Below are 115343 nucleotides of genomic sequence, written 5' to 3'. Positions count from 1 at the left end.
CATGCCTCGCACCCCGCACCTCGACGCGATCCTGATGGGTGTCGGCCACCACGAGGCCGCCTGGCGACACCCCCGGCACCGCCTCCAGGCTGCCCTGTTCCGCACCGAGCACACCTGCCGTACGCTGCGCGAGCACGACGGTCTATCCCGACCGGTCAGCGCGTACGCCGCGTCGACACTGGTGTCGGCATGACCACAGTGGAGCGTCCCGTGAAGGACACACTGCAGCCGGTGGACCGGGACCTGTTCCGTGCGCTGCTGCGTCGGCAGGCCACCAGCGTCACAGTGGTCACCGCAGTTGCCCGCGCCACCGACCCCGCCTGCCTGGGCGGGATCGGCGCACCGATCCGGGCGGGGTTCACCGCCACCTCGTTCACGTCGGTGTCGCTGGATCCTCCGCTCGTCTCGTTCTGCCTCGGAGTGACCTCGTCGAGCTGGCCGGTCCTCGCCCGCGCGGAGCACGTCGCTGTGCACCTGCTGACCGCCGGGCAGCAGGAAGCCGCAACGGTCTTCGCGACGAGCGGCATCGACCGGTTCGCCGCGTACCCGTACTGGACTTCCGGACCGTTCGGGGTGCCGTTGCTGACGGGTGTGCTGGCCCGGCTGCTCTGCCGGGTGGCGCACCGGGTGCCGGCCGGCGACCACACGCTGGTGATCGCCGAGCCGCTCGCCCTCGGCGACGGCGGCGACGGCGCGCCCCTGGTACACCACCGGGGCGGCTACACCACGGCGGTCGAGGTGTGAGCGCACCCACCACGCCGCACCTGCTCGCGCTCGACCGGGCCGCCCAGGACCTGCTGTTCCGGGAGGCCCGAACGGCCGACACGTTCACCGACGAGCAGGTCACCGACGCCCAGATCGCGGCGATCCACGAGCTGGTCCGGTACGGGCCGACGGCGTACAACGGCCAGCCGCTGCGAGTGCTGCTGCTGCGCTCGGCGGCAGCCCGGGCGAGGCTGTTGCCGTACCTGTCCAGCGGTAACCGGGCGAAGACGGCAGCCGCCCCGTTGACCGCGGTCCTCGCCGCCGACGTGGACTTCCACCAGCGGCTGCCGGAGCTGTACCCCCACCGGCCGCAGGCCCGGGACTGGCTGGCGGATCGGGCGGCGCGGGTCGAGCAGGCCCGGTTCAACGCGACACTGCAGATCGGTTACTTGATCGTCGGTGTCCGCGCGGCGGGTCTCGCCGCCGGCCCGATGGCGGGCTTCGATGCCGCAGGCGTGCAGCGCGAGTTCTTCCCCGACGGTCGGCACGAGGTGCTGCTCCTACTCAATCTCGGGCACCCGGTCCCGGACGCGCGAGTTGGACGCCTGCCCCGATTGGACACCGGGGAGGTGATCCGCACCCTCGGCTGAGCGGGGAACGGGACCGCCCCCGGTGCTGGCGTGGTGCCGGCACCGGGGGCGGGGTGGTTCGCGGATCAGGCCCCCTTGACCCAGTCGACTGTGAAGCGGGCGAAGAAGATCCCGCCGGTGTTGCCCACCTCGTACAGGTTGCCGACAGTGCCGTCGTTCAGCACGGCCATCGTGGAGTAGCCCGCGCCGCCCGGCTTGACCAGCGCACGGGCGGGCCAGCTGGCACCGTCGTCGGTGGAGAGCCGGACGGTGAGGTCGTTGCGCGCGGCCGGGGCCGCGTTGTTGCTGAACAGGGCGGTGCGGGTGCGCACCGGAGCGCCGTTCGCGCCCACCTCGGACGGGCGCAGGTAGGAGATCTCGTCGGCGTTGCAGAGCGGGTCGGTCAGCAGGGCGCTGGCCGTGGCCGGGCCGAACGTCACAGCGCCGTCCGTGGACGTGGAGTAGAACCGGCTACGGGTGCTGTTGTGCCGCATGTTCTGCACGATGGCCCCGGTGCCGCGCTCGACCGCCTTGCTCTCGTTGATGTTCCCGCCAGCGGGCCCACCGCGTCGCCACGTCACGCCGTTGTCGTCGCTGTAGACGTTGGCGGTCTGGGTGAGACCCGCACCGTCGCGGTAGACGAACGGCTGGATCAAGCGGCCCGTGCTGGTCTGGATGCCGTGCCCGGAGGAGAAGAACGTCTGCTGCCAGCTCGCGACCTTGATCGTCGGGTTCAGCTCGACCGGGGTGCTCCAGGTGGCGCCATTGTCCCGGCTGGTGATGTATTGCAGGTGCAGGCTGTTCGGGTCGTTGGCCGTGTTGAGGCCGGACGAGCCGGACCAGAAGCTGATGCCCGGCCGGGGGGAGTACGTGAAGAAGCAGTAGACGGTGCCGGTCCGGCGGTCCACCAGCAGGCTCGGGTCGCCAGCTCCCTCGCTTGTGGTGGCGGGTGCGTGGATGATGCGCGGCTGGTCGAAGGTACGACCGCCGTCGGTGCTGCGGGTCATGGCGATCTGGATGTTGTTGGTGCCGCCACCGAGGTCGTACGAGCCGTTGATCCGGGCGTCGGCGACGGCGATGACGGTGCCGTTGTTGGTGACGGCCATGCCCGGGATGCGGACCGAGGCGGAGGTGCCGTCGTAGCGGCCGTTGGGGCCGTTGAGGTTGCGGATGACCGACTGCGTGCTGATGACCGTTGTGGCGTTCATCTGCGGGGTGCCGGCGGCGAGGCCGCAGCCGGCGGTGCCCCGCACTGTGGTGTCGAAACCGGGCGCGGTGACCCGCAGGGTGTACGCGGTGCCGGCGCCGACGGTCCAGTAGTGCAGGTAGTTACCCCCGGCGGCGATGCTGCGGGTCCACGGTGACCCGGTGCGACCGGGCCACGTGACGGTGAAGTCCCGGGCGGTGGTGGTGCGGTTCTCCAGGGCGAGCTGGAGCCGGCCGGCGGTGCAGTCGTAACTGGCGAGCGCGGACATGCCGGTGCCGCAGTGGAAGATGCCGGCCGAGGTGTCGTCCAGGCCGGTCGGGGTGGTCGTGCGCAGGGTGTACGCGGTGCCCGGCGGGAGAGTCCAGAACAGCTCGTTGCTGCTGCTGCCGGCTGCGACGGTGCGGGTCCAGGGCGAGTTGGTGCGCCCCGGCCAGGTGACGGTGAAGGTCTGCGCGGTGGTGCTGCCGTTGGTGAGCCGCAGGTTGAGCCGGCCGGTCGTGCAGTCGGCGCTGGCGGTGGCGCTCACGCCCGCGGGGGCGGCGTGAGCGGGCGTGGCGGGCAGGATCGCGGCCACGCCGAGGACGGCGGCCACGACCGCTGTCACTCGGCGCGACAGTGCTCGGACAGGAGACACAGGATTCCTTCCGGGGGACGGGGGTGCGAACGGGGGAAGTAAGGCGTAAGACGTCGGATATCTGATGTCGGGACGCTAACCGGACGCCACACCGGTCGTCAATAGATCGATGCGGGAGGGTGCGCGGCGGCGCGGGCGTCCGGGGGGACGGTGCGACAGCGGGCTGCTCTGATCGAAGATGCCGGATAGGGCACACATATTTACATCATGTTGCGTCGTCTGGCAGGCTCGACTACATCGACCACCTTCGTCATCTCGGCGATCGGGCCCGCCCCCGGCCCGCGACCGCCGTCGGCGACGCCTGTCCGAAGGAGACTCCATGGAACGGCGCCAAGTCCTCACCCTCGGCGTGCTCAGTCCGTTCGCGGCGATGCTGACCTCGGGCGGCCCGGCCAACGCCGCGATGGCGGCGCAGACCTTCGGGTTCTCCGCCGACGGCAGCAACTTCCTGCTCGACGGCCAGCCGTTCCAGATCCGCAGCGGCGAGATGCACCCGGCCCGCATCCCGGTGCAGTACTGGCGGCACCGGATCCAGATGGCCAAGGCGATGGGCATGAACACGATCGCCATCTACGTGATGTGGAACCACATCGAGGAACGGCAGGGCGTCTTCGACTTCACCACCGATCGGCGGGACATCGCCGGCTTCATCCGCCTGTGCCAGGCCGAGGGCATGTACGTGCTGCTGCGTCCCGGCCCGTACGTCTGCGGCGAATGGGACCTCGGTGGCCTACCGCCGTACCTGCTGCGTAACCCGAGCATCAGGCTGCGGGTCCGCACCGCCGCCGACCCCAACTACATGGCCGCCGTCACGCGTTACATCAACGCGCTCGCCGCGGTGGTCAAGCCGCTGATGGTGGCCAACGGCGGACCGATCCTGATGGTGCAGATCGAGAACGAGTACGGCTCGTACGGCAACGACGTCGTCTACCTGGAGGAACTGCGACAGCTGTGGCTGCGGGCCGGGATCACCGGACCGTTCTACACCGAGGACGGTCTCGGCCAGGTGCAGGGCAACCGGACTGTCGTCACCGGTGGCGCGATCGCGCTCAGCGGTGGTGACGCCGCCGCCATCGCCGCCGCGCGCAAGTCTTTCCCGACCGTCCCGGCCATGTCCGGCGAGCTCTACCCGGGCTGGTTGACCCACTGGGGCGACGGCGGCTTCGCCGGATCCAACACCGACATCTCCGCCCAGCTGCGGGGCCTGATGGCCGGCCGGCTGTCGTTCAACATCTACATGATCCACGGTGGCACGAACTTCGGGTACTCGGCCGGCGCGAACGCGGCCGACAACGGGTCCGGCTACCAGGCGGACGTCACCACCTACGACTACGGCGCGCCGATCACCGAGCAGGGCGGCCCGTCGCGGCTGTATCCGACCTACCGCGAGATCATCGGCACGGCCCTCGGGGTGACGCTGCCGGCCGTGCCGGCGCCGATCCCCACCATCGTGCGTACCGGCGGGCAGGCGGTGCTGCCGGCGCCGTACGCCTCGCTCTGGGACAACCTGCCGGCCGCACTGTCGACCCAGACGAACCCGCAACCGATGGAGATGTACGGGCAGAACTCCGGCTTCATGCTGTACCGCCGCGTGCTGCCCGGCTACACCCGGGCGACGCTGGACATCAGGTCGGTGCGCGACTACGCGACGGTGTTCCTCGACGGCGTCTACCAGGGCGGCCTGTCCCGGAGCAACCTCCCGGCGGCCTACACCACGCCGCTCGGCGTGACGGTGCAGGACGCGCCGCTGCCGTTGAAGACCTCGGCCAGCGGCAGCCCCACGCTCGACATCCTGGTCGAGGGCATGGGCCGCAACAACTACGGCCAGGCGCTTGTCGACCGCAAGGGCATCACCGAACGGGTGGCACTCGTCGACGCGGGCACCCTGACCGGCACGTTGACCAACTGGCAGACCCACCTGCTGCCCGTCGACGAGGCGTTCGTGGCCGGCCTCCGTCCGGTGATCACCAACAGCTCGCGGCCCGGCATCTTCTTCAAGGCCACAGTGAGCCTCACCCAGACCGGCGACACGTATCTCGACATGTCCCGCTGGACCAAGGGCGTGGTCTGGGTCAACGGCCGCAACCTGGGCCGCTACTGGAAGGTGGGGCCGCAGCAGCGGCTCTACTGCCCGGCGCCGTGGCTGCGGGTCGGCACCAACGAGATCGTCGTCTTCGACCTGCACCAGACGCAGGCCCAGCCGATCTCGTTCGAGGCCACCCTGAGCGGCCAGTCGGGCGCGGTCCGGCACACTGTCGTCAACCGGGCCAGCGGCAAGGCCCTCGACGTGCCGGACCTGTCCCGGGTCACCGGCGTGCAGTTGATCCAGTGGACCCCCAACGGCGGTGCCAACCAGGCGTGGCTGATGGCCGGCGCGGTGGGTGCCGTCACCACGATGACCAGCGTCAGCTCGGGTCTGCTCGCGGACGTCGAGGCGAGCTCCACGGCGGACGGGGCGCGGGTCATCCAGTGGACCGCGACGGGCGGCGGTAACCAGCAGTGGCGGGTCGTCACGGCGTCCGGCGACTTCGTGAAGCTCGTCAACGTGCAGACCGGCAAGGTCCTGGCCGTGGCCGGCGGGGCGACGACCAACGGGGCCGTGATCGTGCAGCAGACCGACACCGGCAGCGCCGCCCAGCACTGGCGGCTCACCCCGGCCTGACGTCGCCGGGGCACCTGACGCCCGCCCGGGTAGTCGTCGGGCGGGACGGTGGGGCCGGCGGGTGACCTGTTGCGGTACGGCGGCCGCAGCGGGTCACCCGCCGGGCCTCGCCCGTCGCGGTGATCTGTCCATGGCGTCGTGGTGCGGTACGGGCGTTGCATCGGAGATGCAAAGATGGCCGCATGGGTGGGCGGAGCGACCGGAGTGAGACGTGAACCAGCGCGAGCGGTGGCACCGGCTCCTGGAGATGGTCGCCGTCGAGGGTCAACTCGAGATCGAGTCCACAGCCCGCGAGCTGGGCGTGAGCGCGGCGACAATCCGTCGTGACTTCGACGAGCTGGCCACCCAGCAGTTGGTGACGCGCACCCGGGGCGGCGTCGTCGTCACCAACGTCTCCTACGACCTGCCGCTGCGCTACAAGGCGGTGCGGCAGGCGTCGGAGAAGCAGCGGATCGCCGCGGCGGCCCTGGCGCTGATCCCACCGGGTAGCACTGTCGGGCTCAACGGCGGCACCACGACGACCGAGGTGGCCCGGGCGCTCGCGTTGCGCACCGACGGAAGCGGGCAGCTGTCCGAGGCCACCGTGGTGACCAACGCGCTGAACATCGCCCACGAGCTCATCGTGCGTCCGCACATCCGGGTGGTGCTCACCGGTGGCACGGCCCGCCCGCAGTCGTACGAGCTGGTCGGTCGTATCGCGGAGACGATGCTCGCGTCCGTGGCGCTGGACGTCGTCGTGCTCGGGGTGGACGCGATCGACCACCAGCACGGCGCCAGCGCCCACAACGACGGCGAGGCGGCGGTCAACCACGTCATGGTGACCAGCGCCGCGCGGACGATAGTCGTCGCGGACGCCTCCAAGCTGGGCCGCCGCAGCTTCAACCGGATCTGCCCGTTGGGCAACATCGACACCCTGATCACCGACCGGGCCGCGGACCCGCAGCAGGTGAGCCTCGTCGAGCAGGCCGGGGTGAAGGTGGTCCAGGTCTGAGGGTCGGCCTCTGGATCGGTCTGCCGGAGCACCCGTCTGAGTACGGCCCGCCGACAAGATGTAACTCGATGCGAAATTGCGGCTTACTTCTTGCATCTTGATTCAATCGGGTGCAGCATTCCATCTCATCGGTCTTTGTGAATGCCGTGATCCGTGTCGGTCGCGGCCGGTGGACCCCAGCCGTGCCTCCGGCCAGCGCCGACGCGTCAGCCCGGCGCACTCGGAGCCCGCATCGTCCCTCACCCCACCGGGAGAAAACGATGATCTGGTCATCGCCGCCCGCGCACGTCCGCCGCACCTCCGTCCGGGCCGCCGTCGTGGTCCTCGTCCTGCTCGCCGCGATGCTGTACGCCGTACCCGCCCGGGCGGCCACACCGGGGAGCGCGACCGGCCTCACCCGGGCCGGTAACACGTACACCGTCGCCACCAGCACCGCCGCCCGCATCCGGCTCACCCTGGCCCGCGCGGACATCTTCCGCGTCTGGGTCGCACCCAACGGCACCTTCACCGAACCGGCGGCGAACGAGATCACCGTGCGGACCGACTTCGGTACTGTCGCCAGCACGGCGACCGACGAGGGCACCGCCTTCCGCATCGCCACCTCGGCGGTGGTCATCCGGATCACCAAGAGCCCCCTGACGATGCAGGTCGAGCGCCCCGACGGCAGGCTGATCTGGCGGGAGTCGCAACCGCTCGACTGGAGCTCGGGCCGCACCACGCAACGGTTGGCCCGCGCCGCCGACGAGCAGTTCTACGGCACCGGTCTGCGCCTGGGGGAGTGGGCGTTGCGCGACAAGACGGTCCCGGTCGCCGTGGACAACCAGTGGCGGGAGAACACCAACGCCAGTCCGGCGCCCTTCTACATGTCCACAAACGGCTACGGCGTCCTGCGCAACACCTGGGCGCCCGGCTCGTACGGCTTCACCGCGCCGGTGACCACCACCCACAACGAGGAACGGTTCGACGCCTACTACTTCGTCGGCGACTCCCTCAAGGGGGTGCTCGGCGCGTACACCGACGTGACCGGCAAGCCGTTCCTGAGCCCGATGTGGGGCCTCGAACTCGGCAACGCCGACTGCTTCAACGCGTCCAACCCCGCCTACCAGGGCGACCACAACCGGGCCGGGCACCAGCGGACCCCCGACGTGCTGTCGTACGCGCGGGAGGCCCGCGCCAAGGACATGCCGTCCGGCTGGTTCCTGCCCAACGACGGGTACGGCTGCGGCTACACCGACCTGCCCGCGACCGTCGCCGGTGCCAAGGCGCTCGGTTTCCAGACCGGCCTGTGGACCTCCACCGGCCTGTCGTCGATCGACTACGAGGTCGGCACCGCCGGCACCCGTGGCGTGAAGACCGACGTCGCCTGGGTCGGCGGCGGCTACCAGAACGCGTTCCGTGGTGTTCAGCAGGCGGTGGACGGCATCGAACGCAACTCCGACGCGCGTCGCTACGTCTGGACCGTCGACGGTTGGGCCGGCACCCAGCGCAACGCAGTGGTCTGGACCGGTGACACGTACGGGCGGTGGGACGACATGCGGTGGACGGTGCCGGCGGTCGCCGGTGCCGGTTTGTCCGGCTTCAACTACGCCACCGGCGACGTCGACGGGATCTTCGGCGGCAGCCCGAACACCTACGTACGGGACCTGCAGTGGAAGTCGTTCACGCCCGCGTTCATGACGATGTCCGGGTGGGGGGTGACCAACCCGGCGGCCGGCTACCAGGACAAACAGCCCTGGCGGTACGCCGAGCCGTACCTGTCGATCAACCGCCGGTACCTCCAGCTCAAGATGCGGCTGATGCCGTACCACTACACGATGAGCCGGGTGGCAAGCGCTACCGGCGTACCGGCGACCCGGGCCCTGGTGCTGGAATATCCCAACGACCCGGTCGCCCGGGGGAACGCCACGTCGGGCGAGTTCATGGCGGGCGACGCGTTCCTGGTGGCGCCGGTGGTCTCCGACACCGAGCTGCGCGACGGCATCTACCTGCCGGCCGGCACCTGGACCGACTACTGGACCGGCCGGGTCTACCAGGGCCCGCTCACCCTGAACGGGTACGCCGCTCCGCTCGACCGCCTGCCCCTGTTCGTCAAGGGCGGTTCCATAGTGCCGATGTGGCCGCAGATGAACCACACCGGTGAGAAGCCGGTCTCCACGCTCACCTACGACCTGTATCCGCGCGGCTCGTCGAGCTTCACGCTCTACGAGGACGACGGCATCACCCGCGCCCACCAGAGCGGGGCCTACGCCACCCAGCAGGTCAGCATGACGGCGCCGACGTCCGGCACCGGGACGGTCACCGTGGACGTGGGCGCATCCGTCGGCACCTACGCCGGCAAGCCGTCGTCGCGCTCCTACGAGTTCACCGCGCACCTGGCGGCCGCTCCCCGCGCGGTCACCGTCGCCGGTCAGACAGTGCCGTCGCTGGTCACCCGGGCCGCGTACGACGCGGCGAGCAGCGGTTGGTTCTACGCCGACGGGGTTCTGCGGATCAAGGCCGGGTCGCGGAGCGCCGCGTTCCAGACCCGGATCGACGGCGCGGTGCTGCCGGTCGCCGACACCAGCACGACGCCGTCGCCGATCCCGCGCGACAACTGGCGACTCGTGTACGCCGACAGCGAGGAGACCAGCGCGGAGAACGGCGCGGCAACGAACGCCTTCGACGGCAGTACGGCCACCTTCTGGCACAGCGCCTGGTCGGCCACCGCCGCGCCCCTGCCGCACGAGATCCAGCTCGACCTGGGCGCCACGTACCAGGTCGACGGGCTGCGGTACCTGCCCCGGCAGGACGGGGGAGTCAACGGCCGGATCGGCAGCTACGAGGTGTACGTCTCGGACAGCCCGAGCAACTGGGGCACGGCGGTGGCGTCGGGGACCTTCGCCGACACGTCGACGCAGAAGGTGGTGCCGTTCACCGCCGCGCGAAGCGGCCGGTACGTGCGTCTGCGGGCACTGAGTGAGGCCGGTGGCCGGGGGCCGTGGACGACGGTGGCCGACCTGACGCTCACCGGCAGAGCTGTGGTGTCAGCGTCGGGGAGTTGACCCCGTACCCCTGTGGAAGCGGGACGCCGCGGGCTGCTGGAGCAGCCCGCGGCGTCCTGCGACGACGGTCCTAGGAGAGCGACCACTGTTGGCGGGTCGCGCCGGTGGCGGTGCGCTGGACGACGTCCGCCCCGTTGCCGAGGGGCACTATCGACCACTTCTGGTGCAGACCACCGTTGTCGGCCCACTGGACGGCGTCGCCGCCGTCAGCCGGCGCGGCGACCGCGACCTCCACGACCTTCCCGCTGGCCCGGTTCGTGAGCGTCCGGGCCGCCGGGCTCGGACGCGCCCCCGACCGGCCGTTCATCGGGTGATGGTCCATTGCTGTTCGGTACCTCCGCGGTAGGTCGACTGGACGACGGCGGCGCCGTCACTGGTAGCGGCATTGGCCACGGTGAGCGCCTTGCCGGAACTCCTATTGACGATCTTGTAATGTGTGCCGACCGGGATGACGCTCCACAGCTGGTTCGCACCGCCGTGGTACGTCCACTGGACGACGCCTGCCCCGTCGGCCGTGGACGAGCCGGAGACGTCCAGCACCCTGCCGCTGCTGCGGTTGACGATGCGGTGGTAGCCGCCGCCGGCGTCGACGAGCGTCCATCGTTGGTGCGCCCCGCCGTTGCCCGTCCACTGGATGACGTTCGCGCCGTCCCCGCTGCCCGCCGGCACTTCGAGCACCTTGGCGCTGTTGCGGTTGACGACGCGGTACTCCGTCGACGGGTCGAAGGCGGTGGCCGGGGTCGCCGCCGTGGACACCTCGACCTTGTCCGCCGTGACCGCCGTACCGGACGAGCTGCTGTTCCTGCTGTTCAGCACCCGCACCTTCAGGACGTGGGAGCCCTGTGCGAGCTGTCCGCTGGTGAAGACCATCGCCTGGTCGATCCGGGTGGGGGAGTACAGGTCGACAACCGTCTCCGGGCCGCCGTCGATCGAGACGCCCGCCCGCCCGTGGTTCGCCGCCCGGGCGGCGAAGAGCTTGATCTTGTTGCCGGTGAAGCGCACCTGGTACGCGCTGTCGAGCGTGCTGCTGTAGTGGTCGTCGCGCTGGAACTGCTTGCTGCCGTTGGCCCCGTAGGACCACGTGCCCGAGTAGCTGAACTGGTTGTCGCCGGTGCCTGTGGTGTTGTCGTTGACCTGGACCACGCTCGGCACACCCGGGGCGTCCCCGATCGCGTCCACCCGGGCGAAGAACGCCTCCACGGTGCCCGACCGTGGGCCGCCCCACAGTCGCTCCGCCACGACCTCGGTCGGCCGCTTCGCGTACTGGTCGAACCACTCGTCGGTCTGGTGTTCCACGGCGTCCGACCAGCGGGCCATCTGGTAGCCGTTGACCTTCGCGTTCTGGTCCGGCGTCCAGCTCTCGTAGACGTTCTTGGTGTTGACGTAGAGGTTGAGCCCGGGGGTCACGTACAGGGTGCTCTCCGGTACGCCGACGACCGTGTAGCCCAGGTTGTAGAAGTAGTTCAGCGACCCGGTGTACGGGGTGAGGACGATGCTGGTGGCCGGCTTGATGCTGGTCTGCTGGCCGTTCGTCTCCCACCAGTTCCACAGCTGCGCCGTCTTGCCGTACGAGCGCACCTTGTCGTTCATCAGGTTCATGAACTCGGTGAAGACGTCACCGGGGTACGCGAACCCCCGCGCCTGCGCGTAGCTGACCAGCTCGGGGCAGGCGTTCTTGGCGCTGTCGGTCTGGTACTCGTCGCCGCCGATGTGGAAGTAGGGGCCGTCGAACAGCGGCACGAACTCCGTCAGCAGGTTCATCACGAACGTCCGGGCGTTGTCCTTGGTGAGGTTCAGCGTCCAGCCGCCGTTGGACCCGCCCGGCCACGGCGCGTAGTCCATCGACGAGCAGGTGAACCGCATCGTCGGGTCGTAGGTCGTCATCGCCGTGGCGTGGCCCGGCAGGTCGATCTCGGGAACGATGGTGATGTGGTACCGCTTGGCGACGTCCTGCAACCGGCGCAGATCGGCCTTGCTGTAGGACTGCGCCGAGGCCAGACCCGGGTACCTGTCGCTGCGCAACCGGAAGCCGTTCCACTCGGTGAGGTGCAGGCGCAGCGTGTTCAGGCGTAGCCACGCCATGCGGCGGAGCAGGTTCTCGAGGTAGTCCATCTCGTAGAAGTGCCGCCCGACGTCGAGCATCACCCCTCTGTCCCGGTACTGCGGGTAGTCCCGGATGGTCCCCGCCGGGACCGTCGTCCTCGTCGTGCTCTGCTTGAGCATCTGCAGCAGGGTCTGGGTGCCGTAGTACGCGCCGGCCGCCGCGTTCGCGCGGATCACGAGCGTCGAGCCGGCGGTCAGCAGGTAGCCCTGATCGCCGATCCCGGCGTCGGTGCTCGCCAGGGTGAGCAGGATGTCGCCGGTACCGGGCGTCGCCGACGAGACGACAGGTACGTCGGCGCCGCTGATCGCGCCGAGGTCGACGCGCAGCGACGTCGCGGCCGATGACAACTGGGCGGCGTACGCGGGGTCCACCAGGATCCGGGACGACGGGGCCAGCGTCCAGACGCCGGTCCCGCCGGTCCACTCCCGGACGCTCGGCGCGACCTGGGGTGCCGGGTTGGCCGCCCGCGCCGCCGACGGGACACCGAGCCCGACGCCGACCAGTAGGGAGGCGAGTAGGAGAGGGAGAAGCCGCTTGTGGGAAGAGAACACTGTCACGTACCTCCGGTCGTTCAGAGCGGAAGGAGATCCTTGACGTTGCCCTGCAACAGGGGCGCGGTGCCGCTGTTGGACTGCGTGCCGACCAGGTGCACAGGCGTGGCGCCGGAGCAGGCGACGGCGAGGTTGGAGAGCGTGCACCCGGACAGCAGCCACCGGGTGCCGAGCAGGTTCGTGGCGCGGATGTCGCTGTACCAGAGGGTGTTGCCGGTGAAGGTCGGTGGCAGGACGCCGTCGACGACGACGCCGGTGCCCGGGTTGCGCTCGACCCCGCCGATGGGGAACGACAGGGCGGTGCTCCACCGCACGGGGACGCCGCCGTTGCAGTGGTTGACGGTGTTGCCGGTCAGGCTGCCGTGCCCCCAGTTGTCACTGGCGAGCGCCCCGTACGGGCTGGTCTGGGCGAACGAGTAGTAGGCGCCGTAGCAGCCGACTATGACGTTGCCGTTGACCGTCCAGTTCCCCGAGGAGTTCCAGATCGCGAGCCGGCACGAGGTGAAGCTGTTCGCGGTCAGCTGCGAGTACTCACTGCGGTCGGCAAGTGAAACACCGAAGTAGCAGCGGTGGAAGGCGTTGCCGCTGACCTTGAGCCGGTAGCCGAAGTAGTCGTCGGCGGCCGACCCGGTGATCGCCAGGCCGGCGCCGCGCCAGTTCGTGAAGTCGCAGTCCAGGATCCGGACGCCGGTGCTGCGGCTGATCCGGATGGCCACATGCCCGAACTGTGGCGCGGTGCCGACCGGGCTGGCCTGGCGGCCGAGGAAGTGGACGCCGCTGATGGTGACGCCGCTGCGGCCCACTATGGACAGCGCGCCGGTCTGGTCGTTGGGGACGGTGACTGTCGCGCCGTTGCCGACGATGAGGCAGCGGTCGGGCAGGGCGACCGGAGCGGTGAGGGTGTACGTGGCGCCGGGCGCGAGCTGCACCTGAGGCGTACGGGCGAGGACGGCGTTCCAGTCGTCGGAGACGCCGAGCACCGGCAGGGACGTCGAAGCGACAGCGGCATCGGCGCGGCTGGGCGGGGCGACGGCGGCGAGGGCACCGGCGGCACCCGCCAGCGCGACCGCGCGGCGGGGGAGTCGTGTCGTCATGGGGTCCTTCGGACAGTTGGGGGGGATTGTCCTACGTCAGATGTCAGACGAACCTACGAGCGATATCGAAGCCCGTCAAGAGCGGTTTTTCCGGCCGCGACGGCCCGCCCGCGAGGGTCGCTCGACCTCCGGCTTCGTGATCCCCGTGCAAGTTGATGCAACGTTCTGCGGGCTCCGAACTCTGAGCGCCGGGCGGGGATCGACCTTGACGCCGCCAAGGCCAGATCCTAAGGTCTGCAACATCCTGATTGATTCTGGCGCTGGGATGTCACGAAAGATCATGTGCGCTCGTGTGGCTGGCATCTCCCGGAAGAGGCGGATATGAGACGAGACCTGGACGGCGGTCCACCGCAGTCCCGGGTGCGCGGCGATCTGATCATCTCGGTGGCGCTCAATCCGGCCCTGGACATCACCTACACGGTGCCCGACCTGGTGCCGGACACCTCCCACCGAGTGACCGACGTGGTCTCCCGCGCCGGTGGCAAGGGCCTGAACGTCGCCCGGGTGCTGCGGCAGTTGGGGGCCGAGACGATGGTCCTCGGGCTCGCCGGCGGCCCCGCCGGAGAGCAGATCGAGGCCGAGCTGGCGGCGGCCGGGGTGCCGGCATGGTTCACCCGCCTCGACGCGGAGACCCGCCGGACCGTCACCGTCCTCGGGCGGGGCACGGCGACAGTCCTCAACGAACCCGGCCCGCGCGTCACAGTCGCCCAGTGGGAGTCGTTCCGGGACGAGTTCGCCGAGCGGGTCCGGGCGGCACGGGTGGTGGTGCTGTCCGGCAGCCGACCCCCGGGCGTCCCCGAGACCGCGTACCGCGATCTCGTCACCATCGCCCGGGCCAGCGGGGTCGGGACCATAGTGGACACCGACGGCGCCGCGCTCCGCCACGCGCTGGCCGCCGCGCCGACGCTTGTGAAACCCAACGTCCACGAGGCGGCGGAGCTGCTCGGCCGCCCGGTGCGCACCCGCGACGACGCCGTACAGGTGGCGCACCGGCTCGTCCGGCTCGGCGCCGTCGCCGGTGTCGTCTCCCGTGGCGCGGACGGATTCGTGGCGGTCAACGGCGGGGCCGCCTACAGCGCCCACGCGCCCGAACGGGTGGTCGGCAACCCGACCGGCGCCGGTGACGCCCTCGCGGCAGTGCTCGCGTACGGACTGCACACCCGGGCGCCGTGGCGGGAGGTCCTCGCCCGGGGCGCGGCCGTCTCGGCGGCAGCCGTCGCCTGCCCGTGGGCGGGCGAGTACGACGACGCCGTGGCGTCCCGGCTGCTGCCCGGCACCACTGTCGACGAACTGGAAGAACACCGCACCGACAGAGAGCAGGAACCGTGTCGCACGTCGCCTCCGAGATAACCTCCCAGCCCGAGACGTGGCGTCGCGCCGCCGATCTCGTCGCCCGACCCGGCGTGGCGCAGGCACTGCCCCAGCCGGGCGAACGGGTCGCCGTCGTGGGCTGCGGCACGTCGTACTTCATGGCGCAGAGCTTCGCGGCGCTGCGGGAGTCGGCGGGCCAGGGGGAGACCGACGCCTTCGCCGCCTCCGAGTTCCCCGCCGGGCGGCGGTACGACCGCGTCGTCGCCATCACCCGTTCCGGCACCACCACCGAGGTGCTCCGACTCCTCGAACAGTTGCCGGCTGGCAGCCGCTCGACGGTGCTCACCACCGACGCCGACCGGCCGGTGACCCGGCTGGTGACCGACTGCGTCGTCCTCGACTTCGCCGACGAGCAGTCGGTGGTGCAGACCCGCTTCGCCACGACCGCGCTCGCCCTCTGGCGTGCCGGTCTCGGCGCGGACCTGACCGAGGTGATCAACCAGGCGCGGGTCCAGCTCGGCACGCCACTCGACCCGGCCGTGGTCGGTCGGGACCAGTTCACCTTCCTGGGCACCGGCTGGACGGTGGGTGTGGCGCACGAGGCGGCGCTCAAGCTGCGCGAGGCGGCACAGATGTGGGCCGAGTCGTACCCGGCGATGGAGTTCCGGCACGGCCCGATCAGCGTGGTGGACCACCGGTCCGTGGTCTGGATCTTCGGGCCGGTGGTGCCCGGCCTCCTCGAAGACCTGGCCGCCACCGGCGCGCTGGTGGTGCACGAGGACGTCGACGCCATGGCGCACCTCACCACCGCGCAGCGGCTCGCTGTCGAACTCGCGGTGCGTCGCGACCTGCATCCGGATCAGCCCCGGCTGCTCACCCGGTCCGTCGTCCTCACCGCGCCGGTCGCCTGAGGCCGCTGATGACCCTCGTTCCCACCGCCGACCTGGTGGCGGCGGCCCAGGCCGCCGGTACCGGCGTGCTCGCGTTCAACGTGATCACGATCGAGTACGCCCAGGCGATCGCCACCGCGGCGGAGCGGGCCGGGCGGCCGGCGATCCTGCAGATCAGTCAGAACGCCGCGCGCTACCACTCGGGCGTGTCGGCGATCGCCTCGGCGACGGCCAAGGTCGCCTGGCTGTCCAGCGCCACCCTGTCGCTGCACCTGGATCACGTCGACGACCCGGCCCTGCTGGAACAGGCGCCCGACGTCGGCTTCAGCTCCGTGATGGTCGACGCGTCAGCGCTGCCGTACGCCGCCAACGTGGCGACCACCCGCAAGGCGACCGAGTGGGCGCACGACCACCGGCTGTGGGTGGAGGCGGAACTCGGCTACGTCGGCGGTAAACCGGACGCCCCGGCGAGCGCGCACACCGCCGGGGTCCGCACCGACCCGGCCGAGGCCGCCCGCTACGTCGCCGAGACCGGCGTCGACGCCCTCGCCGTGGCGGTGGGCAGTTCCCACGCGATGGCCGACCGGACCGCCTCGCTGGATCTCGACCTGGTGGCCGCCATCCGCGACGCCGTACCGGTGCCGCTGGTCCTGCACGGCTCCTCCGGGGTGCCGCTGGAGCAGATCCGTGCCGCCGTCGCCCAGGGCATGGTGAAGATCAATGTCGGTACGGCCCTCAACGTGGCGTTCACCGACGCCGTCCGTGCCGCAGTGCCGCACTCGCGCGACCCGCGCCGGTATCTCGCAGCCGGCCGGGACGCGGTGACCGAGGGCGTGCAGCGGCTGCTCACGCTGCTGCCCGAAGCGTCGTAGGGGGACTACCCGCCGAAGGCCGGCGAGGGCTCGGACAGGTTGAGTCGCAGGGCCGCCGCCACGGCGCCCAGGGCACCGCCCTCGTCACCGAACTGGGCCGGCACGACGTCCAGGCGTCGGCTGTGCCGGGGCATCGCCAGCTCGGCGATCGCCGCGCGGACCGGGTCGAGCACCACCTCGCCGGTGTGGGCCAGGGTGCCGCCGATCGCCACCTTGCCCGGATCCAACTGCACCACCATCCCGGACAGGACACGACCGAGCAGCGTCGCGGCGTGCCGCAGCACGTCCACCACCGTCGGCTCGCCCGCGCGCGCCAGTGCCACCAGGTCGGCCGGGTCCGCGACCGTCACCCCACGAGCGGCGCACCGCTCGATGAGCGCCGACGGGCGGATCAGCAGTTCCAGGCAGCCACGGCCACCGCACGGACACGGATCCCCGTCGGGATCGACGCTGACGTGGCCGATCTCGCCGGCCGCGCCGTTCGCACCGCGGGCGAGTCGGCCGTCGACGATCAGCCCGCCGCCGACGCCGTCGCTCCACCGGACGTAGATGGCGTCCCGCACGTCGCGGGCCGCTCCCCAGGTGCCCTCGGCCAGTGCGGCCAGCCGTGAGTTGTTGTCGGTGACGACGGCGACGCCGTACCGGTCCTGGATGCGCGTGCTGATCTGCTTCGCGGCCACCGACGGGCTGCCGCCGCCCGCCGGACGACCCCGACCCGCCACCAGGCCGGGCAGGCCGAGGCCGATCGCCTCCAGCGCGCGCAGGTCGATGTCGTGCTCCTGCACGAGGTCGTCGATCAGCTTGATGGCGGCGTTGGCGCGTCGCGCCGGGCCCGCCGCCAGCGTGATGGGGCGGCTGCCGCGGGCCAGGATGTCGTGCCCCAGGGTGGCGACGATGACGGTGATCGTCACCCGGCCGAGGTCGATGCCGACGATGCGGCCGGCGGACGGGTTGAGGCTGACGGTCGTGGACGGCCGTCCCCGACCCCGTTGGCCGGACAGCGCCGGTTCCCGCTCCACGACCACCCCGCGGGCGATGAGGTCGCCGATGATGTCGAACAGTGTGGTGCGCGACAGCCCGGTCAGCCGGATGAGGTCGGCCCGGCTGAGCGGGCCGGCGCTGCGGAGCTGGGCCAGCAGGGCCTCCGTGTGCGCCAGCCGCACGCGTTGCATGGCATCCGGACGTTCGATCACGGCACCATCATGACCGACGCCTGCTTCCGTGTGTCGTCGCGGCAACGTACGGCGCGGTGGCCGGCGCCGCCACCGGTGGCGGCGCCGGCCTGCGCTCAGCCGGCGCGGACGGTGACGGTAAGCGCCGCCTGGACCGGGGCCAGCCCGGCCGAACGCACCGACAACGTCCCGGTGTACGTCCCCGCCGAGCCGAACGTGCGCCGGGACACCACTGTGAACGCGCTGTTGATCTGCATCGCCGGGATGCTCGGCTCGCGCGTGGCGGTCGGCGTCAACGCCTCCACCCGCCCGTCACTCCAGGTGACAGTGGCAGCCAGGTCGGTGCTGCGCAGCCCGGGGGCGGTGACCGTCCAGGTGGCGCCGACCGGTGCGCCGACGACGACGGCGGCGGACCGGCCGATCGCCTGTTTACGCCACGGCACGTCGGCGGTGGGGAAGAAGTTGACGCCCTCGACCGTCAACCGCCCCCCGGCCACCGACAGACGGGTGGTGAAGTCGGCGTAGTCGCGTTGCGCCTGTGGCGTCCAGCCCACCTCGGCGGTGGCGATGAGGCGCGGGAAGCTGTAGTACTGCGCCTGGCCGACACGGCGGATGAACTCGCCCCACAGGGCCGACTCGACCCCGAGCACGCTGGTCTCGGCGATGTTCGGGATGAAGGTGCCCGGGTCCCAGTTGTAGTGCCGGTCCAGCCCGCACGGTCCGCCGCACGCCCAGGAGCCGCCGAGTGGTTGGCGGGAATCCTGCTTCTGCGGCACGTACGTGTGGGCGGCGGGGGAGAGGACGACACGTGCGCCGCGGCCGTTCACCGCGTTGCTCACCGCCGTGCGGTCACCGTTCCAGTACTGCACCACTGCGTTGTTCCGGGGCAGCGCGGTGCCGGCGTACTCGTTCCAGCCGACGACAGTCTTGCCGAGCGACGCGACGGTCGCGGTGAAGGCGTCGACCATCGTTGTGTAGTTCGCGTGGCTTGTCACGTGCGCCTCGTCGCCGCCGATGTGCAGGTAGGGCCCGGGCGTCATGGCGGCGATCTGGGTCAGGACCCGGGTGACGAACTCGTACGTCGTCGCGCTGGCCGAGTCGAGCGTCGAGTAGCCGACGTTGCCGGTGCCGTTCGCCGGTGCGGTCTGCTGGCCGGACGCCGGCTTGGGCTGTGCGCCGGCCGTGTTGAGCTGGGGGATGGCGTGCAGCGCCGCGTTGGTGTGCCCCGGCATGTCGATCTCCGGAATGACAGTCATGCCGTTCACGCCGGCGTAGCGGACGATCTCGGCGTAGTCGGCCACCGTGTAGAAGCCGGTGACGCCCAGCTCGGTGCCCATCAGTTGCCCGCTGTCGTTGTAGGTCATGGCGGTGCGCCCGCTGACCGAGGTGAGCCGGCCGTAGTCGATGCCCGCCGGGTTGCTCGCCGGGTTGCTGATGGCGATGCGCCAGCCCTGGTCGTCGGTCAGGTGCAGGTGCAGCCGATTGATCTTGTATTGCGCCGCGCTGTCGATGTACGCCTTCACCTCGTTCACCGGGTAGAAGCTGCGGGCGACGTCGAGCATCATCGCGCGGTGGGCGAAGCGCGGGTAGTCGGAGATGGTCACCGCCGGCACCGTCCACGCGGCGTTCACGACGGTGTCGGACTCCACCCACTGCGGCAGGAGTTGGCGCAGCGTCTGCACCCCGTTGAGCGCGCCGTTGGCGGTGTCGGCGCTGATCCGGACCGTGCCGGTGGTGACGGTGAGTCGGTATCCCTCGGCGGCGTGCCCGACCGGACCCTTGCCGGCCCCCACCTCGACGACGATGGGCGCGGGCGCGGTGCTCTGGGTGACCACCGGCAGGGCGTACCCGGTGGCGGGGCGCAGCAGCCCGGCGAGGTAGGTGGCGGGTGCCGTCGCCGGTGATCCGAGCGCGACGATCGGTGTGTTCGGGTTCAGTGTGTACGGCGTACCGCCGTTCTCCGTGAGCGACACCGGCTTGGGCAGCAGGCCTAGTGAGGGTGCCGGCGGGGGCGCGCTGCTGTCCCAGATCTCGAACTCGGAGATCGAGTAGCCGTAGGCCGCCCACCGCTGGTGCCCCTGCATCCGTACGTGGGACACCGGCTGGGCCGAGTTCACAGCTATGACGTCGGTGCGGGGGCAGGTGTCGCGCTGGAGGCGGGTGACAGTGGTCCAGACGGCGCCGTCGGTCGAGGTCTGCAGGGAGAAGTCACGGGCGCACGCGTTGGGCCAGGTCAGCACCACGTGGTCGACCCGGGCGGCGGACGCCAGCCGTACCTGGACCCAGTTGTCGTCCTGGTACTTCGACGACCAGCGGGTGTTGCGGTCGCCGTCGTTGACACGCGTGGCGACGAAGTCGGCGCGGTCGAGCTCGACACTCGACGCGGTGGCGGTGCCGGTGCGGGCCAGGTTCACCGGCGCGGCCATGGCCGGGGTGCCGGACACCAGCGGCGCGAGGAGCGACGCGGCGAGCACCACGGCGAGCGTCGCCGCGGTCAGGCGGCGTCTGGATCCGGTGGTGTGGGGGGAGCGCGGAATCGACATGGGACTCCTCCGTCCGTCGCCCGGCTCGCCGGGAGACTGGTGGCTCGGGTACGCCGCAGTCTGCTCAAGCGGTTCAATTTAGTCAATGCCCCGGACAATAAACCCGATGTCCGGGGGGCGGCCCGGTCGGGCGTTGTCACGTGGCCCGACCGCGCCTAGGCTGCCGGCCAGACATCCGACATCTTATGAATCACCGCACCGCTCCCAGCTCGGGTTTTTTAGTCCGAAGGGTTGACATGATTCGTCGAGTCACCAAAGATTCGCTTACCTTCAGCGCCGCCGACCCGGAAAGGGGCCCCATGTCCGAGCTGGGCTACGGAGCACCACAGTGGCGATAGACGTTCAACAGTCCCCACCCCGAGGGTCGGAGACCACCACTGCGGCGTCGCCGCCGCGCCGCGCCGTACCGCTGCTGGTGTGGAACGTGATCGCCGTGGCGTTGGGCATCGGCATCTGGATCGTGCTGGCCCGGATCGGGGTCTCGGGCCTGCCCGGGCCCCAGGAGGTCGCCGTCCGCGCCGGTGAGCTGACCATGGACGGCACCCTGCTCGACGACAGCCTCGCCAGCCTGCGCCGGGTGTTCATCGGCTTCGCGCTCGGCAGCGCCCTCGCCATCCCGGTCGGCTTCCTCATGGGCTGGTACCGGACGGCACGCGGTCTGGTCGAGCCCTACGTGCAGTTCTTCCGCACGATCCCGCCGCTGGCCGTCATCCCGCTGGCCATCCTGCTGATGGGCATCGGGGAGACCCCGAAGATCTTCGTCATCTTCCTCGCCGCGTTCCTGTCCTGCGTCGTGTCGACGTTCCAGGGAGTGGTGAGCGTCGACAGCACCATGATCAACGCGGCCCGGGTGCTCGGCGCCAACGACGCTGTGGTGTTCCGCCGGGTCGTCGTCCCCGCGTCCACCCCGTTCATCCTGGTCGGCATGCGCGTCGGCCTCGGCGCGGCGTGGGCGACGCTGGTCGCCGCCGAGTTGATCGCCGCCCAGGAGGGCCTCGGCTACCGGATGCAGCAGGCGCAGATCTACTACGACCTGCCGAGCATCTTCGTCGGCCTGATCACCATCGGCGTGCTCGGCCTGGTCATGGATCGGCTCCTGCTCGCCGCCGAGAAGCGCCTCACCGGATGGCAGGAACGCCGATGACCGAGAAGATCTCCTTCCGCTCCACCAGCCGGACGTTCGAGGTGGGCGGCAAGCCGTTCCACGCGTTGCGCGACGTCGACCTGGACATCGCCGACCAGGAGTTCGTCACAGTGGTCGGCCCGTCCGGCTGCGGCAAGTCGACACTGATGAACATCGCCGCCGGCCTTGTCGAACCCACCGGTGGGGAGGTGCTGGTCGACGCACGCCCGGTGCGGGGGCCCAGCCCGGAACGCGGCGTCATCTTCCAGCAGTACGCGTTGTTCCCCTGGCTGAGCGTCCGCGACAACGTCGAGTTCGGTCTCCGGATCGCCAAGGTCGGGCGGGCCGAACGGCGCCGACGGGCGCAGCACTTCATCGACCTCGTGGGCCTCACCGACTTCGCCGACGCGCTGCCCCGGATGCTGTCCGGAGGCATGCGGCAGCGGTGCGCCATCGCCCGCGCGTACGCCGTCGACCCCGGCGTCCTGCTCATGGACGAGCCCTTCGGTGCCCTCGACGCCCTCACCCGGGTGCAGATGCAGGACCAGTTGCTCGACACCTGGGGCACCGAGAAACGAACCGTCATGTTCATCACTCACGACGTCGACGAGGCCGTCTACCTCGCCAACCGGGTCGTCGTCATGGCCGCCCGACCGGGCCGGGTGCAGGAGGTCATCGACGTCGACCTGCCGTACCCGCGTACCGAAGCGGTCCGCCTCTCCCCGGAGTTCTCCCGGATCCGCAATCGGGTCTGGCGCGCCGTCTACCACCAGACCCCTCAGGAAGGTACATCCCGATGAGCCCTCTCTCCCGTCGCGCCGTGCTGGCCGGCATCGCCGGCTTCGGCGCCACCGCGGCCCTCGCCGCCTGCGGCGACGACGACAGGTCAGGATCCGGCGGCTCGGCCACCGAAGCGGTGAAGCTCGGCTACATCGCCGACTTCACCGGCGCGAGCCTCATGGCGATCGCCGAGGACAAGAAGCTGTGGGCCGAGCACGGGCTCAAGCCGGACCTGAAGGTCTTCACCAACGGCCCCCTGCAGGTGCAGGCGCTCGGCGCCGGAGACCTCGACTTCGGCTACCTGGGACCGGGCGCGATGTGGCTGCCGGCCTCCGGCAAGGCCCGGGTCATCGCCATCAACTCGCTCGGCTTCGCCGACCGGGTCATCGCCAAGCCGGGCATCACCTCCATCGCCGCACTCAAGGGCAAGAAGGTCGGTGTACCCGAGGGCACCTCCGGCGACATGATCGTGCGGCTGGCCCTACGACGTGCCGGGCTCTCCATCGACGACGTCCAGAAGGTCACGATGGACCCCAGCACTGTGGTCACCGCGTTCGGGTCCGGCCAGATCGACGCCGCCGGGATCTGGTACCCGCTGATCGGCACCATCAAGAAGCGCGTGCCGGACCTGACCGAGCTGGCCAAGAACGAGGACTTCTACCCGGACATCAGCTTCCCGTCCGCCTACGTCGGGCGCACCGACGTGGTGACCGGCAAGCCGGAGCTGGTCAAGAAGGTGCTCGCGGTGCTGCGCGCCGCCAACGACGCGCGGGCGGCCGACGTGGATTCGGCGGTCGAGGTCACCGCGAAGTTCCTCAAGTCGGCGCCGGTCGACCAGCTGCGCGCCGAGGCCACCAACGCCCGGTTCCTGCCCTCGTCGGAACTCGCCGCCAAGTCCGCCGACGGCACCGTCGCGGGCTGGCTCACCGGCCTCAACGGCCTGTTCAAGGACCTGGGCAAGCTGCCGGAGGCGGTCGACCCGAGCACCTACTACGACGCCGCCGCGTACGCGTCCTGAGCACAGTGAGAAAGGACCGACCCGTGCGGCCCAACATCGTCTTCATCATGGCCGACGACCACGCCGCGCACGCGGTGAGCGCGTACGGAAGCAAGATCAACGAGACGCCGCACATCGACCGCATCGCGGCCGGCGGCGCCCTGCTGGAGAACTGCTTCTGCACCAACTCACTCTGTGCGCCCAGCCGGGCCACCATCCTCACCGGCACCTACAACCACGTCAACGGCGTGCAGACGTTGTCGACCGAGTTCGACAACCGGCAGCTCGTCTTCCCGGAGCTGCTGCGCCGGGCCGGCTACCAGACCGCCCTGGTCGGCAAGTGGCACCTCGGGCACGGCCCGGAGCACGACCCCCGTGGTTTCGACTACTGGGAGGTAGTGCCCGGCCAGGGCCGCTACCGCGACCCCGTGTTCATCGGCATGGACGGCACCGAACAGGTCCGCCCCGGCTACTGCACGAACATCATCACCGACCTGGCCGTCGACTGGCTGGACCAGCGCGACCCACAGCGGCCCTTCTGCCTGCTGGTCCACCACAAGGCGCCGCACCGCAACTGGGAACCCGACGACAAGCACCGCGACATGTACGTCGACGACGTGGCCGTACCGGGCTCGTTCGACGACGACCACTCCGGGCACGCCGCCGCCGCCCGGGCGGCACGGATGCGAGTCGACCGGGACCTGACCGCCAACGACATCAAGGAGATGCTGCCACCGCACCTGGACCCGGACGAGGCAGCGCTCTGGACCTACCAGCGCTACATCAAGGACTACCTGCGCTGCGTCGCCAGCGTCGACGACAACGTCGGCCGCCTGCTCGACTACCTCGACGAGCACGGGCTTACCGACGACACCATCGTCGTGTACACGTCCGACCAGGGCTTCTTCCTCGGCGACCACGGCTGGTACGACAAGCGGTTCATGTACGAGGAGTCGCTGCGGATGCCGTTCCTCATCCGCTACCCGGCGGAGATCCCGGCCGGCTCCACCACCGGCGCGCTCGCCATGAACGTCGACTTCGCCCAGACGTTCCTCGACTACGCCGACGTGCCGGCCGACGGCCGCATGCAGGGGCGCTCACTGCGACAACTGCTGCGCGGCGAGGCAGTCGACGACTGGCGGCAGTCGGTGTACTACCGCTACTGGGAGCACGACGACGACGAGCACCACGTGTGGGCGCACTACGGCGTACGCACCCACGACCACAAGCTGGTCTACTACTACGCCGACGGGCTGGGTCTGCCCGGCACCTCCGCGACGGCGCAGGAGCCGGAGTGGGAGCTGTTCGACCTTCGGGCCGACCCGTGGGAGATGCGCAGCGTCTACGACGACCCGGCGTACGCGCGGATCCGGACGACGCTCACCGACGAGCTCGCCCGGGTCCAGCAGGAGTGTGGGGACACCCCGTGGCAGCCGCCGGCACCGGTCACCGGGTGACGGAGGAGCCGCCGCGACGCGCCGACCGTCGCTGGCCACGCCGCGTCTACGGGGTGGGCACGGAGCCGGACCCGAGGTTCACCCTCGCCAACGAGCGCACGTTCCTCGCGTGGCTGCGGACCGCGCTGGGTCTCATGGTGGCCGCCGCGGCGGTGAAGGCGTTCGGTGCGGACGGCTCGCAGTGGGCGGCTGTCGTGTTGGCGGTGCTCGCCGTCGGGGTGGCCGCCGAGGCGTTCCCCCGGTGGAGCCGCAACGAACGGGCGCTGCGGCTGCAGTTGCCGTTACCGTCCACCCCCGTCGTCGTCGTGTCGGCGGCGGGGGTGCTCGTGGCCGGCGTGACGATCGTCGTCGTGGTGCTGATCTGATGTCCGGTGCTGAGCCGGTGTCGTGGTGCTGAGGTGACGGAGCCGCCGCGTCTCGCCGACCGGGGGGCGCAGGCCGAACGCACCCTGCTCGCGTGGCTGCGCACCGCGCTGGCGACCGCCGCCGTGCTGCTGGTCGTCGGCCGGGAGTTGGTGCCCCGTCATCCGATCGCGGCGGGGATCGTGCTGGCCTGCACACCGCTCGCCGCCGCGGTGGCCGTGCTGGCTCGACGTCGGTATCGCACCGTACGGCTGCCCGCGCACCTGGGTCACCCGGAGGGTGCCGCCCTGCTGGCCGTCGGCAACGTGCTGGTGGTGGCGGGGGGCGTGGCGGTCCTCGCCCACGTCCTCGCCAGGTGAGGTGGGATGCGGCCGTCCCGGGGCGACGATAGGGGTGCCCCGGGACGGCCGGCACCGGTCAGGCAGTCGATCCGTACAGGTTGATCTCGGCGGCGGAGGCGTACCCGGCCCCGTTCGCGGCGCGGGTGGTGCGCAGGCGCACGTGCCGGGCCGTGGTGGGCGGGAAGACCGCCGTCTTCAGGGCGCTGCCGGCGCCGAAGGTGCCGGCGGTGACCTGGGTCCAGGTGGTGCCGTCGGTGCTGGTCAGGATCTGGTAGTCGGCGATGGTGCCGTTGGTGCCTCCGTCCTGACGGGGCAGGTAGTCGAGCTTGTCGACGCGGAAACTGCCGCCGAGGTCGATGGTGATCTGGTGCGGCATGGCGGCGACACCGCCGACGTAGCGGGTGTGCCAGATGGTGGCCGGGTTGCCGTCGATGGCGTTGGCGGCGACGCCGTTCTCGCCGACGGTCTCGACACTGTCCGCCGTCGCGGTCCAGCGGGCGCGCGACAGTTGCGGGCTGTCTCCACCGCCGATCGCCTCGTCCGTCGGCGCGGCCTGGAAGACGGCCACCTCGAACGGCGCGAGGGTGATGCTCACCGGTGCGGCCGGACCCGACACGAAGCCGGATCGGCGCCCGTCGCGCTCGGTGAACCGGTACCGCTGGTGGGTCCCGCCGGGCAGCTCGAAGACCGTCTGCGGGTTGACAGTGAGGCTCTGCGCGGACGCCGACGGGTTGCGCAGCATCAGCATCCCCTTCGACGCGCCGGCCGAGGAGTTCCAGGCGGCGGTGCCGTAGACCGCTCCGGCGGCCGGGTCACCGCCGACCCAGTGCACGTCGCTGAGCAACCCCTGGTTGGTCCGCGCCCACCGGGCGTTGGCCGCCACGGTGTCCCAGAACCAGGCCGCGCCCGGCCGGCTCGCGTCGACGAGTGTGTTGCGGACGTACAACTCCTGAAGGCTCAGCCCGAGCGCGAAGTAGGCGCGGATGTCCTGCGACACCTCGGCCTGGACACTGGGCTTGGTCAGGTCGTAGTCGGCGGTGAACTGCGGTGTGCGGTCGGAGAAGATGATCCCGTGGTTCATCAGGCTCGGGATCGGAAACAGCGGGTTCTGCCTGGCGTTGTTGCGGAACGTCTCCGAGTCGCGGTAGTTGACGTAGCGCTGCTGCGCGCTGCCCGCGCCGACCAGGTCCGCGTCGTGCCCGTCGCGCCAGATCGAGTCGGTGAACCACAACCAGTACGGCGATCCCCAGGTGCCGACCGTGGCGTTGACGAACACGTCCTTCTGGTGCGCGCGCAGGTCGCCGGTCAACCCGAGCAGGGCCTCGTAGTCGGCGATGTAGGCCGCGTTCGGGCCGGACTGGTAGAGCCCGCCGCCGATGCCGTCCAGCTTGAATCCGCGTACCCCCTGGTTGTCCATCATGTCGAAGGCGACCGACCGGAACCGGTCGTAGTAGCGGGCGCCGCCGAGTTTGAACTGGCCGCCGCTGTGCGTCTCCAACCGCTGGTCGGCCGGTTTGCTCGCGTTGATGGCCTGGCGGGTGGCGGCGCTGGTGCCGTACCCGCCGAACGGTGACATCCACACCGACATGGAGGCCCCGTACTGCGCGGCGGCAGCCTTCTGCGGCGCGAAGCCGGTGGGGAACTGGGTCGGGTCGAACGACCAGACGTTCAGGTTCGTCTCGTCGACCCGGGGCGTACGCAGATAGTCCCAGCCGTCGTCGACCCAGAAACTGTCGATGGTCGCTCCCCGGTTGCGCAGCTGGGTGCCGAACAGGTTGATGGCCCGGGTCAGCTCGGCGCTGTTGATGACCTCGCCCGGCGGTTTGAGGTCCAGCCAGCTCTGGTAGTGCAGGAACGTCCGGCGGTCGTGGGCCCGCTCGCGTTGCAGGTAGTACTGGAACGAGCGGCGCAGCTGCCCGGCCGGGGAGACACCGGTGGAGGCGGTGTAGACCCACGACGCGCCGGTGGTGAGGTCACCGGCGCGGGGCACCGTGATGTCGACGGCGGACCCGTTCACCGTCGCCTTCGCCATCGGGTTCTCGATGCCGACGAACACCGTCTCGCTGCCGGCCGCGCCGTGCACCACCGGGCTGCCGTCGTCGCTGCCGAGCACCCGGGCGTTGGTCAGGCCGAGTTCCACAAGGCGCAGGGAGGTCACGTCGAACGTGCCGGCCACCGAGCGCACGGTGAAGCTGTGCTGCACGGAGTTGGCTCCGCCGCGCAGCCGTACCTGCCACTGCACGTCGAGCGTCCGGGTGCCGCCGCCGTACCGGAAGGTGGTGGTGACCGCCTTGCCGGCGAAGCGTTCCGCGAGCCGTGCCGACCCGGCGTTCGCCGGCAGATCGCTGAGCGCTGGACCCGCGGAGACGACCGTGTTCGCCGTCGTGATGGTGCTGCCGTCGGCCAGGGTGAGGGTGAAGAGCCCGCGCAGGCTCATCGGCACTGTGGCGTTCGCCGCCCGGTTGTCGAACCGGGTGAGCGACACGGTGCCGCCCTGCACGCTCCACGTGGTCGACAGGGCCGCGTTGGCCAGTGTGAAGCTGCCGCCGGATAGCGACGCCGTCGCCGCCCCCGGTTGGACACCGGGGAAGACCAGACCGGCGGCGTCGGTGTAGGTCGGGTCCGCCGGGACCGCCGCGCCGGCCGGGGCCGGCTGGCCCCCGACCGTCGCGACGGCACCGGCGATCAGACCCAGAACGATGGTGGGCACGACGAGCCGCCGTCGCCGTGTCGTCGATGAGGGTGAGGGCGAAGCGTGCTGCATCGTGCCTCCATCGGTGGGGTTCAGACGGTGGTGGGGGTGCTCCAGCGCTGGTTGGCGCCGTTGGTGCACTGCCAGAGGATGAGGCGGGTGCCGTTGGCGGTCCCGCCGCCGTTGGCGTCGAGGCACTTGCCGCCGGTGCGGTAGCTGCTCGTGGCGGCGTCGTAGGTCCAGCGCTGGTACGTGGCGGTGGAACAGGTGCGGATCACGATCGCGGTGCCGTCGGTGAGGCTTCCGTTCGCCGGCTCCAGGCACTTGCCCAGGGCGGTGAGGGTGCCGTCGTTGCGGTGGGTCCATGTCTGGTTGGGCCCGCTGTTGCAGTCCCAGAGGTTGACCGCGGTGCCGTCGGTGGTGTTGCTGCCGGGGATGTCGATGCAGCGGCCACTGGCGGTGCCGGTGATGGCGCCCTTCTTCGGCCCGTAGACCTCGAACTCCCACAGTGAGTAGCCGAACGTGGTGGCCCGTTGGGTGCCCTGCATGCGTACGTACCGGGCGGTGGTGTTGAGCACGTGCTCGTCGGTGCCGCCGTCCCCCGCGGTGACTGTCACCGCCGTGGTCCAGGTGGTGCCGTTGGTGGAGGTCTGGATCTGGTACGCCCGCGCGTAGGCGGCCTCCCAGCGCAGTGCGACGCGGGACAGCTCCTGGCTGCTGCCGAGGTCGACCTGGATCCAGCTGGGGTCGGTGTAGGCCGAGGCCCAGCGGGTGCTGATGTCGCCGTCCACCGCTGCCGACGCCGGGAAGCTGGCCGTCTCGGTCGACGACGCGGTCGCCGGGCGGTTGGTCGCCAGGTTGGCGGTCGCCACCGCCGGGCCGCCGGGAGCCCGGCCGATGCGGTCGATGATCGGGGTGAAGGCGGTGTACGTGGCGACCGGCTTCGGCGAACCCCAGGTCTGCTGGGCGATGACGCGCAGGATGGTCCGGATGCCGGCGGCGATCTGGTCCTCGGTCTCGGCGTCCGGGTAGTCACACCAGATGTGCAGCACCGTGCCGAGGTTGCGCGCCGGAGCGTTGACGGTGTTGTTGCCCTGGAAGCGCTCCGGCGTCCAGGTCTCGTACGCCCACGTCACGTTCGGCTTGCTGATGGCGGGGACGTAGTAGGTGGGATCCCACGCCTGGTTGGAGATGGTGTGCCCCCGGTCCAGCAGGGCCTGCGGGGTGATGCCGTAGTTGTACCAGACCTCGACGTGGATGTTCGACGCCGGCCGGATGGTGCCGTCGGTGCCGATGCCGTCGTTCCACATGCGGGTGGTCTTGCCGCCGGCACGGACGATGTCGTTGGCCCAGTTGATGAAGCCGTAGTAGACGTCCTTGGCGATGGCGTTCGGCCCGTAGGTCGCGCGGGCGTACGTCAGCAGCTGCGGGTAGGCGGCGTAGTTGCCGACGTACTCGTCCGCGCCGATGTGCCAGTACCGGCCGGGGAACAGCGGCAGGAACTCGGTGATGAGGTCCCGGGTCAGGGTGTAGGCACCGGGCTTGGACAGGTCGAGGTAGTAGGGGTTGCGGTTGCCGTTGGTGTCGGCGAGTTGCAGGTCCGGGTGGTCCTCCAGGATGGCGTTCATGTGGCCCGGCATGTCGATCTCGGGCACGACCTCGATGTGGTACTGGGTGGCCAGAGCGATGAGCTCGCGCATCTGCTGCTTGGTGTAGTACTGCTCCGACATCACCTCCGGGTGGGTGGTGCTCTCCAGCCGGAACCCCTGCGAGTCTGACAGGTGCAGGTGCAACCGGTTCATCTTCAGGTAGGCGAGTTCCTTGATGTGCCGGCGGAGCCAGTCGACTGTGAAGTACTTGCGGCCCACGTCGACCATCAGGCCGCGTTCGGACTTGGTCGGGGAGTCGGTCGTCGTGCCCGCCGGGACGGTTGTGGACTGCTTGAGCAGTTGCAGCACCGTGCGGGTGCCGTAGAAGGCGCCGGCGTCGGTCGAGCCCTGGATGGCGATGCTCGACCCGACGGTCATCGTGTAGCCCTCGGCGGATTGGCTGCCGCCCAGGGTCAGCCGGATGTCCCCGGTCGCCGCGGCTCCGGTGGCGACCGCGACGGTGCGGCCGGTCAGGTCCCGCAGGTCTGCGGCGAAGGTCGCCGCGTCGTCGTTGAGCTGGGCCGTGTAGGCGCTGTCGACAACGATGCGGGACGTCGCGCCGAAGGTGTAGCTGCCGGTGCCCGCCGTCCACTGCTTCAGCGCCGGGATCACCTGCAGGTCACCCGGTACGGCCGAGGCCGGTGTCGCCGGCACGGTCAACAGTGCGGCGGCGAGGACCACCACCGCTCCGGTGACGCTGATACGTCGAAGACGCATGAACCGTTCCTCTCGGTAAAGGGTTGGGAATCAGCAGGACGCCGGGTTGGCGGTGCTGTCTGTCGCGTACGCGGTGAGCGTCGCGACCTGCGGTACGCCGCGTGCGGCGGTGACCCGCAGCCGCAGCCGGTCACTCGTCACGGCGGTGGACAGCGGAACGATCCGCTTGTAGCCGACAGTTCCGGCGGCGGCGACCTGTTGCCAGCCGCCGTTGATCCAGGCGTCCACGGCGAACGCCTCGACGCGCTGGCCGTTGCCGACCGACTCCTGCACCAGCACCCGGTCGAACGTGCGGGCCCGGCAGGCGGTCAGCTCGACAGCGCCGGTGACGGCACCACCCGAGGGCGACCAGTAGGTGCCCAGGGCCGCGTCGGTGAGGGTGGCGTGGGTGCCGGTCGCACCCGCCTTGGCGAACAACTCCCGGCCGTAGCGGGCGCGTTGCGCGGTGCCGAACCCGTCGAGGGCGCTGACGTCCGGCGCGTCGATCACACCGGCCCGGTTCGGCGGGACGTTGAGCAGCAGGTTGGCGTTGCGGCCCACCGCGTTCTCGTAGAGCTGCATCAGCGCGGCCGGCTGCTTGACCGAGCCGTTCTGGCCGGAGTGCCAGAACCAGCCGGGCCGGATCGACACGTCCGCCTCGGCCGGGTACCACGACAGGTAGGTGATCGAGCCCAGGTTGCGGCCGATCAACGCACTGGAACCCAGGTCGCTCGACGCGGCGCCGGCGAGCAGGTCGTCGTCACGGTTCAGCGCGCCGGGATCGGTGCCCCGGAACGGCAGTGCGCTCCACTCGTCGGCCCGGAACGCCCCGGACTCCGACCCGACCCAGCGCACGTCCGGCCCGTTGATCGCGATCGTGGCGTTCGGTTGCAGTGCCCGGATCAGCCGGTACCAGTCGGCGACCTGGTACGGCTGCGGGTACGCGGTGTACGGGTTGGCACCGTCGAACCACACCTCGGCCATCGGCCCGTACTCGGTGAGCAGCTCGTAGAGCTGGTTGAGGAAGTAGGCGTTGTAGTCGTCGGCCTGGTACGCGTACGTCTGGGTCGGGGTGCGGGTGTCGCCGGCGACGAGCGTCGGGATGCTCACCGCCCGCTTGGCGCTGCCGTTGCCGAACCGGTCGCCGCCGCGCCGGCCGGGGATCTCCGCGCCGTCGGCGGGGGAGAGGTAGAAGCCGACGGCGAGACCTGCCGCGCGGGCGGCGTCGACGGTCGCCCGCAGGATGTCGCTCTGGCCGGTACGACCCCACCAGGGGCTGCTGCGCACCGAGTGGGTGCTGTAGCGCGACGGGTACAGCAGGAACCCGTCGTGGTGCTTGACGGTGAGGATGACCTGCTTGAACCCGTTGCGCTTGAGCACGTCCATCCACTGCGCGGGGTTGACTGTCGTCGGGTTGAACAGGGCCGGGTCCTCGTTCCCGCTGCCCCACTCGACGTCGGTGAAGGTGTTCATGCCGTAGTGCAGAAAGGCCGTCAGCTCCCGCTGCTGCCAGGCCAACTGGGCGGCCGACGGGACGACCTGGGCCGCCTTCTGCCGGATCCGGTCGACTGTGTCGCACCTGTCGACGGTGATGACGGTGGCCGGGCTGACCGGGCCGCTGCTGCCGGGGTTGCCGGCGCAGCCGGGCGGCGGTGGTGTGCCTCCGCAGACCGGCGCGTCGAGCTGGAAGTCGACAGGACCGGCGGCGCCAGTCATCGTCGCGAGTGCGATGGCGTCCACGGTGCCGTGCCAGCCACGGTTACGGGTTCCGGCGTCGTTGCCGAACGTCAGCAGACCCTGCGACGCGTTGGCCGCGGCCACCGGAGCGGTGACGGTGCTGCCCACCTGGCAGCCGTTGACGTACGCGACGAGCCGGGCCGCCGAGTCGTTCACGTACTCGTAGGCCAACGCCACGTGGGTGTCCTGCGTGTCGGGCAGGTTCGGCCCGCTCTGGCGGGTGTCGTAGTACGGGGCGTCCGGCCCGTACATGCCGAACTCGGTGGCGGTCTGCGAGCCGCTGGCGTAGCGGTAGTAGCCGCCACCGGCGAGGCTGAGCACCGTGTCGAAGGTCAGCGTGGCACCGCTCTGACGGCGTACCACAGCCTCGGCCAGCAGGCTCCTGTTGACGTACTTCGTGCTGGTCACCGGGATCCGGGGGGAGAACCCGATGCCGGTGCCACCGCCGGTGAGGGTGACCGACGTGCCGCCGATCGTCTCGCTGCCCGCCAAGCGGGTGAGCTGCCCGTCGACCAGTTCGCCTGTCGACGGCGTGTAGCCGGTGGTGGAGGTGAACGTGCCGCTGAAGCCGACGTCGAGAAGCGGTTGGTAGTCGGCGGCGGCGACCCGCCACTGCTGGTTGGTGGCCGTGCCGCAGGGCCAGAGGATGACTGCTGTGTTGTTGGTGGTGCCGCCGCCGTTGGCGTCGAGGCAGGTGCCGGTGGCCTGGTTGCGCAGTGTCCTGGCTGTGGTGTCGTAGGTCCAGCGTTGGTTGGTGGCGGTGCCGCAGGTGGTGATGGTGGCGGCGGCGCCGTTTGTGGTGCTGGCGGCGGCGAGGCACTTGCCACGGTTGCGGATGGTGTTGTCGCCCTGCCGGGTCCAGATCTGGTTGGTGGCGCCGGTGCAGTCCCAGAGGATGAGGGTGGTGCCGTCGGCGGTGGCACCGCCGGGCACGTCGACGCAGCGCCCGCTGGCCACCCCGGTGATCGTGCCGTCCCCCGGTGCTGCGGCGGCCGGTGCCGCCGGTGGGGTGAGCTGGACCAGGCAGGTGGCGAGCACTGCCAGAGCGGCCAGGGCGGCACTGCTCGCGCGCGAACGGTGGCGACGCAGGGTACGGGTCATGGAGCGTCCTCTCCGGGAACGGGCAGGGAGGGCGGTGCGGTGGTGGCGTCCGGCAGACCGGTAGGTGCTACATCAGCCACTGTTGGTTGGTGGCTGTGGTGCAGGGCCAGAGGATGACTGCTGTGTTGTTGGTGGTGCCGCCGCCGTTGGCGTCGAGGCAGGTGCCGGTGGCCTGGTTGCGCAGGGTTCTCGCTGTGGTGTCGTAGGTCCAGCGTTGGTTGGTGGCGGTGCCGCAGGTGGTGATGGTGGCGGCGGCGCCGTTTGTGGTGCTCGCGGCGGCGAGGCACTTGCCACGGTTGCGGATGGTGTTGTCGGCCTGCCGGGTCCAGATCTGGTTGGTGGCGCCGGTGCAGTCCCAGAGGATGAGGGCGGTTCCGTCGGCGGTGGCCGCCCCCGGTACGTCGACGCAGCGGCCACTCGCCACGCCGGCGATCGTGCCGGTCGCGGCCGTGGAGACGGCCTGGTAGCGGTGCCCGGCCTCGGCCGTGAACGTGACCCGGTCACCGGTGCGGGTCACCGGCACTGTCTGGTTGGTGGTGAGGTCCACCAGCGACGCGGTGGCCAGCATCGGGTTCCGGACGGTGAGGGTGCCGCTGCTGCCGGCGGTGAGCGTGATCCGGCTGGCCAGGCGGTTGCGCCACTCGGCGTCCACTGTCACGTTGCCGCGCGCCTTGAGACCGGTCACCGAACCGGTGGGCCAGGCCGCCGGCACGGCCGGCAGGACGTCGACGACGCCGTTCTGGCTCTGCAACAGCATCTCCGCGATGCCGGCGGTAGCACCGAAGTTGCCGTCGATCTGGAACGGCGGGTGGGTGTCGAACAGGTTGGCCAGCGTACTGCTCTTGAGCTGCTCGCTGAGCATCTTGTGGGCGTGGTCGCCGTCGAGCAGCCGAGCCCAGAAATTGATCTTCCAAGCCTTGCTCCAGCCGGTGCCACCGTCGCCGCGTGCCGTGAGGGACACCTTGGCGGCGTCGGCCAGGGCCGGGGTGGTCAGCGGGGAGATCTGCCGTCCCGGGTGCAGGGCGTACAGGTGCGAGACGTGCCGGTGGTCGTTCGTGGGGCTGTCCCAGTCCGCCTTCCACTCCTGCAACTGGCCCCAGGAACCGACCCGCAGGCCGGGGTCGAGCTTGCTCAGCGTGGTCTGCCACTGCGCGCGCAGGGTGGCGTCGACGCCGAGCGTGGTGCTCGCCTCGATGGTGTTGGTGAGCAGGTCCCACACGATCTGCTCGCTCATCGACGCGCCGGCCGAGAAGTCGCCCTGCTCCGGCGAGTAGCTGGGCGTCACGACCAGCTTGCCGTCGCGCGGGTCGACGCGCAGGTTGGCCCGCCAGAACTCGGCGGCCTCCTTCATCGCCGGGTACGCCTGATCCCGCAGGAACGAGGTGTCCCGGGTGAAGCGGTAGTGCTCGTAGAGGTGCTGGCACAGCCAGGCCGCGGCCTCCGGGAACCAGAAGGCGGTGGCCCAGTCCTGCACACCGGTGAAGCCGTACGGGTTGGTGCTGAGGTGCGTGACCCAGCCGGTCGTACCGTAGATGTTCTGCGCGCTTGTCCGGCCGGGTGCCCGCAGGGCGTCGATGAAGTCGAACAGCGGTGTGGCGGTCTCGGTGAGGTTCGTGGTCTCCGCCGGCCAGTAGTTCATCTGGACGTTGATGTTGGTGTGGTAGTCGGCCTGCCAGGGCGGGTTGTTGGAGTTGTTCCAGACGCCCTGGAGGTTGGCCGGCAGGGAGCCGCCGCGCGACGACGCGATGAGCAGGTACCTGCCGAAGGAGAAGTACAGCGACTCCAACGCGCGGTCCTGGGCCCGTCCGGCGGCACCGGTGTACGCCGACCGCAGCTCGTCGGTCGGGACGTTCGGCATCTGCCCGCCCACGGTGAGCCGGACGCGGTCGAAGAGACTCTTGTAGTCGGCGAGGTGGGCAGCGCGCAGCGCCGCCCAGGTGGAGGCCGCAGCGCCGTCGACCGCCTGGGTGACCTGGGCGTGCGGGTCCGCGCCGCGATAGGTGGGATAGGTGTCGGCGTACGACGTCGCGGCCGACAGCACGATGAACGCCGAGTCGGCGCCCGTGACGGTGATCCGGTCGGTGCCGTCCGTGCGGGTGCCGCCCGTGGTTACCACCCGGTACTGGGTCTCGTGGATCAGCCCGTTGCCGGGCAGCGTGCCCCGGGTGGTGATCCGGCCGTTCGCCACCGTCACGGTGCTGCCGGACTGGGCCGAGGCGGGACGCAGGACGAAGGAGACCTTCCCGGTCTGACTGGCGGACAGCCGGGAGACGATCACGTTGCGCGGGTGGCTGGCGAAGTACTCACGCTGGTAGGTCACCCCACCGTGCGAGTACGCGACGCTGGCGGTGGCCTCGGCGAGGTCCAACTCGCGCCGGTAGCCGCTCACCGTCGTCGGTGTGCCGGTCATGTCGAGGTACATGTCGGCGAGGTTCTGGTACGAGCCGAACGCCGTCGCCGGCTGGCCGAGGGCGGTGGCGACCGAGCCGGCCGCCATCCGTCCGTCCCGGTCGATCTGGGCCTGTACGCCGGCCAGAGCTCCGGGCCGTGGTGACGTCCAGTTGCCGTGGTTGTATCCGGCGGTGCCGGGTCCACCGGTCCACAGGCTCTTCTCGTTGAGCTGAAGACGTTCGGTCTGGACGCCTCCGAAGACCATCGCGCCGAGCGCGCCGTTGCCCAGCGGCAGCGCGTTGCTCTCCCAGTTGGCGGCGGGCTCGTCGTACCAGAGCGCCAGCGCGGGATCGGCGGCGGCAGCGGCTGGAGTCGCGGCGACGGACAGGGAGGTCAGGCAGGCGGCCACGAGAAGGGGCACGGCTGCGGCGCACAGGATGGTCCGGAGACTGCTGTTCTCGAACATAGGGCCTCCTCTATGTAGAGGAGAGTTAACGTGGGATGTTTATTTTTGTCAATGGCCCGGACTCATTCGTCTGATGTGTGCGGCCAGAGGGGACGATCGTGACCCGCATGGAGACCCGTCAGCCCAGCTCGATCTGTCGCAGGCGCGAGGGGCGTCTGACAGACATCAGATGTCAGAGGTCATGGAATCGGAAACACCCGATGTTTCCTCTTCGGAATCCGTCGCCGCTGCCGGCGTCATCGACCCGGCCGACTTCAGGGTCGAGTTCGTCGGCGAGGGCGGTGAGCTGCGTTGTGAGCCGCTGACGCGCTGCGCTGCGGCGGTTCGCGGATGTCGTGCCGGCGCGGTCGTTTGCGATGTTCACGGGTCAGCGGAACTTCCCGGGCTGGCCCCAGCCACTGCCGGTCATACCCCGCCCCCAACCCGGCGAGACCCTGAGCTCCTACGTCCGCCGCCTCGCCCACGTCAACCACCTACGACCCCAGCTGCCTACGCCGCTACCTCTGCGCCCCACCCGGCCATCAAGGATCAGTACGCGCCGCACGCCTGGCCGTGCTCACCAACCGCAACCGTCGACGCCCTGACCCGCCACTTCACCGCCCTGCAAACCGAAGCCCCGCCCCACCGCCTGCACCCCGAAGCCGAGCTGCCCATACCACCTCAACTGGGAACGGACAGTGGTGCAGCTTCGACGAGTAAGGTGCTCCCGCGAGGAGCGCGCGGTCGGGCGTGGGTAGCCGGACCGCCCGCACGTGCTGACCGTCGACGCGCACCATCTACCGCTGGGAAGAACCGCCCGCGTACGCCTCGTTCGACATCGACCGCGAGAGGTGGGACTGCCGGTGTGCCTGCTCGCCGGCAGCTACGGACGGGTCCTGGCCGCGCTGCACGAGGTGTTGCCGCAGCTCACCGACGCGGCGTCCCGGGCGCTCTTCGGGGGCACCGCCGCGCGTGTCTACCGGCTCAGGGTGTAATCCTCGCGGTCACGGCAACGGCTCACACCTACCCGGAGGCAGCGATGGCGCTCACCGACGAGGCGATCGGCAAGATCAAAAAAATGATCACCTCGGGCGAACTCGGCCCCGGCGACCGACTGCCCAAGGAGACGGACCTGGCCCGGCGACTCGGCCTGTCCCGAAACTCCCTGCGGGAGGCGGTGAAGGCGCTGTCCATCATCCGCGTCCTGGACGTCCGTCGGGGCGACGGCACCTACGTCACCAGCCTCGCTCCACAGTTGCTGCTCGACACGCTCGGCTTCGTCGTGGATTTCCACCGCGACGACACAGTGCTGGAATTTCTGGAGGTCCGGCGCATTCTCGAACCAGCCGCCACCGCGATGGCCGCGCAACGGATGGGTGCCGAGGACATCGCCGACCTCCAGGCGATCCTCGACAACGTCGACGACACCAGCGACGTCGAGATGCTGGTCGCCAACGACCTGGAATTCCACCGCCAGATCGCCGTCGGCGCCGGAAACGCGGTGCTGTGCTCGCTGCTCGACGGGCTCTCCGGCCCCACCACCCGGGCCCGCATCTGGCGCGGCGTCACCCAGGTGGGCGCCGTCACCCGGACCCGTGAGCAGCACCAGGCGATCGTCGACGCGATCACGCTCGGCCAGGCCGATCTGGCGCGTTCCTGGGCGACCGTGCACGTCGCCGGTGTCGAGGAGTGGCTCCGCCGGGCACTGTGACCGACCCCCGCGCGACCTCGGCGCTACCGTGCCGAGGTCGTCGAACGCCGGTCGACCCGTCGCGTCGAATCGGGTGCGGTGACACTCCTATGTATAGGGAGCATCATCGGAACGCCGATGGCGCCTCGCGTCAGTCCGTTGTCGATTCCGACGACGGTGGCGGTGTCGACTCAGGACTGCACGATGCGGGCGATGCTCGCCCGGATGGGCGCGTAGTGGTCGGCGATGGCGGCCTGCAGGCCGGCCACGTTGCCGGCCGCTATCGCGTCCACGATCGCCCGGTGACGGTGGGCGGTGATCAGCCGGTCCTCCGGCTCGGTGCGCAGCGTGGGGGCGACGATGGCCTGCACCTGCCAGAACGCCTCGGTCAGCTGGAGGATCAGGTCGTTGCCGAGGGGTTCCAGCAGCTTCACGTGGAAGGCGCGGTCGACGTCGAGGAAGTCCATCCCCTGGGCGGCGAGGCTCTCCATCTCGTCGACGAGGGTGGAGAGTCTCGCCAGGTGCCCGCTGTCGAGAACGGCGATGACCTGGGCTGCCAGCCCCTGTTCCAGGGTCTGGCGGACGTCGACGACCTGCCCCAGGACGTGGTGGTCCTCCTCGCCACTCAGCAGGCCGCGGAAGGTCAGGCCCTCCACGAGCGCGGCGAGGGACATCCGGCCGACGAAGGTGCCGTGACCGTGCCGCACCTCGACGATGTCGAGCGCGGAGAGGATCTTGACGGCCTCGCGGACGCTCGAGCGGCTCGCCCCCACCGCGTCGCACAGCTCTGCCTCGGTGGGCAGGATGTCTCCGGGCTTGAGGCGATTGCGCAGGATGTAATCCTTGATCTTGGTCGCCACCTCCTGCCGGCGGGGACCCGGGCGCTCCGCACCGCGTAGCGGGGATGCGTCAATGGTCGTCATCTGCCACTTGCCCTTCGTTCACGGATCTGACACGCTCACCCTATCGGCATCAGATGTCTGACGTCAGACCCCATTAACCTTCGAATCCCTCAGCGCGAGCGGCGACGCAAGCGCAATGAAGAGCCTATGGAGGCAGCTACGTGAGCACCACCGTTGAGCCAAAGGAGAGTCGGCGCTTGCCCCCGCGCCGGTTCCGCTCGCTGGCCGTCGCATCCACTGCGGCAACCCTCGCACTCGGGCTTGTCGCGTGCAGTGGCGGCCCCGCCTCGACCAACGCCGTCGAGGGCGGTAACGGGGGTGCGACCTCGATCGAGACCACTCTGGCGTTCACCCTCTCCAGCGGGTTCGACCCGGGGAACGCCTCGTCGGCGGTGGCGACCGCGGTCAACCAGCACATCTTCGAGGGTCTGATCGATCTCGACCCGGTCACGCGGGAACCTTACCGTGCCCTGGCCAAGGAAGACCCGGTGGCCAGCCCCGACGGGCTCAAATACACCGTGGCGGTTCGGGACGGCGCGAAGTTCTCCGACGGCACGCCCGTCACCGCCGAGGACGTCGCGTGGTCGTTCCAGCGCGTGCTGAAGCCGGCGGACCCCAAGGCCCCGCCGCTCATGCAGGGGTTCGTGTCGTTCATCGACTCGGTCACCGCCAAGGACGCGACGACCGCCGAGTTCACGCTGAAGTACCCGTTCGCGCTGTTCGACGAGCGGATCTCCGTGATCAAGATCGTGCCGAAGGCGAAGACCGCGGATGTCGCCGCGTCGAAGGCCTTCGACACGGCGCCGATCGGCTCCGGCCCCTTCAAGCTGGACAGCGCGTCCAAGGAGTCGGGCGTCAAGCTCAGCAAGAACCCGAACTACAACGGCTCGAAGGTGGCCAAGGTCGAGACGATGACGTGGAACACCACGTCGGAGGCCTCCGCCCGGGTGTCGGACCTGCAGGGCGGCCGTGTCCAGGCCATCGAGTCCGTGCCGTACCTGAACGTCGACTCGCTCAAGGACAAGTACAAGGTCGATGTGAAGCAGGCCTTCAACCAGGTCTTCCTCATGTTCAACACGGCTGCGGCGCCGTTCAACGACAAGCGCGTACGTCAGGCGCTGCACTACGCGATCGACAAGGACGCGGTCATCAAGACCGCACTCAACGGCTACGGCACCCCGGCGACCAGCTACCTGGACGAGGGCAACAAGGACTACCAGAAGGCCGCCACCGTCTACGACCTCAACGTGGACAAGGCCAAGGCCCTGCTCGCCGAGGCCGGCGTCACCAACCTGTCGTTCCAGCTCGACACCACTGACAACTCCGCGGTGAAGGACGTCGCTCCGCTGGTCATCGAGCAGTGGAAGAAGATCGGCGTCAACGCCACCCTCAACACGGTGCCGTCCTCGGCCATCTACGGCGACATCGTTCCGAAGGACACCTTCCGGGTCCTGATGGCCACCGGAGACCCGAGCGTCTTCGGCGTCGACAGCGACCTGCTGCTGCGCTGGTTCTACTACGGCGAGACCTGGCCGGGCCTGCGTTACCGGTGGAGCGCCGCCGACCGTAAGGCCATGGCCGACCTGCTCGACAAGGCCGCGCAGACCTCCGACGAGGCGGCCCGCAAGGCCCTGTGGGGGCAGGCTCTGGACAAGGTCGCCGACGAGGTCCCGCTGTACCCGATCCTGCACACCAAGGTCGTCACCGCGTACGACCCGGCGAAGCTCTCGGACTTCTCGGGCGCGTCGACCACCGGCCTGTACTTCCTGGGCACCGGCCGAAAGGGCTGAGCCCGCTTCGGGGGCCCGACCCTGGCCCCTCCGCGTCCCGCCCAGCCCCTGTCCCGTGGGCTGGGCGGGACGCCCCGGCGGCCCTCGACGAGAGAAAGACACCATGCTGAGCGTTCTGAGTCTGGTCGCGCGACGACTCCTGACACTGATACCCCTGGTGCTGGGCATCACGATCTTCGTCTTCGTGATCATGCAGTTCTCCCCGATCGACCCCGCGCTGTCCGTTCTCGGTGACCAGGCGACCCCCGCGCAGGTGGCCGCGTTCAAGGCCGCCAACGGGCTCGACGACCCGCTGCCCCTGCGGTACCTGCACTTCCTGGGCGACCTGGTCCGGGGCGACCTGGGCATGACCTTCCCGCCGTCCGTCCCGGTCGCCGACAAGATCGCCACCGCGCTGCCCCTGACGATCCAGCTGACGGCCCTGGGCATCATCGGTGCGCTGGTCATCGCGCTGGCCCTCGGCATTCCCGCAGCGCTGTACCGGGACCGCTGGCCCGACCAGGTCATCCGGTTCGTCTCGATGGCCGGTATCGCCATGCCGTCGTTCTGGCTGGCCCTGCTGCTCATCCAGGAACTGTCGGTGCGCCGCCCCGTCTTCCCGACCGGCGGGTACGTCAACCCCGGTGACTCGTTCTCCCTCTGGCTGCAGTCGCTCGCCATGCCCGCGCTGGCTCTCGCCGTGCCGGTCGGCTGCTCGCTGGCCCGAATCGTGCGAACGTCGATGGTCGAGGAACTCGACAAGGACTACGTCCGTACGGCCATCGGCGCCGGGCTGCCACCGCGAGTGGTGATCGGACGCAACGTGCTGCGCAACGCGCTCGTCAATCCACTCACCGTGCTGGGCCTGCGGATCGGCTACCTGCTGGGCGGCACTGTCGTCATCGAGGCCATCTTCTCGCTGCCGGGCATGGGCACCCAGATCATGAGCGCGGTGCAGCAGAACGACACCGCCCTCGCGCAGGGGACCGTGCTGACGATCGCCATCTGCTTCGTCGTCGTGAACCTGGTGGTCGACATCCTCTACCTCTTCGCCAACCCACGACTGCGCGGAGCCCACTGATGCGTCGAACACTCACCGCCCGGCTGTCGGTTCCCGGCATCGCCTTCAAACGGCTCAGCCTCACGGCCCGGATCGCACTGAGCTTTGTCCTGCTCATCGTCGTGGTGGGCATCTTCGCGCCGCTGATCATGCGGCACGACCCCGCGCAGGCCGGGCTCGGACCGGCGCTGACCGGCCCCAACGGCGACTTCTGGTTCGGCCTGGACAAGCTCGGACGCGACGTGTTCTCGCGGCTGGTCGCCGGCACCCGACGCTCGCTGATCGTGGGCTTCGGCAGCGCCGGTATCGCCCTGGTGGTCGGCTCGATCCTGGGCGCGCTTGCCGGAACCAGCCGGCCGGCGGTCGACGAGGTAGTGATGCGGTGCCTCGACGTCGTCATGGCATTCCCCGCCATCGTCCTCTCCGCCCTGCTGATCATCTCCTTCGGCAAGAACAGCCTCGTGGTCCTCGTCATCGCGATCGCCTTCGTCTTCGTGCCGCAGATCGCCCGTATCGTGCGCGCCAACGTGCTCTCGCAGTACCGGGAGGACTACGTCGCCGCCGAACGGATCATCGGTGCACGACGACCGCACATCCTCTGGCGGCACATCCTGCGCAACTGCGCCGCCCCGATCCTCGTCTTCGCCACCGTCATGGTGGCCGACGCGATCGTGTTCGAGGCGTCCCTCTCCTTCATCGGTGGCGGGCTGGCACCCCAGGAGGCGGCGTCCTCGTGGGGTTCGGTCATCGCCTTCGGCAAGGAGATGGTCCAGATCGGTGGCTGGTGGGCCACGTTCTTCCCCGGCCTGCTGATCCTGCTGACCGTGCTCGCCCTGAACGTGCTCTCCGAGGGCATGTCCGACGCCTGGGCCGCCCCGGCGGCGAGGCGGGCCACCTCGACCAGGGCCGGCGACGCGCAGGAGGAGGCGCAGCCCGGCTCCGGTGAGGTGGTGCGGCTGCCCGGCCTGCCCGAGGCGGCGCAGCGGCTGCGCGAGCGGGCCCGCCCGCTCCCGCAGGGTGAGCCCGTCCTGGAGGTCCAGAACCTGTCCATCGGGTTCGAGGGGCGGCACCGGGGTGTCGACATCGTCGACGACCTGACCTTCGACGTCCGCCCCGGCGAGGTGCTGGGCCTGGTGGGGGAGTCCGGCTCGGGCAAGTCCCTGACGTCGCTCGCCGTGATGGGCCTGCTCCCGCAGGGGGCCCGGGTGCGCGGCGAGGTCCGCTTCGCGGGCACCGACCTGCTGAAGGTGAGCGCGAAGCGACGCCGGGCTCTGATGGGGCGCGAGATCGCGATGATCTACCAGGACGCCCTGTCGGCCCTGAACCCCTCACTGCGCATCGGTCCGCAGCTCGCCCAGATGATCAGCCGTGGCGGCACCCGCTCCGCCGAGGAGCTGATGGAACTGGTGGGCCTGGACTCGCAGCGCACCCTGTCCGCGTACCCGCATGAGCTCTCCGGCGGGCAGCGGCAGCGGGTGGTCATCGCGATGGCCCTGTCCCGGGACCCGCGCCTGATCATCGCCGACGAGCCGACCACCGCGCTCGACGTCACGGTCCAGGCGCAGGTCATGGAGTTGCTGCTGCGGCTGCGCGGCCAGCTCGGCTTCGCGCTGATCCTGGTCAGTCACGACCTGGCGCTGGTCAGCGACGTCGCGGACCGCGTCGTGGTGATGTACGGCGGTCAGATCGTCGAGAGCGGTGTCACCGCCGACGTGGTCGGCGCGCCCGCGCACCACTACGCCCGGGGTCTGCTCGGCTCGGTGCTCTCCCTTGAGGCCGGCGCGGAGCGGCTCACCCAGATCCGCGGTGTGGTGCCGTCGCCTGCCGACTTCCCGGCGGGCTGCCGCTTCGCCGACCGCTGCCCCATGGCGACCGAGATCTGCCGGGAGGAGACGCCCCTCCTGGAGGGCGTCACCGACCACCGGTACGCCTGTCACCACCCGGCCGTCAATGTCAGGGAAGAGGAGCTGGCCCGATGAGTGCGTCAGTTTCACACGACTCGATCGTCGAGCTGCGCGACGTGCACGTGGTTCACCGCACCCGTGGGGGCGGCATGTTCGGCCGCGAGCGGGTGTACGCCCTCACCGGCGCGGACCTGACCGTGCGAGCCGGCGAGACCATCGGTGTCGTCGGTGAGTCCGGCTGCGGCAAGTCCACGATGGCCAAGGTGCTTGTGGGTCTGCAGCGGCCGACGAGCGGCACTGTCGCCTTCGCCGGCAAGGACGTCTGGTCGATGAACGCGGCGGAACGCCGGCTGCACATCGGCGCCGGGGTCGGCATGATCTTCCAGGATCCGGCCACGTCGCTGAACCGGCGCATGCCGGTCCGCGACATCCTGCGTGACCCGCTCGACGTGCACCGGCGTGGCACCCGCAAGGAGCGTGAGGAGCGGGTAAGGGAGCTGATGGCCCTGGTGGGCCTGCCCCGCTCGGTGGCCGACGTGCTGCCGAGCCAGCTCTCCGGCGGCCAACGCCAGCGGGTGTCCATCGCGCGTGCCCTGGCCCTGGAGCCGGGCCTGGTGATCGCCGACGAGCCCACCAGCGCCCTCGACGTGTCGGTGCGGGCGCAGATCCTCAACCTGCTCCTGGACCTCAAGGAGCGCCTGAACCTGGCCATGGTCTTCGTCTCGCACGACATCCAGACCGTGAAACGGATCAGCGACCGCGTGGTCACCATGTACCTGGGCCGGATCGTGGAGCAGACGCCCGCCGCAGGGCTCCCCGAGGTCGCCCAGCACCCGTACACCCGGGCGCTCTTCTCCGCCACGCCGGGTCTGCTCTCACCGCTGGATCCGATCCCGCTCGTCGGTCCCGTCCCGCTCGCGACCCGGCCGCCCACCGGCTGCCCGTTCCGCACCCGCTGCTGGAAGGCCACTGACGGCTGCGCCATCGAGATGCCACCAGCCAGGACGGGCGGCGGCGGTGCCGGCCTCCACGAGTTCCGGTGCTACCACCCCGTACCCGCTGGATCCAGCAACACGGAGCTGGTCGAGCTCGCCAGAGCATCGACCGGCCGCACCACCCCCCTACATGTCGAGGAGACAGCGTGACCACCCCTGCCCCGCGGTTCGCCGGAGTCGTGCCGCCGGTCGTCACCCCCCTGACCGAGGAGGGTGCTGTCGACGTCGCCTCCCTCGAACGGCTCGTCGAGCGGATGCTCGCCGCCGGCGTCGACGGCATCTTCGCCCTCGGCAGCTCCGGCGAGACGGTGTTCCTCACCGACAGCCAGCGGGACCAGGCCCTCGAAACCGTCGTCAAGACCGTCGGGGGTGCCGTACCTGTCATCGCCGGCTGCATCGAGCCGACCACGCGCCGGGTCCTCGACCGGGCCGACGCGTCGACGCGCCTAGGTGTCGATGGACTGGTGGCCACCGCGCCCTTCTACGCCATCGTCGGCCCACACGAGATCGAGCGGCACTTCCGGTCCCTCGCCTCGTCGGTCGAGTTGCCCCTGCTGGCGTACGACATTCCGGTCTGTGTGCACACCAAGCTCTCTCCGGACCTGCTGAGCCGGCTCGCGGTGGAGGGCGTTCTCGCGGGCGTCAAGGACTCCAGCGGCGACGACGTCTCCTTCCGTCAGCTGGTGCTGGCGATCACGGAACGCGCGCCGAACGTCGGCTTCAGCCTGTTGACCGGCCACGAGGTGGTGGTCGACGCGATGATGCTCGCCGGTGCCTCCGGCTCTGTCCCCGGGTTGGGCAACGTGGACCCGGCCGGCTACGTGCGACTTCACCAGGCCTGCGTGGACGGCGACTGGGACGCCGCCCGCGCGGAGCAGGACCGGCTGACCCGGCTGTTCCGGATCGTCGACGCGGCCGACCCGGCGACGGCGGCGGGGGCCACCCGGGGCGTGGGCGCGTTCAAGACCGCCCTGGCCCTGCTCGGTGTCATCGACAGCAACGCGGTGTCGCTTCCGCTGCGACCGCTCGACGCCGACGAGACGGCACGGGTGCGTGCCCAGCTGGAGTTGGCGGGGCTGCTCTAGCCATGTCGGAGGCACACAAGCCCCCGGTGGTCGCCGCCCTCGACATCGGGGGCACCAAGACGGCCGCCGCCCTCGTGACGCGCCACGGCGAGGTCGTCCACCGGGCCACCGCCCCCACCCCCGGTCGGGCCGGAGCGACCGCCATCCTCGACACCGCAGCCGGTCTCGTCGACCGGTTGCGGGGGAGGGCGACGGGGACAACCGTGCGTGGCCTCGGAGTCGGCAGCGCCGGGGTGATCGACCACCGGACCGGCCGGGTGCTGTCGGCCACCGACGCCCTGGCCGGCTGGGCCGGCACGGATCTGCGCGGGCAACTGCGCGACCTGCTGGGCCTGCCCGTAGCCGTCATCAACGACGTGCACGCGCACGCCCTCGGCGAGACCCGCCACGGTTCGGCCGCCGGCTACGAGACGACACTCTTCGTCGCGGTCGGCACCGGCATCGGCGCCTCGTTCGTCGTCGGCGGCACCGTGTTGGCCGGCGCCCACTCCGTGGCCGGCCACGCCGGTCACCAGCCGTCGCCGTACGCCGGGCGGCTGCCCTGCACCTGCGGCGGACAGGGGCACCTGGAGGCGATCGCCTCCGGGCCCGGCCTCGTCCAGGAGTACGTGCGGCGTGCCGGTCGGCCGGTCGACGACCTGCGGTTGGTCGCCGCGCGCGCCGCGGACGGCGACCCGACCGCCCGCAAGGTGGTGCTGCTGGGCGGGACTGCCGTCGGCTCGGCTGTCGGCGGACTGGTCAACGTGCTCGACCCCGCTGCCGTCGTGATCGGCGGCGGGGTCGCCGGCCTCGGCGACCTCTGGTGGCAGGCGCTTCTGGACGCCGTGCGGCGGGAGACGTTGCCCAGTCTGGACGACGTGCCCGTCCTGGCCTCGACCCTCGGATCGGACGCCCCACTTGTCGGCGCCGCGTCACTTGCCTGGGAGGGCACCGCATGAACGCGCTGATCGCGCAGCTCCGTCACCGCCTCGTCGTCTCCTGCCAGGCGTACCCCGGTGAGCCGATGCGCTCCCCGGACACGATGCGCCGGGTCGCTCTCGCCGCCGCCGAGGGCGGAGCCGCCGGCATCCGCGCCCAGGGCCTGGCGGACATCTCGGCCATCCGGCAGGCGGTCGACCTCCCGCTGATCGGGCTGTGGAAGGACGGGGACGACGACGTCTTCATCACCCCCACGCTGGAGCACGCGCTGGCCGTGGCGCGGGCCGGCGCGCACGTCGTCGCGCTCGACGGCACCGCTCGGCCACGACCCGACGGCCGAACGCTCGCCGGCACCATCACCGCCGTCCACGACCTGACCGGGGCTCTGGTGATGGCCGACTGCTCCACCCTCGGCGAGGGGATCGCCGCCGCCAAGGCGGGCGCCGACCTGGTCGGCACCACCCTTTCCGGCTACACCGCGTACACCACCAAGCAGCCTGGCCCGGATCTGGACCTTGTCTCCCGGCTCGCCGCAGTGATCGACGTGCCGGTGGTCGCCGAAGGGCGGATCCACACCCCGGCCCAGGCGGCGCAGGCGCTGCGGGCCGGAGCGTGGGCGGTGGTGGTGGGCACGGCGATCACCCACCCCAGCACCATCACCGGCTGGTTCGCGTCGGCGATGGCCGGCGCCCAGTCGCCGCCGGGACCCCACACCAACTGACGATCCCGCTGTCCTGGAGGCCAAACTGTGGCATTGAGCGACCTCACCCTTGCCGAATGCTGGGCGTACCGACCCGAACTGGCTGTTCCGGCCGACCTGGCCGCCTTCTGGGAGCGGACGCTGCGCGTCGACGAACCGACGGCGGCGGCGTACGAGCCCGTCGACACAGGTCTCACTTCGATCCGCACCCACTCGGTCACCGTCGCCGGCTACGGCGGCGAGCCGGTGCACGGCTGGCTGCACCTGCCGACGAATGTCGCCGGGCCGTTGCCCTGCGTGGTCGAGTATCTCGGGTACGGCCGTGGACGTGGCCTGCCGCACGAGAAACTGTTCTGGGCCTCGGCGGGCTTCGCGCACCTCATCATGGACACCCGGGGTCAGGGCTGGAGCGCCGCGCCCGGGATCACCGCCGACCCGCACTCCTATCCGGCGGGCACCGTCCCCGGCTTCCTCACCCGCGGCGTCACCAACCCGGAGGACTTCTACTACCGCAGGCTGATCACCGACGCGGTCCGGTTCGCCCAGGCCGCCCAGGACCATCCCGCCGTCGACTCCGACCGGGTCGTCGTCACCGGCATCAGCCAGGGCGGCGGCCTGACATTGGCGGTCGCCGCGCTGTTCCCGGGGGTGGCGGCGGCCATGCCCGACGTGCCCTTCCTGTCCGACTTCCCGCGCGCTGTCCAGATCGCCGCCGAGGGCCCCTACGGCGAGGTCGCCGAGTATCTCGCGCTGCACCGGGACCAGCGCAGCCAGGTGTTCCGGACGTTGTCGTACGTCGACGCCGCCGTTCTCGCGCCCGGCGCGACCGCGCCGGCACTGTTCTCCGTCGCGATGATGGACCGGACCTGCCCGCCCTCGACCTGCTTCGCGGCCTACCACCGCTACGGCGGCGACAAGGAGGTACGCGTTTACGAGTTCAACGACCACGAAGGTGGCGAGGCGCACCAGCAGCTTGAACAGCTCGCCTGGCTGCGGAAGCTCTTCGGCCGCTGAGGACAGCGCTGTCGGCTAACGTCAGCGCGGCTCCCACGCGTCCGGCAGCGCGGTGAGTTTGCGCACGTGGGCCGGCAGTCTACCGCTCACGATCTCGGCGAGGCTCACCTCGTCGACCACCCGCCGCACCGCCGCCCGCACCGCCACCCACAGGCCGGGCAGGTTCTCCGCGGCACCCTCGTAACGGGTTTCCTCCGGGCGCAGGCCGCGCACCCCGGCCAGCGGGCCGTCGACCGCCCGCAGCACCGCGCCGACGGTCACCTCGCGTGGCGGACGGGCCAGTGTGTAACCGCCCTCTGCGCCACGTTGGGCGCGGACGATGCCAGCCCGACGCAGATCCGCAAGGACCGCCTCCAAAAACTTGCGGGGCATGTCCTGCTCCCCGGCGATGGCCTGGGTGGACAGCAGCGAGGGGTACGCGGTGGCGAGGCTCAGTGCCGCCCGTACCGCGTAGTCGCCGCGCGCGGAGATCTGCACCCCGTCATCATGCCCGGCCGCCACCGCGGGCCGGTCCGGTGGGCGACCCGGAGTGGCCACCGTTCGCCGGTTCACCGAGCGTGCCGGGACGGAACCTGCCACCGTTGGCGCCGCTCGGCTCGACCGGCGGGCGGGGGCGGACCACCCGGCCGCTGGGCGGTTGGTCGCGGGCGGCCCGGAACGCGCCGGGGCTGACCCCGACCTCGCGGGTGAAGAAACGACCGAAGTTCGTCGGCTCGGAGAAGCCGAGCCGCCGGCCGATCTGGGCGATCGGCTGGTCGGTCGCGGCGAGTAGCCGGCCGGCCTGCAACGCCACCCGCTCGTCGATGACCTGCTTGGCGCTGCGGCCGGTGACGGCCAGACAGGCGCGGGTCAGGGTACGCACCGAGCAACGCAGGTCGGCGGCGTAATCCTCCACCCGTCGGGTGCGCGGGTAGCCGCGCTCCACCTCTTGGCGGAACCTGTGGAACGTCTCCTCCTCGGGACGGGAGGTGACGCGTTCGCCCCCGGCCACTGTGAGGCGCAGCAGCAACACTGCCAGTTGGTGGCGGAGCAGCGCGCGGGCGGCACGGCCGTCGGCGTGCCGCTGGCAGTCCACCGCCAACTGGCTCACCTCGGTGATCACCGCGTCCTCGTCCTCGCCGGCCAGTTGCCGCCAGGTGACTGGCGCGTCCAGATCGACGTCGAAGCCGCGCAACGCCGCCGGATCCCAGGACACCACAGTGGCGTCGAACTGCGGGCCGGCGCAGCGCAGCACCTGGCCGGCGCGGACCCGCAGCAGTGTGCCGGGCCGGCACGGCAACAGGTGGAAGTCGACTTCCGCGTCGCCGTGCCCACGGCTGGTGAGGATCAGCAGCTCCTGCTCGACGAGCACCGGCCGACGCCAGCCCGGGTCGCCGGCGAGGTGGGCCAGCGCGAACGTGGCGATCTGGTCGGGTACGGGTGGAGCCGAACCGATCGGTGGCGCGGGGGAGGGACCGGTGGAGACCATCGCCTGCGACGGTAGCCCGAACCGCAGGTCATCGCATCCCAATCGACGCGGGTCGCGGAATCACCGCGGTCCGTGGGGCTTGTCGCGATCCCGACGGCCGGGCTACGTTACCGGGCGGTAGTGCCATCCGGTCCGTGGCCCGCCCGGCGCTTCCCGGGCCACCCGACCGGTCGGCGGCCCCGGCGACTCGCGATGGGATGGGCATGACGCAGCTGTTCTCGGTCGAAGGCAAGACGGTCCTGGTCACCGGCGGGTCGCGGGGGATCGGTCTGATGATCGCCCAGGGCTTCGTGCGGGCCGGCGCCCAGGTGATCATCTCGTCCCGGAAGGCCGACGTCTGCGCGGCCGTCGCCAAGGAACTCTCCGCCGAGGGCCGGTGCGAGGCCATCCCCGCCGACCTCAGCGACGACGCCGGGGCCGAGGCGCTGGCCACCGCCGTAGGGGAGCGCTTCGACCACCTCGACGTGCTTGTCAACAACGCCGGCGCGACCTGGGGCGCACCGCTGGAAACCTACCCGGGTGCCGCGTTCGACAAGCTCTGGGCGGTCAACGTCAAGGCCGTCTTCCGGCTCACCACCGCGCTGCTGCCGGCGCTACGCGCCGCCGCCAGCGCCGACGACCCGGCCCGCGTGATCAACATCGGGTCGATCGACGGCATCCGGGTGCCAGCGATGGAGGTGTACGCGTACTCGGCCACCAAGTCGGCGGTGCACATGCTCACCCGCAGCCTGGCCCACCAACTCGCCGCCGAGCAGATCACCGTCAACGCGATCGCGCCCGGCCCGTTCGAGAGCAAGATGATGGCCTTCGCCCTCGACGACCCCGCCAGCCGGGCCGCCATCGAGCAGCAGGTGCCGCTGGGCCGCATCGGCCGCCCGGAGGACATGGCCGGCACGGCCATCTACCTCTCCTCGCGGGCGGGCGCCTACCTCACCGGGGCGGTCATCCCCGTCGACGGTGGCATCACCACGCACGGCTGAACACCGACCACCCCGGGTCGGGCTGCCCGCGTACCCCCCGGGTGTGCCGGGGCCGCGCGGACTCGGCAGATCCGCGCGGCCCCGGTGTGGCCGGTACTTCCCGTTCGGGTGGTGCTCAGCGACCGGCGAGCAGCCGGGTCACTGCGGTGTCGACGTCCAGGTGCTCGGCCTCACGACCGCGCGGGACGACGACGTACGTCCGGCGAAGGAACCGCACCAGGACGCTGCGCGGCACCTCGAAGAGGGCGTTGCCGTCCGGTGACGAGAGGGCCAGCGCGACGAAATCGCCGCGCGGGGTGGCCCAGGGCCAGACCCGCACATCCCCGATGCCGGCCGGCTCGTCCAGGCCGGTGACAAGCAGTTCGCGAGCGAACGACCAGCTCACCGCCTCGCCCCCGGCCGATTCGGCATGGAACAGGACATGGACCGCATACGGGTCAGCAGGGTCGTAACGCAGACTGGCACGCACCGGCAAGGCGGTGGCGTCAGGTGCGACGAGCCTTAGCGACGTCTCGACCTCTACGGTCGTCGGTCGGATGACACTCATGGACGTTCTCCCCCCGGCACCGCTGCGGAACGCGCGTGTCCCGCTTTTCCCATACTCAGGTGCTACTCCTGGCTACGCTCCGCCATACGCTGACTTCACCCAGTGGTGGGAAGGGGGACGGAAAGGCCGCGTGAATGTGAACATTCATGTAGGATTTCCGGTTCTGCCCAGTGCGTGATCCCGCCCGGCATCGGGTGGTTCAGTCGTCGACTTACTCCGGTAACGTCCAGTCGGCCGTTGCAGTGACGGGCCTGAGCGACACTGGGGGGTGAAATGGTGGCGAAGAAATCCTCAGTGGATCGGCTCACGGCGTTCGGCCCGCCGAAGGTAGCGGTCCAAGCAGCCGAAAAGCGGGGGTACGGAGTGCCGATGAAGCAGCCCGAACGCGCCGATCGGCCGACGTCCGACGCCGATCGTCCCGGTGGTGTCCTCGTCGTCGGCGAACCCCCGCGCCGCCCCCGGTGGCGGGAGCGGATCTCGCTGACCCTCGACCTCATCCGGGCCAACCCCACCGGCCGGATCGCCCTCAAGATCTTCATTGCGATCGCCGGAGCGATAGTGGTGACCATCGGCATCGCCCTCATCCCACTGCCCGGCCCCGGCTGGCTGCTGGTGATCGCCGGGCTGGGCATCTGGGCAGTCGAATACCACTGGGCGCGCCGACTGCTCGGCTTCACCCGCCGACATGTCCACGGCTGGACACAATGGGTGACTCGACAGTCACTCATAGTGCGAACTGTGCTCGGCTTCGTTGGCCTGGTCTTCGTGGCCACCGTGGTCTGGCTGTCGCTCAAGTACAGCCTCGGCATCGACGTGGTGGCCGAGGCGATGCACTACCTCGCGACGCACTGACCCCGGATTTCCGGTCCGGTTCCACGATCGGGTAGAGTCAGTGGCGCTGAGGGCGATTAGCTCAGTGGGAGAGCGCTTCGTTCACACCGAAGAGGTCGCTGGTTCGATACCAGCATCGCCCACTCTCAGTTTGCGCAGGTCAGAAGCCCGTTGCCGGATAAGCCGGTAACGGGCTTCGCCGTATGTGCCGCTTACATTGGGAGCAGATTGGGAGCAGCGGTGAGCGGCGCTCGCCGCGATCACCCGGGGCAGGCGTGCTCTGACGCTGACCCCTTCCCGGACTGGACCGGGTCGGCGGCTTCTTGGGTTGCGGCGATGGAGGGCTAGGGGACGGCGCGGTCCGGCGGGCGGTTGGTCGCGGACCCTTGCTGGCTTTGAGTTCCTGAGTAGAGGCCCCGGCTGCGGCTACATTTCTCGTCGCAGAGGTTGCCGCCAACGGTGCTGCACGACGACCTGCAGCGGCCTATTGAATGTCCGGGGTTCACGATTCGGGCGGCCTCGTATCGGACTTTTCGTGTCATGGGCAGTGGAGTGTCACGGCCGCTGTCGACGACGAGTGGGGTTGCGGACATCAGGCTGAACTGCTGATCGTTTTGGCGGGGGGTTGTCCGAAGTTTCGACGGTCAGAGTCACCACCGTCCAGGTGGTTGATCTGCCCGCCGCGTAGCAGTCGACCGGTTCGGTGCAGAGCGGCGAGTTGGTCGAAAGTCATTGCGTTCAATGTCCGGGACGGTGATGCGCTGCACCAAATGGTGCCGCCGGCAGTGCCCCCGGTGGGCCAACTGCCGAGTTGGGCCGACGTGGGCGGCCAGCCGGGTCACGTCGGCCGGGTTGGGGCCGGCGCGCCGGCGGTACGGGCGGGCCGCGGGTCACCAGTGGACAGCGGCTGATCAGGCGCCGCTGTGTCCGCCGAGGGATATGCCGCCGTGGACGTCACGCGCCTGCACCACCGATCCGCTGACGTCGCCGGAGACGGTGTTGGTCACATCGCCCTGGTTGGCCGCGACGATCGCCTGGACCTTCCTGAAGCGTTCGAGGAACTCGGCACCGAACGCGGGATCACCGAGCGCCTCTTGTTCGAGGAGTGCTCCGAGGCGCTGAACGGTATCCGTAGTCGGGTGGCGTAGCGCGACCTCCACGGTCTGCTGGGCTGCCTGCTCGTGACGGAATCGGTGGCGGAGATACTCGGTCAGGCCGGATACAGCTGACCGGGATCCCTGTGCGAGTTCGGTGGTCGCCCAGGCGACCAGCGTCGTCGCCGCCGCGAGCATGAGCGGATCCTCCACACCCTTCACCCCCCAGGATCACCATCCGGGCCGGAGTCGGCAAGCATGACTGTAATCCAGCTTGTTCGATGTTACTATCCGTGCTCTCGGCATCACCTAATCAGGGGGTTGGCATGAGTCCACGTCGGTGGGAGGCGGACCCGTCCGCCGAGCTGAACCGCCGATGGGGCAAGTCGTCGCACGAACTGGGCAACACCTCCGGGGACGGCAGCTGTCCCGACATCTGGGAGCTGAGCAACGGTGACGTCGCCGTGATCGGGCAGGATCTCACCGAGACCTACCAGGACCGGCTGCCCGAGGGAGTCTCCGTCGACCCCGGTGAGCGGCTTATCATCATTCCCCGATCGACCATGATCGCGGCGAAGGTAGACATCCCTGATGCGTGAACTCCTGGGCGGAGACCCCGGCGAGCTGCTGGCCCTCGACGACTACTGGGCCGAATTCGAACAACGGTTCTGGAAGACCGGCCCGCCAGGATTCTGGAAACTGGAACGGCAACAAACGTTCAAGGAACCGCAGGATGAGGGCTGGCAGGCGTTCGCCGCTGGTCGATGGGAAGAGTCGCTGCGGATTCTCGACGCGCGGCGTTCCGAGTTCGGCGACTACTACCAGCGCATCGCCGACAGCGGGTTCGCTACCCGCCGGCTGCGGGTGGTGCAGGAGCCACTGACGCCCTACCTGCAGTGGGAGCTGCACGTGCTGCGGCTACGCCACGAGTACGGCGGCCTGACCCGAGTGGTGGCACCGAACCAGGTCGCCGCCGCGGAGGCGGATGGCCCGCTGCCGGAGATCTACACCCTCGGTACGGACGTCATGTACGAGGCGATCTACGACGCCGACGGCTTGCTCGAGGCGGCGCGCCGCTGGCGGAACCCGGACGTGGTGACGCGATGCCAAAAGTTCATCGAGTCGCTCTACGACGCCGGCGAGCCGCTAGACGAGTTCTTCGCCCGAGCGGTGGCACCATTGGAGCCTCCCCACACGGACTGACAGATGGCGGCTAACGGCGCGGCGGAGCAAGGACGACCGGAGCACGTCAACCGGTCGGAGCTGTCCGGCCCCGCCGACCTGGTGCAGGCGCGCGACGTGTACGGCGGTGTTCACTTCTATTCCGGCGACCCCTCCCTCGCCGACCCGCCTCCCCGTCAGCTCCCCGGTGATGTACGCGGCTTTGTCAACCGGGTCGAGGAGCTGCGCGCGTTGGACCGGCTTCTCGGCGATGAGGCCGCCGACGCCAACCTCGTCGTCGTCGTCACCGGCACCGCTGGCGTCGGCAAGACCGCTCTGGCGCTGCGCTGGGCGCACGCCGTGCGGCACCGGTTCCCGGATGGACAGCTCTACGCGAACCTCCGTGGCTACGACCCGGGCCAACCCAGTCAACCGGAGCAGGTACTTGGCCGCTTCCTGCGGGCGCTGGGCGTCCCCGCATCCGCGATTCCCGCTGATCTCGAGGACCGCGAGACGGTGTACCGCTCCCGGCTGGCTGACCGGCGCGTCCTGGTGGTCCTGGACAACGCCGCCACGGTCCGGCAGGTGCGTCCACTGCTGCCGGGCACCAGCAGCTGCCTGGTGATCGTCACCAGCCGAAGCATGCTGTCGGGACTGGTCAGCCGCGACGGCGGCCGGCGGCTGACCCTGCGCATGTTGGCCGAGGAGGACGCGGTGACGCTGCTGCACGACGTGACCGTCGACTACCGCACCGGCGATGACTCGGTCGAGCTCGCCGAACTGGCACGGTTGTGCGCCAGGCTGCCACTGGCCCTGCGAATCGCCGCCGAACGGGCGGCGAGCCGGCCGTTCATGCCGCTGTCCGAGTTAATCCAGGACCTGCGTGACGAGTCGGCCCTGTGGGACGCGCTGACCACGGAGGACGGTGAGGAGGCCGACGCCGTCCGGTCCGTCTTCGCCTGGTCCTATCGGGCCCTGAACACATCGGCGGCCCGTCTGTTCCGCCTGCTCGGCTTGCATCCCGGCCCGGACCTCGGCGCGCCGGCTGCCGCCGCGCTCGCCGGCTGGCCGGTGGCACAGGTTCGGCCGCCGCTCGACGCGCTCGTCGGTGCGCACCTGCTGGAACAGAGCGCACCCGGCCGCTACCAACTGCACGACCTGTTACGCGCGTACGCCGTGGACCAGGTCAAGCACCTTGAGAGCGGCGAGGATCGCCAGGCGGCGCTGCGTCGCATACTCACCTGGTACCTGCACACGGCGGACGCCGCGCTGACCCGCACACTCCCGTTCAGCCGGACGATGCCGTTGGCACCACCGACCGAGGTCACGCCGCTGAGCTTCGCCACCGCCGAAGAGGCTGACGCCTGGTTCACCGCCGAGCAGGACAACCTCGTCGCCGCCACCCGCGCCGCGTTCGAGGCAGCGCTGCCGCGGATTGCTTGGCGCCTGGCTGTCCTGCTGCGCAGCGTATTCATGCACCGCAACGCCTTCGACGCATGGTTCGCCACCGCGCGGATCGGTTTGTCCGCTGCGCGATCGCTGGGCGACCGAGGCGCTGAGGCGGAGGCGCTGGAAAGCCTCGGTAAGGCCCACTTCCAGGCCCGCGAGCTCACGGAGTCGGCGGAGCACCACCACGCTGCGCTGGCGATTCGGCGGGAGATCGGCGACGAGCACGGCACGGCAGTGTCCATCAACGCGCTGGGACTACTGGCGCTGCGCCACCGCCGCCTCACCGACGCCCTCACGCACTTCGGCGCGAGCCTCGACATCTTCACCCGCCGTCAGGACCAACGCTGGCAGGCCCTGCTGCTGAGCAACCTTGCGGAGACCCGCTACGAACTGGGTGACCTCGCCGACGCCGTGATGCTGCTGAATCAGGCGCTCGGAGTGCAGCGGGACATCGACGACCGGGGGCAGGCGGGCAACTCGCTCTTCTTCCTCAGCATGACGCTGCGCGAACTCGGACGCAACGAGGACGCCCTGGCCGCGATCGAGCGGGCACTGGCCATCGCCGAACACGGCAGCCCGGTGTGGTTGGCGCACTGGCTGGTCGAATATGCGCGCGTGCAGCGCGCCGCCGGTCGGTCCGCCAAGGCGCTGGAGGCGACGCACCGGGCGGCCACGATCCAGCGCCAGCTGGGTGACCGCAGCCGGGAGGCGATGGCACTGGACGGGGCCGGCGAGGCGTACCGGGAGCTGGGGCAGCCGGAGCAGGCGATCGCCTTCCACCTGCGGGCGGCGGCGGTTCACCGGCGGCTCGGGGACGACTGGCAGCTCGCCCTGACGCTGGACCACCTGGCAACGGCGCTGATCGACGTCGCGCGCGCCGAGGAGGCACACCGGTGGTGGCGCGAAGCGGTCACGCTGTTGAGCAACTTCCCGGACCCGCGCGCGGAACGACTGCGACGGCGCGTCGAGTCGGCGATGGCCGGGACCGTGTTGCCACCGGCGGAGGCGTCGCGCGGTGCCCCTCAACGCGGTCCGACGAACTCGGTCCGCACGCTCCAGGCGAACTGGATCAGTAGGGTGACCGGTGACTTCTTGGCAATGTCGCGCATCACCTTCAGGTCGTCGGGGTCAGGCTCCTCGCTGAGGGTGATCGTGCGCTGCAGGTAACGCGCTGCGCCCTCCTGCTTGCCGGCGTGCCTACGGCGCGACCAACCACAGCGGCTCGCGCTGATCCGTCCCGCTGATCTCCGACGCCGGCGACGTATCGGGTATCGCGCTATGTCGCTGAGATCGGCTGAGCCGCTGCCCCTGCGACATCGTCGCAGGTCAATCTGGGTCAGCTTCTCCGGCGAGATCGCTGAGCGCGGCCGCGCACGCGGTGAGGTCGGCGCACAGTCGTCGCTCAGCGTCCGCGGTCAGGGCGGCCAGCATCTTCTTCTCCACCACGCTCACGGCCTCGTTCGCGGCGGCCAGCTGCCCGAGGCCGGCCGGGGTCAGTTCGGTCGGTAGCGCCTTGCCGTGGCGGGGAACCGGCGAGCGAGTGAGCATCCCTCGACGTTCCAGCCCTTTCACTACCAGGTTCATCGACTGACGGCTCACAAACATTGCGCGGGCCAGCTCTGAGCCGGACAAGCCTGGCTGCTGCCGCAGCAGTTCAAGACAGGCGTACTGCGGAACGGTCAGGCCGAGCGGTCGTAGCGCGTTGTCCATCGCCGAGCGCAGCACGCTGGCCGCCTTCTTCAGTACGTATCCGACCTGCTCGTCCACTGGTCGGGAAATTCCCCCTTGACCCATGTCAACATGATGACACAGACTGTTGATGTCAACACGCTGACACACAGGGAGAGTCATGCACGTCACCGGACCCGACTTCATCGGCCTCCAAGTCCGCGACCTCGAAAAGGCCGCGGAGTTCTACGAAACACGACTCGGGCTCACGCGAGCGGCGGGAGCCCCACCACATGCCGTCGTCTTCGCCACCACACCCATCGCGTTCGCCGTGCGCGAACCGCTGCCCGGCGTCGACCTCGACGCCGTGACACCGCACCCCGGCGCGGGCGTCGTTCTGTGGCTAGGCGCCGACGACGCTCAGGCGGTGCACGACAAACTCGCCGCCCATGGTGTTCCGATCACGGTGTCACCGTTCGACGGGCCCTTCGGACGCACCTTCACCTTCACCGATCCCGACGGGTACGCCGTCACCGTCCACGACCGAGCATGACCCGACCACAACCACGGAAGGATCAGCTCGCATGACTGCACGGGAGTTCGTCGGTTCGACGGCGCTCGTCACCGGCGCCACCAGCGGCATCGGACGTGCGGTGGCCGTCTCGCTCGCCCAACGCGGAGCCCACGTCATCGTCGGCGGCCGAGACGCCGCCCGCGGCGACGCGGTAGTCACCGCGATCCGCAGTGCCGGAGGCAAGGCCGACCTGCTGCTCGGCGATCTCGCTGACGCCGGCAGCGTACGGGCAATGGCACAGCAAGCCACCGAGGCCGGCGGTGGGCACGTCGACATCCTGGTCAACAACGCCGCCGTCTACCCCGCACGGGGTCTCACTGCCGACACCACGCACGACGACTTCATCACCTGCTACGCGGTCAACGTTGAGGCACCGTTCCTGCTGGTCGCCGAGTTTTGCCCGGCGATGGCCGCACGCGGACACGGCACCGTCGTCAACGTGCTGAGCATGACCGCCCGCTTCGGCATGCCCGGCTTCGCCCTCTACGGTTCCAGTAAGGCCGCGCTGCTCTTACTCACCAAAGCGTGGGCCGCGGAATTCGGCCCCCGAGGGGTGCGCATCAACGCAGTGAGCGCAGGCCCCACCCGAACCGAAGGAACCCAGGCCTTCGGCGACGGACTCGACCGGCTCGCAGCCGCCGCACCCGCCGGACGACCCGCCGCACCCGAGGAGATCGCCGCCGCGATCACCTACCTCGCCGGCAATCACGCCAGCTTCGTCCAAGGCGCCGTCCTCGACGTCGACGGGGGTCGCAACGCAACCTGAGCGCGGCCGCTGGCCAGGCGCTGGCCCGCGACGACGGACCGGCTGGCGTCGCTGGCCGGCAGACAAGCCACGTCTCACTGCAGACCCGACTATGACCTGCGGCGATGGAGATCGAGCGGTGTGCCGTGACCTCCCAGTGGATGTCGAAGTGGTCAGAGCTGGCAGTGCACGCGTGGTGAGCGAGGCCCGCCGATCACTGCTACTGAAATCGATCGATCGCCATCACCGGGCGCTGCGTCGCGGGGAGGCGGCGTCGCTCGGCGAACTCACCCGGGCTGGCTGCGCCGGGCGGCCCGTCCCGCGCCCCTTCGCCTGAGCGGCGAGGACGAACCCGAGGGCCCCGCCCTGGACCGCCCGAGGGGAGCGAATCGAGCTGTGGCCGGTGGGAGAGGTGTGGCGGTGGCGCTACCGGGACGAGGCTGGGCTGACCCTCACCGCCAACCGGGCGGTCAGGTCGGAGGAGGAAGCGGTCGAGGCCGCCCGGCTGGCGTACCCCGGCGTGGACCGGGTGGTGGTGCCGGGACCGTCCCCGCCGCCGGCCCGGGCGGCCCGGGCGGCCCTGCGCCGCTGGGGGCGCTCGGCGGCCGCCGGGTCGTTGCTGCTCGTCGCGGCGCTTCGATCGAGGCAGTGCAGGTGGCGTGGCTGCCCAGGGCGTCGAGCGACAGGTGGGCGCCGCCGCCGGTCACCTCACAAACGGCTGCGGCCACCGCGCCGGGTCCGGTGAGGGCAGCCCCGTCCAGACACACAGCGGCCCCGAAACGGCGGGCCAGCTCGAGTGCGCCGGGGGCAACGTCGACCGCCACCACCCGCGCGCCGCACGCCGCTGCGATCATCACCGCCGACAACCCCACACCGCCGCAGCCGTGCACCGCCACCCACTCGCCTGCGGCGACCCGCCCCTGACCGACCACCGCCCGGAACGCCGTGGCGAACCGGCAGCCGAGCGCCGCCGCGGCCGGGTAGCCCACCTCGTCGGGAAGCCGGACCAGGTTGACGTCGGCGTGTTGCACCGCCACGTACTCGGCGAACGAGCCCCAGTGGGTGAAGCCGGGCTGCGTCTGCCGCTCGCACACCTGCTGGTCGCCAGAGAAGCAGGCCGGGCACTGCCCGCACGCGCAGACGAACGGCACGATGACCCGGTCGCCGAGGCGCCAGCCGCGTACACCGGTGCCGACCGCCGTGACCACGCCGGCGAACTCGTGGCCAGGCACGTGCGGCAGGCGGACGTCCGGGTCGTGCCCCTGCCAGCCGTGCCAGTCGCTGCGGCACAATCCGGTCGCCTCGACCCGGATGACGGCACCCCCGGGCGGCGGCACCGGGTCCGGCACATCGCGGACCTCGGGTCGGGCACCGAACTCGTCGAAGATCACGGCACGCATGCGCCGCATCCTCACATGTGCCAGACGACCGGGCCGACGGCAGCCCGCCGGGGGTGACCGGGCCCGTTGGCCCGCATCGACTTCGCCCATGGCCGGATCACCACCTCCGCCGTACCGGCCCTGCGCAGCGGCGGGCAGGTCAGCTTCCTGGTCGGTCCGGGTGGTGATCCGGCCGCTCGATGCGGTGCCCGGCTACGTGGTGCCGGACGGCGAGCCGGCGACCGAGATGACCGCGAATTTGCCACGGGGGAGTGGCGCTGCCCGGCCCGGACCCGACGTCGGTGTGGGTGACCGACGAAGAAGGCGGCAGGGGAAACGTCGGGATGGGCGTAATGCCGGTGCGACCCGACCTGCTGGGGGAGACCTGCGTTCAGAGGTTGAGCGGCCCCGGGTCGCTGGCCAGCTCCCGGAACCGCTCGCGCGGGTTGGCCACCAGCCGCCGGGCGGACAGGTCGAGCAGACCACCTACCCCGGTCAGCGTCGCCACCGGGGTGCCGTCCGGGCGGACGTAGTCCTGGTCGATCTGGAAGGTCTTGCCCTCGCCCCAGCGGAACCCGCAGGACACGTCCACCTCGTCCGCGCCGCGCAGCTCGCGCAGGTAGCGCACGGTGACCTCCAGGGCGACCGGCCCCACCCCGCCGGCGATGAGCCGCTCCTGTGAGATGCCGGCGGCGCGCAGGCACTCCCACCGGGCGTGCTCGCCGTACTGGAGGTAGACGGCCTGGTTCAGGTGGCCCTGGGTGTCCAGCTCGTAGCCACGGACGGTGATGCGCACCCGGAACGGATCTGCCATGAGCGCGAGCGTAGCGGGGCGCGGTGACACCGCCGCTGTTCACCGCGCCGCCATGGCCGCGGCGCTCGTGGCCGTCACCGCCACGCCCGCGCGGGCGGACGCCGGCGAGGCCGTGCTGATCATGGGTCTGCTGCACCGATAGGTGACATCTGAGATGGCTTGCCCTGGTGGCGGGCTGGAAGGATGTTGCTGTGCCCAAGCCTTACCCTCGTGAGTTCCGTGATGATGTCGTGCGGGTGGCCCGTGATCGTGATCCGGGCGTGTCGGTCGAGCAGATCGCGAAGGACTTCGGGGTCCATCCGATGACGTTGTTCAAGTGGTTGCGCCAGGCCGACATCGATGCCGGGACCAGACCGGTTGTCAGTGGCGGTGAGTCGGCGGAGTTGCGGGAGGCCCGCAAGCGGATCCGGTTGTTGGAGCAGGAGAACGAGGTTCTGCGGCGGGCCGCGGCGTACTGCGCGTGACCGCCGAAACACCGAAGCGACTCTGAGGAGACACCGTGACCTACGTCCCCTGGATCCTTTCCGACGACCCTCCGCCGCTGTTTCCAACCGCGCCGGCATCGATTGATGCCCGTCTGGCCCTGCGGCTGCTTCCTGACCGCGTGATCCGCGCGCTCTCTGGCTACTCCGCTCCAGCTGCGGCAGCCTTGGCCTCCGCCGACGGCTCGGGCCGCATGCCGCGCCTGATCCGGTCGTTCAGCGATCCACACTCCCGCACCCGGAGTGGCGAATCAGTCCACAGTGACTAGCAGCGGTGCGGGCCCGTACGTGACCGGTGCCCCGATCCACGGGCCAGGGGATTGACGCGTTTCGCGCTACGCTGCCGTCGTGAACGGGGACACGGGGGAAGGAAAGCGTAAGCGGCTTGCGGCATTGTTACGGGACCGAGCGGCGCGGGCGAAGAACTATCCGCTGTCGGTCTCGCAGGGGCGGCTCTGGTTCCTCCATGAGCTGAGTCGCCACGATCCGACGCTGAACATTCCGGCCGCGGTGCGGTTGGTCGGAGAGCTGCGGGTCGACGACCTGGAACGGGCGATCGGTCGGCTGGTGGCGCGGCACGAGGTCCTGCGGACGGCCTTCGTGTCCGTCGACGGTGAACCGACGCAGGTGGTCCGCCCAGCGGCGGCCTTCGAGCTGCCGGTGGTGGCGTCGACCGACGTGGAGGGGTTGGCGCGCGAGGAGGCACTGCGGCCCTTCGTGCTCGACGGTGGGTCCCTGCTGCGGGCTCGTCTGGTGCGGGTCGCCGAGCGTGAGCACGTGTTGTTGCTGACGGTCCATCATCTGGTGGCCGACGGCTGGTCGCTGGGTGTGCTGGCGCGTGAACTGGGCGCGCTGTACGACGGTGACGCCGACCTGCCGCCGCTCTCCCTGCAGTACGGAGACTTCGCGGTGTGGCAGCGGCAGCAGTTGGCGAGCGGCGTGTACGAGCCGCAGCTGGCGTACTGGCGCGAGCGCCTCAAGGACCTGGCCCGCCTCGGGCTGACCACGGATCGACCCCGACCGGCGGTGATGCGGTTCCGAGGTTCGCGACGGTCGGTGGTGGTGCGGGAATCCACGGCGACCGGGTTGCAGGCGCTGGCGCGGGCGCACGGTGCGACGCTGTTCATGGTGCTGCTGGCGGGTTGGAAGGCGGTGCTGTACCGCTACACGGGTCAGTCGGACGTGGTGGTCGGCACTCCGGTGGCGGGTCGGAGTCGGCCCGAGTTGGAGAGTTTGATCGGGTTCTTCGTCTCCACGCTCGTGCTGCGCACGCGGGTCGACGGGGATGTGTCTTTCGTGGATCTGTTGGGGCGGGTCCGGGAGACGGCGTTGGAGGCGTACGCCCATCAGGACGTGCCGTTCGAGCGGCTGGTGCAGGAGCTGGCCCCGCAGCGTGATCTGAGCCGCAACCCGCTCTTCGACGTGATGCTCACCCTGCAGAACACGCCCATGCCCGCGCAGTCCTGGAAGGACGTGCGGCTCGTTCCCCTCGACCTCGACCGGGGCAGCTCGCAGTTCGATCTCTTCATGGCGCTCAGCCCCCGCCCCGACGGTGGCCTCGACGCCACCCTCGAATACGACTCCGACCTGTTCGACGGCGCGACGATCGAACGAATGGTCGAGCACTACCAGGTGCTGCTCGACGGCGTGGCGGTCGCGCCGGAGAGCCCGGTTGCCGACCTGCCCCTGATGACGGGAGCCGAACGGGCCTGGCTGGCCGCGTGGAACGACACGGGCACCCCTCAGGAGCACGAGACGGTGATCGAGTCGTTCGCCGAGCAGGTCCGGCGTACGCCGGATGCGGTCGCCGTGGTGTCCGCCGACGAGCGGCTGACCTACCGTGAGCTGGACGACCGGGTGTCGCGACTCGCGCGGTCGCTGGTCGGGGCGGGTGTCGGCCCCGGCACGGTGGTCGGGGTGCTGCTGCCGCGCGGGGTGCCCATGGTGGTGACGCTGTTCGCCGTGCTGCGCGCGGGCGGCGCCTATCTTCCGCTGGGTCCGGACGAGCCGCAGGAACGGCTGGCCTTCATGCTGGCGGAGGCCGCGGCGCCGCTGGTGTTGACGGTCAGTTCCCTGGCCGGGCGCGTCACGACGCCGACCTGGGAGCTCGACGACGACCGCTGGCGGCGGGAGCCGACCGCCGAGCCGGCTCCGGTGCGCCCCGGCGATCTGGCGTATGTCATCTACACCTCGGGCTCCACCGGCCGGCCCAAGGGTGTCATGATCGAGCACCGCGCCCTGGCCAACCGGATCCGCTGGGCCCAGCGGTACTTCGGGCTCACCGCCGACGACGTCGTGCTGCAGAAGACGACGTACACCTTCGACGTCTCGGTCTGGGAGTTCTTCTGGCCTCTGGCCGTCGGCGCCCGTCTGGTCGTGGCCGCGCCCGACGCGCACCGTGACCCGGCGCTGCTGTCCGACGAGATCGAGCGTCACGGCGTCACCACTATCCACTTCGTACCCTCCATGCTCCGGGCCTTCGTCGCCGCGGGCCAGGAGGCGCGCTGCCGGTCGCTGCGGCGCGTGATCTCCTCCGGTGAGGCGCTCGCCTGGGACCTGTCGCAGCAGTTCCTCGCGACGTACGACTGCGAGCTGTACAACCTGTACGGCCCCACCGAGGCCGCCATCGACGTCACCGCGTGGCGCTGCCGCTCCGACGGCCTGCCCGGCACGGTTCCGATCGGCCGCCCGATCGACGGCATGAAGGTCGCGATCGTCGACGGCGCGGGACGCCAGGTACCCGTGGGGGTGCCGGGCGAGGCGCTGCTCGGCGGGGTCGGGCTCGCTCGCGGCTACCTCGGGCGTCCCGACCTGACCGCCGAGCGGTTCGTCACGGACACCGTCTTAGGCTCCGGCGGCCGGCTCTACCGCACGGGCGACCTGATGCGCCTGCGCGCCGACGGCGAACTGGAGTTCCTCGGCCGGGTCGACGAGCAGTTCAAGCTGCGCGGCTACCGGATCGAGCCCGGCGAGATCGAGGCGGTGCTGCGCGAGCATCCCGGTGTCGACGACTGCGCCGTGGTCAAGAACGGCGAGATGCTCGTCGGCTACCTGGCCGGCGACGCCGGCCTGCGTGCCGACGACGTGCGGGCGTACCTCGCCGGGCGGCTGCCCGACCACCTGATTCCGGCGGGCTTCGTGCGCGTCGACGCGCTGCCGCTGACCCCGAGCGGCAAGGTCGACCGGCACGCGTTGCCCGCGCCCGAGCGACTGCTCAGCGCCGGGACCGCGTCGGCGCCGCCCTCGACGCCGACCCAGCTCATCCTGGCCGACATGTGGCGAGACGTCCTGGACGTGCCCGAGGTCGGCCTCGACGACGACTTCTTCGCGGTCGGTGGCCACTCGCTCGCCGCGATGCGCCTGTTGTCGCGGGTCAACGACGCCTTCCAGGTGCAGGTGGACCTGAGGGACTTCTTTCGGGAGCCGCACTTCCGCGGTCTCGCCGACGCTCTCGAGGAGAGCTGGCGTGCCGGCCCTGGCACCGCCGACCTGCCCCTGACCCCGCTGGACTCCCGCGCCGACGGCATTGAGCTGTCTCCCGCACAGCGGCGGCTGTGGGCGCTGTGCCAGCTGGAGACCGCCTCGACGGCCTACAACATCCCGGCGGTCGTGCGGCTGGTGGGTGAGCTGCGGGTCGACGCGCTGGAACAGGCCCTGACCCGACTGGTGGCGCGCCACGAGGTTCTGCGTACGTCCTTCGTCGCCGTTGACGGCGAGCCGGTGCAGATCGTCGGGCCGGCGACGCCGTTCGACCTCACGGTCGTCGACTCGTCGGACGTGCAGCGGCTGGCCCGCGAGGAGGCGGTCCGGCCCTTCGTGCTCGACGGCAGATCGCTGCTGCGGGCTCGTCTGGTGCGGGTCGCCGACCGCGAACACGTGTTGCTGCTGACGATCCACCACCTGATCGCCGACGGCTGGTCCATGGGTGTGATCACCCGCGAGCTGGCGGCACTGTACGCCGGGACGACGGACCTGCCGGACCTGCCGGTGCAGTACGGCGACTTCGCCGTCTGGCAGCGGCGATGGCTGGACGGCGGAGTGCTCGAGCCGCAGCTGGCGTACTGGCGCGAGCGACTGAAGGACCTGTCGCGCCTGGAGCTGACGACGGACCGGCCGCGCCGCGCGGTCATGCGCTTCCAGGGCTCGCGGGTCTCGACGGCGGTGCCCCTGCAGGAGCTGCAGGCGCTGGCGCGTGCACATGGTGCGACGCTGTTCATGGTGCTGCTGGCGGGTTGGAAGGCGGTGCTGTACCGCTACACGGGTCAGTCGGACGTGGTGGTCGGCACTCCGGTGGCGGGTCGGAGTCGGCCCGAGTTGGAGAGTTTGATCGGGTTCTTCGTCTCCACGCTCGTGCTGCGCACGCGGGTCGACGGGGATGTGTCTTTCGTGGATCTGTTGGGGCGGGTCCGGGAGACGGCGTTGGAGGCGTACGCCCATCAGGACGTGCCGTTCGAGCGGCTGGTGCAGGAGCTGGCCCCGCAGCGTGACCTGAGCCGCAACCCGCTCTTCGACGTGATGCTCACCCTGCAGAACACGCCCATGCCGCCGCTGAGCCTGCCCGGCCTCGAGATGCAGGCGGTGGACATCGACCCCGGGCTCTCCCGCGCCGACCTGAGCGTGCTGGCCACCCCCGACGGCGACCACCTGAGGCTCGACTTCGAATACGACTCGGACCTGTTCGACGCGGCGACGATCGAGCGGTTGGCGACGCACTACCGCACGCTGCTCGAGAGCGTGGTGACGGCGCCGACGGCCCGAATCGCCGATCTGCCGCTGATGACGCCCGACGAGCAGGCCCTGCTGGCGGCGTGGAACGACACCACCCGCCCGGAGCTGGCCCCGCACCGGACCGTCGACGAGTTGTTCGTCGAGCAGGTACGACGCACCCCCGACGCGATGGCCGTCGACCAGCTGACCTACCAGGACCTGAACGAGCGGGTGTCGCGGCTGGCGCGGGCGCTGGCCGGCGCGGACATCGGCCCCGGGACGGTCGTCGGGGTGATGCTGCCACGCGACGTGCGGATGGTCGTGGCGGTGCTGGCGGTGCTGCGGGCCGGCGCGGCCTATCTGCCACTGGACCCGGACTATCCGGCCCAACGGCTGGAGTTCATGCTGGCGGAGACCGGCGCCCCGCTGGTGCTGACGATCGGGGCGCTGGCGGGCCGGGTCACGACGAACAGCTGGCAGCTCGACGACGACCGCTGGCACGACAGGCCGACCGCGGATCCGACTCCCGCCCGCCCCGACCAGCTGGCCTACGTCATCTTCACCTCGGGCTCCACCGGCCGGCCCAAGGGCGTCATGGTCCACCACCGCGGGCTGGTGGCCTCGACGCTCGCCCGCGCCGACTGGTACGGCGCACCGGTCGAGCGTTTCCTGCTGCTGTCCTCGTTCTCCTTCGACAGCTCGGCCGCCGGTTTCTACTGGGCGCTGCTCACCGGCGGCCGGCTGGTGCTGCCGCCGCCCGACGCCGGCCGCGACCCGCACGCCATCCTGGCACTGATCGAACAGGAACAGGTCACCCACCTGCTGGCGCTGCCGTCGTTATGGAGCGCGGTGCTGGAGGCGGCGCGCCCCGACCACCTGGCTCCGCTGCGTACGGTGATCACCGCCGGCGAAGCCCTCCCGCCGCACCTGCTCGACGAGCAGCACCGCCTCCGCCCGGACCTGCACCTCTACAACGAATGGGGTGCCACCGAGGGCACCGTGTTCAGCACCGTCTACCACTACGAACGCCGCCAGCCGACCGTCCCCATCGGCCGCCCGGTGGCCAACGCCCGCCTCGCCGTGGTCGACCGCGACGGCCGCCAGACACCGATCGGCGTGCCGGGGGAGGCGCTCGTCGGCGGGGTCGCGCTCGCCCGCGGCTACATCGGCCGCCCGGACCTGACCGCCGAGCGGTTCGTCCCCGACACCATCTTCGGCTCCGGCGGACGCCTCTACCGCACAGGTGACCTGATGCGCCTGCGTGCCGACGGCGAACTGGAGTTCCTCGGCCGGGTCGACGAGCAGGTCAAGCTGCGCGGCTACCGCATCGAGCCCGGCGAGATCGAGGCCGTCCTCGCCGGCCATCCGGCCGTCCGGGACTGCGCGGTCGTCCTGCGCGACGGCACCCTCGTCGCCTACGTCGCCGCCGACGACACCGAGGCGCCCGACATCCGTACGCATCTCAGCGCGCACCTGCCGGATTACATGGTGCCGGGAGCGTTCGCCTTCCTCGACGCCTTACCGCTGACCCCCAACGGTAAGGTCGACCGCGCCGCGCTGCCCGAACCGCAGGCACAGGACTCCGGCGACGATACCTACACGGCGCCCCGCACCGACCGCGAACGCACCCTCGCGACCGTCTGGCAGGACGTCCTCGGTGTGGACCGCATCGGCGTGCACGACGACTTCTTCGCGCTCGGTGGCGACTCCATCGTCGGCATCCGCGTCGTCGCGCGGGCCGCCCGGGCCGGCATCCGCCTTTCCCCCGCCGACCTGTTCGAGCGCCCCACGATCGCCGCGCTCGCCGAGGCCTCGTCGGCACCGGCGCCGGCAGGGCCGGCCGAGGCGACCGGTGAGTCCTACCCGCTGACGCCCACGCAGCACGGGATGCTCGTCCACACGCTGCTCGCCCCGTCCGCCAGCCTGTACACCCCGCAGCTCGCCGCGACCCTGGACGGCGACCTCGACGCCGCGGCGCTACGCCGGGCCTGGCAGGCCGTACTGGCCCGGCATCCCGCGCTGCGCAGCGTCGTCGACTGGGCGGAGGCCGGCGAGCCGCGCCAGACCGTCCGGCCGACCGTTGACCTCGACTGGCAGGAGCAGGACTGGCGGGACGTGCCCGAGCCGGAGCACGCCGGGCGTACCGAGCGGTTGCTGCACGCCGACCGTGCCCGCGGCCTCGACCTGGCGCAGGCGCCGCCCATGCGGGTCACCCTGGTCCGGCTGGGAGAGCGGCGGTGGCTCTTCGTCTGGCTCTTCCACCACGCCCTCATCGACGGCTGGTCGGTGCCGCTCATCCTGCGCGACGTGGCCAGCGCCTACCTCGCCGCGCGCGACGGCGAACCGGTCACGTTGCCCCCGGCACCCGCCTTCCGCGACTACGTCGCCTGGCTGCGCGCCCGCGACCCGCAGGCGGGCGAGGCGTTCTGGCGCGACCTGCTCGCCGGATTCGCCGGACCGACCCCCCTCGTGCTGCCCGGTGACCCGCGCGGCGCGGCCGTGCCCACCGACCCGCCGACGGAGTCGGATCTGGATGAGTGCGTCCTCGAGCTGCCCGATGAGCTGGTGGACGCGGTGGCCGGCCTCGCCCGCGCCGCCAGGTGCACCGTCAGCACCGTGTTCCAGGCCGCCTGGGGCCTGCTGCTCGGCCGCTACGCCGGACTCGCCGATGTGGTCTTCGCCGCCGCCTCGTCCGGCCGGTCGGCGGCGCAGCCCGGCACCGAGGAGACCGTCGGGCTGTTCCTCAACACCGTTCCCGTGCGCGTACGGCTCGACGGGGCGGCCACCGTGCGGCAGTGGCTGGCCGACCTGCAGGCGCAGCAGGGCGGGGCGCGCCAGCACGAACACGTGCCGCTCGTGCGGATCCGCGAGCTGGCCGGCATCGCGGCGCACACCTCAGTCGCCGACAGCCTGCTCGTGTTCAACAACGCGACCCTGCCCACCGCCGACCTGCGGCGTATCGGCGTCACGGTCAGCGACGTCCGCTCCTTCTCGCGCACGAGCTTCCCGCTCGCCGTGGCCGTGTTCCAGGAGGAGCACGTGTCACTCGGCGTGCGCTTCGACACCCGCCGGTTCGGCCGCCGGGCGGCCGGGGCCGCGCTGTTGGAACTCGCCGGTGTCCTGCGCGAGCTGACCCGGTCGGACGAGGGCGCGACGGTCGGCGACCTCACCCTCGCCGGCGCGCAGAGCGCCGACCCGCTCGCCCCGCTGCGCCAGCCGCTGCGGCGCGAGCGGCAGGAACCGGTCACCGCGCGGGTCGCGGCCGTCGCCCGCGACAACCCCGCGGCGGTCGCGGTCACGCTCGGCGAGCGCTCCTGGTCGTACGGGGAACTGGTTGTCACCGCCGATCGCATCGCACGCCGGCTGCTGGCCGGTGGTCTTCGCCCCGGCGACCATGTGCTGGTCACCGGGCCGTCGTGCTTCGGCCTCATCGCCGCCATGCTCGGGGTGCTGCGTGCCCGGGGCGTGCTGGTCCCCCTCGACCCGCGCCTGCCGGAGCGCCGCAAGCGCGACCTGGCCGCGACGGCGGGAGCCCACCGCGCCGTTCTGGTCGGGGGCGAGGCCGCCGCGGCCGGCGACGTCATCGAGGTCGCCGAGGACGGCTCGGTCGCACCCGTGGGCCTCGGCCCGTCCGCGCCCGCCGAGGAGGTCACGCTCGCCGACCCCACCGACACGGACGTCGCCTACGCGGTCTTCACGTCCGGCAGCACCGGCGCGCCCAGGCTGGTCCGCGTCGCCCACGCCGGCCTGGCCCACTTCCTGTCGTGGCAGCGGGACACGTTCGCGGTCGGCCCCACCGATCGCTGCGCGCAACTGACGGCGCTGTCGTTCGACGTCATCCTGCGAGACGTCTTCCTGCCGCTGGTCAGCGGCGCGACCCTGTGCATCCCCCGGCCGGAGGACCGCGCCGTCGACCGGGTCCTCTCCTGGCTCGCCGCGCAGCGCGTCACGGTGCTGCACGCGGTGCCCAGCCTCGCCCACGCGTGGCTCGCGGCGGGCTCCGGGCCGGCCACGACGGCTGGCCCGGAGCTACGCGTCACCTTCTTCGCCGGTGAGCCGCTCACCAGCACGCTGGTCGACGCCTGGCGTGCCCGCACCGGCCGCGCGGCAGAGGTCGTCAACCTGTACGGCCCGGCCGAGACCTGTCTCGCGACCTGCTGGTGGCGGGTGCCCGAGCGGCCCGACGCCGGCGTGCAGCCGATCGGCTCCGCGCTCGCGGGCCGGCAGGCCTTCGTCCTCGGCCCCAACGACTGTCCGTGCGGCGTCGGCGAACTGGGCGAGATCGCGATCCGCAACCCGTACCACGGTGAGGTGACCGAGCCTGACGGCCCACGCGGCGCCGCCGGCCGCTTCCTGCCGAACCCGGCGACCGGCGATCCCGCCGACCTGATCTACCGCACCGGCGACGCCGGCCGGCTCCGGCCCGACGGCACCCTGGAGATCTCCGGACGCCTCGATGAACAGGTGAAGATCCGCGGCGTCCGGGTCAACCCGGCCGAGGTCAACGCCGCCCTGCTCGGTCACCCGGCGGTGGCCGCGTCGTTCGTGTCCGTCCGTCGCGACGACGCCGGCGGGGCTTGCCTCGTCGCCTACGTCGTGCCGGCCGGCGGCTCGGGGGTCAGTGCCACGGAGTTGCGGACCCACGTCGCGTCGTGGCTGCCGACGGCGTTGGTGCCCGCGGCGTTCGTGCCGCTCGACCGCCTGCCTCTGCTACCGAACGGCAAGGTGGACCGCGCCGCGCTCCCGTCGCCGGAGCCGACCCGAGCGGCGCTGCGCCGCCCGCCCGAGAACGACCGGCAGGTCGCCCTGGCCGCCGTCTGGCGCGACGTCACGGGTGTCACCGACATCGGGCTCGATGACGACTTCTTCGCGCTCGGCGGCCACTCACTGAGCGCGACGCAGGTGGTGTCGCGGGTCCGCGCGGTCTTCGGCGTGGAGCTACCGATCGTGGCGATCTTCGAGCACCCGACGTTGCAGGCGCTCACCGAGGCGATCGGCACGGCACCCCGCGCCGACGCGGACGACGATGAGCCGATCGTCCGCGTCTCCCGCGCCGAGCGCCGGCGCCCGCAGCGCTGACCCCGAGGTGGGAGACGCGGACGACGATGAGCTGATCGTCCGCGTCTCCCGCCCCGAGCGCCAGCCCCGACGCTTGTCTCAGACGGTGCCGCCGAACTTGGTGGCGAAGGCGGCCATGCCCTCCGGGGACAGGACGTAGCCGTCGGAGGTGCGGGGCATGCGGGCGGTGAAGGCGTGTTCGTGGATCGCCCGGTGGTGCGCCTCGGCCGCCGTGCCGTCGACCAGGCCCAGGGTTGCCGGCAGGTCGTCGACCCGCAGCGTGAGCAGGCTGGACAGGGTGCAGCCGGCGATGGCGTACGCGTCTTCGGGCGTGAAGCGCAGGTCGTGCATCAGGTGGGAGAAGCGTTCGGGCGCCCAGCGGAGCTTCACGACCGGGGTGGGGGAGAGGAGCACGCCGGCGATGGTGAACAGGACGTCCCGGTGGGCCTCGAACCGGGCGATGGCCTCAGCCGGGTCGAAGCAGTGGGGCTCCGAGTCGTCCACGACGATGGTGCCGGGGGCGACCCGGGCGATGTCGAGCAGGCCTCCGACGTTCGTGGCGCCGATGATCGTGGTGGCCTCGTAGAGCTCCGGCGGGATCGCGCCGTGTGACTCGACGACGCGGATCGGCCCGGTGTAGCCGGCGTCCCGGGCCTCCCGCACCAGCGCGGCGAGATGCGGGCGTACGCGGGGCACGTCGCAGAGCAGGATCTCGGCGGGCGGGTCGAGGACGCGCAGCGCCAGGCGCAGCGTGGCGGTGCCGATCGAACCGAGGCCGAGGAAGCCCAGCCGCTCGCCGGACGGCTCCCGCTGGACGAGTCGCAGGGTGGCGAGCAGCGTCTCGACCACGGCCCCCGCCGTCGTCGCGTGGCCGGTCGTGATGGTCATGCCGGGCGGCTGCACGAGTGCGCGGCCGTAGTCTGTCGCGGAGCCGAGCAGGTCGGTGAGGCTGATCGAGCGGGCGCCCAGCATCCCGGCCAGGTTGACGGCCGCGCCGGCCGCCGAGAGCAGGCCCTCGGGGTCGGCGTAGACGTCACTGCGGTAGACCGGCAACATGACCATGCCGATCCGCCCGAGCGCCAGCTCGTAGATGTCGCTCACCACGGGAACGCCGCCGAGGAGGTCCCGGCGCAGCTCCTCGCGGGACAGCCCGAGGCGGCCCGGCAACGAGTCGGGCAGGACGGCGAGCGCCGCCGCGTCGATCCTGGGGATCTCGCCCGTGGCGACGAGGGAGAGCAGCGGCCGCGGCTCGAGTATCAGCGTGTCCGGGAGCGCCACCGCAGGCTGCGCGGTGACCGGAGCCGGAGGCTCGCCGACGGCCGAGGCGGCGTCGGCGACCTGCGCGATGGTGGGCCGGTCGATGACGTCCCGTACGTCGAGGGCCAGCCCGGCGGCCCTGGCGCGGTGGGCGACCTGGATCGCCCGCAGCGAGTCACCGCCGAGGGCGACGAAGTCGTCGTGGATGCCGACCGGGCCGGTGGCGAGCACCTGGGCCCAGATGCCGGCGAGCAGCCGCTGTGCGGCGGTGACCGGTGGATCGGAGCGGCGAGGCTCGGGCCGGGGCGGCTCGGTGCGGGGCGACGGGCCCAACAGCACGGCGGGCACCCGGGCCGGCATCGGGCCCGTGCTGTCCCAATCGGCGTCGGGGTCCTCGGCCATGGCCGCCAGGGTGCGGGCGTAGTAGGCATCGAGGCCGGCCTCGACATCGCCGCAGGTGTCGAAGACCAGGAACAACAGGAGCCGTCCGGTGCGCGCGTCGACCCGGAACTGCGCCTCGAACGGCCACTCGTTGCGCGAATAGTCGTACCGGTAGGCGAACTCCTCGAAGCCGTCGAGCTGCTCGGCCCTCCCCACGAGGTGGTAGTGGCTGAAGACGAAGAGGTTGCCGGGCAGCGCTCCCATCGCCGAAGCGGGGTACCGCCGGTAGGGGAACTCTTCCTGTTCGAGCGCGAAGGTGGCCGCCACGAATGAACGCCAGCTCATCGGCGTGAGCCGCAGCCGGGCCGGCACGACGTTGAGGAACAGGCCCAGTGCCCGGTCGCCGTCGCCGTCCTCGGGCCGACCGTGCGTGACGACAGCGGCGACCACGTCGTCGGTGTCGTTGAGCAGCGAAAGCACGCGCAGGTGGGCCGCGAGCGCGACGCTCTTGAGCGGCGCGCCGGTCTCCTGGGCGAGCCGCCGCAGACCGTCGGACACCTCGGCGCCGATCGGCACCTCGACCTGGGTGCGCCGGCGGGGTCCGGACCCGCCGGCCGCGACGACAGTGCCGGCCGGGTTGCCCGCGAGCCGCCGGCGCCAGAAGTCGGCGCACTCCGCAGAATCCAGGGCGGCGCGCTCGAGCCGCACGGCCTCGCGCATCGCGGGCGACGGCGGCCGGGCGTACCGCTCGGCGGCGCCGGCCGGGTCCGCGTACCGTTCATAGATCTCCAGCAGCATCGCCGAGTGACTCCAGCCGTCGAGCACCGCGTGACACTCGGTCACGGTCAGGTCGAACGAGGCGTCGTGGCGGTGCACAGCGAAGCGCACCAGCGGCGCCCGGTCGGTGGCGAACGGCCGCCGCTTCTCGGCCTCGGCGTAGCGTTCGACCTCCGCGTCCCGTTGCGCCGCGGGAGAACCGACGAGGTCGTACGTGTCGAGGGTCAGCTCCACGGTGCGGTGCACGAGTTGCATCGGCTCGTCGAAACCGGCCAGGTCGAACGACGTCCGCAGCGCGGGGTGCCGGGCCAGGAGGGCTTGCAGCGCCGCGCGCAGCCGGGGCTCATCGAGCGGGCGGTCCAGCCGAAAGCGCGCGATGTTGTGGTAGCGGGCCTCGTCGGGGGAGTACTCGGCGTGGAAGAGCATGCCGAGCTGCAACCGGGTCAGCGGATAGGCGTCCTCGAGGGATGCGGGCAGGCGCTGGCCGGTGGCGGTAGCGCGACCCTGTTCGTCCGGGGCGGAGATCGGCGCCGCCACAGCCGCCAGCGACGCCACCGTCGGGTGCTGGAACAGCTGCTGGAGTGAGATGTCGAGGCCGCGCTCCCGGGCCCGCTGACGCGCCTGGATGGCCAGCAGGGAATCCCCGCCGAGGGCGAAGAAGTTGTCGTGGACGCCGACCGGCCCGGTCCCGAGGACCTCGCCCCAGACGTCCGCGAGCACCTGCTGCTCGGGGCTCGCCGGCGCGGCGTGCCCGCCCGCGTCGGGCACGCCCGGTCGCGGTAGGGCGCCCCGGTCGACCTTGCCGTTGGGGGTACGCGGAATCTCGGCGAGAGGGGTGTAGCTGGCCGGCACCATGTGTGCGGGCAGCATCGCGGCGAGGTGGGCGCGCAGCTCGGCCGACGTCGGCGCGGACTGCTGCGGCTGCGGGATCAGGTAGGCCGCGAGCGCCGGCCCGGCCACGGTGACGACCGCGTCGGCGACGGCGGGGTGGCGGCGCAGCTGTGCCTCGATTTCGCCCAGTTCGACGCGCTGGCCGCGGAGCTTGACCTGGTGGTCGGTGCGCCCCAGGTACTCGAGGGCGCCGTCGGGCCGGTGGCGGGCCAGGTCACCGGTGCGGTACAGGCGTGCGCCGGGCCGGTCGGAGAAGGGGTCGGGGATGAACGACGCCGCGGTCAGCTCGGGTCGGTTGAGGTAGCCACGGGCCAGGCTCACGCCGCCGATGAACAGCTCGCCGGGCACGCCGACCGGTACCGGGTTGAGCCAACGGTCGAGCACATGGATGGTGGTGTTGGCGATGGGCCGTCCGATGGGCACGACGTCACCGTCGCCGGGGCGGTGGTGCCAGGCGGTCACGTCGACGGCGGCCTCGGTCGGACCGTACAAATTGTGCAGTTCGCCACCGAGGCGGTCGTGGAAGCTCTCGGCGAGGTCGGCCGGGAGGGCCTCGCCGCTGCAGACGACCCGCCGCAGCGAAGGAAGCGGTTGCGGCGCGGCGGTGTCGAGGAAGGCCCGCAGCATGGACGGCACGAAGTGCACGGTGGTGACCCGCTCGGCGGCGATGACCCGGTGCAGGTAATCCGGGTCCTGGTGGCCGCCGGGTTCGGCCACCACGAGCCGTGCGCCGGCGAGCATCGGCCAGAAGAACTCCCAGACCGACACGTCGAAGCCGTACGGGGTCTTGTGCAGCACCGTGTCGTCAGAACCGAGCGCATACGTTTCCTGCATCCACAACAGACGGTTGACGATGCCCTGGTGGGTGCACATGACGCCCTTGGGATCGCCGGTCGAGCCGGACGTGTACATCACATAGGCCAGGTCGGTCCCGTGGACCCGGACCGGCGGCAGCGGCGGCGCGTAAGGTACGTCGTCGAGCCACAGCACGGTCGCTTCGGCCGGCAGCACCGGCTGCCACCGCCGCTCGCTGACGACGACAGTCGGCTCGGCGTCGGCGACCATGTAGGCCAGCCGCCGCGGCGGGTAGGACGGCTCCAACGGCAGGTACGCCGCACCGGCCCGGACGACCGCGAGCAGCGCCACGGGAAGGTCGAGGCACCGTTGCAGGCAGACCCCGACGATCGACCCGCGGCCCACGCCGCGCCGGGCCAGCTCGCCCGCGAGCCGGGCCGATCGCTCGTCCAGCTCGGCGAAGGTCAGCCGCTCGCCCCCGAACGAGACCGCCTCGGCGTCGGGCCGCCGCGCCAGGCCGGCCAGCGCCAGGTCGGCCAGACCGCCGTCGAACCCGTAGTCGCGGGCGGTGCTGTTCCATTCGGCCAGCCGCGCGCGTAGCGCGTCACCGAGCAGGTCGAGCCGCGACAGCGGTTCATCCGGCCGCGCCAGCACCGCGTCGAGCAGCACCTCGAGCCGCTCGGCCAGGCCCACCACGCCGGCGCGGTCGAATAGGTCGGTGCTGAAACTCCACAGGCCGTCCAGCCGCCCGTCAGCGGCGACGAAGGAGACCGTCAGGTCGAACTTCTCCCCACCGGTGTCGAGCAGGACGGGCTCGACGGCGAGGCCGTCGACCGCCGGCGCCGGCGTGTTCTGCACGTTGAGCATCACGTTGAACAGGGGGTTCTCGCCGAACTCGCGCGCCGGTCGCAGCTCGTCGACGAGCATTTCGAACGGCAGCTCCTGGTGGGCGAGCACGTCGAGCGCGGCCACGCGTACCCGGCCGAGCAGCTCGCGGAAGCTCGGGTCGCCGGAGAGGTCCGTGCGCAGCACCAGGGTGTTGGTGAACAGGCCCACGACGCCTTCGACCTCCGGCCGTCGGCGGCCCGCGACCGGCACCCCCACGACGATGTCGTCCTGGCCGCTGTGCTGGCGCAGCAGGGCCGCGAAGGCCGCGGAGACGCCCATGAAGAGCGTGGCGCCGTCCTCCTTGCACAGGGCTTCGAGACGTTGCACCGCGGCGCGCGGCACCGACCGGGTGAGCCGTCCACCCCGTTGGCTTCGCACCAGCGGTCGCGGCCGGTCGGTGGCGAGCTCGACCCGCTCGGGCGCCCCGGCGAGCCGCTGTCGCCAGTGCGCGAGTTCGCGCGCGACGACGCCGCCGGTGCCGCGTTCGCGCTGCCAGACGGCGTAGTCGGGATACTGGATCGGCAGCTCCGCCAGTTGGGGCGGGGCGCCGGCAGCCCGGGCGGCGTAGCAGGCGAAGAGGTCGCGCACCAGGATGCCGACCGACCAGCCGTCGGCGACGATGTGGTGCACGGTGATGCCGAGCAGGTATCCGCCGTCGGCTATGCGGCCGAGGTAGACGCGCAGGAGCGGACCCTTCTCCAGGTCGAACGGCGCCGACGCCTGGGCGGTGGCGGCCGCCAGCGCCTCGGTGAACCCGGCCACCGCCTCGTCCCGCAGGTCGTATCGCGCGCTCTCCGCCACCAGTTGGGTGGGCTCCCCGTCGACCAGGGCGAACGTCGTGCGCAACGCGTCGTGCCGCACGACGACGTCGGTCACCGCCGCGAGGAGCGCGTCCGGGTCGAGGGAGCCGGCGAACCGGCCCGCATAGGTCAGGTTGTAGGACGACGTGTCCGGCTGAAGTTGTTGGAGGAACCAGAGCCGCTGCTGCGCCAGCGACACCGGAAATGAGTACACATCATCGTCCATCGCGCAACCCCCGTTGCTATAGCGCGCCGACAAGCGCCCGAACAGCCTAGTACTCCAGCCGCACCTGGTGGAGGTGGAGTCTTCGCTGGTAGTGGGCCGTTTTGGCGCGGTATTGGTGTCGCCGTCGCCATCGTGACCACCGATGGATGTGATCGAAGGGTCTGATGGTGGTGATCAGGTGTGCCAGCAGACGTCGGACCTCGCCGAGGGTGAGCGGGATGAGGCCGTCATCGGATCCGTTGCCCCCTTTTTGGCGTGGGCGGCGGTGACGGCGAGGTAGGCGTGGGCGCACAGAACGAGTGTTATGTGGCGGTACCAGGCGTCGTAGCGACGCACCTGGTAGTGGTCCAGTCCGACCTCGGTCTTCGCGGTTTGGAAGCATTCCTCGATCGCCCAGCGGGTTCCGGCGACCCGGATCAGGGTCCCGTCCTGGGTGTCGGCGGGGCCGAAGCACAGGTAGTAGGCCAGGTCCGTGGGGTTGGTGATGCTGCGGCGGATCAGCAACCAGTGGCCGTATCCGTCGCGGTGCCGGGCAGGGAAGCCACCGCCCAGTCGTAGAGTCGTGGTCCTTTGGCGCCGGCGCCGCAGCTGCGACGCTTCCAGGCCAGGGCCGGCGCGCTGGCGGCGAGGACGTCGGGGCGGGAGTTCCCCGCCGTGGTCGGGATCCGCTGGTTTCGGGGCACGGCAAGGACGTAGCCCGCCGCGAGATCGTCCTAGGGCGTGATCGGCGGGTTCGTCGTGCACGCCGCCGGGCGGTTGTTTCTGGAGGTGGCCGTGTCTGCGGGCGCCGGCGGCGTGTTGGTGGGCGCGGCTGGTCATCGAGTCCACGCCGACCGTCCAGCCGATCCGGCCCTGCGCATCGCCGGTGGCCTGTGACGCGGCCAGGATCTTGTCCCAGGTTCCATCGCGCTGCCAGCGACGGAACAGGCCGTAGAGCGTCTGCCATGGTCCGTACTCGGCCGGGACGTCACGCCAGGGCGACCCGATCCGGATCCGCCACCTGATCCCATCGATGAGCTGCCGTTTCTCCCACTTCGGCGGACGACCCGTCGTTGGCGCGGCAGGCAACAGCGGGGCCAGAACGGCCCACTGCCTGTCGGTCAGGTCATGCCGCCTCGTCACCGCTACGCTGGACACGAGGTCTCCGGTATGAAGTTCTTGCTTGGTCGCAGAACCAGATACCGGAGACCTCTTCAGTTGTCGATCACCGCCACGCCGTGAACCTCACCGGCCACCACGACTTCTGAAACACGCCTTAGCCGCGAGCCGTCGGTGCGCAAGTGACGCGGATCGATCCTGCGGTCCCCCGTACGCGTCCGCCGGCGCTATGCTCCCCACTCGTGCTGCACGCGGACGGGGGTCGCTGGCATGACTGTTATCGCGCCGGTCACATACATCGCGCTGCTCCGTAGCCTGCCGGCTCTACGGCGACTGTGGATCGGTGGCGCGATCTCGACGTTCGGTGACGCCGTGCAGGGCGTCGCGCTGGTCTGGCTCGCCACCCAGACGTCGTCACCCGGTGTCTCGGTGTCGATCGTCACCACGGCTCTCTACCTTCCGGCCGTCCTCATTGGGCCGTTCGCCGGCACCATCGCCGACCGGATCGACCGCCGACGCCTGCTGGTGACCGCCGACGTGCTTCGGGTCGCCACCGCGGGTCTGGTGCCGCTCGCCTTCGTCCACTCAGGCCTATGGCCGGTGGTCGCGATCACCCTGGTGCACTCCGCCTTCACGGCGCTGTTCAACGCCGCGCAGACCGCCGCGGTGCCCGACGTGACCGGCCCCGGGTCGCTGGTACGCGCCAACGGCCTGCTCTCCTCCACCAACTACACGATGCTGGTGGCGGGCCCGGCGGTCGGCGGTTTCCTGGTGGCCGGCACGCCGACGGCGGTACCGTTCCTGCTCAACGCGGCGACGTTCGCGTTCTCGGCCGTGATGGTGCTGCTCATCCCGGCGACCGCGCTGGCCGCGCCGGCCCGCGACGAGCACGTCACTTTCCTGGCCGACCTGCGCGCCGGCGTGCGGTACGCGCGCCACCGGCCGCCGATCGTTCTCTACATGATCATCGGCGTCGTGGCGACGCTCGGCTTCGCCCCGGCCCCCGTGGCCCTACCGAGCTTCGCGAACGAGCTCGGCGTGGGCAGCGTCGGCTTCGGCCTGATCGCCAGTATCGGCAGCCTCGGCTACGCCGTCGGGTCCGTCCTCGTCGGCACGATCAAGCCGGCGCGGGCGGCGACCGCCCTGGCCGTCGGGTTCCTGGCCATGGGCGCCGCCACACTGGCCCTCTCGGTCGCGCCGGGCCTGGTGCTCGCGCTGGTGCTGGTGGCGCTGCGATCGGGGTGCAACGCCGTCACGCTCGTCACGGGTCTCAGCATGCTGCAACGGATGGTGCCGAGCGCCCTGCGGGGGCGCATCATCACCCTGACCAACAGCGTCCAGGAGCTGCCCCGTCCGTTCGTGCTGCCGGCCGCAGGCTTCGTCATCGACGCGACCGGCGCGCGACCGATCTTCGCCGCCATGGGGGTCCTCATCATGCTGTCCGGGGCCATCGCGACCGCAGCCCGCAAGACCCTGCAAACGGCGCACGACGCCGAGGAGGGGGCCGCATGACTGCCGACGAGCACTCGACGGCAGTCATGCACTTCCCGGCGTCCCTGGCCCAGCAGCGTTTCTGGTTCCTGCAGGGCCTGCAGCCGGACAGCCCGGTGTTCAACCTCACCGCCGCTCTGCGGCTCGACGGGACGCTCGACGAGGCGGCACTGCTCGGCGCCGTGCAGGACGTCGTCGACCGGCACGAGGCGCTGCGCACCGCGATCGTGGCCGAGGACGGCGTACCCCGGCAGCGGGTGTGGGCGTCCGCGCCGGCACCGGTCACCACGGTCGACCTCACCGGCCTGGTGGACGCCGAGCGGGAACGCGCCGTGCAGGCAGAGATCGACGCCGAGGCGGGGCGCCCGTTCGACCTGTCCGCCGGCCCCCTGGCGCGGGTCCGGGTGCTCCGCACCGCGCCGACCGAGCGCTTCCTCACGCTGAGCGCCCATCACGCGGTCGTCGATGGCTGGTCGATGCGCGTCCTGCTCGGCGACCTGTCCGCCGCCTACCGGTCGCGGATCACCGGTGAGGGCACCCTGGGGGAGGCGCCGTTGCAGGCCGGCGACGTGGCCGTGTGGGAACGCGAGCGGCTGGCCGGCGGCGCGTTCGCGGGCCAGCTCGAACGCTGGCGCGAGCGGCTGGCCGGCGCCGCCTGCGGCATCGACCTACCGATGTGCGGGCCGCGGGAACAAGTGCGTCGTCCAGCGGGTGGCCGCGTCCCCGTGCGCCTCGACGCGCGCCTGACCGACGCCCTGCGCACGGTGGCCGCCGAGCGGGACGCGACGCTCTTCACGGTCGTGCTGGCCGGCTTCCGGCTACTGCTGCACACGTACACCGGACAGGACGACCTGGTGATCGGCTGCCCGACGTCCGGGCGCGCCCGGCCCGAGCTGCGCGACGTCGTCGGCGGCTTCGGCACCGTGCTGCCCGTGCGGACCCAGCTGCCGCCGGGCGCCACGATCGACGACCTGCTCACCGTCACCCGGCGTGCCACGCTGGCCGCCCTCGCCGACCAGGACGTGCCCTTCGAGGCCCTGGTCGACGCCACCGGCGCGGGCGGCGACCTCAGCCGCACGCCGCTGTTCGAGGCGCTGCTGTCGCTGCTGCCGCGCTTCGACGGAGTCGTCGATCTGCCCGGCGTCGAGGCCACCGAGGTCGACTGGACCAACGGGTCGGCCCAGTTCGATCTCGCGCTACATCTGCGCGAGGAGGGCGACGAGATGGTCGGCCACCTCGAACACGCGACGGCCCGCCTGCCGGCCGGGGCCGCCACCCGGATGGTCGGCCACCTGGTGCGGGCGCTGGAAGCGGTGGCCGGCGACCCCACGCGGGCCATCACCGACGTCACCCTGGTCTCCGACGCCGAACGGGAGCGCATTCTCGCGCTGGGCCAGGGTGAGGAGGCACCGTTTCCCGACCTGCGCCTCGAGGACCTGGTCTCGGCGCGGGCCGCGGCCGACCCCGGTGCGGTCGCGCTGCGCTCGCAGGACGGTGACCTGACGTACGCGGAGCTCGACGCGGCGGCGCGGGAGCTGGCCGGCAGGCTCGCCGCCTCCGGCGTGGGGCCCGAGTCGCGGGTCGGCGTGCTGGCCGAGCGCTCGCCCGGCCTGGTGATCTCGATTCTCGGGGTCCTGCACGCGGGTGCCGCCTACGTGCCGCTCGACCCGGAGTACTCGGACGAGCGGCTCCGCTACATCGTGGCCGACGCCGGCTGCGCCGTCGTCCTGGGCGACGGGCGCCACACCGAACGCGCGGCACGCCTGGGTGCGCCCGCCGAGGCCGCCGCGGCGCGGTCCGTACCATCCGATCGGTCGCCCGACTCGCTCTGCTACGTGATGTACACGTCCGGCTCGACCGGGCGTCCCAAAGGCGTGGCCGTTGCTCACCGCGGCATCGTCAACCGGGTGGCCTGGGGCCAGCGCAGGTGGCCGCTGAGCGTCGGCGACCGGGTGCTGCACAAGACGCCGTTCACCTTCGACGTGTCGGTGTGGGAGCTGCTGTGGCCGCTCAGCGCGGGCGCGACGGTGGTGCTCGCCCGGCCCGGCGGACATCGGGATCCCGCCTATCTGGCGGCGCTGCTGGCCGACGAGCGGATCACCGTGGCGCACTTCGTGCCGTCGATGCTGCGCCACTTCCTCGAAGGCGGCGAGCGGCGGAGTTTCCAGGCGCTGCGGCGCGTCTTCTGCAGCGGCGAGGCACTCTCGCGGGACCTGGTGGAGTCGTTCGGCCGCGCGGTCGGCGTCGAACTGCACAATCTGTACGGCCCGACGGAGGCCTCCATCGAGGTCAGCTGGTGGCCGTGCACCACCGGGGAACCCGATGCGCCGGTGCCGATCGGACGCCCAATCCAGAACGCGGTGCTCCGCGTGCTCGACGCACGCCGCCGGGTGGTTCCGGTCGGCGTCCGTGGCGAGCTCTACATCGGCGGAGTGCCGGTGGCGCGGGGCTACTGGGGTCAACCCGCCATGACCGCGGAGCGGTTCGTGTCCGATCCCTTCGGGCCGCCCGGATCGCGCCTCTTCCGCACCGGCGACTGGGCCCGCTGGGGCGAGGACGGCACCCTCGAGTTCCTCGGCCGCACCGACGACCAGGTCAAGCTGCGCGGCATGCGGGTGGAGCCCGGTGAGGTCGAAGCGACGCTACGCCGCCACGAGGACGTCGCGGACGCGGCGGTGGCGGTGGTACGCCAACCGTCCGGCCACGACGCGCTGGTCGCCGGCGTCGTCGCGCGGTCCGCTCCAAGCGCCGACCTGGTGGACCGGCTGCTGGCATCGGCACGGCGCGAGCTTCCTCCGTACATGGTGCCGTGGCGCGTGCTCGTCCTGCCGGAGCTGCCGCGTACGCCGAGTGGGAAGGCCGACGGCCGGGCACTCGGCGAGCTCGCGGCCGAGCAGGCCGCGCGGGCGGCGCAAGCAGTGTCGGACTCCGGGCCCCCGACCGAGCTCGAGGAGACGCTGCGTCGGATCCTGACCGACGTGCTGCTCGTCGACGAGCCTGATGTGCACGCGAACTTCTTCGACCTGGGCGGCAACTCACTGCTCGCGATGCAGGTGTTGTCCCGCGTCGAAGGGGCGCTCGGCGTGCGGGTGACGCCACAGGAGTTGTTCTCGGCGCCCACGGTGGCGGAGCTGGCCCTCCGCGTCTCGGCCGCCGGGTCCGCTGCCGGTTCTATCGGGCCGGTGCGCCGGGCCGACGGGCCCGACCCCGACGAGGCGGAGCGGCTCCTCGACCGGCTGGACACACTCTCCGACGACGAGGTGGAACACCTCCTGCGACAGATGGGCACCAATGACCAGTGAACCGTTCGTGGCGCGGCTGCGCCACGCCGCACTGACCCGGCCGGACGACACGGCCTTCACGTTCCTGACGTTCGGCGACGACGACGCGCCCGCCGAGGCACCGATCTCGTACGGGGACCTCGACGCCCGCGCACGATCGGTCGCCGCGGCGCTGCCGGCGGGGGAGCGCGTCCTGTTGCTCTACCCGCCCGGTCTCGACTACATCGTCGCCCTGCTCGGCTGCTTCTACGCCGGCGCGGTCGCGGTGCCCACGTACCCCCCGTTCAACGCCACCTCGATCGACACGGTGCGGCGGATCGCCGACGACAGCCGGCCGGCCGTGGTGCTCGCCGACGGGCTCTTCGCGGGCGGCGACTCGCTGGCTCCGTCGGCACGCTGGCTGTGCGTCGACGATCTCGACACCGCCGCGACGTTCGAGCCGCGACCGGCCGACGTCGACACCGTGGGGCTGCTGCAGTACACGTCCGGGTCGACCCGGCACCCCCGTGGCGTGGTGCTGAGCCACAAGAACCTGGCCGCCAACTCGGATGCGATCCGAGCGGCCTTCGCCCTCTCCGCGGACGACCGGGCGGTGATCTGGCTGCCGCCCTATCACGACATGGGCCTGATCGGCGGCGTGCTCCAGCCGTTGCAGTGGGGCTTTCCGTGCGTGCTCATGTCACCACTGGACTTCCTGCGCCGCCCGCTGCGGTGGCTGGAGGCGGTCACCCGGCACCGCGCGACGGTGACCGGTGCGCCGGACTTCGCGTACTCGCTCTGCGCGGCGCGTGCCGGCGACGACGCGCTCGCCGGCACCGACTCGGGCGTGCGGGGGCTGGACCTCAGCGAGTTGCGGCTCGCCTTCCTCGGCGCCGAGCCGATCCGGCCGGCCACCCTGGCGGCGTTCTCGGACGCCTTCGGTCCGGCCGGGTTCCGACCCTCGTCGTTCTACCCGTGCTACGGACTGGCCGAGTCGACACTGTTGGTGAGCGGTGCCGCCGCGGGATCCGGCGCGCGGGTCACCCGCTACGACCCGGCGTCGCTGGACGGCGGGATCGCGTCGCCGGCCGATGACGGCCGACCGCTCGTCTCCTGCGGCGTGCCGGCGCCCGGCAGCGAGGTCGTCATCGTCGACCCGCTCACCGGGCAGCCGCAGCCCTCGCGGCATGTCGGTGAGATCTGGGTACGCGGCGCCAGCGTGGCCGAGGGCTATTTCGAGGCGCCCGGGTCGGAGACCTTCGCGGGCCGACTCGACGAGGGCGCGCCGTTCCTGCGCACCGGCGACCTCGGCTTCCTCGACGACAGGGAGCTGGTCGTCACCGGCCGCCGCGACGACGTGATCATCCAGCGCGGGCGCAACATCTACCCGCAGGACCTGGAGGGCACCGCGGAGCGGGCACACCCGCAGCTGCGCATCGGCTGCGTCGCCGCGTTCCCGGGGTCCGCCCAGGACGACGGCCCGGTGATCGTCGCCGAGGTCTCGCGCGGCGCGGTGGACCCGCCGCTGGCCGAGATGGCCGCCGCCATCCGGGGTGCGATCGCCGAGTCGCACGGTGTCCGGCTCGCGACGGTCGCCCTCGCCCCGCCCGGCGCGGTGCCGAAGACGTCGAGCGGCAAGGTGCGACGGCGCCAGTGTCGGGCGCTGCTCGCCGACGGTGCGCTGTCCCCGCTGCTGCTCGACTCCGCAGACGGCGGGCCCGCGCCCGTCGGGGACTCCTACGCCGCGACCGAGCTCGCCCGCCGCTGCCCCGGCGCCGACATCGATCGGGACCGGTCGCTCGTCGCGCACGGGCTCGATTCGCTCGGCGCCACCGAGCTGGCGAACGCCATCGAGGCAGACCTCGGCGTGCGGGTCAGCACCGAGGAACTGCTGGGCGGCATCACCCCCGCCGAGCTCGACCGCCTGCTGGACGAGCGGCGAGACACGGGCGACGCCGCCGAACCCCCGCTGCGCCGCCAGCCCCGCACCTGGAGCTCCGTCTGACGGGCATCAGGCCACCAGCTTCACCGGGAGCCGCTCGAAGCCGTTGATCTCGCACGAGCGCAGCCGCACCGGCGCGCCCGCGAGCTCGATGGCCGCGGTGCCGGCCAGCAGCTCCTCGACGAGCACCCGCAGCTCCTGCCGGGCTACACCCGCGCCGATGCAGAAGTGCTCGCCCACGCCCATTGCCAGGTGACGGTTCGGCGTGCGCCCGACATCGAAGCGATCCGCGTCGGGGAACACGTCCTCGTCGCGGTTCGCCGAAGGGTTCCAGATCGTCACCAGGCTGCCGGGGTCGATGGTCCGCCCGCGCAGCTGCACCTCACGGCGCACCGTGCGCACGATGTGGGTGGCGGGCGACGTCCACCGCAGGATCTCCTCGATCGCGGACGGCACGAGCGACGGGTCGGCGCGCAGCCGGCGGAGCTCGCCGGGATGATCGAGCAGCGCCAGGATTCCGCCCGCCGCCGCGTGCCGCACGTTCTCAATGCCCCCGACCAGGAGGTTGTCGCAGGTGAGCAGGACCTCGGTGTCGGTGAGCGGCTTGCCCTCCACAGTCGCCTCGACCAGCACACTGACGAGGTCGTCGGCCGGCGCCAGGCGGCGCTGCTCCGCCAGCTCCATGAAGTAGAGCAGGATGTTCTGGTGTGCCGCGCTCTGCCCGGCGCGGTCCTCGACGCCGAACGCGCGCGAGGTCAGCTCGTAGAGCATGTCCCGGTCGGCCCTCGGCACGCCGAGCAGCCAGCAGATGACATGCACGGGCAGCGGGCCCGCCACGTCCCGCACGAAGTCGCAGTCGCCCCGCGCCACGGCCGCGTCGACGAGACGCCGTGCGATGCGGCGCATCGCCTCCTCCAGCTGGGACACGGCGCCCGGCGTGAACCATCGGTTGACCAGGGCGCGCAGCTGACCGTGGCGCGGCGGATCGGTGAGCGCCAGCATCTTGCCGCCGGCCGGGTCGCCCCGGCCCTGCGCGGTGCCGAGCAGGATGCCTCTGGCCGAGCTGAACGTCGCGGGATCCTTGTAGATGCGCATCGCGTCGTCGTACTTCGTGACCGCCCAAAACCCGGGCCGGCCCTCCTGCTCGTTCCAGAACAGCGGCTGTTCGGCGCGCAGCCGCCGCCAGACCGCGTGGGGATCGCCGTCGGCGTAGAGATCGGGATCGGCGAGGTCGGTCACGACTCGGTGATTTTCTTGATCGCGGCGAGCAGGCGCGGACCATCCACCGAGCACGGATGGTGCAACTCCAGCCGGACGCCGTCCGGCCGCGGCTTGGCGAGCAGATGCGCCTCGTCATCCGGGAAACTGTCGAGTACCTCCATGACGGCGGGTACGCCCTCCAGACGGTCGAACGAATAGAAGTTGAAGTGGAAGCGCACGCCCTCGGCCGGGCCGAGCCGCCGCTGCAGGGACACCGAGATGTGCCGCCGGTCGCCGAGCTCACGGCGATAGCCGCGGACGTGCTCGAGCCAGGTCCGGGTCGGGTCGCGCGGCGGGAACACGACGGGAACGACCTGATAGAGGCAGCCGATGGTCTCGCGGTACGGCCCACGGCGCGAGTTGGCCAGGTCGTGCACGACGAACGCACCGGCCGGGCGCAGCACCGTCGCGAGCGCCTCCCCGTAGGCGGCGAGCAGACGGGCGGCCGCTTCGCGCGTCTCGATCCCCGGCGGCAGCTCGACCAGCGTCTGCGACACCTCCCTCGGCTCGCCGACGGTGCTCCCGGCCACCAACGGCCCGGCGTCGCTCAGCCGTCGCGTCCATTCCGCGTGCACGGCGGGGGTGTCGAAGACCAGGCGGCTCTGTGCCGCGTACGAGCTGAAGGGATCGCCGCCAGCAACCGGCGGCAGGCTGCCGGTGCGGTAGGTCTCCCAGAGGCGCGCCAGGAGCAGCGCGCCGCCCGGCGCGTCCAGGACGATGTGGTGCGCGGCGACGACCGCGACCTGCGGCCCTTTCTCGCACCCGGCGAGGGCCGACCGCACGAGCGGGTCGCGAGCCAGGTCGTACGGCCGCTTCACGAACTCGGCGACGTTGTCCGTCCGGGCGACACCTTCGGATCCCTGCTCCGCCACCCACCCCACCACGTCGCCCCCGTGGACGCCGAAGCGCAGGCGCAACGCCGACTCGGCGCCCACGACCAGCGCCATCGCGTGCTCCCACCGCGCCGGGTCCACCGGCCGGGGCAGGGGCAGGGCGAGGCCGAGGCTGTAGGTCGTGCCGCCCGGCTCACGCTCGGCCGAGAGGAAGAGGTCGCGCTGGGTGGGGGAGACGATCTGCCGGCCACCGGGGACCGGAGGATCTCCTGTTCGCTTTCGTTGGAGCTTCATGGCACCCCCATCCTGCCTCGTTCCCGCGCCCACGTGGGTCCCGGGACATTCGAACCGGTGAATCGACGAAGTCGCCCTGACGCGCTCGGGGATCTACCCACCATGGCCGACGCTGCATCTATGGCTCCACCGGTGGCGCGTACGTGGCCGACGACAGGCGACGCGAGGCACGCGTGGGGCTTGCTTCCTCGGCCGCACCTGGGGGCGTCCGTCAGCGGGCACGCTGTCAGAGCCCTAAGCGGACAGCTTCTTCGCCACCGAACTCGTGGCCGTCGAAGCCAGCGGCGTCAGCGGCCCCGATAGGTTCTGTCAGACAGCTTGCGAGGTCGTAGATCGCCTGCCGTTCCTGACCCTCAGCAAAGCCCCCGCCTGTCAGGGGGTAGCGATCGATGACGGCATGCTCGGGTGCGCTCACGTGATGCCTCTCCATCGGTTGGCGCAACCTCATCGGTGGTGCGAGTGACGGCGACCTTAGGTGCGGGAGGGCGGGCGATCCGGCCGGCGCCGAGGCGGCCATGGCCAGCGGAGGTCGCAGGGCAGAGGTCCACAGGGCTGCTCCGCACCACGTCTCGTCGCGCAGGAATCACTGGGGTGCGTGAAGCATGACGCCGCTGCCAGAAGTCAGGGTCGCGGCGTTCATGCCGATTCACAGCTGGCCGCGAGTGCATCGATGGAAGACGGGGCTGCTCGATCCAGAGTTATCTCATAGTCTTGGAGATCGTCATTCGTGACCGCTGCTGCTTGAGTGCGCCGGTACGTCGATGTCGAACGGGGGAGCTGGACTGATGCTGCGCGGACCCGTCACAGTGTCCCAGGCGCGGGACACTGTGAGCCATTTCCATCCTGCGTAGCGGTTCGCTTCGACGTGGTGCAGAACGAGGATGGCCTGGACGATCGCGGTGGCTCGGCGTGGGCAGGATCGCAGCTTGACCAGGATCTTCCAGGTCTTGAGTGTGGCGATCGCTCGTTCTCCGTGGGCGCGGATCTTCGCGTGGGCCCGGTTCACGGCCTTCTGCCTGTGTGACAGCTTTGGCCGAAAGCGGCGCCGCTTGAACGGGGTGCGTACGCTGCCGTGGGCGCCTTGGTATCCCTTGTCGGCGAAGGTCATCACGTCCGCGCTGGTCAGGGCATCGATGATGCCGTGACTGCGTGCGGCGGTCAGGTCGTGTGCCGAGCCGGGTAGTGCCGGTGATGCCCACACGAGCCGGCCGGCGGCGTCGGAGATGACCTGCACGTTCACGCCGCGGCGTTTGTGTCTGCCGCTGTAGTAGGGCTTCTGCTCGGCGACCCGGTCGATCGGGATCAGCGTGCCGTCCAGGATCGCGTACGCCAGCAGCCGGATGCGTCGCATCGCGGTGTCCAGGTCGTCGGCTGCCGATCTGAGCAGGGCTATCGCCTCCTGGACGTAGCGCCAGGCGGTGGCGACGCCGATCTCGAAGCCGGCCGCGAGTCGGGTGTGGGTGTCACCGTTACGCAGATGGGCCAGAGCCAGCAGCGCCTGCCGGCCGGGCTCAAGGCGTCGCCACCGGGATCGGCGTTGCTTACGGTGGCCGCGGATGCGTTCGGCGAGGTGGTTCAGGGTGCGGCTGGACAGCGGAATCGTTGCGGGCTAGGACAGTAGGTTCACGTGGTCGGCTGAGCAGGGACGTGCCGTGTCCTGACCGCCTGGCGCTGGGCGGCACGGCGAGGAACGCGAGGTGGTAGTGGGGCTCACTGGGTCGGTCTTTGGTGAGTAGCCGATCGAGTAGGTCGAAGCGATCGGTGTGGGGGCCTGCGGCATCGCTTAGGCGGATGGGGTAGTTCGCTGGCGGCGGGATGGGGCGGTATCGGTGGAAGCCGACGGTGGCGGCGGTGGCGTCGTCCGACACCGGATTGAGGTACGGCATGCGGCACACCTGCGACGGCAGATCCGCGGCCCTCGAACGAGACCGCCGAAGCAGTCCTCCGTCACGACGGTGAACACGCCGACGATGTTGGCGAGGTCAGGCCCGCGATTTCTCGTCGCCTGTCACCGCAGGTCCAGTACGCCCCGGTCGAGGACCGGCCGGCCCCGACCGTCGAGCGCCTGGAAGAAGGCACCACCCGGCCGGTGCCACACCAACACCGTGAGGGTGTCACCGGGGAACAGCGGTGCGCTGAGCCGGGCGCTGATCCGGCGTACCCGGCCGGGGTCGCCACCTGCCACCGAGTGGAGCAGCGTCCGAGCGGCGACGCCGTACGTGCAGAGGCCGTGGAGGATCGGGCCGGGCAGCCCGGCGGCGGTGGCCACCGCCGGATCGGAGTGCAGCGGGTTGCGGTCACCGTTGAGTCGGTAGAGCAGGGCCTGGTCGGGGCGGATGTGGTGTCGGGCGGTGTGGTCGGGGTGGCCGGTCGGATGCTGCCGGTCCGGGGGCGGCGTGCGCCGGCCCTCGGCGCTGCCGGCCCGGATCACGAACATGATGCGCTCAACGGTGGCCAGGGGTGTGCCGTCGGGGTCGTGGATCTCCGACCGGTGGTGGACCAGGGTTCCGCTGCTGCGGTCGTGGATCTCTCACCGCCACGCATGACCTGTCGCGAGCCGAGTCCAAAGTTATCGCCCCCGCCTACACGTCCTCCAAAGCCGCGCTCACCATGCTGACGACCCAGTACGCCAAGGCGCTGACCGACATTCGCATCAACGCGGCCGATCCGGGTTACACAGCGACCGGTCTCAACGGCAACTCCGGCCCGCAAACCGTCACCGAAGGCACCGACGCCATCGTCGGCCTTGCCACCGAAGGACCGGGACACCGCTCCGGGCGTTTCGTCGACCGTGCCGGTGAGATCAAGTGGTCTTGAACCGCTGATCGCTGGTGGGCGCGTCGGCGGGCAGCGCCCCCTGTCGGCCGACGTGTCCCCTCGAAGCCGCCTGGACACGCGACGGCTTGGTGGTCCGCTTCTCGCAGTAACAGGAGCCGCCTGCACGGGGGTGGCTCCGGCGGTTGCACACGGGTGGGTCCCACTGTCGCGGAGAAAGCCGGTCAGGGGACGCGTGACCGACCGACATCCGCATCTGCCGCCGATCGTGCGCGCCAACCGGCGGCCCGGACATTGTCCAGCCGGCCGCCAGGCGATGAGGCTGCCACCACGAGACCACCCGCAACTGTCGAAGAGAGCGCGTCTGCGTCTCGGCGATAAGCCGCGGTCAGCCGATATCCCAGGACGCGAGGTGAGTGCCGCAATGCAGGCATTGGAATAGATACGCGGTGGGCTCACCGTTGCGATCGAGCCGGTGCAGGAACTCTTCGGTTTCCTCGGGTGACCAGCCCAGTTGCCGGTGGCTCGCCCGAAGCATGTTCAGGGCGTCCGGATGAGGTTCGACATCGCGGTAGCCAGCCGGGCCGAGAAAAGCCGCGCCATCGCCGCAGTGGTAGAGCCATGACTCTTGCTGCCAACCGGTGAAGCCAGGGGTCCGGCGAGTGATCTCTTCGATGACGTGGTGCGGCACGCCCTCAGGCACGTCGATCGCGTCGCTGAACTCGGCAGGCATGTCCAGGAGGTCGCTGCCATTCGTGGCGACGGCAACGACGACGAGCGCCCTGGAAGCCTCCCCGGAGTAGATGCAGTGCAGGCAAAGAGTCCCGGGTTGTCCGCCGTAGATCGGTCCCCGGTAGCGAATTTGCCGAAGTTGCCCGCAGACGCTGCATTCGTGCTCAATCTGCATCGCCGAGCCCGTGGCTAAGGGGTCAGGGTGGTATCGAAACACCGGCTCGGTCACGAGCCTATCATGCCAACTGTTGGTCACAGCCCCGACAGGGCTGCTGGTCCTACCACCTCGCGCACGCCTTCAGGCCCGGTCGGAGGACCGTCGATCTGGTGGGTTCGATGCCCGTCGGCGCCCTGTTTTGCCGCGACCCGCGGTCTATCTGTGGGGACTGAGCCTCGTCAGACGGCGACGGGGCTGACGAGACTGTCATTGGTCCTCTGTGCTGAACCGCTGCCGGCGAAGCCAACGTCCGCCTGCCGCCGTCGCCAGCCCGCACGCTGTGGGAGGGACGCGGGTGCGGACGACTGGGATCATGGGCCGATGATGCATTCGTTCCATCTCGCGCTGCTTCCGCCGGCCTTGACCTTGCGCACACTGCGTCGCAGGCCTCGGGCGGCTGGGCTGCGGCACGCCGAATGCCTCGCGCTCATGCGACTCGGCTCCCCGGCGTTGTCGGTGGAACGGATGCAGCTGCGACGCCTTGCGATGTTCGCCGAATGGGACGACGAATCGGCGTTGGAGCGGTTCCTCGCAGACGACGATCTAGGGCGGCAGCTCGACGACGGATGGCATGTGCGACTGCAGTACCTGCGGCGTTACGGCGAGGTGGCCGCCCTCGCCGGCCTGCCGGTGCAGGCGGGCCGGTGGGATCCGCAGGAGCCTATCGTGGCCGTCACCCTCGCCCGGCTCAAGGTTCTCGAACTACCCCGGTTCCTGAAGTGGGGGCGGCCCGTCGAACGCTTGGTCGCCGGTCACCCCGGCACCACGTTCGCCACCGCAGCGGTACGCCCGCCCCACACGTTTTCCACCTTCACGATCTGGCGCAGCGTCCGCGAGATGACCGACATGGCCCACGGCCGCAGCGCCGTCCCACAGGCCCATACACACACCGTCGCAATAGCTGAACAGCATCGCCGGGACTTCCACCACGAATCCGCGTTCATGCGGTTCCGCCCTCTGTCCGAACACGGCACCTGGGAGGGGCGCACCCTTCTCCCCTGAGCGACTCGAGAACCACGCTTGATCAGATGCACACACATGCCGCTGGTCGCGCGGTCACGCCGAAGGTCGGGCGCCTTGCCGGGCAGACGCATATCGGTTGTGGCGCCCGTGCACCATCAAGGCATGAGCGCGTTGATGGACCAACTGCCGGCTTTGCTCGGCGTCCTCGTCGGAACAGGCGGGACCATCCTCGCCACCTTGATCGCGGACCGCTCGCGGTGGCAGCGACAGCAGGCGGCGCGGTGGGACGAGCGCCGGCTTCAGGCGTACGTCGAGTTTGCCAACGCAGTCAAGGAAGTGCACACGTACGCGCTCCGGATCGCCAACCTGAACGCGCTTCGTCACGGTGTCGATCGTGAAAACGCCCTGGCCAGGATGGAAGAGGCCGATATCCGGCGCACCAAGACATGGGAGAGTGTCCTTCTCCTGGGCGACGCCGCATCGATCACTGCGGCCCGCGAGTGGCGCGCCGCAGTGACGGACATCGCCCGTTACGCCCGCGGCATGACTTCCGCGGGGTTCGAGCTGGCTGCTGGGCTCGGCCATGCCAACGAGACACGCGATCGCTTCTACCAGGCGGCTCGGGCGAGTCTCGGCATCCGGGGATCGGCCGTGCCCCAGTCGGACTGGCTGGCGGGAAAGTTGGACATCGGCACACAGCAGGACGCCTGAGCGAGCGGTACGCGTCGGCTCTCGCCCTGGAGAGCCCGTCGGGATCGACTCTTCGTTGCGGCGGTCTCCTGCCTGATGGCAGAGCGAGCAGCACGGCGTAGCACACCAAGGTCACATACACGCTTCCGCCGCTGATAAGGCGCGGTGATCGTGGGCGTGCTTCCCGATCGACCGATGCGGCTGAGGAAGCCAGCGCTGGTGCCGACCGTAGCGCTGGGCCGGCAGGTCACGAGCGGTCGGCGGCCCGGTGCGAGCCCGGTCTAGGGGGAGCAGGTTGGGAGCAGCGGGGTGCCCTGAACAGCTTTGAACAGCATCCAACGGCATCGAACAGCACTCAACTGCACCCACCCCTGCCTGCGGATCCACGTTCTCCCAGGTCAGAGCAGGTGCGGCGTCCTGCTTCCCGCGGAGTGCTCCGCGGTTCTGCGATGTAGTCGACAACGCTCTATGTCGCCTGGCAGGGGAGTGTGCGCAGGTCAAGGCGGTAAGGAGCCATTGGTTGGCCTGGCCTTGCAACTGGGAGCAGATTGGGTGCAGGTTGGCGAAGAGGTCTCCGTGCCCGAAGTGCTCACTGATGCCGGACAGAGACGAGGCGCTTTGACCTGCGGTGATGGAGATGGAGCGGTGCGGCGTGACCTCCCAGTAGATGTCGAAGTGGTCAGGCGTTGCTGCTCCCGCGATGGCTGGCGCCGGCCGACGTCTCGGTTCGCCTAAGGTCACGTCTTTAGGTGTGCTGCGGATCGATGTGGAGCGTTGTGGGTGAGCTTGCTGGGAGTCCGCCGCAGTTCCACCATTCGAGACACTGATCCCACGGGAAGCGTTCTGACCTGGCCCTTCAGGCTGGTGGACTCTTCGGCGGAACCGAAGGCGTCAGCACTGGCAGGCCGCGTGGAAGGCTCCCATGCTGATCAGGCGATCGAACTATCCATGACGCACGTTCCCGCAGGCTGCGGGTTTATGGGGCTCAGATCCCACTTCTGACGAATGACGGCAGGTGCTTGGCTGCCCTGCCGAATGGGTCCTGGTCTCTACGCTGTGCCCATGCAGGTCTTCCTTCCCGTTCTGTCGGCAGCGTTAGGGGCCGTCGTCGCCTTCGCCAGCGTGTGGTTGACCCAGCGCCGCACGGACAGCCGGTCTTTGCAGGAGCGCCGTGAACAGCGCCTGCTCCCCGCCTACTTGCGTTATCACTGCCATGTTCGCGAATGGGTCAAATCGATCGAGGGGCACGCACGGGCTGGTGGCATCACGGACGAATCCAATGACTTGATGCGGTCCGCCTTCGACAGTCTTAAAATGTCAGGCTACGAGATCGATTTGTTGGCCCCTCCTCACATCTCACGTGCAGCCGAGGAAGTTGAAGACCAGCTCTTGAGGCTCACCGAGAATCTGGGGTATGACCTGCGTCTTGCGTCTTTGAGTGCCGCCTCTGTTCCTGTCACCCGAGAGGTGATCAAGGAGGAGTTATTCCAGATAAGCGACGCAAGAATGACTTTGATGGTGCTAATGCAGCAAGATCTAGGTATACGAGTCATGGATGACTCGAGCATTGGAGTGCGAGACGAGAATCGGCTACTTCAGCAATAGCCATGACGGGCCAGGTCTCGGTCGCCGCTACAACTCACTGTGGAGTTGTCAAGGACCGAACGACGAGTGACCGTGCCCGCTGCGTTCCCGCGGCGGTACACCGTGAGCCGTCAGCGAACGCGGCCACGAAAAGCCCGACCTGGTCATCGGCGCAGCCGGCGTTGAGCACCAACCACGAGCCGGGCGCCAGCGGTGCCACCGGCCACGGCGGCGGCCCGTCGTCCGGATCTGTCGCGAGTCGGATGCCACGAGGCGTTTACCACCGCTGTGACCATGAGGACCTGACCGGTGCAAACGCGAGCCGGAGCGTCGCCTGCCGCGGAGAATCTGGTCCCGGTACTGCTGGAAGGTGTGCCGGACAGCGGTTAGCGACCGCCCGGCTGTCTCATGCCGTCTGGATCGGTCACATGGTCATCGAGGTCACCGCCCAGGCACCCGAGCTGGTGGACCGGGCTCGTGCCGCCGGCACCTGGCCATATCAGACTTGGACCCCTCAGGCGTAGCGCCCACACGTTCGGGGCCCGGCCGGCCGCTTTGGGAGCCCGCTCCACATCAGCGGGCTCTCCGCAGCCCGGCCTGACTCGAACGGTGCTGCCACCAGAGCGGGAGCGCATGGGCAAGGTTCGAGCCGAGCGATGCACGCCTCCCCGGTGTCCGGCTCCCCCGGGTTGTCGGCACGCTTCCCGGCGGGCGGTGCCTGGCCTGACGAACGCCGTCAGCGGGCCGGCCAGAAACCGATCATTATCCGCTCGGGGCCGACGGTGCGCCCGACCGGATCGAAGTCGGGCGAGCGCAGCAGCGCCCGCATCTGGGCCCTGCCTGCGACGTCGACGCGTACCCGGTAGCGGCCGGGAGGGCCTACTGGCAGAAGGTCGCTTACGGGGGCCATGTCGAGCAGGTGCGACAGGTACACGGTGCCGGTTTGCAGGGTGACCGCCGTGCTGTCGGTATCCGGCCACGTCGTGGAATCGACGGCCGCGGGTTCTCCGTCCCACGCCTGCACGGTCACCGACGCCCGACAGGTGGCGTTCGACGGGCTGGCGACAAACAGTGCGTCGCGCCCGCTCCAGCAGATGCGGTCCTGACTGAAGTCGGGGTCGCCGATATCGTCGGCGCGCTCGTCGAGCACGAGGAACAGGCCGTGGTCGGCGGCGACCGTGCCGCTGACGCTGCCGAGCAGATGTACCACCGTCACCTCCGCAGGGATATCCCAGCGTCACCTCCGCAGGGATATCTCAGGCCGACGCCGCACGGCGCCGGCCTGGGATATGGTTACCCGACTAACTGTCTACTGATGCACCTGGAGACTGCCCCGCTCAGTGGTTGCGGATCGGCCACGTCAAGGCCCCGGCAGAACCGTCTATTTCGCTTGGCACCGACAAAATACCTTCCGCGGCTGACGTAGCAGTTCATCGGCCCCACGACCGCCTGCTCAGCGAAGCCACCACCGCCGAAAGTCGGTGCGAGCAGGCGACGACCGTCAGTCGCCCGCCCGACAACCTCAGTGCCAGGGATGAAAGGCAGATCCGGCAAGGGTTGATACGACCCGCGAAAGCGGCTGGTACCGGCGAAGTTGACCCCTGCCGCGCTCACGTCGACGAGCAACTGCCCATCGATGGCCACCGGTTCAGGCAACTGACAAGATTCAAGACCTTGGGCCCGCCGAAGCGGGCACACTGCACGGCTCGCATGATCAGCACCGTGTACCGCGCCCGGCAGCAACCGGCCCACGCACAGTCCGACTCCATGATGTCCATCCGGTCCGATCGGCGAAGCGGGTGGTCCGCAAGGCTGTCGTGCCGAAGAGCGTGCGTAGGGCCAGCTAGGTGTTCTGTCCAGAGAGGTTGGGGACGCGGCTGGCGGGGGGCTGCCGAGTGCGGTGTGGTGGCGGTGATTGTTGTTTGTGTGGAGCCAGGCGGGCAAGGCGGCGCGTCGGGCGGACTCCGATCGGTAGGGCTTGACGCCGTGCGGATGCTTGTGCGGCGAGGCGCAACGACCCTGCTCGAACACGCCCGCGCTTCCTGGACCGCCATCTTCCGGAACTATTTCAACGACCCGAACCAGTTCAGGAAGGCCGCCGCGTTTCTCAGCTTCGCCATCGAGCAGCTCACCGACCTCATCGAAGGGTCGGGCTGGGAGCGGGAGTATCCCCGTGACGTCTGGCAGCTGCGCTTGTCTCGGCTACATCCCGCCGCCGCGTTACGGCAACTCAACCACACCGATATTCAGCAGCGCTGGCTCGTCGACTGCGCGAAGCGGTGGCTGCACTGGCGGCTGACCGTCGAGGAGAAGTCGATCAATACCGTGTCGGCCGATCTGCTGGCGCTGCGCCGGCTCTCGGCCTTTTTGACCGTGACCGGGCAAGCGCGCTACTCGATCCGCCAGCTTACCCGCCCAGTACTGGAGCAGCACATCGCCTGGCTGCACCAGCAACCGCAGCTCGGCAGCAGTGCCACCATCCGCGACAGCATCAGCGCCCTGGCGGTCTTCCTCCCGGCGTTGCAGGACCAGAGGACTGGGCGCCCGACCTGCCCCGAAACGCCGTCATCTACGCCCCGGACTACCCGAGAACGGATCCCGCTACGCGCCGGCGGCCTGAACGCCCACATCATGACCCAGGTCCGCGCGCACCTGCCCCGCTGGCCCCAGCCCGACGGCCGATTCCTGACCGAGCCATGCTGGCCACCGGGCTGCGCGTCGGTGACGCCTGCGCGTTCGGCTACGACCCGATCGTCCGCGACCGTGACGACAACCCGTACATCCGGTACTGGAACCACAAGATGCGCCGCGAAGCCTACGTCCCCATCAGCCTGGCAACGCTCGACAAGATCCGTGAACAACAGACCAGGGTGCGCGAGCAGTACCCGGCGGAGACTGCGGCATACCTCAGTCAGCCAGCTCCCCGGGGCCGGCCCGTTGACGGGTTGAGCGTTGGGGGCGGCCTCCCCAAACACGAGGTGGTCGTGCGGCTGTTGCCTGCGGTCCAGGGCAGGTCACCGCGTCTGGTGCCCGTGTTCAGTTGCTTGAGGATGCGGGCTTATGGCTCTCGAAAGAGGATGCGACACGTTGCTGTAAACGTTCGGATTGAGCGACTGACCCACCGCTCACACCAAGACCCTGCCGAGCCGCATGGTAGAAGCGATCACGTCGCGTGTTGGCCTGCTCGATGATTTCGGGTAGCGGCTGGGAAGTCTCCCCGACGCTACGGGCTCGGTGCTCGAGCCTCCAGACCGCCTCTCGCCAATCTTGCGCTGCAGCGACGGTGGCGGCGTCCCCAAGCAGCAGGACGTTTTCCCATACGAGGGTGTGCCTGAGGTCGGCGTTGGCGAGCAGAGCGAGTGCCGCTGTTTCGTCCAACCCCGAGCGGTACGCGTCACCGGCGTTCATGGACAGGACCTTCAGGGATACTGCCTGGATTTCCTTGAGCACTTGGGCGAACTCGCTGTACGCCTCCATCCGTCGTTCGTCCCATCGCACGGCCTGACCGCGTTTCCACTGGCTTCTGCTGGACAGGGCGGTCGCTAGACCTGTAGCCAGGGCACCGACGACGACGCCCAGTAGTGCCGGTAGCTGTGAGACGAACGCGTCCATCGCTCAAGGGTGTCACCCAGCGGCAACTCATGGATGGCGCCGGATTCACCGTTAATGCGACCCGCTGATGTCCTACAGCGCCGGAAACCGATTCCGTCGGCGTCCGCTTGCCTGATACCGCGACGGGCCGCTTCCCGTGATGCTCGCATCATGATCACCGTGATTCTGACCGGGGACGCTGGGAAATCTGGCTATCCGTCCGATCATTATGCGCGCGACGTGGAACGTACAGGAGTTGGTAAGGCGGTTCCCTCACGATGGAGTGAAGGCCTCCGGTTGTGGAGTGGATCTGTCGAGGAACCGCTCCGGCAACCAGGAGGCCTTCATGCTCCACCGTAATGCTGCTCTGACCCCACGCGCGCGTCTGCGGCTTGCGCGTCTGGTCGTGGACGAGGCCTGGCCGGTCGCCAGGCGGCACGGCGTTATGACGTCTCCTGGCGCACGGCCAAACGCTGGGCAGATCGTTACCGCGCGCAGGGCGCTGACGGTATGCGGGACCGTTCGTTTCGCCCCACCACAGCCCGACACGCACACCGCAGCCCGTGGTCCGCAAGGTCGTGCACCTGCGCTCCAAGCAGCGCCTCGGCCCCGTCCAGATCGGCGGGCGCCCGCCACCCCTCGGCCAGTCCTTTGTGGATGACAGCCGCGACCCGCAAGGGAAGAACAGGAATCGACGGACCGCCGAACCATTTGCTCGGGTGGTCCTGGGGCTGCTGACGAGCAGTACGCTGCCCTTGCGGTCGGCTTGCTCAACGGCGAGGGCGAGTGGACGCTCACCGAGCGCCTGGGCGTACGTGGGTCGTCCGCGCACTCGCCACCTGTAGACCACGCCGTCGACCGTGATGAGCCGAGAGCCCTTCGTGGTCAACGCCACGTCGGTCCCCTCGCCATCAGATGCCGGTGCCTGCAGCCAACCACGCCGCACCAGTGGTCGGGGTACACAGGGGGCACAGGACACCGTCAAACGTGGTCGACCAGCAACCAACGATGGCAGCCGGAGACGGTGTGTGACCAGGGACCGACCAGCATTCCTGCTGGTGGCGGGACACCGGCTCTTAGTTCCGCTCCAAGGTTTGAACGCCGTAGCATGCGCGCGTGTCAGATGACCCGATCTTCACGGCAGTGCTCGACAGCTTGCTTGAGTGCCTGGCGTTCTTCGAGCTGTGCGACGACGAGACACTCCACCCGGACATTGCCGTGCAGCAGATCGATGATGCAGCGTCCCGCCTGGGCGCGCTAGAACCTGCCGATCGGGCGCGTCTAGCCGCCGCCATCGCAGCCAGAGCGGAGAACTTCCAACCGCCCTACCGCCAGTTCGTCGAAGATGCGCCGGAGGCGTTCGGTCTCCTGGACGAGGACGATTGACCGAGCACCGCAGCCTGAGCTGTCGACAGCAACGGTGACAGCAACCGGCCCGGACGAAGAGGTCGGGTTGACCAGGCAGGTGGTCAACAAGTCCGGGAAGTATGGCCGGCTGCTGTCACGGGTGGACCTGTTCCAGGTTGTAGCCGCAGGTAGCGGTCGTTATGGAGTAGCCGACGGTGGCCGTCGCCAGCACGAGGCCAACACCGACGCCGAGGGCTGCTGCGCCTTTGGTGGACAGCCCAGTTCGCCAAACGCATACGGCAGTCACCACTGCGGCCGGGGGCAGCGAGAACGCGAGGGAGAGCCATACGGTCTCGCGCAACACCCATACCAACCAGGCTGGGTCTCCAGTGAGTTCCTCGCACGGCACCGGGTGTGCGGGCATAGGTGCCGCCGCCAGCGGCGCGGTGGCCAGACCAGCGAACGCGTATGCCAACAGTGTCCAGCCCATCGCAGCCCGGATCCTCGGCCAGTTATTCACAACACGGGACTGTGCCAGAGGCCGCCGAAGACGGCTACGGCGTTGCGCGTCCGTTTCAGGCGTCGCACCGGGAAGTGCGCCCAGGAGGCGTCGCCTACAGCAGGTGGCGGGTTCGGCGCGGATATTGGCGGGGTGTTGGAGAAGCGGGCGACGGAGTTGACCCGGTGGACCATCCACGGCGAGCGGGTCGTGTACGACACCCGGCGGGCGCGGTTGGGTATCGCTGAGGTGGAGTTGCCAGACGGCGTGCGCTTCGAGCAGTACGTGATCCGGGCTCCCCGGGTCGGCCATGGTCGCCGTCCTCGACGATCGGGAGCGCCTGTTGTTGATGCGGCGGCACCGGTTCGTGTTCGACCGGTGGGTGTGGGAGTTACCCGGCGGTTACGCCGACGAGGAGCAGCCGGCGCAGTGCGCGGTACGGGAGGTCGAGGAGGAAACTGGCTGGCGACCTCATGGGGTGGAGTCGTTGCGCTCCGACCACTGTTCCAGATGAGTCGCGGTCAGCAACTCGGTCATAGGATCTCCCTTACCGCCCCAAGATAGGGCGTCGGGGCGACAGTTTCGCTGCCGCGATGCTGCCTCCGTCTCGCGACTTCGCCGGCGGCCCCGGCCCCGACGCCATGCTCGGGACGGACCCTGACTGCACTGCTTCCGCTTATGCCGCATCGCGCTGGGCAGCGTCCCGCCAGGCTCCCGCATGTGCCGTCGCGCGGATCATCCGGTCCTTCCGGTCCGGCCACGATCCGCCCCGAATCTACGATGGCTTGATGACCATTTCCGACCGCGTCACCACGGACGAAGCCCGGGTCGAGGAGGCCCTGCGGCTGCTCTCCGGCGTGCCCGTCGAGCTGAATGTCGCCGTCAAGCGGCTCAGCCGTGGCAGCGGTGTCTACGCTTGGTGGGCTGCTCCCTCGGTCTTTCCCGACCTCCCCGGGCTGCCGAATGAGAACGTCCCGTCAGTACGGCTGCTGTACCTCGGACGGGCGACCAATTTGCGGGGCCGGATCCTGCGCAACCATCTGAGGCGTTCGGGCAGTTCGACTCTGCGTCGTACCCTGGCCGGACTTCTGCTAGCCGAGGGCTACCGGACGACCTGGACCGACCGTGTCGTCCTGGTCCCCGAGGATGAGGCGCGGCTGACCGCATGGATACACAGGCATCTGCGCTTGACGTGGGTGGAGGACGCGGAGCCGGCGACCATCGAGGCGGCGCTTGTCCGGCGTGTGCACCCACCGCTCAACGTACAAGGCGTCGACCCCGAGCATCTCCAATCGGCCGTGGTCGCGGCCAAGAACTCATACAACGCCAGCAGCCGCCCGGCCGAGCCTCCGCGAATGCCGTAACTGGTTGCCCGCCACACGCACGGGTGCGACTGGCGCTCATGCCGCCGATCTGTTGCTACGCGGTGTCATTCCACCCCGATCGAACCGGCTTCCGTCGTGCCGGCCAGAGCAGGAATTGATGGATTACGCCTCGTCGCCGGGATCGAGCCAGCGCCGGAGTGCGTAGGCGAGTCATGGATAAGTGCGCTCTCTCGAGGTTCGGGGTGAAAAAGTGTGCGAAAGATAGCTGTCATCGCGGAGCCCGGCGTGTGCGACGCTTGGGGGGCGTCCCGCCACGCACGATCCGCAGCACCCGCCTGGTCGACCTGGTCAACACCCTCGACCCCAAGCTCGTCGCCGCAGCACTCGGCCTCGACCCGCAAGCCCCGCTGATCTACCTCGCCGACCGGATCGACCTGGACCGACTCCAGGAGTTCAGCGGCCCATCCCAGTCGAGGGCGTAGATAGCGGCTGCTGACCCTCTCTACATCTCCACCCACAGGGAACCGGGCTCACAGCTCGGCAGGAACTCGCCGCTCATGCGATGCTTGCCGCCGCCTCCACCCTCCAGTGAGAACCCCAACGCAGCCCACTATCCCAGCCGTCAACAGCACCGATCCGCTGATGAAGTCAGCCACACGGTTCGGCCAGGGCAAGATCGAGGGAGTGGTGAACAGACCAAGGACAAACGGTTCAAGCACGGCTCCGGCGGGGACGACAAAGCGGGCCGCCACCCCCCACAGATTCGGCCGCCGCGCGATCGCGCCCACCAGTCCGAGCGGTCCGCCCACAACCATCGCAGCCAGGAGCCAGTGCCGGTTGGCCGTCCAAACACCCGGATCGAACATTCCGAAGGCTATCCCCACGCCGTAGTGCACCACGCAAGCGGTGAGCAAGGAGACCGCTCCGGCGGCAAAGGCCGAGACGGGGCGACGGACGAGCCACCCGGACCCCGCTGCCAGCCCGGCCCAGACCGACCCGGCATTGACCAGTTGGCTGAGCGTCAACCGCGCGGCAAGCAGCGTGTTTGCCTTGCCTTCAAGCTGACTCAGGGTCGTCACGTTCGAGGCAAGTGACACCAGAGCCAGCACGCTGGCCGCGGCAACCACCAGCCACCATCCCCGTCGATCCATAGCAAGAGGTTACGCACTAAAGGATCACCCCTCCGGACAGGACCGTCGCAGGGCTCGGTTGACCCAAGTCGCCCTGGACGAACCTGTCCGCTTTCGACGGTGCCTGACACACGTTCACGTGAACATGTGCCCCTTTGCCGAAGCTCTTGTTCGAGGTGAGCAGGGTGGAGCCCTTCTCGTATCGCTTGGAGATGACCTGGAAGACGAGGTTGGCTTGGGCGGGTTCCAGCGGCTGGTAGCCGACCTCCGGGACGTAGCCAGCGTTCGCGGCTTTGCCGAAGAGAGTGCGTCTGCGTCTCGGCGATAAGCCGCGGTTAGCCGATATCCCAGGACGCGAGGTGAGTGCCGCAATGCAGGCATTGGAATAGATACGCGGTGGGCTCACCGTTGCGATCGAGCCGGTGCAGGAACTCTTCGGTTTCCTCGGGTGACCAGCCCAGTTGCCGGTGGCTCGCCCGAAGCATGTTCAGGGCGTCCGGATGAGGTTCGACATCGCGGTAGCCAGCCGGGCCGAGAAAAGCCGCGCCATCGCCGCAGTGGTAGAGCCATGACTCTTGCTGCCAACCGGTGAAGCCAGGGGTCCGGCGAGTGATCTCCTCGATGACGTGGTGCGGCACGTCGTCAGGCACGTCGATCGCGTCGCTGAACTCGGCAGGCATGTCCAGGAGGTCGCTGCCATCCGTGGCGACGGCAACGACGACGAGCGCCCTGGAAGCCTCCCCGGAGTAGATGCAGTGCAGGCAAAGAGTCCCGGGTTGCCTGCCGTAGATCGGTCCCCGGTAGCGAACTTGCCGAAGTTGCCCGCAGACACTGCATTCGTGCTCAATCTGCATCGCCGAGCCCGTGGCTAAGGGGTCAGGGTGGTATCGAAACACCGGCTCGGTCACGAGCCCATCATGCCAACTGTTGGTCACAGCCCCGACGGGGCTGCTGATCCCCACCACCTCGCACACGCCTTCAAGCCCGGTCAGAGGACCGTTGATCTGGCGGTGTAGAAGAAGGCGTACTCGGGCGAGCCGGAAAGACTCCCGTCGTGGGCTCGACCGGCTCGGATGTCGAACGGCCAGCCGTACTTCGTCGCGAAGGCAGCGGCCACCTCGCGCAGCGCGGTTTCACCGGTGATCGGACGAGCGGTGCCGTTCACCACCAGGTCGAGGTCTCCGCCGCTCGCGGTGATGACGCAGGACGGGTTGCGCGCGAGGTTACGGCTCTTGCGGGAGCTGGGACGGCTTGCGACGCACGGCGTCTCGTCGACCAGCACCGGCATCACCGGTGTGGCGTGCGGGCGCCCATCTGGCCGTACCGTCGAGAGCCAGCACTTCTGCACCGACCGCAGGCAGGCCAGTGCCTGACTCCAGGGTTTCAGGGTCGCGACGTCGGTGTTGAACGGCGTCGCGTCCTCCGGCCGGAAGAGCAGCTCGGCAACCGGTGTGCTGGCGGTCATGCCGGGGCTCCGGACGTGCCGTACTCGTCGTGCAGCCGCCACCACTGGTAGGGCTGGGTTTGCGGCCAGCCCTCCGGCGAGTCCTCCCAGGCCTCCTGCCGGCCGTACGGTGCCAGGTCGAGGAAGGTCCAGTTGCTGCCGAGCCGTTCTACCCCGCGGGCGGTGGTGGAGTAGGTACGGAAGATTCGTTCGTCGTCGCGGAGGAAGACGTTCAGCGCGAACCCGTCGCCGGCTCCCATGTCCGCGTTGAAGCTGTTGTTCAGCGACGAGTACCACGGGACGGCCCAGCCCATCCGTCGCCGAAACGCCATGAGGTCGGCCAGCGGGCCGTGGGACGCCAGCGCCACGGTGACGTCACGGGCGTTGAGGTGGGCCAGGTGTCCGATGTTGTCGGCGAACATCGAGCAGCCGGAGCAGACGTCGTCGGCGCCGTGCCACATGAAGGTGTAGACGACGAGCTGGCGGCGACCCTCGAACAGGTCGACCAGGCGGGCCGGCCCGTCGGGGCCCTCGAACACGTAGTCCCGATCGATCAGGGTCATCGGCAGCCTGCGCCGCGCCGCAGCGACGGCATCCAGCTGACGGGTGAGTTCCTTTTCTCTGACGCGGAGGGTGTCCAGGGCGGCTTGCCAGTCCTCGGTCGGCACGACGAGCGGCAGGTTCATGCGGCCTCTTCTCGGTCGAGGGACGTCCGGGCGGTCCGTTCCCTCAAGGGACGGACCAGGTGACGGTAGCAGCGTCCGTTCCCTTAGGGAATCCTCTTGCGTATCGTGGCGTCATGCAGCGAACGCAGTTCGGCGCCATGGCGTGCTCGATCGCCCGAACTCTCGACGTCATCGGTGAGCCGTGGTCCCCGCTGATCCTGCGCGACATCTACGCCGGCACGACTCGCTTCGAGCAGCTCCAGCGGCAGCTCGGCATCTCTCGCAAAGTGCTCGCCGAGCGGTTGAGTTGGCTGGTCGGGCACGGTGTGCTGGCTCGGCGTGAATACTCTGCCCGGCCGGTCCGCCATGAGTACACGTTGACCGACAAGGGCACGGAGTTGTGCGACCTGCTCCTGGTCCTGGTCCGGTGGGGCGACCGGTGGACCGCGAACGACGCCGGCCCGCCGGTGCTCTTCCGCCACCACGACTGCGGCGAGATCAGCCACGTGGAACTGCGGTGCGCGCAATGCGGACGACCCATGCACGCCACGGACATCGATCTGTTGCCCGGCCCGGGTGCCGATGCCGGAGCCGCCGACCGGGGGTGAACGGGTGAGGCGGTCGTCGACGTCTGGCGATCCCCACTTGACGTCTCCGCCTCAGGTGACCGTGGCGGCGGTAAGGAAGAACGTAACCGCGTACGTGAGCCGGCGCGCCACAACGGCTTCGTCGAACTGCTCCTCGAAGGCACGAGCTTCGGCCGGGTCGAGTGCGCCGCGTCGAGCAGCTGTGGCAGCCCAACTGCGGAGGCCGAGGACGTTGTCGACGGCGGTGGGATTCCTGACCACCAGCGTTCGGGGCTCGACGGTGACGTCGGCCAGGCCGTGTGCGGCGAGGAGGCCACCATGTTGGTGCGCCAGTGTGCCGTTGCGGAGGAGGACGTCAGCCCGGAACCTCAGCACGCGCCGGGCCAGGCCCTGATCGGCGATGTCGAGCACCTGGGTGTCGTAGTCGGGGTCCGCGAGGACGACGCGACCACCCCGCCGGACGACCCTGATGAGTTCCTTGATCGCCGCGTCCGGATGGGCGAGGTGTTGCAGGGTGCGGTCGGCCCAGGCCCCGTCGAATGAGTCGGCGAGGAAGGGCAGGTGATGAGCGTCGGCGACGGTGCTGTGGGTCAGGCCGCGAGCTTGCATGGCAGCAGCCATGGTCAGTGCGTGGTCCACCGTCACCACGCTGACACTGTGTTGACCCTTCAGCCTGGCTGCGCTTGCCCCCGTGCCAGCCCCGACATCGACGTAGCGACGACCAGGCGCCGGCTCGAGCAGCTGACGGACCCGCTGCTGGTACGCCTGGTAGAAGGGTTCCTCGCTGAGACGGTCCAGGACGTCGACCCACGAGTCCGGATCCGGCTGGCGGTCGACGTCGGTGAACCCGTGCATGGTTGGCAGCTTAGATCGGGGGTTGCGCTCGCGATGTCGCCTCCGACAGCAACGGTGCCGGTCGGCGGCGCTGCTCGGAGGCCGCGCGTGACCACGCACGGTCCGGTCCGGAGCCTGCCGGCGACCGGAATCTGGGAACGGGACCATCAGGAAGGGGTGAAGAGGGTGCCAGTTCCCCTCGGAGAGACGATCTCAACTGCGGGCGCTGCCCCCCGGACCACGACACGAGCCGGACAATACGTGGAGCAAGGACGCGCACTCGGACTGCCGCGACACGCAGGTCTCGGGCCACCGCCTCACCGATGACAGAGGGCGACCAGCACACGCCCCCGCCGGTCGAGGTCAGCGGGGGCGCTGTCGTTCCTGGAGCTACTGCTCGGCACCGACGAGGCTGGGGGAGTCGCTCTCTCCCGACACCTTCGCACTCACCAGTGAGGTGAGCACCGACAGCACCGCCGCACCGGATGCGATGCCTCCGGCGGCTGCCCAGTCCGCCTGCCACGCGTTGAACACGACATCGGCGCCCCAATAGAGGAGCAGGCCCTGTGCGGCGCTCTTCACCGCCCGCTCGGCGGTGGCCTTCCAGAACTTGGTGGTGAACATCTCGGTACCTCCAGGGGTAGCTGCATCGGACCGTCCATATGCCAAGAATGCCTGGTCAGAGGCGGTAAGTGCTTGCCGCGCTGGCCGGAATCACCGGCTGCTGGGCCGGAGGCATCGGCGGAACAGGCCCGCGAGGAGGCGCTCGCAGTGCGCCACCCGCGTCCCTGGAACCTCGGCGCGGGCGATCACGCCGAGGACTGTCAGATCCGTGACTACGACGGAGGGCGGAAGCAGATGCGCATCAGCCGACTGTCGGCCCAGTCTTCGAGTCGGGTCGGCCGGATGGTGCCGGGGTCGTGGGGTTGGTTGAGGTCCGCCACGATCTCCGCCAGCACGGCCTGACGTTCTGCTGGGTCGGTGACAGGGGTGGCCCGTGCGGGCAGATCCGCGCGTACCCCGTTCTTGAGGTGGAAGGTGAAGTCGGGATTGGCGAGCAGGTTCGCATGCCAGTCGGTCGCGCCACCGCCGGCGCCGCTGCACAGGTAGGTGGTGCCCGCGGCTCGGTAGAAGAAGATCTCGATGCGGCGTGGTCGGCCGGTACGGCGCCCCAGCGTGGTGATGTCGATGATCCGTTCGCTGGTGCCCGCGGCGGGGGTGATCTCGATGGCCCGTCGGATGTGGTCGGGCAGGTGGGACACGGACGTGTCCCGTGTGGAGTCGTTCGCCCCGGCCGTCCCCGGGGTGCTCATGCGGTCTCGGCCTGGAGGGCGGGCCCGAGGAGGAGTCCGCCGTCGATGACGTACTCCGACCCCGTGATGAACGACGCGTCCGAGGACGTGAGGAACAGCAGAAGCCGGCTGACCTCGCTCGGCTCCCCGAGCCGGGGGACGGCGAACGGCTCGGGTGAGTAGAAGTCGGCGATCGCCGCGACCGCGCCGGCTGCTGGTTCGTGGATGAAGGATGTCGAGATCACGCCGGGGTGGATGGTGTTCACCCGGATGTGGTCGCGGCCGAGTTCGAGTGCCGCCGTTTGGGTGAGGCCCCGCACGGCCCACTTGCTGGCGACGTACGGCGCGTAGTGCGCCGTGCCGCCCAGGCCCATCGTCGAGGCGACGTTGACGATGGCTCCTCCTCCCGCGCGGCGCAGAGCCGGGGCTGCGACCTTGATGCCGAGGAAGGTCCCGGTGAGGTTGATGTCGAGGATGCGCGACCACGTGGCCTGCTCCGTGCTCTCGATCGTTGCCGGCGGATTCTGCACGCCTGCGTTGTTGACGAGCACGTTCAGGGTGCCGAAGGCGTTCTCGGCGGCCAGCACGGCGGCGGACCACGAGCTTTCGTCGGTGACGTCCAGGCGGGCGAAGCGGGCGCGGTCCCCGAGCTCGTCGGCGAGAGCGGCGCCGCGTCGCGCGTCGATGTCGGCGATCACCACGTTCGCTCCCTCCGCGTGAAAGGCGCGCACGTGGCTTGAGCCCTGGCCGCCGGTCCCGCCGGTCACGAGCACTGTCTGGTTGTGGAAGCGGGGCATCAGATGCTCCTTGGGTACGGGGGTGAAGGGCCGGATCACCGGTGATGAGCGGCGGCCCAGTGGTGAGCCGGTCGACTCACCATTACCCGACACTAGGTCGGCGGCGGTTGCGAGTCAAGCCACTCACCTCGTAGGCTCGACCCATGAGCAAGGTCGTGCCGACGTACCATCAGCGGGTCGCCCAGGAGAAGCGCGCGTTGATCGTGACGGCCGCGACCGCGCTGTTCCTCGAGCTGGGGTACGACCGGACGTCGCTGGCGCGGATCGCCGAGTGCTCCGGCGTTTCGCGGGCCACCTTGTTCAAGCAGTTCCCGACCAAGGCCGCCCTGTTCGACGCCATCGTGACCGAGTCCTGGTCGACCGCCGCCGAGGAGGCTCCTCCGCCGGTCGGCAACGTCATCGACGGGCTGAGCATCATCGGTCGCCGATACGCCGAGCTGCTGGGCCGTTCCCAGATGACCGACCTGTTCAGGATCGTCATCGCCGAGCTGCCGCGCTTCCCCGAGCTGGCCCATGCGCAGTTCTCGCAGGGGAAGATGCCCTACTTCGAGTCCGTACGCAGCTACCTCCTCGCTGAGCACGAGGCGGGCACGGTGCGTGTCGAGGACGCGGAACTCGCCGCCACCCAGTTCCTGGGCATGATCTCCAACTACGTCTTCTGGCCGACACTGCTGGTGCCCGGCTGGGAGGTGAGTGCCGAGCGCGTCGCTCAGGTGGTCGACGAGGCCGTCCGCACCATCGCCGCCCGGTACGCCACCACGGGGCCGGGGGCGTCCACCAACGACTGAGCCCCACCCACCGAGACGGAGACCCGCCGCAGGAGCTGCTGCCCGCGCGAGGCCGTCAGCACGCCAGGTGATCCATCGCCCGACGGGTGCCGAGGTGCTACGAAGGGTACGTGTCATACCCGACGAGTTCCCTCGACGCCACCTCCCTCGAGACTCCGCGCCTGCTGTTGCGCTGCTTGCAGGACGACGACCTGGACGGGTTCGCCGCGATCAACGCGCAACCCGAGGTGATGCGCTACATCCACGACGGCAACACCCTGGACCGCGCCGCGACCGCGAAGCGCCTGGCCGTCTATCAGCGGCACTGGGACGAGCACGGCTTCGGCCTGTACGCGGTGCAGATCAAGGAAACCGGCGAGCTGGCCGGTTTCACCGGACTGGCCGTGCCGACCTTCCTGCCCGAGATCATGCCGGCGGTGGAGATCGGTTGGCGGCTCGGCCGTTCGCACTGGGGTCGGGGCCTGGCCACCGAGGCGGCCCGGGCCGTCGTCGCCCGCACCCGTGCCGAGCTCGACCTACGGCGGCTGGTCAGCATCCACGTCGTCGGCAATGAGGCGTCCGCTCGGGTGATGGTCAAGCTGGGCATGTCGCTGGAGCGCGAAACGGTGCAGCCGGACACCGGCCGCCGGGTCCGGGTGTACGCGATGGACCTGTAGCGCGGCATCGATGCATGGGCCCGGCGGCCAGCGTTGGCCGATCCGATCTGCGAAGCAGCCCACCATGATCGAGCAGTTCCGGTGACGTCGGATCATCCGACACGGCCCGCGATTCCCGCCCCAGCGTGTTCCTACACTGCTCGGCGTGACATTGCAGGCGTACGACCGCGGGGTGCTCGCCGTGCAGCGGCGCGCTTTCGATGAGGCTCGTGAGCAGTTGGCGTCGGCCGGTTCGGACGACAGGGCGTTGCTGTTGCTGGGCCAGTTGGCCAGCAACGGTGATGGTGAGCCGGTGGACCCGGTGAGGGCCCGCCGGCTGTACGAGCGGGCAGCCGAGTTGGGCAACGGCGAAGGCGCCCACAATCTCGGCGTTCTGTACGCCAAGGACGAGGTGTCGCCCAGGACTTCGCGGTGGCGCTTGAGTGGTATCGGCGTTCGGCCGAGCTGGGTGATGTGCCTGCCCGCCGGATGGTCGGTCTGATGTACGCCACCGGGCAGGGCGTGCCGGTCGACGAGGACGAGGCGGAGCGACAGTGACGATCGGCAGCGGCCGCCGGCGAAGTCCGGGCACTTCACGACCTGGGGACGCTCTTCGCGTACCACAAGAGCCGGCTGCCGGAGGCAGACCTCCTGGTGCGGCGGCAGGCTTCCCAGAGCGCCGCCGCGCAGCGACAATGCGGCGATGTCTGACGTCACTGAGCCGCTCCGCTATCGCCTCATCACCGGACCCGACGACGCTGAGTTCTGCGCCCGGGTCAGCGCCCTTCTCGACCAGGGCTACCAGCTGCACGGATCGCCGGCCCTGACCCTCGACGGCGACCGCGTCATCGCCGCACAGGCGTTGGTGCTGTCGCACTCCACCAAGGGCAGCGCCAGGTCGTGACGTCCCAGCCTGCCCTTTCCGGATGACAGTACGTAGGGTCGGGGCGTGATCGAATCCCAACGCGAACCCGTACCGCGCAACGACGGTGGCGAGCTCGACACGACCCTCGCCTTCCTGTCCTTCGCGCGATCATGCGTGCTGAAGAAGGTCGCCGGCCTGAACGAGGAGCAGTTGCGGCGCCGCCTGGTCGTCTCCGACACCACGTTGCTGGGCCTGGTCCAGCACCTGACCGGCGCCGAACGGTACTGGTTCGGCTACACGTTCGCCGGCGACCCGCGTTACGCCGAGGTGGACTCCGGCATGGTGGTCGAGCCGGACCGCTCCCCGGAACAGGTCATCGGCGACTACCGGTCCGCGATCGCCGACAGCGACGCCCACATCGTCGCGGCCGCCGGCCCCGACGTCCGCACCGTGCAGAACGTCGATGACGCGCCCCGTACGCTTCGCTGGGTGCTCGCCCACATGACGGGCGAGACCGTCCGGCATGCCGGTCACGCCGACATCCTGCGAGAGCTGATCGACGGTGCCACCGGCCGGTAGGGAGCGCGGTTCCCGGGGCGACCGTTCCCCGATCGCCCCGGGTTCTCGTTCGGCGGATGTCCGGCGTACCCCTAGATCGGGGTTGCGGGAATGAGTTCGACGACGCTGCCGGTGGCGCGGGACTGCTCAGCCGCCCAGACGACCCGGTGTGAGGAGATGCTCTCCTCCGGCCCGGAGGTGACCAGGGATCGGTCGCCGGTGGCGACCGCCGCGATGAACGCCTCGATGAGGGCCCCGTCGGCGCCGCCGTGTCCGTCGGCGGCCGAGGCGTCGCCTGCGGGGTCCAGGTCGATGGTCTCGACGGTGTCGGTGAGGAAGTCGTGGACGCGCAGGGTGCGGCCGTCGCCCTCGATGCTGCCGTACGTGCCGAAGATCCGGGTCTTGCGGAAATCGAGCGCGGTGAAGGCCGTCATCGTGAAGGCGACGGTGATGCCGCCCTCGTATTCGAGGTTCACCACCTGGTGGTCGACGACGTCGTTGCGACCTGTGTAGACGCAGGTGCCGTACGGGCCGTCCTCCAGGGCCTTGCGGACGCCGTCCGCGCCGACATCGTCGGTGAGCACGCCCAACGGCCACGCCTCGTGGACCGGGTCGCCGAGGAAACGCTCGTAGATCCGGATCGCGGAGTAGGCGCACGAGCGTTCGACCGGGCAGTCGACGCAGCGCCCGGCCGCTCCGGCCGGCCGGTTCTCCGGCCGGAAGTGGGCGAGGCCGCCGAAGGAGGAGACCCGGCGGACCGGTCGGCCGATGAGGTGGCCGAGCCAGTCGATGTCGTGGCACGACTTGGCCAGCAGCATCGAGGACGACTCGGCCTCCACCGCCCAGTTGCCGCGCACGTAACTGTGGGCGTGGTGCCACCAGCCGACAGGTTCCAGGTGGTCGATGCTGACGATGGCACCGATCCGCCCGGAGTCGATCAGCCGCTTGAGTGTCTGGGAGTAGGGCGTGTACCGGAGTACGTGACAGACGGCGAGGAGGACGTCGTTGTCGACGGCTGCGGCGACGATGCGTTCCGCCTGCTCGGGCAGCGGCGCCATCGGCTTCTCCAGCAGGATCGCGTAGCCGCGTTCGGCGACGGCCACCACCGGCTCGACGTGCGCGCGATCGGGGGTCGCGACGATCACCGCGTCGGCGAGCCGGGGCTGTGCGGCGAGGTCCTCCCACGAGGCGAACCGGCGCTCCGCGGGTACGTCGAACTCGTCGGCCAGGGCGATGCGGCGGGCGGGGTCGGGATCGGCGACAGCCGCGATCGTGGCTCTGGTGGTGGCGGCGGCGAGGCGTGCGTAGGCAGCGCCGCGCGCTCCGGCACCGACGATCGCCAGTGTGATGGACATCAGGTGTCTCCTATTTGATGGCGCCGGAAAGGATGCCTTTGACGAAGTGGCGCTGGAAGAAGAGGTAGAGGATGACCACGGGCACGATGACGATGATCGTTCCGGCGCTGAGCAGCGGGATGTTGCGGCCGTAGGCCTGGATGAACTTGCCGAGCCCGGACGGCGCCGTACGCATCGCCGGGTCCTGGATGAGGATCAGCGCGAGCAGGAACTGGTTCCACGCCCACATGAAGTAGAGGAGGCCGAGGGTGGTGAGCGCCGGCCGTGCGGTGGGCAGCAGGACCTGGCGCAGGATCTGCCTGCTGGTCGCGCCGTCCATCTCGGCTGCCTCGGTCAGTTCCGGCGGCAGCGACTCGAAGTGGCTCCGCATCCAGAACACCCCGAACGGCATGAACGCCCCGATGAGCGGCAGGATGACCGCCCAGTAGGTGTTGAGGAGCCCGATCGACTTGAGGTCGTAGTAGAGCGGGATGACGATCGACTCATACGGCAGGGCCAGACCCAGCATGAGCAACGCGAAGATCGGCCCCCGGACGGCGAGCCGCATCATCGCCAGCCCGTATCCGGCGAGCGTCGCGAGCACCAGTGCGAGGGGTACGACGCCGAGCGCGATGATCAGACTGGACTTCATGAGGTCCGCGAAGCCACCTGTCGACCAGGCGTCGACGTAGTTGTGCCACTGCGGGTCCGACGGCCACGCGAGCCCCGGGCTGAGATTGTCCTGTGGTTGCAGGGACGCGGCGAGGATCGCGTAGAAGGGGACGAGCACCGAGGCGGTGGCGGCCAGCAGCGACAACCGGGTCATCGACCGGATCATGTCTTCTCCCGGGTGAGGCGGTTCAGGGCGAACATGACCGCGCAGGTCAGCAGGGACAGGACGACGGCGAGCGCACAGGCGGTGCCGACCTGCCCCGCGGTGAAGGTCAGCCGGTAGATGGCGACACCGGGCACCAGTGTCGACTCGCCGGGGCCGCCGGCGGTCATCACGTAGACGACGTCGAAGCTGGCCAGGGCGGCGATCACGGTGACGGTCGCGGCCACCGACATCTCCCGGCGCAGACCCGGCACCGTGACGTGCCAGAACTCGTGGATCGCGCCGGCGCCGTCGAGCCGGGCGGCTTCGTACAGGGCCGGATCGATCTTGCCGATTCCGGAGTACAGCAGCAGGAAGCAGAGCCCGGTCGAGACCCAGGTCCCGACGACTCCGACCGCGGGGTAGGCCCAGGTGAAGTCACCCAGCCAGGCCCGGGTGAAGTCGGACAGGCCGACCGCGCGCAGCAGCGCGTTGAACGGTCCGTCGTCGTCGAAGAACAGCTTCCAGACGCTGCCGACCGCGACCAGCGGAAGGATCTGCGGCAGGAATATGACGGTACGGACGAAGGGCATGCCCTTCCAGGGCACGTTCGCGACGAGCGCCGCCAGCACCAGGCCGAAACAGATCGGGATGACCGAGTAGAAGATGATCAGCCCGAAGGCGTGGACCAGGGAGAGCCGCAGCGCCGGGTCGGCGAGGATCTCCCGGTAGTTGTCGAGCCCGGCCCAGGTGGCGACGCCGATCCCGTTCCAGTCCCAGAACGAGATCCACAGGCTGTGCAGCCAGGGCGCGATCACGAAGGCCGCGTAGAAGAGCAGTGCCGGTGCGGTGTAGAGCAGCGGTACGAGTCGTGAGCGCGAGCGCCGGGCCCGCACCGGCGTCGCGGATGCGACGACGGTACGGTCCCGGACGGCCACGCGATTCGCGAGGCTGTCAGCCATGCGTCTTGGCCCAGTCGGCCTGGACGGCCCGGATGAACGCGGCCGGGTCGACCTTGCCGGCGATCAGCTTCTGGGTCTCGGCGACCAGCGTGTCGTTCATGGTCGCGGTCGCGTTGTTGTTGAACCCGATGAGCCCGTCATCGGTGTTGACCTTGTTCCACGCGGCGATCAGGTCGGCGGAGATGGTGCCGGGCTCGGCGGTCACCGTCGAGGTGTCCGAGGGCAGGAACCCCTGGGCGAACGAGGCCTTGGCGGCCTCCGGGCCGCGCAGGAAGTCCAGGAAGGCGGCGGCGGCCTGCGCGTTCTTCGACTTGCGCGAGATCCCGTACGCCACCGAGGTGCCGATCGCGGTGGCCTTGGGGCCGGGGAAGGGCACGAAGCCGGCGTCGCCCCGCAGCGCGTCGCCGATCTTCTTCGAGTCCCAGGAACCGTCGACGAAGAAGACGCCGTCGCCCTTGGTGAACTTGTCCACGGCACCCTGCAGGTCGATGCCGTTGGCGTCCTTGGAGTAGTAGCCCTTCGTACCCCAGTCGGCGATGCTCTGGGCGCCCTTGGCGTTCCCGGCGGTGTCGAAGGTGGATCCGCCCTCACCGAAGACCCACTTGGCGTACGCGGCCGGGCCGTCCGTGGACTGACCGATGAGCTGGATCGGGAAGGAGGCGTGGCCCTCCTTGTTGCCGAGTTGCAGCGGGGTCTCGCCGCCGGCCTTGGCCTTGGTTAGGGCGGCCTCCAGGTCCTCCAGTGAGGCCGGAGCGGCGGCGATGCCGAGCTTCTTCAACTTGGCCTTGTTGTAGTAGAGCCCGACCTGGGAGAAGGACGCGGGTGCCGCGTACAGGTCGCCCGAGCCGAGGGTGGTGCCGTCCTTGGCGACCCGCCACTGGTTGAGCTGTCCGGCCGGGTACGCCGACTCCCAGCCGTACGCCTTGGCGTAGGGCTGAAGGTTGAGGATCAACTGGTCCTTGACGGTGGTGCCCACCGCGTTGAGCAGCACGATGTCGGGCGAGGTGTCGCTGGAGAGCGCCAGGTTGAGCGACTTGTTGTAGTCGTCGTACGTGGTGTCGACGTAGTTGATCTTGACGTTGGGGTGCTTGGTCTGGAATGCCGGGATGATGTCCTTCATGGCGGCACCCGACTCGGGGGTGGCGATCAGTTTGAGTTCCACAGGTCCGGACGGAACGCCGGTCTGCACTGCCGCGTTCGCGTCGGCGGTCGGTTCGTCGCTGGATGAACTGCCCGGCGCGCACGCGCCGAGAGCGAGAAGCACGGCGGCCGCGCCGAGCGCACTCTTCGCTGAGGTCATTGACTTCATGGGGGATCTCCCTGGGCAGGAGTAGTTTCGAAGGAAACTTGCGTTCGCTATAGTGGGCCGTCTACGAACGCACGTCAAGGGGCAGCGAATGACCGTAGGTGATGCTCTTCCAGGCGGGGACCAGAGCGCCTTACGGCACCTGAACACGCGTCGTGTGCTGCGGCTCCTCTACGAGGGGCCGTCGCTGACCATCAGCGGTGTCGCCCGCGAGACCGGGCTGTCCCGCCCCACCGTGCAGGGC

Annotated in this window: 94 protein-coding genes, 1 tRNA gene and 7 pseudogenes (1 of these 102 only partly in view); 58 read left to right on the top strand and 44 right to left on the bottom strand. The window is 70.2% G+C overall.

The features are described from left to right. Position 1: 1 nt before the first annotated feature. The 3 genes from AB0B86_RS09145 to AB0B86_RS09135 are packed head-to-tail and all read left to right on the top strand — an operon-like array spanning position 2 to position 1355. Positions 2–193 (top strand): hypothetical protein, encoded by a 192-nt coding sequence (locus AB0B86_RS09145; protein ID WP_357413039.1) that lies wholly within the window; start codon positions 2–4, stop codon positions 191–193. Then, positions 190–744, top strand: coding sequence for a flavin reductase family protein (locus AB0B86_RS09140; RefSeq protein WP_357413041.1), 555 nt, complete (start codon positions 190–192; stop codon positions 742–744). Before AB0B86_RS09145 ends, AB0B86_RS09140 begins: the two co-directional genes overlap by 4 nt. After that, positions 741–1355: a malonic semialdehyde reductase gene (locus tag AB0B86_RS09135; RefSeq protein ID WP_357413043.1), complete on the top strand. Its 615-nt coding sequence runs from the start codon at positions 741–743 to the stop codon at positions 1353–1355. The genes AB0B86_RS09140 and AB0B86_RS09135 overlap by 4 nt, the downstream gene beginning before the upstream one ends. A 65-nt stretch (positions 1356–1420) precedes the next feature. Here AB0B86_RS09135 and AB0B86_RS09130 read toward each other — a convergent pair whose 3' ends face one another. Beyond that, positions 1421–3145, bottom strand: coding sequence for an exo-alpha-sialidase (locus AB0B86_RS09130; protein ID WP_357417084.1), 1725 nt, complete (start codon positions 3143–3145; stop codon positions 1421–1423). A 349-nt stretch (positions 3146–3494) separates the two neighbouring features. On the opposite strand from AB0B86_RS09130, the gene AB0B86_RS09125 reads away from it, so the two are divergent. The 3 genes from AB0B86_RS09125 (at position 3495) to AB0B86_RS09115 (ending at position 9869) form a co-directional block, all read left to right on the top strand. Next, a complete protein-coding gene (locus AB0B86_RS09125; RefSeq protein ID WP_357413047.1) occupies positions 3495–5837 on the top strand; it encodes a beta-galactosidase in 2343 nt (780 codons plus the stop codon). Positions 5838–6048: 211 nt separating this feature from the next. Further along, positions 6049–6828, top strand: a complete 780-nt coding sequence (locus AB0B86_RS09120) for a DeoR/GlpR family DNA-binding transcription regulator (protein ID WP_357413049.1) — start codon at positions 6049–6051, stop codon at positions 6826–6828. 260 nt (positions 6829–7088) lie between these two features. Continuing rightward, positions 7089–9869: a discoidin domain-containing protein gene (locus tag AB0B86_RS09115; RefSeq protein WP_357413051.1), complete on the top strand. Its 2781-nt coding sequence runs from the start codon at positions 7089–7091 to the stop codon at positions 9867–9869. A gap of 70 nt (positions 9870–9939) precedes the next feature. Here the strand turns inward: AB0B86_RS09115 and AB0B86_RS09110 are convergent, their stop codons facing one another. From AB0B86_RS09110 to AB0B86_RS09100, 3 genes are read right to left on the bottom strand one after another with little or no spacing between them, the layout of a single operon-like run. Continuing rightward, positions 9940–10176 (bottom strand): RICIN domain-containing protein, encoded by a 237-nt coding sequence (locus tag AB0B86_RS09110; RefSeq protein WP_357413054.1) that lies wholly within the window; start codon positions 10174–10176, stop codon positions 9940–9942. Continuing rightward, complete coding sequence (locus AB0B86_RS09105) at positions 10173–12524, bottom strand: family 20 glycosylhydrolase (protein WP_357417079.1); 2352 nt, start codon at positions 12522–12524, stop codon at positions 10173–10175. Before AB0B86_RS09105 ends, AB0B86_RS09110 begins: the two co-directional genes overlap by 4 nt. Before the next feature lie 20 nt (positions 12525–12544). After that, entirely contained in the window at positions 12545–13618 is a 1074-nt protein-coding gene (locus tag AB0B86_RS09100; protein ID WP_357413058.1) for a right-handed parallel beta-helix repeat-containing protein, read from the bottom strand. Between the two features lie 321 nt (positions 13619–13939). Between AB0B86_RS09100 and AB0B86_RS09095 the strand changes: the two genes are divergently transcribed. Genes AB0B86_RS09095 through AB0B86_RS09085 form a run of 3 tightly spaced genes read left to right on the top strand, consistent with a single transcriptional unit; the run spans position 13940 to position 16691 of the window. Continuing rightward, positions 13940–14968: a 1-phosphofructokinase family hexose kinase gene (locus tag AB0B86_RS09095; protein ID WP_357413060.1), complete on the top strand. Its 1029-nt coding sequence runs from the start codon at positions 13940–13942 to the stop codon at positions 14966–14968. Further along, positions 14944–15840 (top strand): SIS domain-containing protein, encoded by an 897-nt coding sequence (locus tag AB0B86_RS09090; RefSeq protein WP_357413062.1) that lies wholly within the window; start codon positions 14944–14946, stop codon positions 15838–15840. Before AB0B86_RS09095 ends, AB0B86_RS09090 begins: the two co-directional genes overlap by 25 nt. 8 nt (positions 15841–15848) lie before the next feature. Continuing rightward, positions 15849–16691: a class II fructose-bisphosphate aldolase gene (locus tag AB0B86_RS09085; RefSeq protein ID WP_357417074.1), complete on the top strand. Its 843-nt coding sequence runs from the start codon at positions 15849–15851 to the stop codon at positions 16689–16691. Between the two features lie 5 nt (positions 16692–16696). Here AB0B86_RS09085 and AB0B86_RS09080 read toward each other — a convergent pair whose 3' ends face one another. Together AB0B86_RS09080 and AB0B86_RS09075 are read right to left on the bottom strand one after the other, a co-directional pair. After that, entirely contained in the window at positions 16697–17884 is a 1188-nt protein-coding gene (locus AB0B86_RS09080) for an ROK family transcriptional regulator (RefSeq protein WP_357413066.1), read from the bottom strand. A gap of 95 nt (positions 17885–17979) precedes the next feature. Then, positions 17980–20406 (bottom strand): family 20 glycosylhydrolase, encoded by a 2427-nt coding sequence (locus AB0B86_RS09075; RefSeq protein ID WP_357417072.1) that lies wholly within the window; start codon positions 20404–20406, stop codon positions 17980–17982. 328 nt (positions 20407–20734) lie between these two features. Here AB0B86_RS09075 and AB0B86_RS09070 point away from each other — a divergent pair, with 328 nt between their 5' ends. Genes AB0B86_RS09070 through AB0B86_RS09045 form a run of 6 tightly spaced genes read left to right on the top strand, consistent with a single transcriptional unit; the run spans position 20735 to position 25485 of the window. Next, on the top strand, positions 20735–21550 hold the full coding sequence (locus AB0B86_RS09070; RefSeq protein WP_357404072.1) for an ABC transporter permease: 816 nt from the start codon (positions 20735–20737) through the stop codon (positions 21548–21550). Next, a complete protein-coding gene (locus AB0B86_RS09065; RefSeq protein WP_357404074.1) occupies positions 21547–22329 on the top strand; it encodes an ABC transporter ATP-binding protein in 783 nt (260 codons plus the stop codon). The genes AB0B86_RS09070 and AB0B86_RS09065 overlap by 4 nt, the downstream gene beginning before the upstream one ends. Continuing rightward, the gene (locus tag AB0B86_RS09060) at positions 22326–23327 is read left to right on the top strand and encodes an aliphatic sulfonate ABC transporter substrate-binding protein (RefSeq protein ID WP_357404076.1); all 1002 of its coding nucleotides are present in this window, start codon (positions 22326–22328) and stop codon (positions 23325–23327) included. The genes AB0B86_RS09065 and AB0B86_RS09060 overlap by 4 nt, the downstream gene beginning before the upstream one ends. 23 nt (positions 23328–23350) lie before the next feature. Then, positions 23351–24763, top strand: a complete 1413-nt coding sequence (locus AB0B86_RS09055; protein WP_357417068.1) for a sulfatase — start codon at positions 23351–23353, stop codon at positions 24761–24763. Then, positions 24760–25128: a DUF202 domain-containing protein gene (locus AB0B86_RS09050; RefSeq protein WP_357417066.1), complete on the top strand. Its 369-nt coding sequence runs from the start codon at positions 24760–24762 to the stop codon at positions 25126–25128. The genes AB0B86_RS09055 and AB0B86_RS09050 overlap by 4 nt, the downstream gene beginning before the upstream one ends. A 33-nt stretch (positions 25129–25161) precedes the next feature. Beyond that, positions 25162–25485, top strand: coding sequence for a DUF202 domain-containing protein (locus tag AB0B86_RS09045; RefSeq protein ID WP_357417063.1), 324 nt, complete (start codon positions 25162–25164; stop codon positions 25483–25485). 58 nt (positions 25486–25543) lie between these two features. On the opposite strand, the gene AB0B86_RS09040 is transcribed toward AB0B86_RS09045, so the two are convergent. From AB0B86_RS09040 to AB0B86_RS09020, 5 genes are all read right to left on the bottom strand, one after another. Further along, positions 25544–28177: a discoidin domain-containing protein gene (locus AB0B86_RS09040; protein WP_357417060.1), complete on the bottom strand. Its 2634-nt coding sequence runs from the start codon at positions 28175–28177 to the stop codon at positions 25544–25546. 74 nt (positions 28178–28251) lie between these two features. Continuing rightward, positions 28252–30525: a family 20 glycosylhydrolase gene (locus tag AB0B86_RS09035; protein WP_357404084.1), complete on the bottom strand. Its 2274-nt coding sequence runs from the start codon at positions 30523–30525 to the stop codon at positions 28252–28254. A 30-nt stretch (positions 30526–30555) separates the two neighbouring features. Continuing rightward, a complete protein-coding gene (locus AB0B86_RS09030) occupies positions 30556–33342 on the bottom strand; it encodes an alpha-L-fucosidase (protein ID WP_357404086.1) in 2787 nt (928 codons plus the stop codon). Between the two features lie 67 nt (positions 33343–33409). Next, positions 33410–36199 carry a glycoside hydrolase N-terminal domain-containing protein gene (locus AB0B86_RS09025; RefSeq protein ID WP_357404088.1) on the bottom strand — a complete coding sequence of 930 codons (2790 nt, stop codon included), beginning with the start codon at positions 36197–36199 and terminating at the stop codon, positions 33410–33412. Between the two features lie 172 nt (positions 36200–36371). Next, positions 36372–36563 carry a hypothetical protein gene (locus AB0B86_RS09020; RefSeq protein WP_357404090.1) on the bottom strand — a complete coding sequence of 64 codons (192 nt, stop codon included), beginning with the start codon at positions 36561–36563 and terminating at the stop codon, positions 36372–36374. A gap of 466 nt (positions 36564–37029) precedes the next feature. On the opposite strand from AB0B86_RS09020, the gene AB0B86_RS09015 reads away from it, so the two are divergent. Further along, entirely contained in the window at positions 37030–37173 is a 144-nt protein-coding gene (locus AB0B86_RS09015; protein WP_357404092.1) for a hypothetical protein, read from the top strand. Positions 37174–37217: 44 nt separating this feature from the next. Continuing rightward, positions 37218–37889 (top strand): FadR/GntR family transcriptional regulator, encoded by a 672-nt coding sequence (locus tag AB0B86_RS09010; RefSeq protein WP_357417057.1) that lies wholly within the window; start codon positions 37218–37220, stop codon positions 37887–37889. Positions 37890–38059: 170 nt separating this feature from the next. Here the strand turns inward: AB0B86_RS09010 and AB0B86_RS09005 are convergent, their stop codons facing one another. Beyond that, positions 38060–38791, bottom strand: a complete 732-nt coding sequence (locus tag AB0B86_RS09005) for a FadR/GntR family transcriptional regulator (RefSeq protein ID WP_357404096.1) — start codon at positions 38789–38791, stop codon at positions 38060–38062. Positions 38792–38931: 140 nt separating this feature from the next. On the opposite strand from AB0B86_RS09005, the gene AB0B86_RS09000 reads away from it, so the two are divergent. The 8 genes from AB0B86_RS09000 to AB0B86_RS08965 all read left to right on the top strand — a co-directional run bounded on the left by AB0B86_RS09000 (position 38932) and on the right by AB0B86_RS08965 (position 48215). Next, the gene (locus AB0B86_RS09000) at positions 38932–40560 is read left to right on the top strand and encodes an ABC transporter substrate-binding protein (RefSeq protein ID WP_357417055.1); all 1629 of its coding nucleotides are present in this window, start codon (positions 38932–38934) and stop codon (positions 40558–40560) included. Positions 40561–40663: 103 nt separating this feature from the next. Then, positions 40664–41620 carry an ABC transporter permease gene (locus AB0B86_RS08995; RefSeq protein ID WP_357404100.1) on the top strand — a complete coding sequence of 319 codons (957 nt, stop codon included), beginning with the start codon at positions 40664–40666 and terminating at the stop codon, positions 41618–41620. Then, positions 41620–43578 (top strand): dipeptide/oligopeptide/nickel ABC transporter permease/ATP-binding protein, encoded by a 1959-nt coding sequence (locus tag AB0B86_RS08990; RefSeq protein ID WP_357404102.1) that lies wholly within the window; start codon positions 41620–41622, stop codon positions 43576–43578. Before AB0B86_RS08995 ends, AB0B86_RS08990 begins: the two co-directional genes overlap by 1 nt. Next, complete coding sequence (locus AB0B86_RS08985; RefSeq protein WP_357417052.1) at positions 43575–44648, top strand: ABC transporter ATP-binding protein; 1074 nt, start codon at positions 43575–43577, stop codon at positions 44646–44648. Before AB0B86_RS08990 ends, AB0B86_RS08985 begins: the two co-directional genes overlap by 4 nt. Next, positions 44645–45583 (top strand): dihydrodipicolinate synthase family protein, encoded by a 939-nt coding sequence (locus AB0B86_RS08980; RefSeq protein ID WP_357404106.1) that lies wholly within the window; start codon positions 44645–44647, stop codon positions 45581–45583. Before AB0B86_RS08985 ends, AB0B86_RS08980 begins: the two co-directional genes overlap by 4 nt. A 2-nt stretch (positions 45584–45585) precedes the next feature. Then, positions 45586–46521, top strand: coding sequence for an ROK family protein (locus AB0B86_RS08975; RefSeq protein WP_357404108.1), 936 nt, complete (start codon positions 45586–45588; stop codon positions 46519–46521). After that, entirely contained in the window at positions 46518–47222 is a 705-nt protein-coding gene (locus AB0B86_RS08970; protein WP_357404110.1) for an N-acetylmannosamine-6-phosphate 2-epimerase, read from the top strand. The genes AB0B86_RS08975 and AB0B86_RS08970 overlap by 4 nt, the downstream gene beginning before the upstream one ends. A 27-nt stretch (positions 47223–47249) precedes the next feature. Beyond that, positions 47250–48215 (top strand): acetylxylan esterase, encoded by a 966-nt coding sequence (locus AB0B86_RS08965; RefSeq protein WP_357404112.1) that lies wholly within the window; start codon positions 47250–47252, stop codon positions 48213–48215. A 21-nt stretch (positions 48216–48236) separates the two neighbouring features. Here AB0B86_RS08965 and AB0B86_RS08960 read toward each other — a convergent pair whose 3' ends face one another. Then, entirely contained in the window at positions 48237–48692 is a 456-nt protein-coding gene (locus AB0B86_RS08960) for an Rrf2 family transcriptional regulator (protein WP_355032917.1), read from the bottom strand. Positions 48693–48699: 7 nt separating this feature from the next. Beyond that, a complete protein-coding gene (locus tag AB0B86_RS08955) occupies positions 48700–49683 on the bottom strand; it encodes an AraC family transcriptional regulator (protein ID WP_357404114.1) in 984 nt (327 codons plus the stop codon). Positions 49684–49886: 203 nt separating this feature from the next. Here AB0B86_RS08955 and AB0B86_RS08950 point away from each other — a divergent pair, with 203 nt between their 5' ends. Beyond that, the gene (locus AB0B86_RS08950) at positions 49887–50663 is read left to right on the top strand and encodes a glucose 1-dehydrogenase (protein WP_357404116.1); all 777 of its coding nucleotides are present in this window, start codon (positions 49887–49889) and stop codon (positions 50661–50663) included. A gap of 115 nt (positions 50664–50778) precedes the next feature. Here AB0B86_RS08950 and AB0B86_RS08945 read toward each other — a convergent pair whose 3' ends face one another. Then, positions 50779–51210 carry an SsgA family sporulation/cell division regulator gene (locus AB0B86_RS08945; protein ID WP_053653619.1) on the bottom strand — a complete coding sequence of 144 codons (432 nt, stop codon included), beginning with the start codon at positions 51208–51210 and terminating at the stop codon, positions 50779–50781. 294 nt (positions 51211–51504) lie between these two features. On the opposite strand from AB0B86_RS08945, the gene AB0B86_RS08940 reads away from it, so the two are divergent. Both AB0B86_RS08940 and AB0B86_RS08935 read left to right on the top strand, forming a co-directional pair. Further along, entirely contained in the window at positions 51505–52062 is a 558-nt protein-coding gene (locus tag AB0B86_RS08940; protein WP_357404118.1) for a TIGR02611 family protein, read from the top strand. Between the two features lie 50 nt (positions 52063–52112). Then, positions 52113–52184 (top strand) — tRNA-Val (locus tag AB0B86_RS08935). A gap of 768 nt (positions 52185–52952) precedes the next feature. Here AB0B86_RS08935 and AB0B86_RS08930 read toward each other — a convergent pair. Next, on the bottom strand, positions 52953–53348 hold the full coding sequence (locus AB0B86_RS08930) for a hypothetical protein (RefSeq protein ID WP_357404120.1): 396 nt from the start codon (positions 53346–53348) through the stop codon (positions 52953–52955). 113 nt (positions 53349–53461) lie between these two features. On the opposite strand from AB0B86_RS08930, the gene AB0B86_RS08925 reads away from it, so the two are divergent. Genes AB0B86_RS08925 through AB0B86_RS08915 form a run of 3 tightly spaced genes read left to right on the top strand, consistent with a single transcriptional unit; the run spans position 53462 to position 56912 of the window. Further along, entirely contained in the window at positions 53462–53734 is a 273-nt protein-coding gene (locus AB0B86_RS08925; RefSeq protein WP_357404122.1) for a hypothetical protein, read from the top strand. Next, positions 53727–54338, top strand: coding sequence for a DUF6879 family protein (locus tag AB0B86_RS08920; RefSeq protein ID WP_357404124.1), 612 nt, complete (start codon positions 53727–53729; stop codon positions 54336–54338). Before AB0B86_RS08925 ends, AB0B86_RS08920 begins: the two co-directional genes overlap by 8 nt. Positions 54339–54341: 3 nt before the next feature. After that, the gene (locus AB0B86_RS08915) at positions 54342–56912 is read left to right on the top strand and encodes a tetratricopeptide repeat protein (protein WP_357404126.1); all 2571 of its coding nucleotides are present in this window, start codon (positions 54342–54344) and stop codon (positions 56910–56912) included. Between the two features lie 159 nt (positions 56913–57071). Here the strand turns inward: AB0B86_RS08915 and AB0B86_RS08910 are convergent, their stop codons facing one another. Further along, positions 57072–57512: a MarR family transcriptional regulator gene (locus tag AB0B86_RS08910; protein WP_357404128.1), complete on the bottom strand. Its 441-nt coding sequence runs from the start codon at positions 57510–57512 to the stop codon at positions 57072–57074. A gap of 82 nt (positions 57513–57594) precedes the next feature. Here AB0B86_RS08910 and AB0B86_RS08905 point away from each other — a divergent pair, with 82 nt between their 5' ends. Together AB0B86_RS08905 and AB0B86_RS08900 are read left to right on the top strand one after the other, a co-directional pair. Further along, entirely contained in the window at positions 57595–57966 is a 372-nt protein-coding gene (locus AB0B86_RS08905; RefSeq protein ID WP_357404130.1) for a VOC family protein, read from the top strand. A 31-nt stretch (positions 57967–57997) separates the two neighbouring features. After that, on the top strand, positions 57998–58753 hold the full coding sequence (locus tag AB0B86_RS08900; protein ID WP_357404132.1) for an SDR family oxidoreductase: 756 nt from the start codon (positions 57998–58000) through the stop codon (positions 58751–58753). A 449-nt stretch (positions 58754–59202) separates the two neighbouring features. Here AB0B86_RS08900 and AB0B86_RS08895 read toward each other — a convergent pair whose 3' ends face one another. Together AB0B86_RS08895 and AB0B86_RS08890 are read right to left on the bottom strand one after the other, a co-directional pair. Continuing rightward, the gene (locus tag AB0B86_RS08895) at positions 59203–60132 is read right to left on the bottom strand and encodes an alcohol dehydrogenase catalytic domain-containing protein (RefSeq protein WP_357404134.1); all 930 of its coding nucleotides are present in this window, start codon (positions 60130–60132) and stop codon (positions 59203–59205) included. A gap of 370 nt (positions 60133–60502) precedes the next feature. Then, entirely contained in the window at positions 60503–60925 is a 423-nt protein-coding gene (locus AB0B86_RS08890; RefSeq protein WP_357404136.1) for a thioesterase family protein, read from the bottom strand. Between AB0B86_RS08890 and AB0B86_RS08885 the strand changes: the two genes are divergently transcribed. From AB0B86_RS08885 to AB0B86_RS08870, 4 genes are all read left to right on the top strand, one after another. Continuing rightward, on the top strand, positions 60924–61067 hold the full coding sequence (locus tag AB0B86_RS08885; RefSeq protein WP_357404138.1) for a hypothetical protein: 144 nt from the start codon (positions 60924–60926) through the stop codon (positions 61065–61067). The two genes, AB0B86_RS08890 and AB0B86_RS08885, sit on opposite strands and share 2 nt — an antisense overlap. A 49-nt stretch (positions 61068–61116) precedes the next feature. Further along, positions 61117–61389, top strand: a complete 273-nt coding sequence (locus AB0B86_RS08880; RefSeq protein WP_357404140.1) for a transposase — start codon at positions 61117–61119, stop codon at positions 61387–61389. Positions 61390–61424: 35 nt separating this feature from the next. Further along, positions 61425–61676, top strand: a complete 252-nt coding sequence (locus AB0B86_RS08875; protein WP_357417044.1) for a hypothetical protein — start codon at positions 61425–61427, stop codon at positions 61674–61676. 79 nt (positions 61677–61755) lie between these two features. Further along, positions 61756–71193, top strand: coding sequence for an amino acid adenylation domain-containing protein (locus tag AB0B86_RS08870; protein WP_357417042.1), 9438 nt, complete (start codon positions 61756–61758; stop codon positions 71191–71193). A 78-nt stretch (positions 71194–71271) separates the two neighbouring features. On the opposite strand, the gene AB0B86_RS08865 is transcribed toward AB0B86_RS08870, so the two are convergent. The 3 genes and pseudogenes from AB0B86_RS08865 to AB0B86_RS08855 form a co-directional block, all read right to left on the bottom strand. Continuing rightward, the gene (locus AB0B86_RS08865; RefSeq protein WP_357417040.1) at positions 71272–77187 is read right to left on the bottom strand and encodes an amino acid adenylation domain-containing protein; all 5916 of its coding nucleotides are present in this window, start codon (positions 77185–77187) and stop codon (positions 71272–71274) included. A 174-nt stretch (positions 77188–77361) separates the two neighbouring features. Then, a pseudogene (locus AB0B86_RS08860) lies at positions 77362–77801 on the bottom strand (IS701 family transposase); the annotation flags it as partial. A 79-nt stretch (positions 77802–77880) separates the two neighbouring features. Continuing rightward, positions 77881–78324, bottom strand: a pseudogene (locus tag AB0B86_RS08855) (IS5 family transposase); the annotation flags it as partial. A gap of 231 nt (positions 78325–78555) precedes the next feature. On the opposite strand from AB0B86_RS08855, the gene AB0B86_RS08850 reads away from it, so the two are divergent. From AB0B86_RS08850 to AB0B86_RS08840, 3 genes are read left to right on the top strand one after another with little or no spacing between them, the layout of a single operon-like run. Then, the gene (locus AB0B86_RS08850) at positions 78556–79797 is read left to right on the top strand and encodes an MFS transporter (RefSeq protein ID WP_357413720.1); all 1242 of its coding nucleotides are present in this window, start codon (positions 78556–78558) and stop codon (positions 79795–79797) included. Next, positions 79794–83078: an amino acid adenylation domain-containing protein gene (locus AB0B86_RS08845; protein ID WP_357413722.1), complete on the top strand. Its 3285-nt coding sequence runs from the start codon at positions 79794–79796 to the stop codon at positions 83076–83078. The genes AB0B86_RS08850 and AB0B86_RS08845 overlap by 4 nt, the downstream gene beginning before the upstream one ends. Next, entirely contained in the window at positions 83068–85041 is a 1974-nt protein-coding gene (locus AB0B86_RS08840) for an AMP-binding protein (protein ID WP_357413724.1), read from the top strand. Before AB0B86_RS08845 ends, AB0B86_RS08840 begins: the two co-directional genes overlap by 11 nt. Positions 85042–85047: 6 nt before the next feature. Here the strand turns inward: AB0B86_RS08840 and AB0B86_RS08835 are convergent, their stop codons facing one another. From AB0B86_RS08835 to AB0B86_RS08815, 5 genes and pseudogenes are all read right to left on the bottom strand, one after another. Beyond that, a complete protein-coding gene (locus tag AB0B86_RS08835) occupies positions 85048–86217 on the bottom strand; it encodes a cytochrome P450 (protein WP_357413726.1) in 1170 nt (389 codons plus the stop codon). Continuing rightward, positions 86214–87365: a condensation domain-containing protein gene (locus AB0B86_RS08830; RefSeq protein ID WP_357413728.1), complete on the bottom strand. Its 1152-nt coding sequence runs from the start codon at positions 87363–87365 to the stop codon at positions 86214–86216. Before AB0B86_RS08830 ends, AB0B86_RS08835 begins: the two co-directional genes overlap by 4 nt. Before the next feature lie 226 nt (positions 87366–87591). Continuing rightward, complete coding sequence (locus AB0B86_RS08825) at positions 87592–87780, bottom strand: hypothetical protein (RefSeq protein ID WP_357417033.1); 189 nt, start codon at positions 87778–87780, stop codon at positions 87592–87594. Between the two features lie 426 nt (positions 87781–88206). Beyond that, a pseudogene (locus AB0B86_RS08820) lies at positions 88207–88965 on the bottom strand (transposase family protein); the annotation flags it as partial. Between the two features lie 408 nt (positions 88966–89373). Beyond that, entirely contained in the window at positions 89374–89802 is a 429-nt protein-coding gene (locus tag AB0B86_RS08815) for a MaoC family dehydratase (protein WP_357417031.1), read from the bottom strand. Positions 89803–89825: 23 nt separating this feature from the next. On the opposite strand from AB0B86_RS08815, the gene AB0B86_RS08810 reads away from it, so the two are divergent. Further along, positions 89826–90182 (top strand): SDR family NAD(P)-dependent oxidoreductase, encoded by a 357-nt coding sequence (locus AB0B86_RS08810; protein ID WP_357417029.1) that lies wholly within the window; start codon positions 89826–89828, stop codon positions 90180–90182. 346 nt (positions 90183–90528) lie between these two features. Here AB0B86_RS08810 and AB0B86_RS08805 read toward each other — a convergent pair whose 3' ends face one another. Further along, positions 90529–91101, bottom strand: coding sequence for a CbrC family protein (locus tag AB0B86_RS08805; protein ID WP_357417026.1), 573 nt, complete (start codon positions 91099–91101; stop codon positions 90529–90531). 444 nt (positions 91102–91545) lie between these two features. Between AB0B86_RS08805 and AB0B86_RS08800 the strand changes: the two genes are divergently transcribed. From AB0B86_RS08800 to AB0B86_RS08790, 3 genes are all read left to right on the top strand, one after another. Further along, positions 91546–92091, top strand: a complete 546-nt coding sequence (locus AB0B86_RS08800) for a hypothetical protein (protein WP_357417232.1) — start codon at positions 91546–91548, stop codon at positions 92089–92091. 123 nt (positions 92092–92214) lie between these two features. Then, a complete protein-coding gene (locus AB0B86_RS08795; protein WP_357417024.1) occupies positions 92215–92763 on the top strand; it encodes a hypothetical protein in 549 nt (182 codons plus the stop codon). A gap of 1041 nt (positions 92764–93804) precedes the next feature. After that, the gene (locus tag AB0B86_RS08790; protein WP_357409202.1) at positions 93805–94347 is read left to right on the top strand and encodes a hypothetical protein; all 543 of its coding nucleotides are present in this window, start codon (positions 93805–93807) and stop codon (positions 94345–94347) included. A 715-nt stretch (positions 94348–95062) separates the two neighbouring features. On the opposite strand, the gene AB0B86_RS08785 is transcribed toward AB0B86_RS08790, so the two are convergent. Next, the gene (locus AB0B86_RS08785) at positions 95063–95542 is read right to left on the bottom strand and encodes a hypothetical protein (protein ID WP_357417022.1); all 480 of its coding nucleotides are present in this window, start codon (positions 95540–95542) and stop codon (positions 95063–95065) included. 770 nt (positions 95543–96312) lie between these two features. On the opposite strand from AB0B86_RS08785, the gene AB0B86_RS08780 reads away from it, so the two are divergent. Further along, complete coding sequence (locus tag AB0B86_RS08780) at positions 96313–97275, top strand: hypothetical protein (protein ID WP_357409437.1); 963 nt, start codon at positions 96313–96315, stop codon at positions 97273–97275. An 87-nt stretch (positions 97276–97362) separates the two neighbouring features. Here AB0B86_RS08780 and AB0B86_RS08775 read toward each other — a convergent pair whose 3' ends face one another. Next, on the bottom strand, positions 97363–97938 hold the full coding sequence (locus AB0B86_RS08775) for a hypothetical protein (protein WP_357409206.1): 576 nt from the start codon (positions 97936–97938) through the stop codon (positions 97363–97365). A 325-nt stretch (positions 97939–98263) separates the two neighbouring features. Between AB0B86_RS08775 and AB0B86_RS08770 the strand changes: the two are divergent. Together AB0B86_RS08770 and AB0B86_RS08765 are read left to right on the top strand one after the other, a co-directional pair. Continuing rightward, positions 98264–98546: pseudogene (locus AB0B86_RS08770) on the top strand (leucine zipper domain-containing protein); the annotation flags it as partial. A 487-nt stretch (positions 98547–99033) separates the two neighbouring features. After that, positions 99034–99303 (top strand): hypothetical protein, encoded by a 270-nt coding sequence (locus tag AB0B86_RS08765; protein WP_357409208.1) that lies wholly within the window; start codon positions 99034–99036, stop codon positions 99301–99303. Positions 99304–99418: 115 nt separating this feature from the next. Here the strand turns inward: AB0B86_RS08765 and AB0B86_RS08760 are convergent, their stop codons facing one another. Further along, positions 99419–99754 (bottom strand): hypothetical protein, encoded by a 336-nt coding sequence (locus AB0B86_RS08760; protein WP_357409209.1) that lies wholly within the window; start codon positions 99752–99754, stop codon positions 99419–99421. 162 nt (positions 99755–99916) lie between these two features. Between AB0B86_RS08760 and AB0B86_RS08755 the strand changes: the two are divergent. The 3 genes and pseudogenes from AB0B86_RS08755 to AB0B86_RS08745 all read left to right on the top strand — a co-directional run. Next, positions 99917–100235: pseudogene (locus AB0B86_RS08755) on the top strand (NUDIX domain-containing protein); the annotation flags it as partial. Positions 100236–100551: 316 nt separating this feature from the next. Beyond that, positions 100552–101127 carry a GIY-YIG nuclease family protein gene (locus AB0B86_RS08750; protein ID WP_357409212.1) on the top strand — a complete coding sequence of 192 codons (576 nt, stop codon included), beginning with the start codon at positions 100552–100554 and terminating at the stop codon, positions 101125–101127. 248 nt (positions 101128–101375) lie between these two features. Further along, positions 101376–101570: a hypothetical protein gene (locus tag AB0B86_RS08745; protein WP_357409214.1), complete on the top strand. Its 195-nt coding sequence runs from the start codon at positions 101376–101378 to the stop codon at positions 101568–101570. Positions 101571–101618: 48 nt separating this feature from the next. Here the strand turns inward: AB0B86_RS08745 and AB0B86_RS08740 are convergent, their stop codons facing one another. The 5 genes and pseudogenes from AB0B86_RS08740 to AB0B86_RS08720 form a co-directional block, all read right to left on the bottom strand. Then, positions 101619–102239 carry a hypothetical protein gene (locus AB0B86_RS08740; RefSeq protein WP_357409216.1) on the bottom strand — a complete coding sequence of 207 codons (621 nt, stop codon included), beginning with the start codon at positions 102237–102239 and terminating at the stop codon, positions 101619–101621. Positions 102240–102372: 133 nt separating this feature from the next. Next, positions 102373–102492, bottom strand: a pseudogene (locus tag AB0B86_RS08735) (ATP-binding protein); the annotation flags it as partial. 61 nt (positions 102493–102553) lie between these two features. Then, positions 102554–103126, bottom strand: a complete 573-nt coding sequence (locus AB0B86_RS08730; RefSeq protein WP_357417019.1) for a CbrC family protein — start codon at positions 103124–103126, stop codon at positions 102554–102556. Between the two features lie 80 nt (positions 103127–103206). Continuing rightward, complete coding sequence (locus AB0B86_RS08725) at positions 103207–103683, bottom strand: pyridoxamine 5'-phosphate oxidase family protein (protein WP_357417017.1); 477 nt, start codon at positions 103681–103683, stop codon at positions 103207–103209. Further along, entirely contained in the window at positions 103680–104348 is a 669-nt protein-coding gene (locus AB0B86_RS08720; protein WP_357417014.1) for a DUF899 domain-containing protein, read from the bottom strand. Before AB0B86_RS08720 ends, AB0B86_RS08725 begins: the two co-directional genes overlap by 4 nt. Positions 104349–104461: 113 nt before the next feature. On the opposite strand from AB0B86_RS08720, the gene AB0B86_RS08715 reads away from it, so the two are divergent. Continuing rightward, positions 104462–104935: a helix-turn-helix domain-containing protein gene (locus tag AB0B86_RS08715; protein WP_357409224.1), complete on the top strand. Its 474-nt coding sequence runs from the start codon at positions 104462–104464 to the stop codon at positions 104933–104935. Between the two features lie 51 nt (positions 104936–104986). Here the strand turns inward: AB0B86_RS08715 and AB0B86_RS08710 are convergent, their stop codons facing one another. The 4 genes from AB0B86_RS08710 to AB0B86_RS08695 all read right to left on the bottom strand — a co-directional run bounded on the left by AB0B86_RS08710 (position 104987) and on the right by AB0B86_RS08695 (position 107837). Further along, positions 104987–105769, bottom strand: coding sequence for a methyltransferase domain-containing protein (locus tag AB0B86_RS08710; RefSeq protein WP_357417010.1), 783 nt, complete (start codon positions 105767–105769; stop codon positions 104987–104989). A 369-nt stretch (positions 105770–106138) separates the two neighbouring features. Then, complete coding sequence (locus tag AB0B86_RS08705; RefSeq protein WP_278144631.1) at positions 106139–106372, bottom strand: holin; 234 nt, start codon at positions 106370–106372, stop codon at positions 106139–106141. Between the two features lie 212 nt (positions 106373–106584). Continuing rightward, entirely contained in the window at positions 106585–107061 is a 477-nt protein-coding gene (locus AB0B86_RS08700; RefSeq protein ID WP_357417006.1) for a nitroreductase/quinone reductase family protein, read from the bottom strand. Beyond that, the gene (locus AB0B86_RS08695; RefSeq protein WP_357417002.1) at positions 107058–107837 is read right to left on the bottom strand and encodes an SDR family oxidoreductase; all 780 of its coding nucleotides are present in this window, start codon (positions 107835–107837) and stop codon (positions 107058–107060) included. Before AB0B86_RS08695 ends, AB0B86_RS08700 begins: the two co-directional genes overlap by 4 nt. 143 nt (positions 107838–107980) lie before the next feature. Between AB0B86_RS08695 and AB0B86_RS08690 the strand changes: the two genes are divergently transcribed. The 6 genes and pseudogenes from AB0B86_RS08690 (at position 107981) to AB0B86_RS08665 (ending at position 110704) form a co-directional block, all read left to right on the top strand. Further along, a complete protein-coding gene (locus AB0B86_RS08690; RefSeq protein ID WP_357409233.1) occupies positions 107981–108625 on the top strand; it encodes a TetR/AcrR family transcriptional regulator in 645 nt (214 codons plus the stop codon). 110 nt (positions 108626–108735) lie between these two features. Continuing rightward, positions 108736–109281, top strand: a complete 546-nt coding sequence (locus AB0B86_RS08685) for a GNAT family N-acetyltransferase (RefSeq protein ID WP_357416998.1) — start codon at positions 108736–108738, stop codon at positions 109279–109281. Between the two features lie 145 nt (positions 109282–109426). Next, positions 109427–109615 (top strand): annotated as a pseudogene (locus tag AB0B86_RS08680) (SEL1-like repeat protein); the annotation flags it as partial. A 77-nt stretch (positions 109616–109692) separates the two neighbouring features. Beyond that, positions 109693–109818, top strand: a complete 126-nt coding sequence (locus AB0B86_RS08675) for a hypothetical protein (RefSeq protein WP_357416995.1) — start codon at positions 109693–109695, stop codon at positions 109816–109818. A 145-nt stretch (positions 109819–109963) separates the two neighbouring features. Further along, on the top strand, positions 109964–110164 hold the full coding sequence (locus tag AB0B86_RS08670) for a DUF1737 domain-containing protein (RefSeq protein WP_357416993.1): 201 nt from the start codon (positions 109964–109966) through the stop codon (positions 110162–110164). A 45-nt stretch (positions 110165–110209) separates the two neighbouring features. Then, positions 110210–110704: a DinB family protein gene (locus AB0B86_RS08665; RefSeq protein WP_357409241.1), complete on the top strand. Its 495-nt coding sequence runs from the start codon at positions 110210–110212 to the stop codon at positions 110702–110704. A gap of 71 nt (positions 110705–110775) precedes the next feature. On the opposite strand, the gene AB0B86_RS08660 is transcribed toward AB0B86_RS08665, so the two are convergent. Genes AB0B86_RS08660 through AB0B86_RS08645 form a run of 4 tightly spaced genes read right to left on the bottom strand, consistent with a single transcriptional unit; the run spans position 110776 to position 115102 of the window. Next, complete coding sequence (locus AB0B86_RS08660; protein ID WP_357416990.1) at positions 110776–112038, bottom strand: Gfo/Idh/MocA family oxidoreductase; 1263 nt, start codon at positions 112036–112038, stop codon at positions 110776–110778. Positions 112039–112048: 10 nt separating this feature from the next. Next, positions 112049–112843 carry a carbohydrate ABC transporter permease gene (locus AB0B86_RS08655; RefSeq protein WP_357409245.1) on the bottom strand — a complete coding sequence of 265 codons (795 nt, stop codon included), beginning with the start codon at positions 112841–112843 and terminating at the stop codon, positions 112049–112051. A gap of 8 nt (positions 112844–112851) precedes the next feature. Next, the gene (locus AB0B86_RS08650; protein WP_357416987.1) at positions 112852–113793 is read right to left on the bottom strand and encodes a sugar ABC transporter permease; all 942 of its coding nucleotides are present in this window, start codon (positions 113791–113793) and stop codon (positions 112852–112854) included. Next, complete coding sequence (locus AB0B86_RS08645; RefSeq protein ID WP_357416984.1) at positions 113786–115102, bottom strand: extracellular solute-binding protein; 1317 nt, start codon at positions 115100–115102, stop codon at positions 113786–113788. Before AB0B86_RS08645 ends, AB0B86_RS08650 begins: the two co-directional genes overlap by 8 nt. A gap of 88 nt (positions 115103–115190) precedes the next feature. Here AB0B86_RS08645 and AB0B86_RS08640 point away from each other — a divergent pair, with 88 nt between their 5' ends. Continuing rightward, positions 115191–115343: the 5' portion of an ROK family transcriptional regulator gene (locus tag AB0B86_RS08640; protein ID WP_357416981.1), read on the top strand. Its footprint extends 972 nt past the window's final position; 153 of the gene's 1125 nt are visible here — the first part of the coding sequence; the start codon lies at positions 115191–115193; its stop codon lies beyond the right edge, outside the window.

The sequence above is a fragment of the Micromonospora sp. NPDC049047 genome (genome assembly GCF_040649135.1).
Lineage (GTDB): Bacteria > Actinomycetota > Actinomycetes > Mycobacteriales > Micromonosporaceae > Micromonospora.
This window is presented reverse-complemented; position numbering and strand designations above follow the sequence as displayed.

Excerpts from the sequence above, each read along its gene's own strand:
- AB0B86_RS09145 (WP_357413039.1), top strand. The coding sequence starts at position 2 with ATGCCTCGCACCCCGCACCTCGACGCGATCCTGATGGGTGTCGGCCAC.
- AB0B86_RS09140 (WP_357413041.1), top strand. The coding sequence starts at position 190 with ATGACCACAGTGGAGCGTCCCGTGAAGGACACACTGCAGCCGGTGGAC.
- AB0B86_RS09125 (WP_357413047.1), top strand. The coding sequence starts at position 3,495 with ATGGAACGGCGCCAAGTCCTCACCCTCGGCGTGCTCAGTCCGTTCGCG.
- AB0B86_RS09115 (WP_357413051.1), top strand. The coding sequence starts at position 7,089 with ATGATCTGGTCATCGCCGCCCGCGCACGTCCGCCGCACCTCCGTCCGG.
- AB0B86_RS09110 (WP_357413054.1), bottom strand. The coding sequence starts at position 10,176 with ATGAACGGCCGGTCGGGGGCGCGTCCGAGCCCGGCGGCCCGGACGCTC.
- AB0B86_RS09100 (WP_357413058.1), bottom strand. The coding sequence starts at position 13,618 with ATGACGACACGACTCCCCCGCCGCGCGGTCGCGCTGGCGGGTGCCGCC.
- AB0B86_RS09095 (WP_357413060.1), top strand. The coding sequence starts at position 13,940 with ATGAGACGAGACCTGGACGGCGGTCCACCGCAGTCCCGGGTGCGCGGC.
- AB0B86_RS09085 (WP_357417074.1), top strand. The coding sequence starts at position 15,849 with ATGACCCTCGTTCCCACCGCCGACCTGGTGGCGGCGGCCCAGGCCGCC.
- AB0B86_RS09075 (WP_357417072.1), bottom strand. The coding sequence starts at position 20,406 with ATGTCGATTCCGCGCTCCCCCCACACCACCGGATCCAGACGCCGCCTG.
- AB0B86_RS09065 (WP_357404074.1), top strand. The coding sequence starts at position 21,547 with ATGACCGAGAAGATCTCCTTCCGCTCCACCAGCCGGACGTTCGAGGTG.
- AB0B86_RS09060 (WP_357404076.1), top strand. The coding sequence starts at position 22,326 with ATGAGCCCTCTCTCCCGTCGCGCCGTGCTGGCCGGCATCGCCGGCTTC.
- AB0B86_RS09035 (WP_357404084.1), bottom strand. The coding sequence starts at position 30,525 with ATGCGTCTTCGACGTATCAGCGTCACCGGAGCGGTGGTGGTCCTCGCC.
- AB0B86_RS09030 (WP_357404086.1), bottom strand. The coding sequence starts at position 33,342 with ATGACCCGTACCCTGCGTCGCCACCGTTCGCGCGCGAGCAGTGCCGCC.
- AB0B86_RS09025 (WP_357404088.1), bottom strand. The coding sequence starts at position 36,199 with ATGTTCGAGAACAGCAGTCTCCGGACCATCCTGTGCGCCGCAGCCGTG.
- AB0B86_RS09010 (WP_357417057.1), top strand. The coding sequence starts at position 37,218 with ATGGCGCTCACCGACGAGGCGATCGGCAAGATCAAAAAAATGATCACC.
- AB0B86_RS09005 (WP_357404096.1), bottom strand. The coding sequence starts at position 38,791 with ATGACGACCATTGACGCATCCCCGCTACGCGGTGCGGAGCGCCCGGGT.
- AB0B86_RS08995 (WP_357404100.1), top strand. The coding sequence starts at position 40,664 with ATGCTGAGCGTTCTGAGTCTGGTCGCGCGACGACTCCTGACACTGATA.
- AB0B86_RS08990 (WP_357404102.1), top strand. The coding sequence starts at position 41,620 with ATGCGTCGAACACTCACCGCCCGGCTGTCGGTTCCCGGCATCGCCTTC.
- AB0B86_RS08985 (WP_357417052.1), top strand. The coding sequence starts at position 43,575 with ATGAGTGCGTCAGTTTCACACGACTCGATCGTCGAGCTGCGCGACGTG.
- AB0B86_RS08975 (WP_357404108.1), top strand. The coding sequence starts at position 45,586 with ATGTCGGAGGCACACAAGCCCCCGGTGGTCGCCGCCCTCGACATCGGG.
- AB0B86_RS08970 (WP_357404110.1), top strand. The coding sequence starts at position 46,518 with ATGAACGCGCTGATCGCGCAGCTCCGTCACCGCCTCGTCGTCTCCTGC.
- AB0B86_RS08955 (WP_357404114.1), bottom strand. The coding sequence starts at position 49,683 with ATGGTCTCCACCGGTCCCTCCCCCGCGCCACCGATCGGTTCGGCTCCA.
- AB0B86_RS08950 (WP_357404116.1), top strand. The coding sequence starts at position 49,887 with ATGACGCAGCTGTTCTCGGTCGAAGGCAAGACGGTCCTGGTCACCGGC.
- AB0B86_RS08945 (WP_053653619.1), bottom strand. The coding sequence starts at position 51,210 with ATGAGTGTCATCCGACCGACGACCGTAGAGGTCGAGACGTCGCTAAGG.
- AB0B86_RS08925 (WP_357404122.1), top strand. The coding sequence starts at position 53,462 with ATGAGTCCACGTCGGTGGGAGGCGGACCCGTCCGCCGAGCTGAACCGC.
- AB0B86_RS08920 (WP_357404124.1), top strand. The coding sequence starts at position 53,727 with ATGCGTGAACTCCTGGGCGGAGACCCCGGCGAGCTGCTGGCCCTCGAC.
- AB0B86_RS08915 (WP_357404126.1), top strand. The coding sequence starts at position 54,342 with ATGGCGGCTAACGGCGCGGCGGAGCAAGGACGACCGGAGCACGTCAAC.
- AB0B86_RS08905 (WP_357404130.1), top strand. The coding sequence starts at position 57,595 with ATGCACGTCACCGGACCCGACTTCATCGGCCTCCAAGTCCGCGACCTC.
- AB0B86_RS08900 (WP_357404132.1), top strand. The coding sequence starts at position 57,998 with ATGACTGCACGGGAGTTCGTCGGTTCGACGGCGCTCGTCACCGGCGCC.
- AB0B86_RS08895 (WP_357404134.1), bottom strand. The coding sequence starts at position 60,132 with ATGCGTGCCGTGATCTTCGACGAGTTCGGTGCCCGACCCGAGGTCCGC.
- AB0B86_RS08885 (WP_357404138.1), top strand. The coding sequence starts at position 60,924 with ATGAGCGCGAGCGTAGCGGGGCGCGGTGACACCGCCGCTGTTCACCGC.
- AB0B86_RS08890 (WP_357404136.1), bottom strand. The coding sequence starts at position 60,925 with ATGGCAGATCCGTTCCGGGTGCGCATCACCGTCCGTGGCTACGAGCTG.
- AB0B86_RS08865 (WP_357417040.1), bottom strand. The coding sequence starts at position 77,187 with ATGGACGATGATGTGTACTCATTTCCGGTGTCGCTGGCGCAGCAGCGG.
- AB0B86_RS08850 (WP_357413720.1), top strand. The coding sequence starts at position 78,556 with ATGACTGTTATCGCGCCGGTCACATACATCGCGCTGCTCCGTAGCCTG.
- AB0B86_RS08845 (WP_357413722.1), top strand. The coding sequence starts at position 79,794 with ATGACTGCCGACGAGCACTCGACGGCAGTCATGCACTTCCCGGCGTCC.
- AB0B86_RS08840 (WP_357413724.1), top strand. The coding sequence starts at position 83,068 with ATGACCAGTGAACCGTTCGTGGCGCGGCTGCGCCACGCCGCACTGACC.
- AB0B86_RS08830 (WP_357413728.1), bottom strand. The coding sequence starts at position 87,365 with ATGAAGCTCCAACGAAAGCGAACAGGAGATCCTCCGGTCCCCGGTGGC.
- AB0B86_RS08815 (WP_357417031.1), bottom strand. The coding sequence starts at position 89,802 with ATGTTCGTGATCCGGGCCGGCAGCGCCGAGGGCCGGCGCACGCCGCCC.
- AB0B86_RS08795 (WP_357417024.1), top strand. The coding sequence starts at position 92,215 with ATGAGCGCGTTGATGGACCAACTGCCGGCTTTGCTCGGCGTCCTCGTC.
- AB0B86_RS08790 (WP_357409202.1), top strand. The coding sequence starts at position 93,805 with ATGCAGGTCTTCCTTCCCGTTCTGTCGGCAGCGTTAGGGGCCGTCGTC.
- AB0B86_RS08775 (WP_357409206.1), bottom strand. The coding sequence starts at position 97,938 with ATGGACGCGTTCGTCTCACAGCTACCGGCACTACTGGGCGTCGTCGTC.
- AB0B86_RS08760 (WP_357409209.1), bottom strand. The coding sequence starts at position 99,754 with ATGGGCTGGACACTGTTGGCATACGCGTTCGCTGGTCTGGCCACCGCG.
- AB0B86_RS08750 (WP_357409212.1), top strand. The coding sequence starts at position 100,552 with ATGACCATTTCCGACCGCGTCACCACGGACGAAGCCCGGGTCGAGGAG.
- AB0B86_RS08740 (WP_357409216.1), bottom strand. The coding sequence starts at position 102,239 with ATGGATCGACGGGGATGGTGGCTGGTGGTTGCCGCGGCCAGCGTGCTG.
- AB0B86_RS08725 (WP_357417017.1), bottom strand. The coding sequence starts at position 103,683 with ATGACCGCCAGCACACCGGTTGCCGAGCTGCTCTTCCGGCCGGAGGAC.
- AB0B86_RS08720 (WP_357417014.1), bottom strand. The coding sequence starts at position 104,348 with ATGAACCTGCCGCTCGTCGTGCCGACCGAGGACTGGCAAGCCGCCCTG.
- AB0B86_RS08715 (WP_357409224.1), top strand. The coding sequence starts at position 104,462 with ATGCAGCGAACGCAGTTCGGCGCCATGGCGTGCTCGATCGCCCGAACT.
- AB0B86_RS08710 (WP_357417010.1), bottom strand. The coding sequence starts at position 105,769 with ATGCACGGGTTCACCGACGTCGACCGCCAGCCGGATCCGGACTCGTGG.
- AB0B86_RS08705 (WP_278144631.1), bottom strand. The coding sequence starts at position 106,372 with ATGTTCACCACCAAGTTCTGGAAGGCCACCGCCGAGCGGGCGGTGAAG.
- AB0B86_RS08700 (WP_357417006.1), bottom strand. The coding sequence starts at position 107,061 with ATGAGCACCCCGGGGACGGCCGGGGCGAACGACTCCACACGGGACACG.
- AB0B86_RS08695 (WP_357417002.1), bottom strand. The coding sequence starts at position 107,837 with ATGCCCCGCTTCCACAACCAGACAGTGCTCGTGACCGGCGGGACCGGC.
- AB0B86_RS08690 (WP_357409233.1), top strand. The coding sequence starts at position 107,981 with ATGAGCAAGGTCGTGCCGACGTACCATCAGCGGGTCGCCCAGGAGAAG.
- AB0B86_RS08670 (WP_357416993.1), top strand. The coding sequence starts at position 109,964 with ATGTCTGACGTCACTGAGCCGCTCCGCTATCGCCTCATCACCGGACCC.
- AB0B86_RS08660 (WP_357416990.1), bottom strand. The coding sequence starts at position 112,038 with ATGTCCATCACACTGGCGATCGTCGGTGCCGGAGCGCGCGGCGCTGCC.
- AB0B86_RS08655 (WP_357409245.1), bottom strand. The coding sequence starts at position 112,843 with ATGACCCGGTTGTCGCTGCTGGCCGCCACCGCCTCGGTGCTCGTCCCC.
- AB0B86_RS08650 (WP_357416987.1), bottom strand. The coding sequence starts at position 113,793 with ATGGCTGACAGCCTCGCGAATCGCGTGGCCGTCCGGGACCGTACCGTC.
- AB0B86_RS08645 (WP_357416984.1), bottom strand. The coding sequence starts at position 115,102 with ATGAAGTCAATGACCTCAGCGAAGAGTGCGCTCGGCGCGGCCGCCGTG.